Raw genomic sequence first — 99,993 nt, 5'->3', positions numbered from 1 at the left:
TGCCGAAAACTCATCCATCGGGCGCCTCCAACCATGGAGACTGCCCAAGAATCCCATTCGATCAATCGTTCAAGCCCATATGCGATTCCCCTGCCCCGGCGGGGGAGGTGGCTGGCCGAAGGCCAGACGGAGGGGTGTTCCCGTCTCGATAGGGTGACACCCCTCCGCCACTTCGTGGTCCCCCTCCCCTTGCAGGGGAGGATTTTATGAGGCGCGGTAATCCGCCACGATGCGCCCGGCCGCGCCGATCTCCGCCTCATGACTATCTTCGCGCCAGCTTTCGGCCAGCGCCGCCGTCTCCCACGCCTGCATCGCGGGCAGCGCCAGCATATGCTCAACCCACGCCTGCCCGGCCGCGCCGACATCCAGCCCATAGGTCCGCACCCGAAACGCGACCGGCGCATAAAAAGCATCAACAGCGGTAAAAGCATCCCCCGCCAGATACGGCCCGCCGAAGCGCGCAAGCCCCTCCTCCCACAGCTCGGTCAGCCGGGCGATATCCTTATTGAGCGCGGGCGAGGGCAAATGCGGCTCCACCCGCACGCCGATATTCATCGTGCAATCGTTCCGCAGCGTCGCAAAGCCGCTATGCATCTCCGCCGCCGCACATTGCGCCCAGGCCCGCGCACCCTCGTCACCCGGCCAGACTTCGGCATGACGATCGGCCAGATACAGGATGATCCCCAGCGAATCCCACACCGTCCGCTCGCCATCAATCAACACAGGCACCTGCCCCGTGGGCGAAAAGCTGCGGAAGGCGGCATAGTTGGTCGGCTGCAAAAACGGCTCGATCCGGTCGATGAACGGGATGCCCAGCGTGGTCATCAGCACCCAGGGGCGCAGCGACCAACTGCTATAATTGCGGTTCGCGGTGATGAGTGTGTAGGTCATGGCCTGTCTCCCTTGGAGGCGGCTGTCGCATATCCCATCGACATCGCAGCGCATAGCGCCAGTGGCCTTGGACCGGACTGCCCCTAGCCAAGCCCTTGGGATCGCGGCACAAGGGGGCATCGCGGGCGACGCCCCTCGCCGCCCTTCCCCGATTTGTGGAGCCCATAGTCGTGAACCGACGCCAATTTCTCGCCACCAGCGGCGCCACTGCGCTGACCGCCGCCACCGCCTCCCCCGCCTTTGCCCAAGCTGGCTCCGCCGACGCGCGGCTGCGCGCCATGCTTGATGGCTTTTTCTACGAACGGCTCGCCGACTCGCCCGAACAGGCGACCCGCCTTGGCCTCGACACCGGCGAGCGCGCCGCCCTGCGCGGCAAACTCAGCGACACCTCCGCCGCCGGGGTCGCCCGCGACCTCGCGCGCAGCAAGGCGCAGGCCAAGCAGCTCGCCAGCATCGACCGCAGTTCCCTCAGCGACACGTCCAAACTCGATTATGATGTCGTCACCTATCAGCTCGACCGCACGATCGGCGGCGAACGCTTTGGCTATGGCGAGACGGCGGGCCGCTACGCCCCCTATGTGCTGAGCCAATTGACTGGCAGCTATCGCGAAACCCCCGACTTCCTCGATTCGCAGCATCCCGTCGCCAATGCCGCCGATGCCGACGCCTATCTCGCCCGCCTCGAAGCCTTCCCGGCCGCCGTGGACGGCGAACTGGCCCGGCAGAAGGAGGATGCGGCCAAGGGCGTGTTTGCGCCCGACTATATTCTCGACACGACGCTCAAGATGCAGGCGTCGCTGCGCGATCAGCCCGCCGCACAGACCGTCTTGGTCGCTTCCTTCGTGAAGAAGCTCGCCGCCGCCGGCCTGCCGCCCGAACGCGCCACGCAGGCCGAAAAGATCGTCACCGACAAGATTTTCCCCGCGCTCGACCGCCAGCGCGCCCTCGTGCAGGATCTCCGCGCCAAGGCCACCCATGACGCGGGCGTGTGGCGCCTGCCCGAAGGCGAGGCCTTCTATGCTGCCGCCGCCGAAGCGGCCACCACCACCGCGCTCACTGGCGATGAAATCCACCAGATCGGCCTCGATCAGGTCGCGCAGATCAGCGCCAGGATCGACACGATCCTCAAGGGCGAAGGGATGAGACAGGGGACGGTTGGCGATCGCCTCGTTGCGCTCAACAAGCGCCCAGACCAGCTTTTCCCCAATACCGATCCCGGCCGCGAAGCGCTGCTCGCCCAACTCAATGTTCAGATCATCGCCATGCAAAAGCGGCTCGGCGAAGCGTTCAACACCGTGCCCAAGGCCCCGGTCGAGGTCCGCCGCGTGCCGGTCACGATCCAGGCGGGCGCACCGGGCGGCTATTATCAAAACGCCTCGCTCGACGGTTCGCGCCCCGCCATCTATTATATCAACCTGCGCGACACGTTCGACCGGCCCAAATTCGGCCTTGCGACGCTGACCCATCATGAAGCCGTGCCGGGCCATCATCTCCAGGTGTCGGTCGCGCTGGAATCCGACGCCATCCCGATGATCCGCCGGCGCGGCGGCTATAGCGGCTATAGCGAAGGCTGGGCGCTCTATTCCGAACAGCTCGCCGACGAAATGGGCATGTATGATGGCGATCCGCTCGGCCAAGTCGGCTATCTCCAGTCGCTCCTTTTCCGCGCCACCCGCCTCGTCGTCGACTCCGGCATGCACGTCAAACGGTGGAGCCGCGAAAAGGCGACCGATTATCTGATCGCCACCACCGGCATCGCCCGCGGCCGCAGCCAGGGCGAAATCGACCGCTATACCGTCTGGCCGGGTCAGGCCTGCAGCTACAAGATCGGCCACACCGTCTGGAACGACCTGCGCGAAGAAGTGAAGCGCAAACAGGGCAACGCCTTCGACATCAAGGCCTTCCATGACGTGCTGACGCTGGGCGCCATGCCGCTCGACATATTGAAGCAGACTGTCCGGCAGCGGGCGGGGATAGCATAACCACTATACCCATAGGCCGTTCGTGCTGAGTAGGGGCTGAGCTTGTCGAAGACCCGTATCGAAGCATCTTTAGCCTCCTTCGATACGCCCCTTCGACTTCGCTCAGGGGCTACTCAGGACGAACGGCGCGGTGGAATTAAAATAGGAAAAAACGGCCCGGCAGGTTCCTGCCGGGCCGTCCAGTGCTTCCACCCAAACCCGCGAAGGGAGTGTCGAATTCCCCGCGAGCTGGCCCGTAAAGCGGCCGTCATCCCCGCGAAGGCGGGGCCCCATCTCCCAACATCGCCCCCAAACGGAGCGCCGGAGATAAAGCCCCGCCCGCTCGGCAATCACGCGAAAGAGTCTCAGGCCGCAAATTGATTCATCGTATTATGCGCGCCACCGGCCTTGAGCGCCGCTTCGCCCGCGAAATACTCCTTATGATCATCGCCAATGTCGCTGCCGCTCATATTCTGATGCTTCACGCAGGCGATGCCCTGGCGGATTTCCTTGCGCTGGACGCCCTCGACATAGCCCAGCATCCCGGCCTCGCCGAAATACTCCTTGGCGAGATTGTCGGTGCTGAGCGCCGCCGTATGATAGGTCGGCAAGGTGATGAGATGGTGGAAAATCCCCGCCCGCGCCGCGGCATCCTTCTGGAAAGTGCGGATACGGTCGTCCGCTTCCCGGCCCAGATCGCTATCGTCATAATCGACGCTCATCAGCCGCGCCCGGTCATAGGCGCTGACATCTTTGCCCGCTTCGACCCAGGCATCATAGACCTGCTGGCGGAAATTCAGCGTCCAGTTGAAGCTGGGTGAATTATTATAGACCAGCTTGGCGTTGGGGATGACCTCGCGGATGCGGTCGACCATCGACGCGATCTGCTCGATATGCGGCTTTTCCGTCTCGATCCACAGCAGGTCCGCACCATTCTGGAGCGAGGTGATGCAGTCCAGCACGCAGCGATCCGCCCCGGTTCCTTCGCGGAACTGGAACAGGTTGCTCGGCAACCGCTTGGGGCGCAACAGCTTGCCGTCGCGGTTCAGAATGACATCGCCATTCTTCGCCGTCGCCGGGTCGATCTCCTCGCAATCGAGGAAGCTGTTATATTGGTCGCCAATATCGCCCGGTTCCTTGCTGACCGCGATCTGCTTGGTCAGGCCAGCGCCCAGCGAGTCCGTCCGCGTAACGATGATGCCATCATCGACACCCAGTTCCAGGAACGCATAGCGGCACGCCCGGACCTTCGCCAGGAAGTCCTCATGCGGCACCGTGACCTTGCCGTCCTGATGACCACACTGCTTTTCGTCCGACACCTGATTCTCGATCTGAAGCGCGCAGGCCCCCGCCTCGATCATCTTCTTGGCGAGCAGATAGGTCGCTTCCGCATTGCCGAAGCCCGCGTCGATGTCGGCGATGATCGGAACGACATGGGTTTCGAAATTGTCGATCGCATGTTGGGCCTTCTGCGCCTTGACCTCGTCGCCCGCCGCGCGGGCCGCGTCGAGATCGCGGAACAACATACCCAGTTCGCGGGCATCGGCCTGTTTCAGGAAAGTGTAAAGTTCCTCGATCAGCGCCGGAACGCTGGTCTTCTCATGCATCGACTGGTCTGGCAGCGGGCCGAAGTCGCTGCGCAGCGCCGCGACCATCCAGCCCGACAGATAGAGATATTTGCGCTTGGTCGTGCCGAAATGCTTCTTGATCGCGATCATCTTCTGCTGACCGATGAAACCGTGCCAGCAGCCCAGCGACTGGGTGTAGTTGGCCGGGTCCGCATCATAGGCGGCCATGTCGCGGCGCATGATGCCAGCGGTATATTGGGCGATGTCGAGACCCGTGTTGAAACGGTTCTGCAATTTCATCCGCGCCACCGATTCCGCATTGATGCCATCCCATGTGCCGGGATGGCTGCCGATCAGCGCCTGCGCCTTTGCGATATTTTCTTGGTAGGACATGTGCCGTTCCCTCGTGAGCTATGGGCTTGATGCACAGCTCCTATCCCCCGCCCGCACGGCGCGGCAGCCCTTGTGAAGTTCAGTTGTCGATCTTTACAAAAATCTGCTGTAAAGTTGTAAAGCCTGCACAGGAGTTGCCCGATGCGTAAAGACAGCCCGGTCTATATGGGGCCGCGCCTGCGGCGGCTCCGCCGCGACCTTGGCTTGACGCAAGCTGACATGGCCGCCGATCTCGACATTTCCCCCTCCTATGTCGCGCTGCTCGAACGCAACCAGCGACCGTTGACCGCGGACATGCTGCTGCGCCTCGCGCGCACCTATAAGCTCGACATGGCGGAGGTGGCGGGCGACGGCGGCACTGAACAGACCGCGCGGCTCCATGCCGTCCTTAAAGACCCGATGTTCGCGGACCTTGACCTGCCCGCGCTTGCCACCGGCGACGTCGCGGTCAATTATCCCGGCATCACCGAAGCCCTGCTGCGTCTCTACACCAGCTATCGCGAAGAACATCTGGCGCTCGCCGACCAAGGCGTCGCGCCCGACGACGCGCCCGATCCGGTCGCCGAATCGCGCCGCTTCCTCGCCGCCCGCCGCAACAGCTTCCCGATGCTGGACGACATGGCCGAAAAACTCGCCGCCGATGCCGAGACGGAAGGCGGCCTCACCGGCTGGCTGCGCGCCCGGCATAGTCTCCGCGTCCGCCGCCTGCCCTCCGACGTCATGGCAGGCTCGCTGCGCCGCTACGACAGGCATCGCGACGCGATCCTGCTCGACGACACGCTCGACACCGCCAGCGCCCAATTCCAGATCGCGCTCCAGATCGCCTATCTCGAAATGCGCAAGGTGTTCGATGCCATCCTCAAGGACGGCCAATTCACTACCGAAAGCAGCCGCAGCCTCGCTCGCCGCGCACTGGCCAACTATGGGGCCGCAGCGATCCTGATGCCCTACGCCGCCTTCGCCAAAGCGGTCGAGGCGCGCCGCTATGATGTCGAGGCGCTCGCCCGCCAGTTCGGCACCAGTTTCGAACAGACCGCCCACCGGCTCACCACGCTGCAAAAGCCGGGGCAGGAGCGCGTTCCCTTCTTCTTTCTCCGCGTCGATCCGGCGGGCAATGTCTCCAAGCGGCTCGACAGCGCTGGCTTTCCCTTTGCCCGCCATGGCGGCTCCTGCCCGCTCTGGTCGGTGCATCGCGTCTTCGAAACCCCACGCCAACTCGTCACCCAATGGCTCGAACTACCCGATGGCCAGCGCTTCTTCTCGATCGCGCGCACCGTCACGGCGGGCGGCGGTGGCTGGGGGGCGCCCAGGGTCGATCGCGCCATCGCGCTCTGCTGCGCCGCCGACCATGCCCATCGCCTCATCTATACCCAGGGCAGCCCGCCGCCGGACCCGACCCCCATCGGCGTCACCTGTCGCCTGTGCCACCGTCCCCATTGCCTCGCCCGCGCCGCCCCGCCGATCGGCCGCGACATGCTGCCCGACGATTATCGCGGGACGCGCGCGCCCTTCGGCTTTGCCGATGGCTGATCCGCCAGCGCGAACTTCAGCAACAGCGTGCGCTGGAAAAATTCATGATTATCGTCGGAAACGACCCATAGGATAATCTGCCCGTCTTCCTCGCTGATCGCGATCCCCTCGAAATTGTCCGCCAGCAGTGGCGGCGCGAGGCGTGCCAGCGTCCGCGCCTTGAGCGTCGTGCCCGGCTCCAGCGTCTGCGGCAGATCGACAATGGCGATGGTGGCGGTGAAGAGATTCTGCAGCGTCAGACGACGATTGAGGACCAGCAGCCGTCGCTCGTCCAGCGCTACGGCATCGGTCGGCCGATAGCCCTGCGGCGGCATGTAGCGCAGGGGAATGGGGTCAGGCGTCGCGCTGTCGGCGGGGTCGTCCGCGAACAGCAGCGCCTGATGCTGCCCGTCGGGCGTCATCCCCATCTCGGCGATCGCGATGAACCGGCCATCGGGCAATCGCGCAAGCGATTCGATCGAGCCGGTCTTGGGCCAGGCCAGGATGGCGGGCCAGACGCGGCACGCCTCCACCCGCGCGAAACCGGGCGCATAGCGGCAGATCGACTGTTGCAGTTCGAAACCCACCCAATGGCGGTCGGTCGCCGAATCATAGGCCAGCGCTTCGGAGTCCCACGTCCACCAGGGCCGGTCCCGATCCTTGGGCCGCACCGGCAAGGGCGCGATGAAGGGCCGCCGCGACGCTTCGCCCGGCCCCACATGAAAGCCCATCAAAATCCCGGAATCGCTCAGCGCCAATATATCGCCCCCGCCGGTCGCGCGCAGCGCGGAAATGCCGCCAAAGCCCGGATTGGCACTGCGCAATTCCCATCCGCCCAGATATTCCAGCGCCCCCACGCGCCGCAGTGTCGGGTCGATGCTGCTGAGCGGCAACGCCCGCGCCGACACCAGCAATGCGCCCGCCTGCACCGCCTCCGGCTTGCTCTGGTGCGGCGCGGGCAACAGCAGGATGGCCAGCGCCAGCACGATCAGGATTCGCGTCATCGCGCCCGCCATAGCCGCTCGCGCGACGAAGCGCAGCAGGGCAATGGCGAACCGTTGGCATCTGAACGCTGGCTGTCAGCGCCATTCAGACATGGCTCAACCCGAATCGGCCATAAAGACGTCACTCGATGGGCAATCCCGTAATCGGACATCGCCCCTCTGACGCTGACACAGGAAGGAGAAGCGCGATGAAAATGAAGTTTCTGGTGAATTTGGGTGCAGCCCTGGCAATGGGCGCAGCTTCCCTCGCGGTGACCGCCACCCCGGCGATGGCGCAAAATGGCTATTATCGCGGGTATGACCGTGGCTATGATCGCGGCGATTATTATCGTGGCGGGGATCGTGGCTTTCGCGACAACCGGGGCTTTCGCGGCAACCGCAACCAAGTGTATCGCGGCGACCGCTATTATCGCAATAACGGCTATCGGGGCGGCTATCGTTGCCGCGACAATGGCACGGGCGGCACCATCATCGGCGCGATCGCCGGTGGCCTGCTCGGCAATGAAGTCGGCAAGGGTTCGGGCCGCTATGGCCAGCGCGGAGACGGCACGACCGGCGCGATCATTGGCGCAGGCGTCGGCGCCCTCGCCGGTCGGGCGATCGACCGCAACTGCTGAACTCTGACGTAAGTGAAAAGGCCGTCCCGTCCAGGGCGGCCTTTTTGCGTCAAGACTTGGGATCAGGCTGCGGCGCAACCCGGCCACGATCGGCCCCTGCGGCCGTGCTGGCTGCGGGATTAAGGCCGACATCGCCGCTCTGCGCCACACCCCTCTGCGCGTCGAGCATAGCGGCCGCCTCGTTCAGCGCTTCCGCCTCGCTGGCGCTCACACCGCCGACCCCATCGGACGGCTCTGAACCACAGGCACCAAGCGGCAGCAGCGCTGTAGCGATGAGTAAGGCGCGGATCATCTTTCTGTCCCCAATAGAAAAGGGGCCGCGCCGTTGCCGGTGCGACCCCCAATCCAATAATCCAACAAAACCCTCGCGGGTCTTACATCGCGTTGGCGACATTGTTAGTGGCGTTCGAAGCCGCATTGGCGGCGGCATCGGCAGCATTCATCGCCGCGTTCATGGCGTTGTCGGCAGCGTTCGACGCATTTTCAGCCGAGTTGGCAGCCGCGTTGGCGGTGTTCTCGGTTTCGGCGCCCGAGCAGGCAGCCAGGCCGAGCGAAGCGGCAAGAACGAGCGAAAGAGCGATAGACTTGGTCATGGGCAAAAACCCCTCTCTGAGAAAAAAACAGTGCAGACCACTCTCGGAGAAAAGCTCACCCCCCATTGCGCCTGCGGGGCGATTCGTAATGCCTTGGACGAAGCAAGGCAATCCCATTCATGTAACAGCAAGGCGATAGGCCCCTGCTTTACCCGGTAAAATGCCGGAAAATGAGAATTGTTGACGCATATAAAGATTTCTTTATATGATGCTGACATGGCTGCTTCGCTTGATATTTTCCGCGCCCTTGGCGATCCGACCCGGTTGCGGATCATCCATTTGCTGCGCGCGATGGAGTTGGCGGTCGGTGAAATTGCGCAGGTCGTGGGGCAAAGCCAACCGCGCGTATCGCGCCATGTCCGTATCCTGGCCGAGGCCGAACTGGTCGAGCGGCGCAAGGAGGGCAATTGGGTATTCCTGCGCCTCGGCAAAGGCGAAGGCCTCGCTCCCTTCATCGCCCTGTTCGATCATCTGACGCCATCAGACGCCGAAAAACTGTGGCAACAGGCTGATTTGGCGCGCCTCGCCGCCGTGCGCGCCGACCGGGCGCGCGCCGCCGAAAACTATTTCGCCGACCATGCTGAACAATGGGACGCGATCCGCTCGCTCCATGTCGCCGAGGCGCAGGTGGAAACCGCCATGACCGCGCTGCTCGCCAGCGCCCCGATCGGCCATCTGCTCGATATCGGCACTGGCACCGGCCGGATGGTCGAACTGTTCGGCCCCGCCGCGCGCGCCGTGACCGCGATTGATCGCAGCCCGGACATGCTGCGCCTCGCGCGCGCCAAGCTGCCCGAAGATGCTGGCGACAAATATGCGCTGCTGCTGGGCGATTTTCTCGACCTGCCCCTCAAACCCGGCAGCGTCGATACGGTCGTGCTGCATCAGGTTCTCCATTATGCACAGGCGCCCGAACAGGTGATCGCCGAAGCGGCGCGCGTCACGGCACGCGATGGCCGCGTCCTCATCGCCGACTTCGCCCCCCATGAACGCGAGGAATTGCGCCTGCGCGACCAGCATGCCCGCCTCGGCTTTTCCGACGATCAGATCGACGGCTGGTTCGCGGCGGCCGGCCTGGTGCTGGAGCAGGTAGAGACTTTGCCTGGCCAGGAACTGACGGTGCAACTCTGGCTGGGGCGGCGCAAGGGCGCCCGCATCCTGCCCATCGAAGGACGGATTTCCGCATGACCTTGAACGATCCTGCTGCCCCGCTCTACGCCGACCTTGCGGGCGACTGCCAGGTCAGCTTCGAATTTTTCCCACCTAAGTCGGAAAAGATGGAAGCGCAGCTCTGGTCCGCGATCGAGACGCTGACGCCGCTCGCCCCCAAATTCGTGTCCGTAACCTATGGCGCGGGCGGATCGACCCGCGAACGCACCCACAACACGGTGGCGCGGATCGCGCAGGAAACGCCGCTGGCTGCCGCCGCGCACCTGACCTGCGTTGGTGCAAGCAAAGCCGAAATCGGCGAGATCGCCGATGCCTATTGGGACGCGGGTGTGCGCCACATCGTCGCGCTGCGCGGCGATCCCCCCGAAGTCGGCGGCACGTTCGAACCGCACCCGGATGGCTATAAGGGCGCGGCCGAATTGGTCGAAGGCCTCATCAAGCGTCATCCGTTCGAAATTTCGGTGTCCGCTTATCCCGAAGTCCATCCCGAAGCGGCCAGCGCGCAAAGCGACCTCGATAATCTCAAGCGCAAGCTGGATGCCGGGGCGATCCGCGCGATCACCCAATTCTTCTTCACGCCCGACGCCTATTTCCGCTTCCTCGACAAGACATTGGCGGCGGGCATCACCGCCAACATCGTGCCCGGCATCATGCCGGTCAGCAATTTCGCCGCGACCCAGCGGATGGCCGCCATGTGCAATACGCAGGTGCCCAGTTGGATGGCGCGCCTGTTCGAAGGATTGGACGACCACCCCGCCTCGCGCCAACTCGTATCGGCCACGATCGCGGCGGAACTCTGCCAGAAACTCTATACAGGCGGCGTGCGCGACTTTCACTTCTACACGCTCAACCGCTCGGAATTGAGCTTCGCCATCTGCCATTTGCTGGGTCTGCGCGCGAAGGCGACAGCGGACGCCTAGATATTTCACCCCCCCTCCGTTCGGTTCGAGCTTGTCGAGAACTGGTTGCGTGGGGGTTCTCGACAGGCTCGAACCGAACGGTACGAGAGGACATGAATATGACCGCTGAACACCAATTACGCGCCCTGGCCGCCGAAAAGATCCTGATCTTCGATGGCGGCTATGGCACGTCGATCCAGAAACATGGCCTCACCGAAGCGGATTATCGCGGCACCCTCGATTTGCCAAAGGATCAGAAGGGCAATAACGATCTGCTCTGCCTGACCCGGCCGGACATCGTGCAGGGCATCCATGCCGCCTATCTGGCGGCGGGCGCAGACATGATCGAAACCAACACCTTCAGCTCGACCAAGATCGCGATGGCCGATTATGGCTGCGAACATTTGGTATGGGACATCAACATCGCCGCCGCCACACTGGCGCGCGACGCCTGCGACGCGGCGACCGCAGCGGATGGCAAGCCCCGCTTCGTATGCGGCTCGATCGGCCCGACCAACAAGACGCTGTCCATCTCGCCCGACGTCAACGACCCCGCTTATCGCGAAGTCGATTATGACACGCTCAAAGCCGACTATCGCGAGCAATGCGACGCGTTGATCGCGGGTGGTGTCGATTTCCTGCTGGTCGAAACCTGCTTCGATACGCTGAACGCCAAGGCGGCAGGCATGGCCGCGCGCGAAGCGGAGGAAGCGGCGGGCCGCCCGGTCCCGCTGATGCTCAGCTTCACCATCACCGACATGTCCGGCCGCAACCTGTCGGGCCACACCATCAACGCCTTCTGGTATTCGATGCGGCATCTCAAGCCGCTGACCATCGGCGTGAACTGCGCGTTCGGCGCGGACCTGCTGCGCCCCTATCTGGCCGACCTGTCGAAAAATGCCGATACGCTGATCCTGGCCTATCCCAATGCGGGCCTGCCCAACGAACTCGGCCAATATGACGAACTGCCCGAAACCACCGCAAAGCTGATCCGCCAATGGGTGGATGAAGGCTTGGTCAACATGGTCGGCGGCTGCTGCGGCACAACGCCTGAACATATCGGTGCGGTGGCCAGGGCGCTGGCGGGCGAAAAGCCGCGCGTCGTGCCAAAGCTGGAAGTCGTCACGCGACTCGCCGGCCTAGAACCCATGCACATCGCCGCCTAAAATGTCCCCCCTCCCGCAAGCGGGAGGGGGCCAGGGGGTGGGCCGGGAAGGCACAGTCCCCAGAAATGCCCACCCCCAGCCTCTCCCGCAAGCGGGAGGGGAGCAGGTAACAAAATGACCACCAAATCCACCGCCACCTTCGTCAACATCGGCGAACGCACGAACGTCACCGGATCAGCCAAGTTCAAGAAGCTGATCATGGCGGGCGACTATGCCGCCGCGATCGACATTGCGCGCGAGCAGGTGGAGAATGGCGCGCAGATCGTCGACGTCAACATGGACGAGGGGCTGCTCGACGCGGTCGAGGCGATGACGACCTTCCTCAAGCTGATGACTTCGGAACCCGACATCAGCCGCGTGCCGGTGATGATCGACAGCTCCAAATGGGACGTCATCGAAGCGGGTCTCAAATGCGTATCCGGCAAGCCGATCGTCAACTCGATCAGCATGAAGGAGGGTGAGGAGGCCTTCCTCTTCCACGCCCGCAAATGTATGGCCTATGGCGCTGCCGTCGTGGTCATGGCCTTTGACGAAACCGGCCAGGCGGATACCAAGGCACGCAAGGTCGAAATCTGCGCGCGCGCCTATGATCTGCTGATGGGCATCGGCTTCCCGCCCGAAGACATCATCTTCGATCCCAATATCTTCGCGGTGGCGACGGGGATCGAGGAGCATAATAATTACGGCATGGACTTTATCGAAGCCTGCCGCGAGATCAAGGCGCGCTGCCCGCACGTCCATATCTCCGGCGGCCTGTCCAACTTCTCCTTCTCCTTCCGTGGCAACGAACCCGTCCGCCGCGCGATGCACAGCGTCTTCCTCTACCACGCCATCCCCGCCGGCCTCGACATGGCGATCGTCAACGCCGGCCAGCTCGACGTCTATGACGCCATCGACCCCGCGCTGCGCACCGCCTGCGAGGATGTCCTCCTCAACCGCGATCCCGAAGCCGGCGACCGCCTCGTCACCCTCGCCGAAAGCTATCGCGGCAAGGACGCCGCCACCGAAAAAGCCGCGCAGGAGTGGCGCAGTTGGCCCGTCGCCCGTCGCCTTGAACATGCCCTCGTCAAGGGCATCGACATGTATGTGGTGGAGGATACCGAGGAAGCCCGCCTCGTCGCCGCGCGCCCGATCGAAGTGATCGAAGGCCCGCTGATGGACGGCATGAACGTCGTCGGCGACCTGTTCGGCGCGGGCAAGATGTTCCTGCCGCAAGTCGTCAAATCCGCCCGCGTCATGAAGAAAGCCGTCGCCCACCTCCTCCCCTATATCGAGGCCGCCAAGGAACCGGGCGCCAAGGGCAAGGGCAAGATCATCATGGCCACGGTCAAGGGCGACGTCCATGACATCGGCAAGAATATCGTCGGCGTCGTCCTGCAATGCAACGGCTTCGACGTGATCGACATGGGCGTGATGGTCCCCTGGCAGGACATCATCAAGGCCGCGAACGAGAATGACGCCGACATGATCGGCCTGTCCGGCCTCATCACCCCCTCGCTCGACGAGATGGTGACGGTCGCCACCGAAATGCAGCGTGCGGGCATGACCATGCCGCTGCTGATCGGCGGCGCGACCACCTCGCGCGTCCACACCGCGCTGCGCATCGACCCGGCCTTCACTGGCCCGGTCGTGCATGTGCTCGACGCCAGCCGCGCCGTCGGCGTCGCCACCGCGCTCGTGTCGGACACGCAAAAGACCGCCTTCGTCCAGAAGACCAAGGATGATTATGAGCATGTCCGCGTCGCCCGCGCCAACAAGGGGCAAAGCGCGCTGGTCAGCATCGAGGATGCCCGCGCCAACGCCTTCGAAATCGACGAAAGCCTCAAGGCTCCGCGCCCGCGCCTGCCCGGCGTCCATCGCTTCCCCGACTGGGATCTGAAGGATCTCGTGCAATATATCGACTGGACCCCTTTCTTCCGCGCCTGGGAACTGGCGGGCAATTATCCCGCGATCCTAACCGATGAAGTGGTGGGCGAAAGCGCCTCCAGCCTGTTCGCCGATGCGCAGGCGATGCTCGACCGGATCGTCACCGAAAAATGGCTGACCGCGCGCGGCGTCGCGGGCTTGTGGCCCTGCCGCCGTCAGGGCGACGACATCATCGTCCATGTCGAGGATGAGAAACATTACGTCCTCCCCATGCTGCGCCAGCAGATCCAGAAGCGCGAAGGCCGCGCCAACATGTGCCTCGCCGATTTCATCAGCCATGATGGCGACTGGATGGGCGGCTTTGCCGTCGGCATCCACGGCATCGAACCGCATCTGGCCCGCTTCAAGGCATCGATCGACGATTATTCCGACATCCTCCTGAAAGCCCTGGCCGACCGCCTCGCCGAAGCCTTTGCCGAACGCCTCCACCATTATGTCCGCACCGCGCTCTGGGGCTATGCGGAGGGCGAGCAACTGACCAACGAAGCGCTCATCAAGGAACAATATCGCGGCATCCGCCCCGCACCCGGCTATCCCGCCTGTCCCGAACATAGCCTCAAGACGATCCTGTTCGAGATGCTCGACGCCCATCACGCGACCGGCATCACCCTGACCGAGAGCTTCGCCATGCTCCCCACCGCGGCGGTCAGCGGCTTCTATTTCGGCCACGCCCAATCGGAATATTTCGGCGTCGCCCGCGTCGGCCGCGACCAGTTGGAGGAATATGCGGGACGGCGCGGCATCGACCTGGAAACGGCGGAACGCTATCTGCGTCCCAATCTGGATTAAGCGCCTCGAAACAACCGCTTGTTACGGTTAGCGCAATATCCTACACCCACCCCGCGCCGATGATATGCATCGGCACGGGGGGGATTATTCATGAAACCGATTGCCACCATCCTGGGCGTCAGCGCCCTGTTTCTCGCCGCGCCCGCCATCGCCGGGGACCAGGACTTCACCCTGTTCAACAAAACCGGCTACGACATCGCCGAAGTCTATGTCTCCCCCGCCGATGCCAAGGCCTGGGGCGACGACGTGATGGAAGACGAAGTGCTGGAAGACACCGCCTCGGTCCCCATCACCTTCAACGCCAAGAACGACATCTGCAACTACGACCTCAAGGTCATCTTCACCGATGGCGACGAAGCCTATTGGACCAATTTCGACCTCTGCACGATCAGCAAGATCCAGATCTTCTGGAACGCCAAGACGCAAAAGGCGACGGCCAAGTGGGAGTGAGCGGGCGGGGGTGAGCTTGCCGGACGATGATATTCCTACGACCCGGAGTATCGCATCACGCCTTCTATCGACGCAAAGCGGGATGCCGGGTCAAGCCCGGCATGACGAGAGGGGTAAGTCTGGTGACCAGGTGGACTGAAAATCGGCACGACCTCCCCATCCCACTCCACGTCACCCCGGACTTGATCCGGGGTCCCGCTTCATCCTAAAACCCTCAAAATGGATCGCGAACATAAAGGCGGCTGGGTCTACATCATGGCCGACCGCTATCGCGGCACGCTCTATGTCGGCGTGACCTCCGATCTCGCCGCCCGCATCCACCAGCACCGCTCCGGCACCGGCTCCGACTTTTGCGCGCGCTATGGCCTGCACCGCCTCGTCTGGGCGGAACGCGGCGACGACATCACAAGCTGTATCGACCATGAAAAACGCCTCAAACGCTGGCGTCGCCCCTGGAAGTTCGCGCTTGTCGAACAGGGCAATCCGGACTGGCGCGACCTGTTCGACACGCTGACCTGACCACCCCGCCAAGTCCGACAGAAACACCCCTTCACTCCCGCTCCCCCCACACTATCAACGTCACCCCGGCCTTGAGCCGGGGTCCCGCTTCTCCTCCGGCGCAACCGAAGAACAGCGGGATGCCGGGTCAAGCCCGGCATGACGAGAGGGGGAATGGCAATGAACGACCATTTATTGCCGGTCGGAGTAGATAGCTTGGTTTCTGAAAGCAGACACGAGACGACCGACCTGCTAATATATACGGATGCAAAACCGAGAGCCATTTGATGCGTTAATGCATGAGGTCTGCGTTGAGCGAGGTTGGTGTGGCGCAGTCGTCAATGATCGGCCTTTGCACGTTACAGACTTCCTGCCCGCAAGCGGAACAGTAATGGCCGACCAGTTTGTGAATTGGCTATTTGAGGCTGATGGCGTCGATTCGAACGAGGATCGCACGAAGTGGCAAAGCCACATCGACGGGCTTCGTAACGCCTTTGTTCGTCACATGGGCGGCGCAGTCGTTGATGTTGGGCAGTTAAGATACATCGGCTATTAACGCCGGTTTCGCTCCCAAAGCAGCCTGCCCGCAACCCACCCATCATTACTGTTCACAGTCGGCTTCCTGAATAGATAGCTCTAAGGGCATTGCGCTATCCACAAAAAGCCGTGCGCCATCCTCAAATTCTATGAGGACTTCCCTTTCCCGGAACCTAACAATCCGTCTGACTGCCTTGCCCAGCAACATACCTGTCGCGCGCTCACTTTCCTCGTCTAAGGTCATGAGTTAAATGTTGCATGAGGATGGTCTGCTTACAACTGCAATCTACTCCGAAGTCGACGTTCCGCTATCCACCCTTTGTCGTCACCCCAGCGAAGGCTGGGGTCTCAGAAGATGGCGCGATAGAGTTGGGCCAGGTAGCCAACCCAACTGTTCCACGATCCGCCTGAGATGCCAGCCTTCGCTGGCATGACGAGATTTTACGGCGGCCGTTATACGGACAAGCCCGCCATGCCGACCTTCCGCCCCACCCAAAATCCCTCTTCCAAAATAGGAAATCCTCTGGTCTATCCTCATAGATGGACCAGCACCCCACCCCCCATCCGCCCGCGCGCCCCGCGCCCGCCTCCACCGATCGCGCCCGCTGGACGCCGGACAGGCAGCGGCTTTTCCTCACCGCGCTGCTCGCCACCGGCAATGTCACGCACGCCGCCCGCACCGCGGGCATGTCGCGCGCCAGCGCGCATCGGCTACGCCAGCGGTTGGCGGGCACGCCGTTCGACCGGACATGGGACCGCGCGCTGGCGCTCCATGCGCAAAGCCTTGCCGATCCCTTCGCCCCGTCGCCCGCCCGCAGGGCGGCGCGTCGCTGAGGCGTGGGTGGCGCGTCCCTGTCGCGTCGCTGTGACCCAACAGGCGCGTCACTGTCGCGTCGCGAGGGCTTTACCGGCACTTTACGCCCCGATTGGCCCGGAAACAGGGTGCTGCAACGGTGTGAACTTCCCCGCCGCCGCGTGGCTGTGACCCTGATCGGCGCGCGGACGGGCAGGGCACCGGCAACCGCCCCCTTCACCCGCAACCTTTGCCCGCCCATCTGTCCCATAGCGGGGCAGCGCGCCATTAACCCCCTTCTCGCCTTGGTCGGCGCGTCGCCCGCGCCTATCGTGCGCGCCATGCGCATTTTGTCCACCAGCCTGCTCGTCTCCCTCGCCATCGCCTCGACCGCGCTGGCACAGGGCAATCCCGCCCCCTTCACCGTCACCGAATCGGGCCGCGCCTTCGGGTCGCTGGCCGATGCGCTGGGCGCGATCGGCGACGGGCGCGGCACGGTGGTCGTGGCCCCTGGCACCTATCGGCAATGCGCGGTGCAACAAGGCGGCGACGTCACAATCCGCGCCGCGACGCCGGGTAGTGTCATCTTCGACGGCGTGCCATGCGAGGGCAAGGGCACCTTCGTGCTGCGCGGCCGGGCGAGCGTGGTCGACGGGATCATCTTTCAGAATATCCGCGTGCCCGACGGCAATGGCGCGGGCATACGCCTCGAAAGCGGCAACCTCACGGTCCGCAACAGCCTGTTCCGCAACAGCGAGGAAGGGATTTTGACCGGCGACTATGACGGCGGCCAGGTCGTGATCGACAAATCGACCTTCCGGCACCTCGGCCGTTGCGACCGCGACCTCGATTGCGCACACGGCGTCTATATCGGGCGGCTCGACAGTCTCACCGTCACCAACAGCCGCTTCGACCTCGGCGATGGCGGCCATTATCTCAAGACCCGTACCGGCCGCGTCACCATCACCGACAATAGTTTCGATGATAGCGGCGGCAAACTCACCAACTATATGATCGACCTGTCCAACGGTGCGAGCGGCCTCATCCGCGGCAATGACATGGTGCAGGGCAAGGACAAGGACAATTGGTCCGCCTTCATCACCGTCGCCCCCGAAGGCCGCGAACATGACAGCAGCGGACTGGTGATAGAGGGCAATAAGGCCGGCTTCGTACCGGGGCTGGCGCGCGGCTCCGCCTTCGTCGCGAATTTCACCGACGACGCGGTCAAGATCGGCGCGAACGAGCTCGCCCCATCCATGAAGGTGAAGGACCGACGCTGACGATCAGGGGTATGAATCGAGTGGCCCGGTGCGGTCGCTTGCGACATTGAGGGGGCAACTGCCGCCAAACCTGCACCGGACACACTCGATGCGGCCCGACCGCACGACTGGACAGGGGGGGGGATCCAGATCATCAAAGGGGCGGGCCTGCCCCAACCATATTGGTAGCGATCACAGGTCGCGCAAGGGATGCAAGTCGACGCAACATTATTTTACAATTCGCCCTTCCGGCCGGGCCGCAAAGGAGGAAGGAGAGTTGACCCCCAAGCCGCTTCACGCCATCGCATGGCGCATGTCCGACGACCAGCATATCACAGCGCCGCTGCGCCTGTTCAACAGCCTGACCCGCACGATCGAACCGTTCGCGCCGATCGAGGACGGCCATGCCCGCATCTATAGCTGCGGCCCGACCGTCTATAATTATGCCCATCTCGGCAACTTGCGCGCCTATGTCTTCACCGACACGCTGCGCCGCACCTTGTTGTGGAAGGGGCTGTCGGTCACCCACATCATCAACATCACCGATGTCGGCCACCTGACGTCGGACGCCGATGCGGGCGATGACAAGATGGAGGCGGCGGCGCGCGCCAGCGCCCGGAGCATCTGGGACATTGCCGCCCATTATACCCAGGCGTTCAAGCAGAATATCGCCGACCTCAACATCCTTTCGCCCAGCGAATGGACGGTCGCGACCGACTATGTGCCACAGATGATCGAATTTGCGCAAAAGATCGCGCCGGCCCATTGCTATGAACTGGACAGCGGCCTCTATTTCGACAGTTCGACGGTGCCCAATTATGGCGCGCTGGCAGGCGGCCGCGATGATGCGGCGCACGCCCGGATCGACCCTGTCGCGGGCAAGCGCAACGCATCCGACTTCGCCATCTGGCGCAAATCGCCGCCGGGCGAGCAGCGGCAGATGGAATGGGACAGCCCATGGGGCAAGGGCGCGCCCGGCTGGCATCTGGAATGTTCGGTCATGTCGCAGGCCCGGCTTGGCCATCCGTTCGACATCCACACCGGCGGTATCGACCATCGTGAAATCCATCACCCCAATGAGATCGCCCAGAATCAGGCGTTCCACGCCTGCTGCGGCGGCGATGTCGGCGCGGTGGAGGCGGGCTTCACCGGCGCGCGGTGGTGGATGCACAATAATTTCCTGGTCGACCGCAGCGGCAAGATGAGCAAGTCGAAGGGCGGCTTCACCACCCTCTTCTCGCTGATCGACGCGGGCGTGCATCCGCTCGCCTATCGCCTGCTGTGCCTGGGTGCCCATTATCGCAGCGAATTGGAGTTCAGCGCCGAGGGCGTGGCCGCTGCGTTGACGCGCCTCAAGCGGCTGGTGATGGGCGTCGAAGGGTTGAAGGCGCGCGCCGAGGGCGTGACCTGGCAATCGCCACGGCTCGATTATCTGCGCGCCAACCTCCATCCCAAGCTGGTGCCCTTGCTGGAACAGTTCGACGCAGCGATCGCCGACGATCTGATGACGCCGCGCGCCCTGCCGCTGCTGGAGGAAGCGATCGCCATCAAGAAGATCCCGGTGGACGAGAAGCTCTGCTTGATCGCTGCCTTCGACGCGGCGCTGGGGCTGAACCTGATAACGCTCAGCCGCACAGACCTGCGCCTGCAACCCAAACATGCCGCCATCACCCCCGACGCGATCGAGTCAGAACTGGAACGCCGCGCCGCCGCCCGCGCCGACAAGGATTTCGCCCTGTCGGACGAGATCCGCGACGCGCTGGTCGCGCAGGGTGTCGATGTGATGGACGGCGATCCGCTGCGCTGGGACTGGCGCCTGATGCTGGCGCAAGGATCGTAACGGCTGCGGTTGTGACTTGACGCCGCGGTGCGCCGCGCGCCTAAGCTGACGCCGGGGAATCCGTGGGGGCATGGGCATGGGGCTTTCGACGCGCGCGATCATAATGCTGATGGCTCTGGCGTCCCCGCCCGTGTTCGCAGCGCCGGATGCCATGCGCGGTTTCCAGCGCGACGATGCCCGCTATGCCAATCTGCGCGCGATGGAGACACGCGGCACGGCCTTGTTCGAGAATGACGATTTCGACAAGGCGATGGGTCCGGCGACGCGCGATGTCTGGCACCAACTGGTTGCGGCAGCCAGCCGGGTCAAGGTCAACGGCCTGCCCCATCCGCTGGCGGCGGTAGCGACGATCAACCTCGCATCAATGGACCAGATCGAGGGCAAGAATCCGCAAGCTCTGGCGATGGCCGAAAAAGGCCTGGCCATGCTCGCCCCCTTTCGCGACGCCTATCCGATCCCCTGGATGCAGGGCCTGTCGATCAAGGGCTATATCCAGTCGATTAACGGCGACGTCGCGACCGGCGCGCAGACATTGGCGGAAGGAAGCGCCTATGCCGACCGCCATTTCGCGCAGGTCGATCCCAAGACGTTGGACAAGAGCGACTATATGCTCAAGTCCAACATCGCCTTCTCGCTGGCCCAGGCCTATTCGCGGCTTGGCCGCAACAGCGATGCGGTGGAGGCGCAGAAGCGCAGCATGGACGCGCGGATCACCGGGCTTGGGCCGCATGATCCCGACACGGTCGCTTCCTATTATACCTATGCGCAAATGCTGCTTCGCGCCGACCGCAATGCCGAGGCGGAACGCTATGCGCGCCAGGCTGTGGAGGTCGCGACCGCCCATATCGACACCAAGCATCCCAGCTATGCCCGCGCGTTGGAAATGCTGGGCATCCTCCTGTCGCGCACCGGGCGGCGGGTGGAAAGCCTGGCCTATCTGCAGCGCGCGATCGCGATCAAGCGCGAGACGGTGGGGACGAAGAGCCTCTATTTCCACTATGGCCTCAATAATCTGGGCGCCATCCTGCTGCCACTGGAACGCTATGCCGATGCCGAGCCGCTCTACATCGAAGCGGAAAAGGGGTTTCGCGCGGTGGAAGGCGAAGCCAGCCCGCAGGCGGCCCGCGCGCTCGCTTTCCTGGGGCTGATCGATCAAGCCAGCGGACGGCCGGACGAGGCCGCGACAAAGCTGGAAACCGCCCTGGCCCGCGTGCGCGCGGCCACGACGCAGGACCGCGACATGGGCCAGCGCGTCTATCCGCATCTCATCCCGGTGCTGCTCGATCTGCAACAGCAGGATAAGGCAGCGGCGGCGGCGCGCGACTATGCCGCCGAAACCGCCGCGCTCGACAACAGCCCCGCCTTCGCGCTGGCCAATGCCGCGATGATGCAGCGCTGGGCCGATGGCGATCCGAGCCGCACTGCCGCCGCGGCCCAGCTTGCCGCCCTGCTGCGCGACGAGCAGAATCTGCGCGACGATGGCGAACTGGCCGACGAACAGCGCGCGGCACTCGATTCGATCCTCGCCATCGCGGCGGACAGCCAGGATGCGGCGCTGGCGCTGGACGCGATGGCGATCCTGGCGGGGTCGAAGATCGCACAGGCCAACCGCCTCGTCACCGAAAGGCTGGTCTCCGATCCCGCGCTGGGCGAGCGGGTCCGGGCGTTGCAGGACAAGGTGCGCGCCTTGCAGACCGCCGACCGCGCGCTGCTCCGGGCGCTGGCGACCGCAGGTGATGTAACCGCCACCCGCAGCGCGCGCGACCGGCTGGATGCCGAAGTGAACGGCCTGCGCGCCGCGATCAGCCGCGATTATCCCCGCTGGGCCGAAGCGCGTGGCGGGGTGAAGCCCGATCTGGCGCAGGTGCAGGCGGGGCTTGGCAAGGATGAGGCGCTGCTGGCGGTCACGCCGGCCTTTGGCCATGTCTATCTGCTGGCGATCAGCCGCACCGGCGCGCGGGTCGAGCGCGCCGCGATGAGCCGCGCCGCGATGGTCGCGCTGGTCGATCGGCTGCGCGCGACGATGACGCCGGGCGGCATGGACCTGCCCGCCGCCCATGCGCTCTATGGCCAGATCTTCACCCCCGCCATCCTCGCGACGCTGGGCAAGGCGCATGTGCTTCGGATCGTGCCGACTGGTGCCTTCGCTTCGCTCCCCTTCGCGCTGTTGCCTGAGCGGCCAGTCGCCGCCGTCGATCGCGACACGCCCTGGCTGATCCGCCGCTATGCGCTGGCAGTGCAGCCCTCCTTCGCGATGGAGGCGGACAAGCGCCCCATGCAGGTCGCCGCGTCCCGCTTTCTCGGCGTCGGCGCGCCGATGCCCTTTCCAGCGGTGGCCAACGCCACGCCTGCCCCCACGCTGATGGCCGCGAACCAGTATTTTCGCGGTAGCGCGGCCGATGACGAAGCGCTCTCCCACCTGCCGCCGCTACCCGGATCAGCCGACGAAGTGCGCGGCGTCGCCAGCCGCTATGGCGCGCAAGGCGCAACCCTGATGCTCGGCGAAGCGGCCAGCGAAAGCGCCCTGCGCGCGCTCGACCTGTCTACCTATGGCGTCATCCTGTTCGCAACGCACGGCCTGGTAAGCGGGCAGATGGAGGGCGTGACCGAGCCCGCCTTGGTCCTCTCGCCCCCCGCCCCCGGCGCGACCGGCGAGGACGGCCTGCTCACCGCGTCCGAAGTCGCCGCGATGCGGATCGGCGCGGACTGGGTGATCCTGTCCGCCTGCAACACGGCGGCGGGCGACAGTGCGCAGGCCCCCGCATATTCCGGGCTGGCACAGGCCTTCCGCTATGCCGGTGCAGGCTCGCTGCTCGTCTCGCACTGGCCGGTGCGCGACGATGCCAGCGCCTTCGTCACGCTGGAAACGGTGAAGGGCGCGGAGCGTGGCCTGCCCCGCGCGGTGGCGCTGCAACGTGCGATGCTGAAACTGATGCGCTCCAGTCGCCCCGGCGCGGCCCAGCCCTATATCTGGGCACCCTTCATCCTCGTCGGGCGCTGATCACTCGTCATCGTCGATCAGAATGCGCGCCGCCGCGCCATCGCTATCGTCGAACTGGCCATTGCCCAGCGCCCAGAAAAAGGCGGCAAGGCCCAGCAGGCCGAGCGACAAGGCAATGGGGATAAGGACGGTGAGGCCGGTCATCGCGCCGCGCCCTTGAGCCGCAGCGCATTGGCGATGACGATCAGCGAACTGGTCGACATGGCGACGGCGGCGACGAGCGGGGTGACATGGCCCGTGATCGCCAGCGGCACGGCGAAGAGATTATAGCCGATCGCGAGCGCGAAATTCTGCTTCACCACCTGCACCGTCCGCCGCGCGGCGCGCACTGCCATCGCCACGGGCGCCAGCCGATCGCCCAGAAACACGGCATCCGCCGCCAACTGGCTGGCGTCGCTCGCCGAGGCGGGTGCCATGCTGGCATGGCCTGCGGCGAGCGCGGGTCCATCATTCAGCCCATCGCCCACCATCAGCACCTTATGCCCCGACGCGCGCAACCGTTCAATCAGCGCCAGCTTGTCCTGCGGGCGCAGATGGCCGATCGCGGTGGTCGCGGTCTGGCGCGCAATCTCGGTCAGCGCTTCGGGCCGGTCGCCGCTGGCGATCAGCGTTTTGAGGCCCATCGCCCGCAGCTCGGCCAGCGTCTCGACCGCGTCGGGCCGCAACGCATCGGTAAAACGCAGCAGCACCGCCTGGTCGCCGCGCCGATATTCCGCCGCCAGATCGAACAGGGTGATGAGGCTGCGCGGACGGCCAAGCGCTACCGCCTCATCGCCCAGTCGGCCCGTCATCCCTTCGCCCGCCTGCTCGCGCAGGTCGGTCAGTGTCGCCGGGACGACGCCTTCGCCCTCCAAAGCCTGGCGCAGCGCGACGCTCAACGGATGGCGGCTCCCTTGCACCAGGGCCAGCAGGACGGCGCGATCCTCCGCCGCCAGTCCCGCCAAGTCGCGCGGCACCGGACGACCGAGCGTCAATGTGCCGGTCTTGTCGAACAGCGCCTCATCCACCTCCGCCAGCCGTTCGAGCGCCGATCCATCCTTGACCAGCACCCCGCGCTTCATCAGCGCGCCGCACGCCACGATCTGCGCCGCCGGAACGGCCAGCCCCAGCGCGCAGGGGCAGGTGATGAGCAGCACGGCAACCGCGATCAGCAGCGATTGATGCACGCCCGCCCCCGCGATCATCCACCCGGCAAAGGACAGCGCCGACAGCAGATGCACGCTCGGCGCATAATAGCGCGCAGCCCGGTCAGCGAGGCGGACATAGCGCGACTTGCCCTGCGCCGCTTCCTCCATCAGCCGGGCGATGTCGGCGATCACTGTGTCCGGCCCGGCGGCGGTCACCACGACCCGGATCGGCCCGTCGATATTGAGCGCCCCGGCCTGCACCAAATCGCCCGGACGCACGCGCACGGGTGCGCTTTCCCCCGTCAGGAAGGCGATGTCGATGCCACTGTCACCCTCCATCACGCGCCCGTCGGCGGCCAGCCGCTCGCCCGCGGCAACCAGCATGACCATGCCCGGCCGCAGCGCGCTCGCCGCGACCCAACGGCTTTGCCCGCTATCGTCCAACAACATCGCGCCCGGCGCGGATTGTTTGAGCAGCGCGGCAACGCCAGCGCGCGCGCGGCCCCCCATCAGGCTGTCGAGGCAGCGCCCGGCGAGCAGGAAGAAGAGCAGCATCACCGCCCCATCGAACCAGGCGTCTTCGCCGCCGATCAGGGTTTCATACACACTCATGCCCGTCGTCAGCAGCACCCCGATGCTGATCGGCACGTCCATATTGGTCCGTCCCTGCCGCACCGCCGCCCAGGCCGAGCGGAAGAAGGGCCGCCCCGCATAGGCCACCGTCGGCAGCGCGATCAGCGCCGACAGCCAGTGAAACATCTGCCGCGTGCCGCCTTCCGCGCCGGACCAGACCGACACGGACAGCAGCATGATGTTCATCGCGGCAAAGCCCGCCACCGCCAGCGCGCGGATCAACATGCGGTTTTCCGCCGCCGCCATATCGACGCCGGGATCGGCCAGCGGCTCCGCCTCAAAGCCGAGCGCGGCGATGGCGGCGCGCAGGTCGGGCGGGCTGAGCGCGGGATCATGCTCGATCGCGACCCGCTTCGCCGATAGATTGACCCGTGCCGATGCGATGCCGGGGGTGCGGGCCAGGCCATTCTCGATCTTGCCGATACAGCCTGCGCAATGCATCCCCGGCACCGCGAACAGGCTGATCTGCGTCGTACCTATGTCCGTTTCGGTGTCCGTTGCGGGCAGGATGAGGGCTTGGCTGGCCATCAGTCGATCTCTTGGACGAAATGATGGTCGGCAGCGGTGAGCGACAACCGCCAGCGCCCGGCAGGCAGTGTCCGGTCGGCGCTGTATCGACCAGGTGCCACCTCGCGGAACGACAAGGCGATGTCGGGCGCACGGCCCAGTGGATGCGCGGCGGTGGCGGTGAGCGCCACGCCGTTGAGCGGTGCGCCCGCCGCATCGGCAAGGCTGACCTGCACCCGTCGCTGCGCATCGATCGCGATCGTCTCGCGCCAGCCCTGCGCCTCCTGCGCCCGCGCGGCCTTCAGCCAGCCGTTGAATTTCTGGCTGGCGACATAGCTGTTATCGACCACCACCCCGCCAAAGGACCGCACCGCAAGCGTCGCCATCAGCATGTTGACGGCGATGACGACGGCGAAGAAGGCCACCAATATGCCGGTCATATGCCATCCGGTGAAGCGGCGGGGGGTGGAGCTGCGCATCATTGGGGCCTTTCGAAACGGGCGGGTTCGCTGGCGGTGCCGCCTTCGCGGTCGGTGGCGGTGAGGACGAAGCGGAAATCCTGCCGCTGCGGTCCGGCGGCGGGTACGGCGGCATAGAGGCGCAACTTGGCCACGCTGTCGGGCGGCACGGTGACGTTCACCGCCGGGCGGGCCTGCTCGCGCGCCATCGCATCTGTCCATAGCAGTGCGCCGGGCAGTCCTTCGGCGCGCACCGTCATCGGCCGGGGTCGCGTCTCCATGTTGCGGATCTTGATGGTATAGGCGTTGCGCACCGCCCCATCGGACAATGTCACGAAGATGGGATTGCGATCCTGCTGCGCAGCGATATCCAGCCGGGTGCGAGCCCCCAGCGCGAACAGCATCGCCGCGCCGATGCTGCTCCACACCAGCAGATAAGCGATGGTGCGTGGGCGCAGCAATGTCTTGAGCACCGGGCGTGGCTTAGCCCCCTGCTTCTCCGCATCGGCATCATCCTGCGTACAATAGTCGATCAGGCCGCGTGGCCGCCCGACCTGCGCCATCACCTTGTCGCAGGCATCGATGCACAAGGCGCAGGTGATGCAGCCGATCTGCGGCCCTTCGCGAATGTCGATGCCCGTCGGGCAGACGGCGACGCACTGGTCGCAATCAATGCAGTCGCCAAATTCGCCCGGATGCGCCGCTGCCTTCTTGACGCTGCCGCGCTTTTCGCCGCGCCAGTCCTTGTACGTCACGACCAGCGATTTCTCGTCAAGCATCGCGGTCTGGATGCGCGGCCAGGGGCACATATAGATGCACACCTGTTCGCGCATGAAGCCGCCCAGGACGAAGGTTGTCGCGGTCAGCAGCGCGGTGGTGCCATAGGCGACCGGCGCGGCGGTGCCGCTCCAAAATTCTCGCTGCAACGTCGGCGCATCGGCGAAATAGAAGATCCACGCGCCCCCGGTAAGGAAACCGATGAGCAGCCACACGCTCCATTTGGCCAGCCGCCGCGCCAGCTTGGACGGGGTCCAGCGGGCCTTGGCCAGCCGCACCTGCGCATTGCGGTCGCCATCGATGAAGCGTTCGACATGCTGGAACAGGTCGGTCCACACCGTCTGCGGGCAGGCATAGCCGCACCAGGCGCGACCCACCGCCGATGTCACCAGGAACAGCCCGACACCGGCCATCACCAATAGCCCGGCGACATAATAGAATTCATGCGGCCAGATTTCGATATCGAACATATAGAAACGGCGATTGGCCATATCGACCAGCACGGCCTGATCGGGGGCATAGGGGCCGCGATCCCAGCGAATCCACGGCGTCACCCAATAGATGCCCAGCGTCACCACCATGATCGCCCATTTCAGACGGCGGTAGAAGCCATCCACCGCCTTGGGAAAGACGCCCTTGCGCTTCTCATAGAGATCGCCCGTGTCGGTCGGCATCAACATGCGCCCAATCCTCCCCTGTAAGGGGAGGTGGCAGCGCGCAGCGCTGACGGAGGGGTGTCACCCTCTCGATAGGGCATACCCTCTCCACCATCCGTCCGGCAGTCGGTCCCCCTCCCCGTGACGGGGAGGATCGGGACTTTATTGGGCCACATTGCCTTCTACTCCATTATCCGCCGCGGCCGCCGCTTCCACCAGCGTCGCCTCGCCACCGCCCAGGCTATGGACATAGACGGCCAGCATGCGGATGGTCGCGGGGCTGAGCTTGTCGTCCCAGCGCGGCATCACGCCCTGGCGGCTGTTCCACACGCTCTGGTGGATGGATTCGGTGTCCCCGCCATAGAGCCAGATGCCATCGGTCAGGTTGGGCGCGCCCAATGTCCGATTGCCCTTGCCGTCCGCACCGTGGCAGACCGCGCAATTGTCGGCGAACAGGCCCGCCCCGCGCTGCGCAGCGGCGCTGGGCCTATCCTGTCGGCTGGCGACCCGGACATAGGCGACGACATCATCGACCTGCGGGGCGGTGAGCAACTGATCGCGTCCAAAGGCGGGCATCATCGATACGCGCGTCGCGTCATGACCCGGATTGCGGATGCCGTCGATCAGCGTCTTTTCGATCGTGGCGAGGTCGCCACCCCACAGCCAGTCATCGTCGTTGAGGTTGGGATAGCCCTTGCTACCTGCTGCCCCCGACCCGTGGCACTGGACGCAATGGACCTTGAACGCGGCGCGCCCACCCTCGATCGCGGCCTGCATAAGTTCCGGCTGGCCCGCCAGCTTCTCGATCGTCGTCGCAGCGATCGCCTGGTGAATGGGTGCCACCTGATCGGCGTGCGCGGCCAGTTCCTGTTCCAGCGCGCCGCGGCTCGACCAGCCGAGCATACCGCGCGTATAGTCGTTAAGCATAGGGATCGCCGGATAGGCAATCACATAACCGATCGCGAAGAGGATGGTCGCATAGAAGGTCCACAGCCACCAGCGCGGCAGCGGCGTGTCCAGTTCCTGAATACCGTCCCACTCATGCCCTTTGAACTGGGTGCCGGTGGCGGCGTCGATCTTGGGGTTCTTGTCGTCAGCCATGGTCGGCCTCCGTCTTTTCCGTGTCCGGCTCGAAGATCATCGTGGCGGCGCGCTTGCTGGCGCGGCGGCCATGCGGCAGGAAATGCCAGCCGATGAGGATGAGATAGGTCAGGGCCATGAAGACCAGCCCCCAGCTATCGGCGAAATGCCGCAAAGCGTCGTAGCTCATCGCGTCCCCTCCTTTGGCTGCGGCTGGCCTTCGAGCGGCTTGGCCGCATCGACATCGACCAGCGTGCCGATCATCTGGAGGTAGGCGACTAAAGCATCCATCTCGGTCAGCTTGTTCGGATCGCCGTCGAAATCGCGCACCTGCGCCTTGGGATAGCGTTTGATCAGGTCAGCCGTATCGGCATTGGGATCAGCCTGGGCCTTGAGGTCGTCATTGGCCTTTTCTATGTCCGCATCGCTGTACGGAACCCCGACCCGGCTCAGCGCCGTCAGGTCCGCCGTCATGTCGCCCGCCTTCAACTCGCGCTCGGCGAGGAAGGGATAGGTCGGCATGATCGATTCCGGCACCACGGCGCGCGGATCTTTCAAATGCTGGACATGCCATTCGTCCGAATAACGCCCGCCGACCCGCGCCAGGTCCGGCCCGGTCCGCTTGGACCCCCATTGGAACGGATGGTCATACATGCTTTCGGCGGCCAGGCTGTAATGGCCATAGCGTTCGGTTTCGTCGCGGAACGGGCGGATCATCTGGCTATGGCAGTTGTAGCAGCCTTCGCGGATGTAGATGTTGCGCCCGGCCAGCTCCAGCGGGGTGTAGGGCCGCATCCCCTCCACCTTCTCGATCGTATTGTCGATCCAGAAAAGGGGCGCGATTTCCACGATGCCACCGATGGCGACGACGATCAGCGCGGCAATACCGAGCAGCGATACATTCCGCTCCAGCTTGCCATGGTCGAAGATTTTGGATGCCATGTCGGCGTCTCCTTATACAGGCTGGGCAGCGAGGAGCGGCTTGTCGGCCACAGGATCGAAGGGCGCATCGTGCATCGGCTTCTCCGCGCGCAGTTTGCTGCCCGCGATGGTCTTACCGATATTCCAGGCCATGATGATCGCCCCGGCGAGGTAGAGCAGGCCACCGGCACCGCGGATCAGATACATGGGGAACATGGCGGTCACGACTTCGGAGAAGGCGTAGACCAGATAGCCATCGGCCCCATATTCGCGCCACATCAAGCCCTGCATGATGCCCGCCACCCACATTGACGAGGCGTAGAGAACGATGCCCAGCGTCGCGAGCCAGAAGTGCCAGTTCACCAGCCGCAGCGAATAGAGCCGTTCCCGGCCCCACAGGCGCGGCGTCATATAATAGAGGCAGGCGAAGGTGATCATGCCGTTCCAGCCCAGCGCGCCGGAATGGACATGGCCGATCGTCCAGTCGGTATAATGGGACAGGCTGTTGACGGCCTTGATCGACATCAGCGGCCCTTCGAAGGTCGACATGCCGTAGAAGGCCAGCGCCATCACCATCATGCGGATGATCGGGTCGGTGCGGATCTTGTCCCAGGCGCCGTTCAGCGTCATCAGGCCATTGATCATCCCGCCCCAGCTCGGCATCCACAGCATGACCGAAAAGACCATGCCCAGCGTCTGCGCCCAGTCAGGCAGCGCGGTATAGTGAAGGTGGTGCGGCCCCGCCCAGATGTAGAGGAAGATCAGCGACCAGAAGTGGATGATCGACAGGCGATAGCTGTAGACCGGCCGCTCCGCCTGCTTGGGCACGAAATAATACATCATGGCCAGGAAGCCGGCGGTCAGGAAGAAGCCCACCGCATTATGGCCATACCACCATTGGGTCAGCGCATCCTGCACACCGGCAAAGGCGCTATAGCTCTTGGACCCTAGCAGGCTGACGGGCATCGACAGATTATTGACGATGTGCAGCATGGCGATGGTGATGATGAAGGCGAGATAGAACCAGTTGGCGACATAGATATGCGGTTCGGAGCGCTTGAGGATTGTGCCCCCGAACACCAGCAGGTAGCAGACCCACACGACCGTCAGCCACAGATCGACATACCATTCAGGCTCGGCATATTCCTTGCCCTCGGTAATGCCCATCAAATAGCCGGTCGCGGCCAGCACGATGAACAACTGATAGCCCCAGAAGACGAAACGCGCCATGGACGGGAATGCCAGCCGTGCGCGGCAGGTGCGCTGCACGACATAGAAGCTCGTCGCGATCAGCGCGTTGCCGCCAAAGGCGAAGATGACCGCCGATGTATGCAGCGGCCGCATGCGACCGAAGCTGGTATATTCCAGACCCAGATTCAGCGCGGGAAAGGCTAGCTGAAACGCGATGACCAGCCCGACGAGAAAACCCGCCAGACCCCAGAAAACGGTCGCGATCACGCCCCAGCGGATCGGGTCATCATCATATCTGCCCTGGTCGGCAGGCATTTTCAGCATGCCCCGCGCCATCCCGGCATAATCCGCGCCGCGCATCGTTAGGATCGCGAGCAGCAGTCCGACCGCGCAGACGATCCCCATATGAACGGCAAATCCGCTGTCCACCGCGCCAAGCATTGCCGCGAAGGCCGCCAGCGCGAGCGCGAACCAGCCGCCCGTCCTCATTACCAATCGGTCCATGATATTCCCCGTAAAAGGCTCAGCGACCCTGTGTTCGACAGGCCGCCACCATGCATTGACCTCTGTCAAACCGCCGGGCGCGGGTCTTTACGGGATAGTGCGTAGGGAGGGGGAGACGGCCCGATGCGACAGGCGCGATACTCAAACCCCTTCCGCCAAGGCCTCCAGCGCCGCGCCATCGACCAGCCGCACGCCGCGTCGCCCGACCAGCGCGATGATCCCCTGCCGCTTCAATTCGCTCATCTGACGCGACACGGTTTCAATGGTCGTGCCCAAAATATCGGCAATCTGCTGGCGCGAGAGCGGCAGCTCGATCGTCCCTGCCTGGTCGGCCTGCAACCGCCGCGCCATGTCGAGCAGGAAGGTCGCGACCTTCTCCCGCGCGGTCTTGCGGCCGAGCAGCAACATCCAGGCACGGGTCCGGTCGAGATCGTCGAGCGTGCGCTGGAGCAGCCGGTGCTGGAGGTCGCCATGATCGCGGGCAAAAGCATCGAAGCTGCCACGCGGAAACAGGCACAGCCGCGCATCGGTCAGGGCCGTCACGCTATGGGGCGTGCGCGCGCCGAACGGGCGGCCGATAAAGTCGGATGCATAGACCACCCCGACGATCTGCTCGCGCCCGTCGCCGGTCGATGTCGCCAGTTTCAGCGTGCCGTCGATGACGTTAGCGACGACCATACTATCGTCCCCCTCCCACATCACCGTCTGCCCGGCATGCAGCGTCACCCGTCGCCCGATCCGGCTGAGCGCATCACGATCCGGGTCCGACAAGTCGGTACAAATCGCCCGATCGCGCACCCCGCACTGGTCGCAGGACTGGGGCGCACAAGGGCGCGTCATCAGCGGAAGAGCGCCATTTTGCGCCACGTCAAATTGCATGTTCATGCCCGCTGCATGACGCGATCGGTCGCGCCCACCTATGCGTAAATATCCCTAACCTTCGGCAGGTCAGGCCATCGCAGCGGCAGTAAGCCAAAGCTTCGCGCCCTGCGCCGAATATCTTGCCACCTGAGGCACCACGCCCTAAACTGTGTGCTCACATAAAAAGGAATCTGCCATGGACATTGCCCTGAACGCTTAGCCCTTTCGCTCTGCATTCAGGAAAGTCTGTGTCCATGCCTGCCATTACCCTTTCGACCCTTGGATGGTCCGCGCCCGACGGCACTGCCGTTTTTGCCGGGCTCGATTTTCGCTTCACCTCCGAACGCATCGGCCTGATTGGTCGCAATGGCGTCGGCAAGTCCAGTCTGCTCGCGCTGATCGCCGGGGAGCGAACGCCGACGCACGGGCATGTCACGATCGACGGACGTATTGCCGTGCTGCGCCAGAATCTTGAGCCAGCGGCGGGTGCTACCATTGCCGACCTGTTCGACGCGCGCGCGGCATTGGCGGTGATCGAGCGGGCGGAGGCGGGCAGCGCGACGCTTGATGAACTCGATGCCTGCGACTGGACATTGCCCGCACGCATTGCCGATGCGCTGGCGGACGTGGCGCTGAGCGCCAATCCCGCAACCCCGCTCGCCACTCTGTCGGGGGGCCAGCGCACCCGCGCCGCGCTCGCCGCCGCGCTCTTTACACGGCCCGATTTCCTGCTGCTGGACGAACCGACCAACCATCTGGATGCCGAGGGACGGGACGCGGTGATCGCGCTGCTTGCGCGCTGGCGTGGTGGCGCGATCGTCGTCAGCCATGATCGTGCGCTGCTGGAGACGATGGACGCCATCGCCGAACTCACCACGCTGGGTATCGCCCGCTATGGCGGCAACTGGTCCGCCTACACGGCGCGCAAGGCGATCGAACTGGCCGCCGCGCATCATGATCTCGACCATGCCGAAAAACAGGCGGCGGCCCTGTCGCGCAAGACCCAGCAACTGACCGAGCGCAAGCAGCGGCGCGACGGCGCGGGCAAGCGCGACGCGGCCAAGGGCGGAATGCCCCGCATCCTGCTGGGCCAGCGCAAGCAGCAGGCCGAACAATCGGGCGGCGATGCCGTGCGCCGCGCCGGGCAGCAACAGGGCGAAGCGCGCCAGGCGATCGACGCGGCCCGCGCGCGGATCGAGATATTGGAGCCGATCCGCATCGCCCTGCCCTCCGCCAACGTCGCGCCGGGTCGCATCATCCTGACGCTCGACGCGGTGACGGCGGGCCATGTGCCGGACTGCCCGATCCTGCGCGACATCAGCCTGACGATCAGCGGGCCGGAGCGGGTGGCGATCACCGGGGCGAACGGATCGGGCAAATCGACGCTATTGCGCCTGATCGCGGGTGATCTGTGGCCGATGGCGGGCCGGGTTCACCGCCCTGTTGATTGCGCGCTGCTCGATCAGGACGTTGCCCTGCTCGATCCGGCATGCAGCATCGCCGACAATTTCGCCCGGCGGCATCCCGGCACGACCCGCAATGCGGTCCATGCCGCGCTGGCCCGCTTCCGGTTTCGCGCCGACCTGGCGCTGCAACAGGTGGGGACGCTGAGCGGCGGGCAGCGATTGCGCGCCGGCCTCGCCTGCGTGCTGGGCGGGGCCGCGCCGCCGCCCCTGTTGTTGCTGGACGAGCCGACCAATCATCTCGACCTCGATTCGATCGCGGCGATCGAACAGGGGTTGAATGCCTATGACGGCGCGCTGCTGGTGGTCAGCCATGACGCGGCGTTTCTGGACGCGATCGGCATCACCCGGCGGATCGCCCTGCCGCTTTAATGCGCGGCGGACGTGTCCACGGGTCCAGTCGGCTTGGGCGCGAGCCAGACGATCGCTGTAGCGAGGAACAGAACGAGCGCGGACAGGAAGAAGACATGATCCACCGCGATCGCCAATGCTTCCTGGTCGACCAGATTGGAGATGACTTGCCGCGCCTGTTCAAAGGACATGCCCATCGCGCTCAGTTGCGCCTGCGTATCGGCCGGTTGCAATGTGCCTGCCATCTCGCTGCGCGACACGCGCTGCCCATTGCCCCAGCCGGTCAGCACCAGCGAGGTCGCGATCGCCAGCGCCATCGTCCGCAGGAAATTCTGCAACCCCGCCGCCGATGCCGTTTCGTCGGGCCGCACTGACCCTAGCGTTAGGGTCGTCAACGGGATCATGAAGAAGGGCATGGCAAAGCCCTGGATGAATTGCGGCGCGGCCATCGACCAGAAATCGATCGAGCTGGTCCAATGCGCCCGCCACAAGGTCATCAGCCCCAGCCAGAAGAGCGCACCCGAAATCATGATACGCGGATCGACCCGCCCCGTCATGCGCGCGGCGATCGGCGCGGCCATCAGCGCCGCCACCGCCGTCATGGCGGTCAATATGCCCGCGTCCGTGGCGGTATAGCCCATCGACGTTTGCAGCCATTGCGGGATGACGACGATGCCCGCGAAATAGGCGCCAAAGCCCAGCGCCAGCGAGAAAACGCCCGATGTGAAGCCGATGTGGCGGAATATCCGCAGATCGACGATCGGATGCTCTTCGGTCAATTCCCAGATGATGAAGGCGGCAAAGCCGATCGCGGCGAGGATCGCCAGGATGACGATGAGCGGATCGCCGAACCAGTCATGGTCGCGGCCGATATCCAGCATGATCTGCAGGCAGCCGATCCAGAAGACCAGCAGAAACAGGCCCATCCGGTCGATCGGCACGCGCGCCGTGTCGGTTTCCACCGGGCGCAGCAGCGCCATCGCCGCGACCACGCACAGGATCGCGATCGGCACGTTGATGAAGAAGATCCAGTGCCAGCTCCAATTGTCGCTGATATAGCCGCCGATGATCGGCCCCATTGCCGGGCCGAGCAGCGTGGTCATAGCCCATAGTCCCATCGCCCGCGCACGTTGATCGGGCGGAAAGATGCGCAGCAGCAGCGTCTGCGACATCGGCATGATCGGGCCGCCACATAGCCCCTGACCGATGCGGCAGGCGACGAGCATGGTGAGCGACATGGAAAGGCCGCACAGCACCGAGAAGATGCCAAAGCCGATCATCGCCCAGATGAACATCTTCACCACGCCGAACCGCTGGGCCAGCCAACCGGTCAACGGCACGCAGATGGCTTCGGCCACCGCATAGGAAGTGATGATCCACGTCCCCTGATCGGGCGTAATACCCAGATTGCCCGCGATGTGCGGCACCGAGACGTTGGCGATGGTCAGGTCGAGCACGACCATGAAATTGCTGAGCGCCAGCACCAGTCCGGCGAGCGTGCGCTGGCGCGGCGTCAGCCGGGAAAAGATGCTGTCCTCGTCGCTCACTTGCCGACCCTTCAGTGACCGGAAAGGTCGATCTCGACCTCCGTGGAAAGGCCAACACGCAGCGGGTGTGCGGCCAATTCCTTGGGGTCGAGCGCGATACGGACGGGAAGGCGCTGCACCACCTTGATCCAGTTGCCAGTCGCATTCTGCGCCGGGATCAGCGAGAGCGACGCGCCGGTGCCGCCGGAAAAGCCGACGACCTTGCCATGATAGACGACGTCACTGCCGTAAATGTCAGCGGTCACCTTGGCGGGCATCCCGACCTTTACCTTGCCCAGTTGCCTTTCCTTGAAATTGGCATCGACATAGACTTGGGCGAGCGGGACGATCGTCATGATCGGGCTGCCCTGCGCGACGCGCTGGCCGACCTGCACCTGGCGCTTGGTCACGACCCCGTCGATCGGCGCGCGGATGACGGTACGCTCCAGGTCGAGCTTCGCTGCGTCGAGCTTTGCCTGCGCCGCCATTACGGCTGGGTCGGTATCGACCCGCGATCCGCGCACCAGTGCATCATTGGCAGCGAGTTGCCCGCTTGCGGCGCTGCGCGTCGCCTGCGCCGTGGTCACGCTGGCGCGCGCGACATCAAGCGCGGCGCGGGCGGCGGCATAGGCGGTGCGCGCGCTCGTCACTTCGTCACCCGATACCGCGCCGTCGCCGACCAGCGCTTCACGTCGTTGCAGATCGACCCGCGCCTTTTCGACATCGGCCTGCGCGCTGGCGAGTTGTGCCCGCGCCTGGATGATATCCGCACCGCGTGCATCGACCTGCGCCGACAGCGCGCCGCTGGTGGCCGACGTCTGGCGGAAGCGGCGCTGCGCTTCGGCGAGGTCCGCCTGCGCCTGCGCGATGGCGATGCGGGCATTGGTGGGGTCGAGCTTCACCAATATGTCGCCACGCTTGACGGCTTGCGTGTCGCTGACCAGCACCTCGATCGCCTGCGCGGAGATCAGCGGCGTTACCTGCGCCATTTCGGCATTCACATAGGCATTGTCGGTGCTGACATGGTTGCGGCCGACCAGGACATACCAGGCCGTCCAAAGCAGCCCCGCCACAACGACCGCGAGCGCCAGCCGTGTCAGCCAGGTCTTGCGCGCACTGCTGCGGTCGGCCGGGGCTTCATCGGTCGTGGTGGCAAATTCGGGAGTGGCGTCAGCCATGCGGTGCGTCCTTGGGCATGATAGCGCCAGGAGTGAAACCACCCCCCAGCGCACGGATCAGGGCAATATCGAGCGAGAAGGCGCTTGCTTCCAACCCGGAAACGGTGCGCTGCGCGGCGAGGAGCTGATCCTCGACGTTCAGCACATCCAGATAGGTGGACAAGCCGCCATCATAGCGTTTCTTGGCAATGGCATAGGCGTCCTGCGACGCGGCCACCGCCGCACGGGCATCGACCAGGCGCGCATCCAGCGTGCGACGGCTAGCGACGGCGTCCGCCACCTCCTGATAGGCCGTCAGCACGGCCTTGTCATAGCTCGCCACCGCCTCGTCATAGGTCGCGCGCGCGCCGCGATACTGGCCTTGCAGCGCGCCACCATGAAAGATCGGCAGACTGACCGCTGGCCCGGCATTGCCGAAGATCGAGTCCTTCTGGAACAGATTATTGGTGAAGGGCTGGGCCGATCCGATCGCGCCACCATTGGCGAACACCGTGTTATAGCCCAGCGATTGCAAGCCGATCAGCGCGCTCAGGCGCACGGCAGGGAAGAAGTCGGCGCGTGCGACCTTGATCCGCTTGGCCGCCGCCTCGGTACGGGCGAGGGCCGCCGCAATGTCGGGGCGGCGTGCGACCAGATTGGTGGTGACATCGGCGGGCAGCCCAAGTGGCGCGAGCGCACCCGGCGTTGGTCTAGTAATCGCCGCGCCGCGGTCCGGCCCCGCGCCGATCAGGGCCGCGATCTGATGCTGGCGCAGTTCGATCGCCATGCGCGCGCCCGCCAGTTGCGCTCGCGCGGAAGCGACCGTGGCATCGGCCTGCCGCACGCTACCGCGTGTTTCCAGACCATTTTGCCGCCGATCCGCAACCAGCTTCTGGCTGGCCATGCGGATGGCAAGCGTGCGCTGCTGAATGTCCGCCTCATCATAGAGCCGGGCAAGGTCGGCATAGGCGTCGGCGATGCCTGTGGTCAGCGCCAATTGCGCCTGCTGCGCATCGAGTTCGGCCGCGCGCGCCTGCGACGTTGCCGCCGCCAGTGCCGCGCGATTCTTGCCCCACAGGTCGAGGTCAAGCCCCAGGTCCAGCGCGAGCCGTCCGGTGCCAAGCCAGCCCTGCGGCACGAACTCCTTGGGCATGCCCATATTATAGCTTTGCTTGGTAGCGGCCGCGCTGGCGTCGAGATTGGCAGAGGGCAGCAAAGCCGCGCCGGACTGTTGCGCCAGCGCCTGCGCCTGACGGAATCGCGCGGCGGCGATCGCCATGTCAGGCGCGTTGCGCAGCCCTTCCTCGATCAGCGCGGTCAGTTGCGGATCGCCATAGGCGCGCCACCAATCCGTAGCGGGCCACGCCGCCTGTGGCGCGGCGAGGCTCTGCTGCGCAGCGATCGTGTCAGCCGCGCGAATTTCGGGCTTGGTGCCAAGGTCAGGGACCGCCGCGCACCCCGCCAGCAACGACATTATCGTCGCCAGGACCAGCGGACGAACGGGCGGGGAAAGGCGACTCACCGACATAAAAACCGTACCATCTAGTATGAAAAATGCATCTGGCGTCGCGACACCCGCTTGTCAAGATTTTTATCATACTCTATGGTACGGTTTCATGACAGGCGCTTCCACCACCCCCCCCACTAGCCGAAGGGAAGCGCGCCGTCTGGATCGGCGCGATGCCATATTGACCGTGGCCAAGGCCTATTTCCTGGAACATGGCTATGCCGGGACGACCATGTCGGGGATCGCCGCAGCGCTGGGCGGGTCCAAGGGCACTTTGTGGAATCACTTCCCTTCAAAGGAAGAATTATTTTCGGCGGTTCTCGATCGGGTTGCTACCGCCTATCGCGCGCAACTGTCGCAAATCCTCGACCCGTGCGGCGTGCTGGAACCCACTTTGTTGCGCGCCTGTCGCAGCCTGCTCGACAAGGTCTGCTCGACCGAAGCGATCGCCCTGCACAGGTTGATCTATGCCGAGAGTGGTCGATTTCCCGAACTCAGCCGGATATTCTTCGAGCTTGCGCCACGCCACACCCGCGCCCTGCTCGCCGACTATATAAGTGGCGCAATGGATCGGGGCCAGTTGCGGCGAGACGACCCCGCCGATGCGGCGCGCGTCCTGATGGCCATGACCATGGCTGGCAGCCATCAGCAGTTGATGATCGGTCGAATTACCGAGCCGTCTTCGGCGCAGATGCAGGCCGATGTCGATCTGGCCGTCGACCTGTTCCTGCGCGGCTATGCGCCCGAATCGAACAGCGCGAACCGTTAACCATTTCTTTGCGGTGCGTTCCTATCCTTCCATGACGGGCGGAAGGACAGACGATGCCATTTTTCAAACGGAACGAAGCCTCGCAGTTCGATGCCCCCGATACGGAGGGTCGCGCGCGCCGCCTGCGCGTGCTGCTGATCGACGAAAATCCGACCGCGCGCGCTGTCATCGCCCGCCGCCTGTCGCACCTTAATTATGACGTAGCCCTCGCGGACACCGGATTCAGCGCGCTCAGCCTGCTGGTCACACATAGGGTCGATATCATCCTGATCGACATGGGGCTGACGATACCGCCCGCCGTCGCAACCATGAAGCAAATTCGCGCCGCCAATCTAGCGGCCTCCGCCTGTTTCGTCATGATCGCCGGACGACTCGACAACCAGACAACGGTCGAGGCGCTGGACGCGGGCGCGGACGACTATGTCGTCAAACCGTTCGATTTCGACATATTCGATGCCCGCCTGCGCCATCTGTGCCAGCGCGCCGAGCAGATGGGCGCGCTCACCCGCCACAATGCCGAACTCGACGCCCGCATCGCGCGCCGTGCCTTGGAATTGGGCGAAACCCGCGAAACGCTGCGCGAATTGCAGATCGATCGTGCCCGGCTCGTCTCCTCGATCCAGGCCTTGCATGACGAACTCGAACGGGTCACCGCCCAGCAGGGCTAGGCGTCAGTACAGGGTAAGCCAGAGCGAGAGGCCGTCGCCCGGCTGCGCAGGTGGCGCATCCACCGCGATCCGCACCGCATCGGCCCGCGCCCGGTCGAGGATCACGGCCGCGACCGTTGGCTGGTGATAGACCCGGTCGGCCTCCCCCAACAGCCGCGCAACCCGCAAGGTCAGATCATCGGGATCGTTGGATGCCAGCCGGATCGGCTCCAACCGCGTTGCATCTGCATCGCCCTGCCCTTCGATCCAGCGCGGCACGGCGTCAGCCGCACCGGCGCTTAAGGGATCGATAATCCCGCCAGCCGCCAGCCCCGCATCAATCGCCCGTCGCCGATCGCCCCCATCGGGCCAGCGCGCGCGGATCGCCCCCCGCGCCGCCGACAATCCGCTCGCCAATGCGCCAAGGCCCGCAGGCAACAGCGTCTCCAGCCTTTGTCGCAACGCCTTCGCCAGCCCCGCCGACGCGCCCCCGGTGCCGATCGCGATCAGCACCGGATCGCGATCAACGATGGCGGGCAGCGTGAAGTCGCACAGGTCGGGATTGTCGGTCGCATTGACCAGCACGCCCCGCGCGCGCAGGCGCTCAGCCGTGGCGGCGTCGCCATCCGACACGATCGCGATCCGCGCATCGCTATCTTCTTCGCCCACGATCCGCGCGCCCGCCCTTTCCAGCAGGCGGCGCTTGGCGTCCGCCGCCTCGCCTTCGCCGGTCAGGATCACCGCCCTGCCCGTCAGGCGCAGAAAGACGGGCAGGCTGTGCATCAGTCGGCCAGCCAGTCGGGGATCGAATCGCCCTCGATCAACGCCTCGATCGGCGGGCGGGCGCGAACCACGGCCCAGCGGTCGCCCGATACCAGCACTTCTGGCGTCAGCGGGCGGCTATTATAGGTGCCCGCCATCGTCGCGCCATAAGCGCCTGCGGTCATGAAGGCGACCAGATCGCCGGCTTCCACCACGTCCATATCGCGACCCATGGCGAAGGTGTCGCCCGTCTCGCATACGGGTCCGACGACATTGGCGGCTGCCTGCTTGCCCGATGGCGCGACGGCACGAATGTCATGCCAGGCGTCATAGAGGCTGGGCCGCAACAGGTCGTTCATCGCTGCGTCGACGATAACGAAGGGGGCCTTGGCCCCCTGCTTCACACGCACCACGCGCGAGAGCAAAGCGCCCGCATTGCCCACGATCACGCGGCCGGGCTCGAACATCAGTCGAACCGGCCATCCCTGCGTCACCCGGCACACCATCGCGCCATAGTCGGCGGGACTGGGCGGCAACGGCTGCGACGGGTCGTAGGGGACGCCCAGGCCACCGCCCAGGTCGGCGGTGCGGATGTCATGGCCTGCCTCGCGCAGCGCTGTGATGAGTGCGCCAACCTTGGTGAAGGCCGCCTCCAGCGGGGCAAGGTCAGTCAACTGGCTGCCGATATGGACGGCGACGCCCTGCACATCCAACCCCGGCAGATCGCCCGCGGCGGCATAGCTCTCGATCGCCCGGTCATAGGGGATGCCGAACTTGTTTTCCGACTTGCCGGTCGAAATCTTGGCGTGGGTGCCTGCGTCGACATCGGGATTGATGCGATAGGCAACCGGCGCGCGCATCCCCATCGAGAGGGCCACCTTGGACAGCATCTCGGCTTCCGGTTCGCTTTCCAGGTTGAACTGGAAAATGCCGTGCTCCAGCGCCAGCCGCATTTCGTCTGCGGTCTTGCCGACGCCAGAAAAGACGATGCGGTCGGCCGGGATGCCCGCTGCTACCGCGCGCAGCAGTTCGCCGCCCGACACCACGTCCGCGCCCAGCCCCAGCTTCGCCAGCGTCGCCAGGACAGCGGCATTGGGGTTGGCCTTGACGGCAAAGGCGATCAGCGGATTGTCGAGCGCGGCCAGCCCTTCGCGGAACACGCCGACATGGCGCTCCAGCGTCGCGGTCGAATAGACATAGACCGGCGTCCCGACCGCATCGGCGATCTCCGCCATTGGCACCTGCTCCACACGCATGGTGCCGTCTACATAATCGAAATGGTCCAAATTTCCGGTCCTTACAGGCTTATTGCGGCGTCTTCTCAGGCGGCAGGTCGAACGGATCGTCGCCGCGCTGGCGCGATTGGGTCAGTAGTTCGACGTTACGCTCTGGTCGCGCCTGGATCGAGGGTGCCATCAGTTCACTGCCGGTGGGGGCCCTCGCCGCACCTATCGGCACGGCGGGCAGTTTCTGGTCCTTGAGTGGTTTGAGAGCGGGACGCCCCCCGCAGCCCGCCAGCACCAATGTCGCCATCGCCAGCCCGGCCAATGCCCGCATCTTCATAAGCCCAGTTCCTCCCTGGCCTGCGCGATCCGCGCCCGCACCTGCGCCGGGGCCGTGCCGCCATGGCTCGTCCGGCTGGCGACCGACGCATCAACCGTCAGCACCGCATAGACGCGATCGTCGATCCGCGCGTCGATATCCTTGAGCGTCGCAATCGGCAGTTGATCGAGCGGCACGCCTGCCGCCTCCGCCGCCGCCACCGCGCGCCCGGTGATATGATGCGCCTCGCGGAAGGGAATGCCGCCTTCGCGCACCAGCCAGTCGGCAAAGTCCGTCGCTGTGGCGAAGCCGCTTTCAGCGAGGCCGCGCATCCGGTCGGTGCGGAACGTCACCGTTTCGATCATGCCCGTCATCGCCGCGATCGACAGGCCGAGCAGGTCGTGCGCCTCGAACACCGGCGGCTTGTCGTCCTGCATATCCTTGGAATAAGCGAGCGGCAGCCCCTTCATCGTCACGCACAGCGCGGTCATGCAGCCCATGATCCGCCCGGCATGGCCGCGCACCAGTTCGGCGGCATCGGGATTGCGCTTCTGCGGCATGATCGAACTGCCGGTCGAATAGGCGTCAGGCAGCTTCACGAAGCCGAAGGGCTGGCTTGCCCAAATGATGAACTCTTCGGCCAGCCGCGAAAGGTGCAGGGACGCCTGTGTTGCCGCCATCAGATAATCGAGCGCGAAGTCGCGATCGGATACACTGTCCAGACTATTGTCGGTCGGCCGGGCAAAGCCCAACGCCTGCGCCGTCGCCTGGCGATCGATGGGAAAGCCGGTGCCGGCAAGCGCCGCCGCGCCCAACGGACATTCATCGGCGCGCGCCCGCGCATCGGCAAAGCGGCTGCGGTCGCGCCGCACCATTTCATAATAGGCCATCAGATGATGGCCGAGCGTCACCGGCTGCGCCGATTGCAGATGGGTGAAGCCCGGCATCACCGCATCGGCATGTTCCTCGGCCCGCGCCAGCAGCGCACGTTGCAGGCCGAGCAGGCCCGCCGCCACTTCGTCGATCGCATCGCGCACCCACAGGCGGAAATCGGTCGCCACCTGATCGTTGCGGCTGCGCGCGGTATGCAGCCGTCCGGCGGTCGGCCCGATGAGCTGCGCCAAACGCGATTCCGTGACCATATGAATATCTTCGAGGTCGAGGTCGACGGGCACGCCATCGGCTTCATATTCCGCCGCGATCCGGTTCAGCCCCTCGGTAATCGCCTGTGCATCCTCGCCATCGACGATGCCCTGCTGGGCCAGCATCGCGACATGCGCCTTGGACCCGGCGATATCTTGTTGCCACAAACGCTTGTCGAACGGGATGGAGGCATTTATCTCGCGCATGATCGACGCGGGGCCGGCCGCAAACCGGCCACCCCACATGCTGTTGGAGCCTTCTCCCTTGGAAACCCCATTGTCCTCATTTGCTTCGCGCGCGCTAATGATACTGCTCCTGGCTGCCGGTCTGGCGGCTTGCGATAGGCAATCGTCGCCCGCTGGGCAAGCCAATGCGAGCATGAGCGGCGAGGTTCCGACGTCCGGGAATGCAACGACGGACAGCGAAGCGTTCAACTATCGGCTCGATCGCAGCAAGGCGGGAACGGCCGCGCCGACCTTCACCTTCCAGAACCCCGATGGCGGCGAGGCGACGCTGCAGGATTTTGCCGGGCGGCCGATGCTGGTCAATCTGTGGGCGACCTGGTGTACGCCATGCGTCGCGGAAATGCCGACGCTCGACCGGATCGCCGCCACCTACGGTCCCAAGGGGCTGGCCGTCCTCACCATCTCGCAGGATAATCAGGGCGAAAAGGCGGTGAAGCCCTTTTTCACCAAGCATGACCTGCCCCATTTGAAGGGCTGGGCGGACCCCGACAACCAGTTCGGCTTCGACTATGCCACCGGCCTGTTGCCCACCACCGTCCTCTATGACGCGCAGGGCAAGGAAATGGTGCGCGTGATTGGCGCGATGGATTGGGAAGGGGCCGAGGCCAAGGCGCTGATCGACGCCGCCATGGCATCGTGAAAACAAGAAAATAGACAGCGCAAAAACGAACCAAGCGGCAAAATCCACCATGCCAGATACATGCAAAATGCATCATCATCAGTGCAAAATTGGCAATTGCGTGAATATGTAAAAGAAAATTATCTTGATGAGTCGCCACCCAAATAAGCCGTGATAATTATTGCATTTTTACTTAAAAATTGTGCGGCGCAATAGAGGCTTTGCCTGAACCAATCGTCAAACCCCCTGTCATCAACAATGCAATAACAGGGGGCATGAATGACACGCTTGTCAGCGCTTAAACTTTCATTGATTCTCGCTTCGTCTTGGTCCGCTTGCGCATTGGCGCAAGAAGCACCGCAGGAACCGCAGGCCGAGGACGGCGGCACCATCATCGTAACCGGCACCCGCGCCGTTGGCATGCAGGCGACGGACAGCGCAGCGCCGATCCAGGTCTTGGGTCAGGACGCTATCACGCGGGTCGGACAGCCGAACCTCAATCAGGTTCTGACCCAGATCGTCCCAAGCTTCACGGCGCAGACCCAGGGCACCGATCTTTCCAGCTTCTCGCTGTCCGCCCGCCTTCGCGGCCTCAGCCCGAACCACACGCTGGTCCTAGTCAACGGCAAGCGTCGTCACGGCAACGCTATTCTCCAGGTGCTTGGTGCCTTCTCCGGTTCGGCCGCCCCCAGCATCGATCTCATTCCGCCAGATGCCGTCTCGCAGGTCGAAGTCTTCCAGGAAGGCGCCGCCGCCGTCTATGGTACGGACGCGATTGCGGGTGTCATCAACTTCATCCTCAAGGATCAGGCCGAGGGCGGCTCCTTCAAGGTCACCGGCGGTCAATATTTTGACAGCCAGGGTGAGTTGTTCTCGGTTTCCGGCAATTATGGCGTCAAACTGGGCGAAGACGGCTTCCTCAACGTCAGCCTGTTCCACCGTCGCCAGGATTATACGACGCTGGGCGATGGCCAAGTCCAGGTGACGAAGCCGGACGGCACGTTGCAACCCAATGCGCCGGCGCAATGGTCCAATCTGACCGGCGACGCGCTCGCCAACATCAACGGTGGCCAGCCCAAGACCGAACTCAATCTGCTCTTCTACAATGCCGGCTATGATTTCGGCGGCGTCGAAGTCTACAGTTTCGGTGATGTGTCCCGCCGCGAAGGCTGGGCAAAGCAAGGCTATCGCCATCCAAAACGGATTTGTTACGAAGCCGGAAACCTCGGCGGTGCAGTTACGCCAGCCGCCTATAATCCCAACATCTGCTATAGCGATACCGGCATTAACGGCATGGTCCCGCTGCAGCATGTGATCGAGGATGAATATAGCTTCACCGTCGGCGCCAAAGGCGAGTTTGGCGGCGGCTGGAATTACGACCTCAGCACCACCTACGCCAATCAGAAGAACGACATCTGGACCGAAAATTCCGCCCATCGCGAAGTATGGCAGGAAAGCTATGCCGCAGCACTGGCAGGCATCGGCACGCCCAACACGCCCGACAAGGCCTATGACGGCGGCTTCCGCCTGAGCCAGACCACGGTGACCGCCGACATCCGCAAGGAATTCGAAGTCGGCATGGCCGCCCCGCTGACCTTCGCCTTCGGTGGGGAATATCGCAAGGACACCTATGAAATCGTCCAGGGCGATTTCTATTCGACCTACAAGACCGGCGTGCAGTCCTTCCCCGGCTACAAGGCGACCGACGCAGGCCGCTTCAAGCGCAGTTCGCGCGCTGGCTATATCAACTTCATCGCCCAGCCGGTCGAAGGCTGGACGGTCGATCTGGCCGGCCGCTATGAAGATTATACCGACTTCGGCGATACGCTGATCGGTAAGATCACGACCCGCTACGACTTCTCGGACGCCATCGCCATCCGCGGCACGGCCAGCACCGGCTTCCGCGCTCCGTCGCTGGCTGAACAGAAATATTCGACGATCAACGTGGGGCCGACCAGCGCCGTGGCCCAGTTGCCCGCGGGCAGCCCGGCGGCCGCCTTGCTCGGCTTCGACTCGCTTGGCCCTGAAAAGTCCAAGAACTTCTCGGCGGGCATCGTTCTGCGCCCTGTGCCCAAGCTCGCCATCACGGTCGATGCCTATATGATCAAGATCAAGGATCGCATCGCTGCCACGGCATCGCGCAACGCCGTCCAGGGTGGTGTCGTCCAGCCAGGTGCCGACGCGATCTTCGACGCGCTCTCTGCCGCTGGCATCGTTCTCGACACCGCCTTGCAACAGGTCGGCGTCCAGAGTTTCACCAACGGCATCGATACCCGAACGACCGGCGTCGATTTCTCCATCGCCTATCCGGTGGCCCTGGACTTTGGTTCTCTCAACCTGTCGCTCAACGGCAACTATAACAAGACGAAGATAACCAACAATAAGGTCGGTTATCCGCTGTTCAACGCCGCTTCCGAAAGCAATATCGAAGACACGACTCCCAAATATAAGGTTGGCTTCGGCGCCCTGCTCAAGGCAGGCAAGTTGAGTGTCAACCTGCGCGAAACGCTCTATGCCAAGACCAGCATCCTGGTCCGGCCGGGTGTCGGCAGCGGCGTCGTGCCGGAAGGCGGCTTCCTGATCGCCGATGGCGCGCTGGTGAACGGCGTCAACGCCAACCAGCTCTACTTCAATGGCGTGGTCAAGTCGGCAGTCATTACCGATCTAGAAGTCGGTTATGACTTTAACGATAGTGTGACCTTTTCAATTGGTGCCAATAACCTGTTCGATAAGGTGCCTGAAGTACCCAAGATGGTGTCGGGCGCAGGCGTTGTCGTGAACCCTGGCGTGTCACCTTATCAAAATGGTGCAGGGGCCTATAACAGTCCTTACAACCATAGCCCCTACGGCACGGCGGGCGGCTATTATTACGCGCGTATCGACTTCAAATTCTAAGTTACGCACAATGGAGGGTCGGTTCGGGAACGAACCGGCCCTTTTGCTATGGAGGGTGCCTGCATGACCGGATCGTCCGACAGCCTGTCCCGCCGCATGCTGATGCGCGGGGCTATGGGTGCCACCGCCCTCGCGACGGCTACGCCCGCCCTCGCCCAGCGCGGGCGCAAGGTCGATTTGCCCGACGATCCCGCCGCCATGGTCGCCAGCCTGACCGACGGCATCTTCCTCAACAGCAATGAACATCCCGTCGGCCCCGGCGCTGCGGCGCTTGGTGCGCTGGCCAAATTGCCGCCCTTGTCGGGCCGCTATGGCATGGCGTTTGCAGGCAAGCTGGAGAGCCTGTTCGCGCGGCAAAATGGCCTCTCCCCCGAACAGGTGCAGGTCCATCCCGGCTCCTTCATGCCGCTCCGATCGGTCGCGCTGACCTATTCCTCGACTGACCGCCCCATCGCCAATTTCGAGCCGACCTTCGACCAAGGGTTTCTGGGGCTAGGCAACCAGAGCGTCACCCGCTCGGTCGCCGTGCCGTTGTCGGGCGATTTCGCCGCAGACCCACGCAAACTGCTGGCCGCCGCGCCGAATGCGAGCGTCTATTATCTGTGCAATCCCAACAACCCGACCGGCCTCGTCACCGCGCGCACCGACATCGACTGGCTGCTCGCCAACAAGCCCAAGGGCGCGATCCTGCTGGTCGATGAAGCCTATATTGATTTCAGCGATGCCCGGACCTGCCTCGATCTGGTCGCCAGTGGCGCGGAGGTGCTGGTGACGCGGACCTTTTCCAAGATTTACGGCCTTGCGGGCTTGCGCTGCGGCCTGATCGCGGGGCGCAAGGATCTGCTCGACGGCATGGCCCGCTATGGCACCAACATCACGCCCATGCCCGCCGTGATCGCGGCGGAGGCGAGCCTGCTCGATCCCATGCTGCTGCCAACGCGCAAGGCCGAGAACAAGGCGGTGCGCGACGATCTCTACCGCTGGCTTGACGCACAAGGGCTGCGCTACCTCCCCTCGCAGGCGAGTTTCGCGATGATCCATGTCGGCCGCTCCGGCGCGGATGTGACGGCTGCGCTGGCGGCGCAGAAAATCTACATCGGCGGCCCGCGCAAATATATGGACGACTGGGTCCGCGTCTCGTTCGGCACGCCGACTGAAATGCAGGCGTTCAAGACCGGACTGCTCAAGGCGCTGGCATGAGCCTTACCCGTCGCGAGGCGCTGGGCGCGGCGGTGGCCCTGCCGTTGGCGGCCAGGACAGCGGGTGCTGCGACGCCCGCTCTGCCCGACAAGGCGGGCTTTGCCGCCACCCCGGTCGCCTATCTCGACAGCGCATCGACCCATCCGATCAGCCTGGGCGCGCGCGCCGCGATGGACGCCTATGTCGCTGGCCGCACGCTTGATCCCGCCGCGCTCGCTCGCAAGCCCGTCGATCGGGCGGGAGTCATCGCCAAATTTGCGCGCCTGGTGAACGCCGACGCGGATGAAATCACCTGGGTCCAATCCACCACCATGGGCGAGCAGTCGGTGCTGCGTGCGCTCGGCTTTCCCGCCAACAGGGGCCGCGTGGTCACCGATATGCTGCATTTCTATGCCGCCTTCCCCATGTATCTGGAAATGGCCAAACAGGGCGTCGATGTCGCCTGGGTTAAGGCGCGCGACGGCCGCATCGAACTGGACGATATGGCCCGCGCCATTACGCCCGGCACCCGCCTCGTCAGCCTCTCGCTCGTATCGACCTATAATGGCTTCCAGCATGACCTGAAGGCCGTGTGCGACCTAGCGCACAAGGTCGGCGCGTTGGTCTATGCTGACATCATTCATGCGGCGGGGGCTGTCCCGGTCGATCTCCATGCCAGCGGCGTCGATTTCGCCGCCTGCGCCTGCTATAAATGGCTGATGGGGGATTTCGGGCTTGGCTTCCTCTACGTCAGGCGCGGCGTGTGGGATCAGCTACCCCGTACCGAATATGGCTATTATGGCTTTGCCGCGCCCGACGCCCCGCCGGGCATCGGCCTGTCGCCGCCGCAGACCCATGCCTATCCGCTCGACCCGCCGGGCGACGCCCCGGTCAGCTATGCCGTCCGCACAGGCGCGCTCGGCCATTTCGCGACCGGCACCTATGCGCAGGCAATCGTCGCCGCGCTCGATCATTCGCTCGACTATATCGGTCGCCTGACTATGCCCGCGATCCAGGCCCATGCCCAGCAATTGATCGCCCCCTTGCGCGAAGGCCTAAGCGCCAAGGGCTATGCGATCGTCACCCCATCCGGCACCACCGCGCCGCTGCTCACCGCACTGCTGCCCGATGCCAAGGCGCGGCTGTCGGACCCGCTGGCCAAGGCCGGGGTGCGTGTGTCGCTGCACGATCATCATCTGCGCGTCTCGCCTTCGGTGTTCAACGATGCGACAGATGTCGAACGGCTGCTCGCCGCCCTGCCCCGTGCCTGATATTTGGAGAAACTGATGGTCCGCCTGATCCCCGCCGCCCTGCTGCTGGCTACGACGCCTGCGTTCGCGCAACCCGCCCCCGCTCCGCAGCCGATGCCCGCCAGCGTGCCCTTCTCCCCCGCGATCCGGGTGGGCGACATTCTCTATATGTCGGGGCAGATCGGTCAGGTGCCCGAAGGCATGGACGCACACAAAGAGGGTTTCGACGCGGCGGTCAGGGGTGCGATGGATGCGATTGGCGGCATCCTCAAGGATAATGGCCTCGACTATGGCGATGTCGTCAAATGCACGGTGATGCTGGACGACATGGCCGACTGGCCCCGCTTCAACGCCGCCTATACGCCCTATTTCGCGGGCAAACGCCTGCCCACCCGCAGCGCCTTCGGCGCGGACGGCCTGGCGCTCGGCGCGCCGCTGGAAGTGGAATGTATCGCGGCGTTCAAATAGCGCTGGCTTCCCGCGCCAACAGCACCGGGACGCCGTCGCGAACCGGATAGGCCAGGCCCGCGGCTTCCGAGACGAGCGCATTGCGGGCTGCGTCCCAGCGTAAGGGCGTGCGGGTTACCGGGCATACCAGCTTGGCAAATAGCCAGGGGTCGATCGGCGCATACTCGCTCACTGCATCGTTGCTCCGCCGTCGCGGTCTGCGCGGCCGACGATCTGCATGAGTTGGATGATCCGTTCGGAGCGTTCGGACAGCGTATCGGCTTCCAGCAAGGTCTGTTTGGCGGCGGGGTCGAACGGCGCGATCTGGGCGATGCCGTTGACCAGCGACGTGTCGTCCAGCCGCGACACGGCGGTCCAGTCCACCACATAGCCCAGCGCATCGGCAAAGCGCCGCGATTCCTGCTCCAATGCGGCGCGTTCGACCGCGTGCAGCACTTCATCTTCCTGCGGCGCCTGCTCGATGTCCGCTTCGATCTGGCGGAATTGCGTCGCCACCGGCAATTCGCGCACGAAGCGGAAGCGGGCGAGGCCGGTCAGGATGATGTTGAACCGCCCATCCTCCATCGCCTCGATATGGCTGACATGGCCCAGGCATCCCATGTCGAACAGCGAGGGCACCGGCCCGCCTTCGCGCGGCTGGATCATGCCGATGCGCCGGTCGCGCGCCATCGCGTCATGGATCAGCGCCCGATAGCGCGGCTCGAAAATATGCAGCGGCAGGTCCATGCCCGGCAGCAGCAAGGCGCCGGACAGGGGAAAAATAGAGACGCGCGCGAGGGGCATCAGGCGAAGAGGATCTGCGACAGCTTGCGACGCTGCGCGGATACCCACGGATCTTCCAGCCCGACGGCTTCGAAGATGGTGACGAGTTGCGCGCGCGCCGCGCCTTCGTTCCAGGTCCGGTCGCGCCGCACGATTTCCAGCAGCGCGTCGGCCGCCCCGTCGCGGTCGCCATTGGCCATCAGTCCGCCCGCGAGCTCAAACCGGGCTTCATGATCGTCGGGATCGGCCGCGACCTTCGCTTCGACCGCCGACAGGTCCGCCAATGGCTTGACGTCGCGTGCCAGCGCGATCGCCGCCCGCGCCTGATCGACCGGGCCGTGCCGGGCGATCTCGGCGGGCAAGGCCGCCAGCAGCGCTTCGGCCTCGTCCAACTGGCCCAACATCACCAGCGCCCGCGCTTGTCCTGCGACCACCTCGACCATGTCGGGGACCATTTGCGCGATCTGGGTGAACACCGACAAGGCGCGCTCGGCATCGCCCTCGGCCAGCAATTCCTCGCCCATGGCGATCAGCGGGGCAATTTCCTGCGCCTGCGACTTTTCTTCCGATTCGATCGGCAGTTGCGACAGCAATTGGTCAAGATATTGTTTGAGTGCGCCTTCGGTCCGCGCCTGGGTCAGGTCCGCGACGGGCTGGCCCTGGAACACGGCATAGACGGTCGGGATCGACTGGACCCGGAACTGGCTGGCGATGAAGCCATTTTCATCGACATTGACCTTGACCAGCTTGACGCCCTTGGCCGCATAATCGGCGCAGACCTTTTCGATGATCGGGGTCAGTTGCTTGCACGGGCCGCACCATTCGGCCCAGAAATCGACGATCACCAACTGGGTGCGCGACGGCTCCACCACGTCCTGGCGGAACGCCTCAATCGCCGCCTTGTCGGCCTCGCTCAATCCCAGGGTCGCCACGCTTCAATCTCCTGCCAATGCGGTGTGTCGCCGCCTCCATATATCGCCATATGGGGCGCGTCACCCTTTCCCCGCAAGACCGACTGTCAGAAGGTGTAGCCAATGCCAAGCGCGCCGACGAACTGGTTGCGCGATCCGGCGTCCGACACGATCGGCGAGTCGGCATATTTGCCGAGCATCCGCGAATAGCCGGCCAGACCGAAGAGCGCCCAACCCTTGCGCAGATCGCCCGACAGGGACTTGCCCGCCGTCAGGTTGGCGCTCATCCGCTTGAAGCCGGACCCGCGACCGGCACGGTCATAGACGTCGAGGCCACTGGCCAGGCTCTCCTGCGGCGTGATGTCGAAATAATAGCGGCCATATTTCTTGCCGACATAATCGGCCGAGAGGCTGAGGCCCGCGAAGGTGGTCATCGACAGCGGGGTGAAATATTCAACCGTCGGCGTGACGACATAACCGCCATGTGCGCCCGCCACATCCTTGGTCACGGCAACCCGCGCCGATATATTGTCATAGTCGCTGGTGATGACCCCGGTCTTGCCGATGCCGACAAAGGCACCGACCTCCACCGCGAGGTCGCGCTTGCCTAACAATTGCACGGCCTCATCCTTGATCTGCTTGCGGCTGGTCCGGTCAAGCCGGACGTTGACGATCGGCCCCAGTTCAAAATTCACGCTTGGTCCGATGGGGTCGGGGATCGCATCGACATAGAGCGACGTGCCGCGCGTCCAGAAGGCGTAATCATGCACTTTACCGCGGGCCTGCGCGATCGGCAGGACGCGATAATCGTCCGACCCTTCATAGCTGGGGATCATGGCGGCACCAGCCCCGATAGTCAGCGTGCTATGCTGTTCTTCATCTTGCGCCAGCGCGGGCACAGCAAGGGACAGGGTCGCGACGACCGTCGCGGCCAGAGAGCAGCGGAAAAATGGCATGAAAAACCCTGTCTTGATGTGCGTCAGGGCCTAGAATGTTTCGGGCTGGTTACAGGTTCCCGCCGATGCGACCAACCGATCGTGTCAAAGGAAATATTTGAGCTTGATATCCTGCTCCACCGGCGCACCTGCGACAGGGAAACTGGCCGACCGAAAACTGGGCGCGCCGAAACGCAGCACCGGGTTGCGCGAGAAGCCGACGCCTTCGCGCGGGATTCCGGCAAAAGTATCCAATTTGCCATTGCCATTTTCGTCATGGATGATGGCGATGGCATAGTGGCCCGGTGCCATCGCACCCAGCGCGACTGCTCCGCCTTGCGCCGGGACGGCGAAATGGCGTTTGTCGGGGTCCTGGGTGCAGTCGGGGAAATGTTCGGGCATCCGCGTGACGCACACTAATAGCTGCCCCTTGCCGGACCGCAGCCCTTCCACCGCCATGCTGACCGACTGGGGCTGGCTGAGCGGTGCCGCCCCGCTCAATCCCGCCAATGCGATGACAGCCATCGCCACCCGCCCGATCATGCGCGCGCCTTCGTCGTGAAATCGCCTAGCCCCTGGTCGGTGCCGCAAAGCCGGTCCCAAAAGCGGAAATAGAGGCCATAATTGCAATTATAGCGATCATGATGCCGCTGATGATGGGTTGCCGTGATCAGCCATCCGCCGATCGGGCCGCGTACCATCCAGCGCGGGAACATCTCCCACCCCATATGATTGCTGACCCCCATCACTGTCATGATCGTCAGCACGACACCGAGCGCACCGACATGGATGGGGATGAGGAACACCAGCGCCGGGATCACCACCGCGCCGGTCAGCGCTTCCCAGGGGTGGAAGCTCATCGCCGCCCAGGCCGTGGGCGGGCGGCTGGCATGATGCACCGCATGGGCGACGCGAAACAGCTTGGGTCGGTGCATCCAGCGATGGGTCCAGTAGAACCAGGTGTCATGCGCGGCGAGATAGAGCAGCACCGAGAGCGGCAGATACCAGAGCGGCATCGCCGCGACATCGGTGTAGATGCGCGTCCAGCCATGCGCCTGCCAGCCCCAGGCGACCACGCCCGCGGGTATGCCGTAGATGAGCGCGGAAGCCAGGGACCAGGCAATCTCCCGCCCCATCTGCTTTTCGAGGCCCCGATAGAGGCCCGGCTGGCGAATCCGGGTTGCGAGCGCAAAGCCCCCGCTCGCCAACAGATACCGCACGCCGACAATGGCGCTCATCGCCAGGGCGGACAAAAGAATAGCTGCGACCATGAAGCGCCTATAGGCGCGATTGCGCGCCTGCGAAAGCGTAAGCCTGCACTTAAGTGCGGGGGCGTGCCTGCCGATAGCTGCCCAGCACCCGCACCCATTTGGTGTGGAACTCCAGTTCGGCGAGCGCCCGGTCGACCGCCGGATCGCCCGGCATCCCTTCGATATCGCAGAAAAATTCGGTCGCGGCGAAGCTCGCTCCGCGCTGATAGCTTTCCAGCTTGGTCATATTGACGCCATTGGTCGCAAAGCCGCCCATCGCCTTATAGAGCGCGGCGGGGACATTCTTCACCTCGAACAAAAAGGTGGTCATGACCGGGCCGACATTGGCGATCGGCATTTTGGGTTCGCGCGCCAGAACCAGGAAGCGCGTCATATTATCGTCGCTGTCCTCGATATTCTCGGCGATCAGGCGCAGGCCGTAGAGTTCGGCGGCGAGATAGGGCGCGATCGCCCCTTCGCCGGGCGTCTTGCGCTCCGCCACCAGCGCCGCCGCGCCCGCCGTATCGGCATAGGCGACCGGCTGAATGCCGCGCTCGCGCAGATAGTGGCGGCATTGGCCGAGCGCCTGGGGATGGCTGATCGCGCTTTGCACGGGGCTATTGTCGGGTGCCATCAGGCAATGGCGGATGCGCAGGAAATATTCGTCGACGATTGCCAGCCCCGATTCGGGCAGCAGGAAATGCATGTCCGCAACCCGCCCATGCAGGCTGTTTTCGATCGGGATGATCGCGCGCGCGGCAAGGCCATTGCGCACTGCATCAATCGCGTCCTCGAACGCGAAACAAGGCAAGGGCACGCAATCGGGCGCATAACCCAAGGCGGCGAGGTGCGAATTGGCACCCGGCGCGCCTTGATAGGCGACGGCGCGGGCCGGATCGGCAGCGGCCTTGGCGGACAGGTCAGCAACGATCGTGCGGGCGGGGGCTGGATAGTTGTCCATGAGTGGGTGCGCGCTTAGGCCGTTGCCTGGCCGCACGCAAGCATCGGCGGGGCCGTACTCGGCCACCCTGGCATATTTCCCACGTCAACCCGGCTTGCACCTTGGCGTGTCCGCCATTATGGCAGCGCACAAGAGGGGGCGCGGAACATGGCCGCCCGAAAAGATACGCAAGGGAAATCGAGCGAAATGGGCGATCGTTTTAATACCGTAGCGGGCTGGGCACTGTTCGCGGGCATTATCGCACTGGGCGGCGCGATCGTCAGTTCCAAAATTTTCCATGACGAGCGGCCCGAAACCATGGGCTATGCGATCGAGGGCGTCGAAGCCGAGGGTGAAGGCGCCGTTGCCGGTCCTAGCCTCAACACCCTGCTCGCCGGTGCGGACGTCGCGGCGGGTGAAAAAGTATTCGCCAAATGCGCCGCCTGCCACACCGTCAACCAAGGCGGCGCGAACGGCATTGGTCCCAATCTTTGGGATTCGGTCGGCAAGGCGCATGGCCATGTCGCTGGCTTTGCCTATTCCGAAGCGCTCAAGTCGGTTCCGGGCAACTGGACGTTCGAGGCACTGGATAAGTGGCTGAAGAGCCCGCGTGAATATGCGCCCGGCACGAAGATGACCTTTGCTGGCCTTGGCAACCCCGTCGATCGCGCCAACCTGATCGCCTGGCTCAATACGCAGGGTTCCAACCTGCCCCTGCCCGCCGCCGATGCGGAGCCGGAAGCCGAAGGTGATAACGCCGCCGCAGCCGACAATGCCGCAAATGCAGCCGAGGCTCCGGCCGAGAACGCAGCCGAATAATTCGCCTCAGGCGGCATGATCCGTATCGAGGATCTGACAGGCGCGGCCCTAGGGGCCGCGCTTGATTCGCTCGCCGACCTGCGAATCACGGTATTTCGCGATTTTCCCTATCTCTATGATGGATCAGGTGCGGCGGGGCGCGCCTATGAACAGGATTATCTGACCGCCTATGCGCAAAGCCCCGGCGCGCTCATCGTCGGCGCATTTGCTGATGACGGCGGTGGCGAACGGCTGATCGGCGCGGCCACCGCCGCACCGATGGTCGATCACGCCCCCGAATTCGCCGCCCCCTTCCGCGCGCAGGGCATTGCCATCGACCAGGTTTATTATTTCGGCGAATCCGTGTTGCTGCCCCGATGGCGCGGCCATGGCATAGGCCATGCCTTCTTCGACCGGCGTGAGGCCAAGGCGCGTGCAGAGGGCTTCACGATCGCGGCCTTTTGCGCAGTGATCCGCCCCCCGGATCACCCCGCCCGTCCCGCCGACTATAGCCCGCTCGACCCCTTCTGGCGCAAGCGCGACTTTGCGCCCGTCGAGGGGCTGATCGCGCATTATGACTGGAAGGATGTGGGGGAAGCAGCGAACAGTGCCCATCCAATGCAGTTCTGGCTCAAGCATCTGGACTGACAGGTCAGCCCCCCCTCAGTAGGCCGCGACCAGCAGCTTGTCGATCTTGCGGCCATCCATGTCGACGATCTCGAAGCGCCAGCCCTGGTCCTCGATATAGTCACCGACTTCGGGCAGACGCTTCATTAGCCACAGGACATGGCCAGCGACGGTCGCATAGTCGCGGTCCTCCGACAGGTCGACGCCGATCCGCTCGGCCAGTTGGTCGATCGGCATCTGGCCCGATACCAACAGGCTGCCATCCTCCCGTTCGACCAGATCGGGTTCGTCGAACGCATCGCGGTCCGAGGCGAAGTGGCCCGCTATCGCCGACAGCAAGTCGGCCGGGGTCACAATCCCTTCAAAATGGCCATATTCGTCATGGACCATGACCATCGGCACATCCGACCGACGCAGCACTTCCAGCGCGTCCATGGCATCGACCTGATCGGGCACCACCTCCGCCTTGCGCATCAGTGCGCCGACATTGAGCGGTTCGCCCCGGAACAGCGCACTCATGATGTCGCGCGCCTGGACGATGCCGATAATATCCTCGACCGATCCGCGCCCCACCGGCAGCCTGGTATGCGGCGTTTCCAGCAGGCGCGCGCGAATCGTATCCTCGTCGGCAGCGATGTCGATCCAGTCGACATCCATCCGTTGCGTCATCACCTCGCGCACCGGCCGGTCGGCCAGCCGCACGACGCCCGAAATGATCGCCCGCTCGCTTTCCTCGATCACGCCCGATCTGGTCGCTTCGGCTACGATCAGGTGCAGTTCGTCGACCGTCACATGATGTTCCGATTCGCGGTCCATGCGCAGCAGCTTGAAGATCAGACTGCTCGATCCATCCAATATCCAGACGATGGGCGCGGTGATTTTCGACAGCCAGAACATCGGCGTCGCGACCACGATCGCGATCGCCTCCGGCGCGCGCAGCGCGAATTGCTTAGGCACCAGTTCGCCGACGATCAGCGAGGCATAGGTCGTCAGGCCGATCACCAGGGCAAAGCCCACCGTTGCCGAAACCGCAGCCGGCAGGCCCAGCGCGCGCAACTGCTCGCCCACCGGACCGCCCAGGCTGGCCCCCGAATAGGCACCTGTTCCGATACCGATGAGCGTGATGCCGATCTGGACCGTGGAAAGGAACTTGCCGGGATCGCTGGCCAGCGCCATCGCCATGGTCGCGCCCTTACGCCCCGCCTTTTCCAACCCCTGCAACCGGGGCTTGCGTGCCGATACGATGGCAAGCTCCGACATCGCAAAGACGCCGTTCAGCGCCACCAGCGCGAGGATGATGAACAGATCGGCCCAGGGAAAGGGCGTCGGATTGGGGAGGGGGATCGTGGCCATGGTGGTCGAAGAAAGGCTATACCCTCTATTCTTTCATTTGCACAACCATCCCATCATCATGAGTTCAGTTCGCTTGTGGAACAAAGACGGCTGCTCAGCGATTTGGGGGCATCCGCTCCAGAGGGCGATACGATAAGGGAAATAGTGTCATGAGGATTTCACACCGCATCATCGGGGCCGCCGGTTTGGCCGCCATGCTGGCGACCACCGCTTGCACCACGGACCCGAATACGGGCCAGCGCACGATCTCAAAGGCCGCAATCGGCGGTATCGGCGGCGCGTTGGGCGGCTATCTGTTGGGCGATCTGGTTGGCGGCCGCAACGACCGCACCGAAAAGATCCTGGGTGCGGGCATCGGCGCGGTCGCGGGTGCGGGCGTTGGCGCTTATATGGATGCGCAGGAACGCAAGTTGCGCGAGGACACCGCCGGCACCGGCGTCGATGTGATTCGCGATGGCGACGACCTGTTGCTGCGCATGCCGTCGGGCATCACCTTCGCCTATGACCGCGCAGACGTGCAGCCGCAGTTCCAACCGACGTTGAACGATGTCGCGTCGGTTCTGGCGCAATATCCCAAAACCTATATCGACGTGTTCGGCCATACCGACAGCGACGGGGCGGATGCCTATAACCAGACCCTGTCCGAGCGCCGCGCCCAGGCGGTGTCGAGCTATCTGGTGAGCCGTGGCGTCCAGTCTGCCCGCATGGGTACGCGCGGTTTCGGCGAGACCCAGCCGATCGCATCGAACGCGACCGAAGAAGGCAAGGCCGCCAATCGCCGGGTGGAGATCAAGATCTCGCCGGTGACCGAGGCTGACGTTCGGAGCTAAGCGGATACAAGCCCCTCCCTATCAGGGAGGGGGAAGGGGTGGGTGCGATTGCTCCTTCAGCAATCGCTGGCGCAGCCATTTTAGACCGCGCAGCGCTCGCTTCGCTCGCGACCCACCCCAACCCCTCCCTTAAAAGGGAGGGGCTTTATTTTCGTTAGAAACTCGCCTTCAGGCCGTCGATCACGAATTGGGCGGCGAGGGCGGCCAACAGCACACCAAGCAGCCGGGTGATCACGGCTTCGATCTTGCGGCCGAGCAGTGCCATTAGCGGGCCTGCCGCCAGCAGCGCGCCGAGCATCAGCGCTAGCGTCAACAGCACCGCGCCCAGCACGACCAGACGTTCGGTCATATCATGAGCGCGCGACATGAGCAGCATCACCGTGGCGATCGATCCTGGTCCCGCGATCATCGGCATGGCCATCGGGAAGACCGAGACATCCTCGACATGCGGCTCTTCGTCGGTGAGTTTCTGCGCCCGGTCCTCGCGCCGCTGGGTGCGTTTTTCGAAGACCATGTCCATGGCGATCATAAACAGCATGATGCCGCCCGCGATGCGGAAACTATCGAGTTCGATGCCCAGCACGCCGAGTAGTTGTTTACCCCACAAAGCGAAGACCAGCAGGATGGCCGCCGCGATGCCGACTGCGCGGATCGCCATGGCGCGCCGTTCGGCCGCGCTTGCCGCGCTGGTCAGGCTGGCATAAATGGGCGCGCAGCCCGGCGGGTCGATTACCACGAACAGGGTGACGAAGGCCGACAGGAATAATTCGATCATGATCCGGCCCCTACCCTGTCCGCTATGACGGCATCATAGCCGCTGCCATTCCATATTTGCACGGTGACGGTGCGACCGCCATCGGCGGCGACGTCAGCGCTCCAGAGCAGGCTGTCGTCGGGCGGCGGCGGCAGGTCGTTCTTGCCCGGCTTTCCGCCCGGCGGCGGTCCTTCGGGGCGCTGTGGCCGTTTGCAGGTCGCGACCTTGCCGGTCAGAAATTCGGGCGCGGCGCGGGGGCTGGCGAGCGGGGCGCGATGATCGAAGATCCATTTCCACGCCCCCTTCTTGTCGCGTCGCCAGATCGTGGTGAAATAACCGACCGACCCGTCGGTCGTGCTCCAGTTGCCGGTGCTGGCGGCCAGATTGCCATCGCAGCCGACATAGACGATCGAAGGGGACCAGCTGATCGGTGCGGGCGGGTCAGTGCGGCCCTTGAGCCAATCCTTCGCCAGCACCCGTTGCGGCACGGCCATCACCGCGTCATCGGCGGCGGTGTCGCGAAAGGCGGTCCATTGCCCCTTTTGCCTGGCCAGCCGGTTGAAGGCGATTTCGGCGGCGATCACCGAACTGGGGTCGGGCTGAAAGCGCAGCGGCGGGCGGGCGGCGACTGGCACCGCGAGCAGCGCCAGCGCGCTGAGCGTCAGGAGAGCGGCGCGCGCCCTCACAAGCCCTCCGGCTTGGGCAGCCCCGCGCGGGCATGGGCGGCGACCAGCGTGTTGCGCAGCAGCACCGCGATCGTCATCGGGCCGACGCCGCCGGGGACGGGCGTGATCGCGCGGACATGGGCGAGCGCTTCGGCAGTGGCGACGTCGCCGACGATCCGGCTCTTGCCATCCTCGGTATCGGTCACGCGGTTGATGCCGACGTCGATCACCGTCGCGCCGGGCTTGATCCATTCGCCCTTGACCATTTCGGCCCGGCCGACGGCGGCAACGACGATGTCGGCGCGGTGGACGATGCTGGCGAGGTCGCGGGTGCGGCTGTGCGCGATGGTGACGGTGCAGCTTTCGGCGAGCAGCAACTGCGCCATCGGCTTGCCGACGATATTGGAGCGGCCGACCACGACCGCCTCCAGCCCCGACAGGTCGCCCAGCTCATCCTTCAGGAGCATGATGCAGCCCATCGGCGTGCAGGGGACCAGCGCCTCCTGCCCCGTCGCCAGTCGGCCCGCATTGACGACATGGAAGCCATCGACATCCTTGGCCGGGTCGATCGCGGCGATGACGCTGGATTCGTCGATGTGGCTAGGGAGCGGCAACTGAACGAGGATGCCGTCGATGCGGTCGTCCTGGTTGAGTTCCGCGATCAGGTCGAGCAGGTCGTCCTGGCCGATGGTAACCGGGCGCTTGAACTCATAGCTTTCCATGCCGACCGCGACGGTCATCTTGCCCTTGGACCGGACGTAGACGCTGCTGGCCGGATCTTCGCCCACCAGTACGACCGCGAGCCCCGGCTTGCGCCCCGCCTGCGCGGTGAAGGCGGCGACACCCTCGGCCACCGTGTCGCGCAGCCCCGCCGCATAAGCCTTGCCGTCGATGATCTTGCCGATGGTCATGTCGCTTGCACCCATATGTCGATGATGGCGGTGAGGCGCGCAGCCGCGTGCGCCCCATCCCGTATTCGCAGCCGCTTTAGCCGGTTGGTGTCGCCCGATTCCAGTAAAATCGCGCTTTTGGGCCAATCGAGCGCCTTGGCCAGCAGCGCGATCAGCGCGCTATTGGCGCGGCCCTTTTCGGGCACGGCGCGCACGCGGGCGCAGAGCCAGCCCGCGCCCTTCTCGTCCGTCCAGCCGCCGCCGATTGCATCCTTCGCCGCGCCCGGCGTCAGCCGGACGGCAAGCAACAGATCGTCGCCCGCCAGCGACCAGACCGCGGTCAGATCGCCGCGCGCATCAGCGCCGCGAACAGATTTTCGCGCACTGGCCCCTGCAGGATGATCACCGCGAGCAACACGACCATCGGCGACAGGTCGAGCATCCCCAAATCCGGCAGTATCTTGCGCACCGGACGGTAAAGCGGCTCGGTCATGCGATCGAGCGCGTAGAGGCCGTTGCGCACATATTCGTTGGAGGTGTTGATGACGTTGAAGGCGATCAGCCAGCTCAGCACCGCCTGGACGATGATGATCCACCACACCGCTTCCAGCACGATATAGACGATGCCGTTAAGGGCGTTCAGAAGTTCTAGCACGCTGTTGGCCTTCCATGCTGCGTCGCCGCATATCTAGTCTCGCGGCCATCCTGCCACAAGCGCTGCGCGACGCTTATTCGAGCAATATACGGCCCAGGGTCAACCCTGGGGCATCGTCCCCGGCCGAAGATAGGCAAACATGTGCGGCACATAATCCGCCTTGCCAAGGTCCACCTTCTGCGCCCGCAGGATCGCATAGGCGGTCATCAGGTGAAAATAAAATTGGGGCAAGACCCAGTCCCGCGCATATTGCTCGGCGGTCAGGTCAAAGATCATGCCGTTGGGCAAGGCGTGGGCAACCATCCTGTCGGCACCATCCAGTGCATCGGGGGGCAGAGCCTCCAGTAGCGCCACGGTCTGCGTAATCCGGTCCCTGGCATCTGCCAGCGAACCCGGCTGCTCCCCGGCATTGCGCCCTTCCTCCAAAAGCTGATCGCGCGCAGCGGAAAAGGCCTCTCCCCGCAGACGGGCGATGGCTTCATGCGCCTGGACGCAAGCGAAGCGGATCTGGGTCGATAGGGGAAACATATCCGGTGCCAGGCGCGCGGACAGCAGCACCTGCGCATCGTCGGCTGGCAGTTGCGCCTGCGCCTTGTCCAGCCAGGCGGACAGCGTGCCGAGCATCTGCCGGAAGGAAGGCACGAGAAGTTGCGTCAGCGACATGGACAAACGCTCCTCTATCAATTGCGGATCAGCGTGCCTGCGCCGCGCCGGGTGAAGATTTCGAGCAGCATCGCATGGGGCACGCGGCCGTCGAGGATGACTGCGGCGTCCACCCCGCCCTCGACCGCGCGGACACAGGTTTCGAGCTTGGGAATCATGCCGCCGCTGATCGTGCCATCCTGTTGCAACACCTCGATCGCCTGCGGGTCGAGGTCGGTCAGGAGGTTCTTGTCCTTGTCCAGCACGCCCGCGACATCGGTCAGCAGGAAGAAGCGCGATGCGCCGAGTTCGGCAGCGATCGCGCCCGCCATCGTGTCGGCATTGACGTTGTAGGTATGGCCATCCGCGCCGATGCCGACGGGGGCGACCACGGGGATGATGCCGTCCTGCGTCAGCGTGTCGAGGATGCGGCGGTCGACCTTTACCGGGTCGCCGACGAAGCCCAGATCGACATTGCGCTCAATCCCCGAATTGGGGTCGGCCTCGCGCTTGCCCAACACTTTTTCGCAGAGGATGAGGTTACCGTCCTTGCCCGAAATGCCGACGGCACGGCCGCCAGCCCCGGCGATCCAGCCGACGATTTCCTTGTTGATGGAGCCGGCCAGCACCATCTCGGCGATCTTGGCGGTTTCGGCGTCGGTGACGCGCAGGCCGCCGACGAACTCCGATTCGACGCCCAATTTCTTGAGCATCGCGCCGATCTGTGGCCCGCCGCCATGGACGACGACGACATTGATGCCGACCGCCTTCATCAGCACCACATCCTCGGCGAAGTCGCGCGCCGCTTCGGGGTCGCCCATGGCGTGGCCGCCATATTTGACGACGAAGGTCTTGCCCGCATAGCGCTGCATATAGGGCAGCGCTTCGACCAGGGTTTCGGCCTTGGCGAGGAGCGCGGGATCGGGGGCGTGATTGCTGTTCATGCGCGGGCGCATAAGCCCTAAGCGGGGCTATCGCAAGGCCGGGACCGTACAGCGACCCGGACAAGGGTCGCGTGTTTTTCGATTTTGATTAGTTAGCTAACTAATCGAAGTTCAACCCCTCAGGCGCGATCGAGCCGCCGTCCAAGGCCGACCAGCAGATAGATGACCGGCGGGACGAGCAGCGCGGACAGCACGACCTTGGCCAGAATCTGCCCCATCAGCAGTTCGCCGATTGGGTATTTGCCGTAAAAGGCGATCGACACGAACAGCAGGGTATCGACGATCTGCGACAAAATACTGGCGACCGCCGCGCGCAGCCAGAGCATCCGGCTGCCTGCCTGTCCCTTTAATGCCGCAAACAGCGTGACGTTGAGCGTCTGCGAAATGCCATAGGCGATGATGCCGCCGAGCCAGATGCGCGGCGTGCCGCCCATCATCCTAGCAAAGGCCTCCGCACTAGCCGGGTCCATGTCGCTGGCCGCGGGGACGGACAGAACGATGATGGTTAGCAGGATCGACGCGATGAGCGGGAGGAAGCCGATCTGCACCAGCCGGTTGGCGACGGCGCGGCCATGGAGTTCGGCCACCGCGCTGGAAATCGTCACCAGCAGCAGAAAGGCGAAAATGCCCGCCTCCACCGCCAGCGGCCCCAGCCCGACCATAGGTCCAAGCGCGGAAATCGGACCCAGCGTCACCTGCTTATTGCCCAGCACGCCCGCGATGCAGACCATGCCACCATAAAAGATCGCGAAGGAAAAGAGCGAGCGGCTGATCGGCGCGGAAGAGGTGGTCATCGTCGGCACTTAGCCATATTTGCGAGGTGGGGGAAGATGGCGCGGATCAGGTGGTCAGTTGATATTTGAGGCCCATCGCCTGCGCCAGGTTACGCAAGCGCCGCTCCACCGCCTCGCCAAACAGTTCCGCGTCCTCCTGTTGCAGCGACAGGGTGAGCAGGTCGCCCGCCCGCCCCAGCCGCGACAGGGTGAGCGGCCCTTCGACACCGCCCGACAGACGTTGGGCAAGCCGGATTGCGAGGCCCCAGAGCGCGGCATGGCGCAAGGCTTCTGATGACGCCAGTTGATCGACACCGATCGGCGTGGACAGGCCACCGCCGAAATTGCTGTGCAGCGCCTGCGCCAGCATCGCGCGTTCCGCAGCGGTGATGCCGACCCAATTGCTGTGCAACGCGATTTCCACCCCCCGCTCGGCGCGGAAGTCGGGATTGGCGCGCCAGCCGACATCGGCCAGCAGGCAGGCTGCACGGCGGATGCGCCGCAGATCGGGGCCGTCCTGCGGGAAGATGGGCGCGATCCAGCGTTCGATGCGGTCGCCATGGCCGCGGAAGCGCGACTGCGCCTCCCCTTCCGCCTCGGCCGCGACCAGCAGGGGATCATCCTGCCGGATGTCGGCGGGCAGATCTTCGTAGAGCAGCCCTTCGCGCAGGCCATAGGCCGACACGATCAGGCGGCTCGACCGCAATTGCCGTACCACGACCGACAGCAAGGCAGCGGCGTTGGGCAGGGTCGGAATACGCGACCCGCTCATCGCCGGGATGCTCTTGAGCCGGGCGCGGCCGACATGCGACACAATGCGGGTCAATTGTTCGGCGCGGGCGGCGGTCATTTCATATTGATGGACGACCGGCAGCGGGAAATTGGTCAATTGCATGTCGAAGCGCGCCAGCGCCCGCCACGATCCGCCGACCAGATAGAAGGGCAGGTCCGGTTCCGGCTGCCAGCCCGCCTTCTCCATCATCGTCTTGACGCGCCGTTCGAGTGCGCCCGGCCCCTTCGCGCGGATTTCCGGCAAGCGCAGCACACCCAGGGGCAGCGATATCGTCTGTTCGACCGCGCCATTGCGAATCCGCGCCAGTTCGAGGCTGCCGCCGCCCAGATCGCCGACGATGCCGTCCGCGCCAGGAATGCCCGACAACACGCCCATGGCCGCACCGATCGCCTCCTGCGCGCCCGTCAATATTTCGACGGTGAGGCCCATGGCGGCGGCACGGGCGATAAATTCATCGCCATTGGTCGCGTCGCGCACCGCCGCCGTGGCGACGCAGCGAATATGGGCGACCTTCATATCCTGGCAGAGATGGGCGAAACGGCCGATCGCGCGCAGGCCGCGCTCCATCGGCTCTTCCTCGATCCGCCCGGTCCGAGCGAGCGACGCGCCCAGCCCCGCCATCACCTTTTCATTGAACAGGATGAAGGGTAGCCGCCGTGGCCCGTCATAGACGACGAGGCGCACGCTGTTGGAACCGATGTCGATGATCGCCGTACGCGCGTTCGCGGGCTGGGGCGAGGTCGCCATGGTCTGGGCAGCGGCACGGACCCGGCTGAGCATCGAGTTCATGCGCGTCAAACCCGCCCGCGCAGGCGCAAGGTCGGCACCGCTTCGTTGTCGAGCGCGGCGCCACGGCCCGAAAGCGACGGGTTGGTCATGAAATAGCGGTGCAGGTTGAACGGCTTTTCGCCCGCATCGACGCGGGTATAATGGCCTTCGCTATCCAGTTCCCAGCTTTGTTCGGTGTCGATGAGGTTGGCGACCATCACCTGGTCGAGAATCTGGTCATGGACGGTGGGATTTTCGATCGGTGCCATAAATTCGACGCGCCGGTCGAAGTTGCGCGGCATCCAGTCGGCCGAGCTGATATAGACTTTCGCGCCATTATTGGGCAGCGCATTGCCGTTGCCGAACACCGCGATACGGCTATGTTCCAGGAAGCGGCCGACGACCGATTTCACCCGGATATTGTCGGACATGCCGGGAACGCCGGGCCGCAGGCAGCATATGCCGCGCACGATCAGGTCGATCTGCACGCCCGCATTGCTGGCGGCGTAGAGTTTTTCGATCAACACGGGATCGACCAGCGAGTTCATCTTGGCCCAGATGGTGCCGGGCCGTCCGGCGCGGCTATGCTCAATCTCGTCATCGACCAGCGCGCAGAGGCGATCGCGCAGGTCGCGCGGCGACATGACCAGCTTTTCCAGCCGCTTGGGTTCGACATAGCCGGTGATGTAATTGAACAGCGCGGCGGCATCGCGGCTATAGGCCGGATCAGCCGTGAAAAAGCTGAGATCGGTATAGATGCGCGCGGTGATCGGGTGATAATTGCCCGTGCCGAAATGGCAGTAGCTGCGAAACTGCTCGCCCTCGCGCCGGATCACCATCGAAATCTTGGCGTGGGTCTTCCAGTCGATGAAGCCATAGACGACCTGCACCCCGGCGCGTTCGAGCGCGTCGGCCCACAGGATATTCTGTTCCTCGTCGAAGCGGGCCTTGAGTTCGACCACGGCGGTCACGGACTTGCCCGCCTCCGCCGCGTCGATCAGCGCGCGGATGATCGCCGATTGCTTGCCCGCGCGGTAGAGGGTCTGCTTGATCGCCACCACATCGGGGTCGACCGCCGCCTGTTTCAGGAAAGAAACGACGACGTCGAACGCCTCATAGGGATGGTGGACGACAATGTCCTTGGCGCGGATCGCGGCGAAGCAATCGCCGCCATATTCGCGGATGCGTTCGGGAAAGCGTGGCGCATAGGGTTCGAATTTGAGGTCGGGTCGGTCCTCGTCAACGATGCCGGACAGGTCGCCGATGCCGACAAACCCCTCGACCTCGGCAATCATCGCCTCATGCCCCTGGATCATGTCCTGGAGCATTTCCTCGACCGGCTCAGGAATACGCTCTTCTATCTCCATGCGAATGACGCGGCCGCGGCGGCGGCGCTTGATCGCGCTGCGGAAGTGGCGGACCAGATCTTCAGCCTCTTCCTCGATTTCAATGTCGCTGTCGCGGATGATGCGGAACACGCCGCTGTTGCGCACCTGATAGCCGGGGAAGAGATCGCCCGAAAAGCGCCGCACCACCGCCTCCAGCGCGATATAGCGAGCGGTCGGGCCGGGCACGCGCACGAAGCGGGCGAGCGTGGCGGGGATCATCACCAATTCGCGGATCGGTTGCTTGTCCGACAGGCGCAGCAGGTCGAACACGATCGACAGGCCCTGATTGGGGATGAAGGGAAAGGGATGCGCCGGATCAAGCGCCTGAGGCGTCAGGATTGGGAAGATTTGGGTGAGGAAATGATCGCGCAGCCAGGCTTCGCTCAGCGCGTCCATCGGGCTGGTCGGGCCGACCACCTCGATCCCGACCTGCGCCAGTTCGCCATGCAATATGCCCCAGACCTTTTGCTGCGCCATCATCAGCCGCGTCGTTTCAGCGGCGATCGCGGCGAGCTGCTGCCCGGCGGTCAGCCCGTCGACCGAGCGCAGGTCAACATCCTGCAACTGCTGCCCCTTCAGCCCTGCAACGCGGACGGAGAAAAATTCGTCCAGGTTCGCGCCGGAGATGGACAGGAAGCGCAGCCGTTCCAGCAAGGGATGGGCGCGGTTCATCGCTTCCTCCAGCACCCGCTGGTTGAAGGCGAGCCAGGAGAGTTCGCGGTTGAAATAGCGGTCGCCATGCAGCGACAGGCTGGGTGTAAGATCGGCTTCGGCCACGGATTACTCGCGGTTGGCGGTGGAAGGATCGGGCGGCACTATAGGCAGAAATCCGGCAGCTTGCAGAGCCTCTTTCGCCAGTGCGGTGGAAATCTTACGACCAGATGACAGCGCCGCCGCGTCGAGCAGGCGGGTGACGGCGTCGATCGCGCCATAGCTACGCTCAATCCGGCGCAATAGCCAGTCGGGCAGGTCCGCCGCATAGCCCGCCCCGGCGCGGTCGAAGGCGCGGGCGATCAGGGCGCGGGCGAGCGGCTCGTCGGGTTCGGCAATGGCGACATGGGGCGCCGCCGCGAGGCGGGAGCGCAGGTCGGGCAAGGCGACGGTCCAGGTGGAAGGCGGGGCCAGCCCCACCAGCAGCAGCGGTCGCCGGTCGGTCTGCGCGGCGTTCCAAGCGTGGAACAGGCGATGTTCGTCCTGCCCCTGCGCATCGTCGATGATCGTGCCGCCGCTCATCCGCGCGAAATGGCGGGCGAGCGTCGAGCGCCCGGATCGCGGCGGGCCGGTCAGGACGCTGACCGACAGCGGCCAGTCGCGCCAGCGCTCCAGATGGGTGACGGCCTGGGCATTGGCCTCGCTGACCAGGAAGTCCCCGTCGCGCGCATCGCCATGCCAGTCAAAGGGCAGGCTGATCTGGCTCATTGCGGAGCGGGAGCAGGTCCGCCCGACCCGGCCGGTGCCTGACGCCGGACGATCCGCAAGGTCGTGCCGGAGGCAGCGACGGTGTAGCCGCGCGCCTGAAGCCCGGTGCGCAGCATGTCCATCGTGCCTTCGAACCGGACCTGCATGACCGAGGTACCGCCCAACGCGAGACTGCTGGTCGTAGCCGACCGGACGCCCGGCACCGCGCGCACCGATGCCTCGCCCTGTGTCACTGATCCGACATCGGGCGTGTCGAACTGGATCGTGAAGCTCGCGCCGCTGGGCGCGACCGGGGGTAATTCGCTCGTCTCGACGATCGTTTCGCTGACAGTCTCCAGTTCCAGCGTCGCCGGATCGACCGGCTCCTCGATGATGAGCGAGGGGTCGGGCCGCAGGCGGCCATCATTGAGCGCGCGGATATAGAGTTCGTCGATCCGCCGCGCGCCTTCGTCCAGCATCTTGGGCAAGCCGCTGTCGTTCGAGGCGCGTAGGGTGACGCTGCCGATCAGGCTGTTGTCGGGGCCATAGCGGGCGGTGAAGGTGCCGGTTACCGGGCCACCGGGATAGGCGCGATCGAGCCGCGCGATCGGGATTACCACATCGGCCGCGCCATATTGGTCGAGCAGGACGCGCCACCACAGCCGCCCGCGCCGTCCGGTCTGGCCGGCATTGAGCAGAATCGGGTCGGCGATCGACCCGGCGACGCGGACATAGTCGATCGCGCTGTCGCCGGTGCGATAGCGCGCCCAGGCCTTTTGCCATTCATTGGTGCGTTCATAGGAGACGGCCGATCCGCCATCCCACAGCACAGGAATGACCAGCAGAGGCGGCGAGCGCATGACATTGCCTGAAACGCCCAGCAACTGTCCGGTGCGCGCGCGGTCGAACAATATGGTCAGTGTCGCGACATAGCGGGTCGGCCCGACCTGTTCATAATCAATCTCGATGCCCGATACCATCGCCTCGATCTGCGAATCGGACAGGGACGGCGCCCCGGCGCCGCTATGGGTGCGGCTCCACAGCATCCGCCAAGCCTGCCGCTGGGCCATGCGCCAGCCGGCATAGCGGGCGCTGTCGGCATCCTTGGCGACGACATCGACCTTGACCCCCGGCACCTCGAAATCGCCGCCGCTGGCAATCGGCGGGACGCCGCGCTCCCCCTCCATCTGCGCGAACAGCGACGCCGCCGCAATGCCGAGCGCGATGGCGAACAGGATCTGCACCGGGCGCGACAGCGCGCGCAGGGCTGCGCCGGGTGATAGGGACAGGCGGGAGAAGGTCTGGGCAAGGCTCACGCGCGCCCTTTTGGCGGGATTTGCCCTATATGCCAAGCGCCAACCTTCACCCCTCCTGCCGTTCGGCCCGTTACAGGGGGTCAATGATGGAAGGTTCCGTTTTCGCATCGATTGCTCTAGGGGCGTCTGCCATGACCGATACCGAATCCTACAGTTACGCCAAGGCTGGCGTCGACATCGCCGCCGGCAATGCGCTGGTGCGCGCCATCGCCCCCCTGGCCAAGGCCACCCGCCGCCCCGGCGCGGACGCCGACCTTGGCGGCTTTGGCGGCTTTTTCGACCTCAAGGCGGCGGGCTTTACCGATCCGCTGCTGGTCGCGGCCAATGATGGCGTGGGCACGAAGCTGAAGCTGGCGATCGACCATGACCGCCATGATGGCGTGGGCATCGACCTGGTCGCCATGTGCGCCAACGACCTGATCGTGCAGGGGGCCGAGCCGCTTTTCTTCCTGGATTATTACGCCACCGGCAAGCTGGAGAGCGGCGTAGCCGAGCGCGTGATCGCTGGGATCGCCGAGGGCTGCCGGATTGCGGGCTGCGCGCTGATCGGCGGCGAAACCGCCGAAATGCCGGGCATGTATGCGCCGGGCGACTATGACCTCGCGGGCTTTTGCGTCGGCGCGGTCGAACGGACCAAGGTGCTGACCGGCAACCGGGTGAAGGCGGGCGACGTGCTGCTGGGCATCGCTTCCTCCGGGGTTCATTCCAACGGCTTCTCGCTGGTCCGTCGCCTCGCCGCCGACAAGGGCTGGAAGCTCGATCGTCCGGCGATCTTCGACAATGAAGTGCTGCTGATCGACGCGCTGATGGCGCCGACGCGCATTTATGTGAAGAGCCTGCTGCCGCTGGTGCGCGCGGGCATGGTCAATGCGCTGGCGCATATCACCGGCGGCGGCTTGCTCGAAAACATCCCCCGCGTGCTGCCCGACGGCTGTCATGCGATGGTCGATGCCGACACCTGGGAACAGCCGCGGCTGATGGCCTTCCTCCAGGCGCAGGGGCATATTGAGCCGGCGGAGATGGCGCGTACCTTCAACTGCGGCATCGGCATGGTGCTGGCCGTGGACGAAGCCCATGTCGCGGGCGTCACCACGTCGCTGGCCGCGGCGGGCGAAAGCGTCCACCGCATCGGCGTGGTGCATGCGGGCGACAAGGGCTGCACCGTGCGCGGTTCGACCGAGACATGGAGCGCGAAGGCCGACTGGTCGGCGACGCATCTGGGGTAAGATAAGGCAAATTTGCTCCGTTCGGGCTGAGCCCGTCGAAGCCCTGTTCTTTCTTTTAAGAAAAGTAAGGCCCTTCGACAGGCTCAGGGCGAACGGAGTTAGAATGATGGCTAAAGCCAAAGTCGGCGTCCTGATTTCCGGGCGCGGGTCCAATATGGCGGCGCTGCTTTATGCCGCCAAAGCCGATGATTGCCCCTATGAGATCGTGCTGGTCGCCGCCAATGATCCGGATGCACCGGGGCTGAAACTCGCCGCCGCCGAAGGAATCGCGACCTTTGGCCAGAGTCACAAGGGCTTGAAGCGGGCCGATTTCGACCAGATCATCAATGCGCAATTGCGCGCGGCGGGCGCGCACTATGTCGCGCTGGCGGGCTATATGCGGCTCTTGTCACCCGAGTTCGTCGCGGGATGGGAAGAGCGGATGCTCAACATCCACCCCAGCCTGCTACCCAAATATAAGGGGCTGGACACGCATCAACGCGCGATTGATGCGGGCGACAGCCATACGGGCTGTTCGGTGCATATCGTGACGGCCGCGCTGGATGACGGGCCGGTGCTCGGCCAGACGCCGGTCGCGATCCTGCCCGATGACGATGCCGATACGCTGGCCGCCCGTACGCTGATTGCGGAGCATCAGCTTTACAGCCGCACCCTCGCCGCCTTTGTGAGCCGCGAGCGCCACCCCGACTGGCTGTTGAACAAGGTCCGCGAAAGCGCGCTGGCCTTGCCGCAGGCGGACGAGATCCTCTCGCATGGCATGCCCTGCTTCGGCATCGTCAAAGGCAAGAAGTTCGCCTATTTCACGCGCGACCATCATGGTGACGGCATTATCGCGCTGCTGGTCAAAACCACCGCGCCGGAGGAACAGGCCAGCCTGATCGAAGCCGATCCGGCACGCTATTACCGCCCCGCCTATTTCGGCACCGACTGGGTCGGCATTCGCCTGGATCTGGGCGATACGGACTGGGAGCATATCGCGGAACGGCTGCGCGCGAGCTGGCGGCAGGTTGCGTCGAAGAAGTTGCTGGGGCTGATGGATATTGCGGAAGCATTTTAGGGGGTTTGCGTTTTTAGGGCGGGCGGGGCGCCGAGAGTTGGGGTTGCGTAGCAGACCCTTGATCGCAGCGGCGTGGGCCAACGCACCGTCGCGCAAGCCCACCCCCTAACCCCCTCCCGCCTGCGGGAGGGGGGACAGGCCCTGCTTTTGGTCGCTACGGAACGGGATACTGCCAACATTGGGTGACTTCACCCGTCATGCCAGCGGAATTGGTTGAAAATGGACGCTGACATCCCACATCGTTACGAAGCCTGGGTGTATCCGACGATGAACCAAATCGCTGGAACGGCGTAGATCCCACCCAACAGCCAACGCCTTCTCATAATGGCGAAACTTATCACGAAAGGCGCGGTAATAGCCCAAGCCCCGCCTAGCAAAATCAAAAAGCCTGCAGCGTCCATTGACGGATGATAATAGACCTGCGGCGCGCGTACAAATGGTCGTTTTTAGTCATCCTCCCCTTGTAGGGGAGGTGGCAGGGCGTAGCCCTGACGGAGGGGTGTCACCGTCTCGATAGCGGAACACCCCTCCACCGGCTTCGCCGGTCCCCCTCCCCTTCCAGGGGAGGATTTTAGGGCAGACGCCGTCGATCAGCTTATGCCGCCGGTGCGCCCTCGACAGCGTGGAAGGCGATGCGGAGGGCTTCGGCTAGGCTTCGCACTTCCAGTTTCTGCATCAGGTTCGCGCGGTGGATTTCGACGGTGCGGGGGCTGATGCCCAGGTCATAGGCGATGGTCTTGTTGGGCAGGCCTTCGACCAGTCCGTCCAGCACTTCGCGTTCGCGGTCGGTCAGGATGTTGAGCCGGGCCTGTGCTTCCTGCGCCCGTGCGCCCAGGCCGCGTGTGGCGATGGATTGTTTGCGGGCCGATTCGATGCAGGCGAGCAGGGTCGCCTTTTCGAACGGCTTTTCGATGAAATCGCTTGCCCCCGCCTTCATCGCCGCGACAGCCATGTCGATGTCGCCATGGCCGGTCATGATGATGACCGGCAGCATGACGCCGCGCGCGCGCAATTCGCGCTGCACCTCCAGCCCGTCCATGTCGGGCATCCGCACATCGAGCAGGACGCAGCCGGGGGCCAGCGTGGCGGCGGCCTTCAGGAAGGGCAGCCCGCCTTCGAAGACCTGCACGCCAAAGCCGCTGGTCTTGAGCAGGAAGGAGAGCGAGCGGCGGATCGCTTCGTCATCATCCACGACATAGAGGGGGTAGGGTTCGCTCATGACTCGTCGTCCGCCCGGTCCAAAGTGAAATGAAAGGCGGTGCCGCCCCATTGCGAGGGCGTGGCCCAGATGCGCCCGCCATGGCCTTCGACGATCGTCTGGCTGATCGACAGGCCAACCCCCATACCATTGGCCTTGGTGGTGGTGAAGGGGGTGAAGAGCGTGCGCGACATGGCGGGATCAAGGCCGGGACCGCTGTCGGCGACGACCACCTCCACCTTGCCATCGTCGGCGGGCGCGGCGCTGAGGCGCAGGATGCGGGCCGGGCTGTCGTGCATCGCGTCCACCGCATTGCGGACGAGGTTGATGATGACCTGCTGTAACTGCACGCGATTGGCCAGCACCCGGTCGACCTGCCGATCGACCTGCACGTCCATGTCGATGCCCCGGCTGTCGGTGCCGATGAAGGCCAGCGCTGCGCCCTCGGCCAGCAGGCCGCGCAGCGGTTCGGGTTGGCGCAGGGTTTCGCCGCGCTTGATAAATTCGCGCAGCGATCGGATGATCTCGCCCGCGCGCAGCGCCTGGCGCGCGCTTTCGTCCATCGCTTCGCCCAGCATGGCGCGGTCGAGGTCGCCGGGGGCGGCGAGCAGGTCGCGGCCGGCCTCCATATAATTGGCAATGGCGGTCAGGGGCTGATTGAGTTCATGCGCCAATGCGGAGGCGAGCGTGCCCATCGCCGTAACGCGCCCGGCATGGGCGAGTTCGGCTTGCAAATCAGCGACGCGCCGTTCGGCCTGTTGTCGTTCGGTCAGGTCGCGGATGAAGCCGGTGAAGAGGCGCTGGCCCTGGTCATTCACTTCGCCGACCGACAATTCGATGGGAAAGGTCGACCCGTCGCGCCGCCGCGCGGCAGTCAGACGGCCGATGCCGATGATCCGCTTTTCGCCAGTGTCGATATAATTGCCGATATAGCCGTCATGCCGCTCCCGATCCGGGGACGGCATCAGCATCGAGATATTTTCGCCCAGAACGTCGGTTTCGGCATATTGGAACATGCGCTGCGCCGCCGCACTGAACGACACGATGCGCCCGCGCATGTCGATGACGATCAGCGCATCGGGAATGGTCGCCAGGATCGACCCCAGCAAAGCCTGTTCCAGACTGTGCGCGTCGGTCAGCGCATCGCTTTCATCATCCGCTACAGCCATGCGCCGACCATGGCCCCCTTTTAGTGCGCCAGCAAGAGGGGCACGCGCGTATCGCGCAGCATGGCGCGGGTCACGCCGCCGAACACCAGTTCGCGCCAGCGGCTGTGGCCGAATGCGCCCATGACCACCCAGTCTGCCGCCAGCGTGCCGATCGCCTCTTGCAGCGCCACGTCGACCGCCCGGCCCTTGCGCGGCCAGCTATGCAGTTGCGCCTTGATGCCGTGGCGGGCGAGATATTCGGGCGCGGCGGTCGAGGGGAATTCGGCCTTGTCGGCTTCCTCGACGGACACGATCTCCACCGCCTGCGCCCGTTGCAACAGCGGAACGGCAGCGCGCAGGGCGGCGCAGGATTCGGGCGACCCGTCCCAGGCGATCAGCGCGGTGCCAGTGACGGCAAAACCCTTGCACGCCTGCGGCACGGCCAGCACTGGCGTCCGCCCGCCCAGCGCCAGGTCGGCGACGATCGGCAAGGGATCGGACAGGTGAACTCGCCCGCCTTCGGGCAGGGTCGCGACGATCGCGTCGCTCAGCCGCGCGGCGGAGAGCAGGCCCGCGACGCTGTCGCCGTCGATCTGACGCCAGTCCCAAGCGATATCCTCCTGCCCCAACCGCGCCTCCATCTTGGTGCGATAGGCTTCGTCAATCTCATGCAGTTCGGCCGCGATCGAGGGGGCATAGCCCGCGCCGCCATAGACATCGGCCGCGACCAGATCGGGCAGCGGGGTCACCTGGACGCAATGGACATGGGCATTACAGGCGCGGGCGAGGTCGCAGGCGGCCTGCAGGCGGCTGTCCGCGCCGACATCATCATGAATATGCAGCAGGATCGATTTCATCGCACGTCTCCCGGCAGGGTTTATCGCCCCTTGATGGCTAGGCGTCCCCCGGCGCGCGCACCATCAGGGATAGTCCTTATAGAATTTTCTGCGCCTAAATCCGATTCACTCCAGCATGACGTGGACCACGATACGCCTGGAGCTGGCCAGTTCCCCTGCTTTTCCCAAAGGGTCGGTGGCGCGCAGCTATGTGCTGCGGTTGCCGCTGGGAGAGGATGGCGTGATCGACGAACCGGCCTATCGCGCCCACCCCGAACTGGCGACGGTGCGGCGTTTCTGGCCCAACGAACCCGACCGGCACGGCAGCCTGTTGCGCACGGCCGAGGGCTGGGCGCTGGCCTATGCGCCGGGCAAGGAGGATGACGAACGGCTGTTCCGGCTGGATGCGCAAGCGATCCGGGCGGGCAATATGATCACCCTGATCGAACCCGATGGCGCTGCCCTGCCCTTCCTGGTGAAGGCATTGGCGGCGGCCTGAATGCAAAAGGATATTATCTGATGATCGCGCTTGAAACCCGGTACGGCTTTCCCTTCACGGTGCGCCCGGCCACCCATGACGATGAGGTGGCGCTGGCCGCCTTCTTCGACGAAGTGTCCGACGAGGACCGGCGTTTCCGCTTTCTGAGCGCGGTGCGCCATGTCAGCCCGGCGCAACTGCATGACATTACCGCATTCGAGCATCACCGGCATGAAACGGTGCTGGCCTTCGAGCCGGGCGGCGCGACGATCATCGCGGCGGCGACGCTGGCGGCGGACAAGGCGGGTGACATTGGCGAGGTCGCCATCTCGATCCTGCCCGAACTCAAGGGCAAGGGGATCGGCTGGACCCTCCTCGACCATATGGCGCAGGAAGCGCGGCATTGGGGCATCAAGAAGCTCCAGTCGATCGAGAGCCGCGACAATCATGCCGCGATCACGCTGGAGCGGGAAATGGGCTTTACCGCCCGTGCGGTCGAGGGTGACCCGGCACTGATGCTGCTGGAGCGCTGTTTCTAACGGGTCACCCCGCTTCCAGCGCTGCGCCCGCTTCCATCCACACTTCTTCGGCGGCGGCGAGTTTCTTTTCGATCGCGGCGCGCTGGACCATCAGGTCGCTGGTCTTGGCCGTCGCCTTGGCGGGGTTGGCAAGCGCGGCGTCGATGCGGGTGCGTTCGGCGGCGAGTGCGGTCATTTCGCGTTCGGCCTTGTTGACCGCGTTCTTGAGCAGCTTCTGCTTTTCGCGCCATTCGGCGGCGGCTTTCTTGTCGGCCTTGCGATCGACCTTGGGCGCGTCGCCGCTGCTGCTGTTGCCGTCGGCCTTGCGCAGGATGATGTCGGTATAATCGTCAAGGCTGCCATCGAACGGCTGGGCGGTGCCATTATCGACCAGCACCAGCCGGTCGGCGACCAGTTCGATCATGTGGCGATCATGGGACACGATCACCACGGCGCCCGAATAATCGTTGAGCGCCTGGACGAGCGCTTCGCGGCTGTCGACGTCGAGATGGTTGGTCGGTTCGTCGAGGATCAGCATGTGCGGGGCATCGCGGGTGATGAGGGCGAGCGCCAGGCGGGCGCGTTCGCCGCCCGACATGGAGCCGACCTTCTGCACCGCGCGCTCGCCGGAGAAGCCGAAGCGGCCGAGTTGCGCCCGCACGGCGCCGGGGGTCGCGCCCTTCATGACGCGGGTCATATGTTCGAGCGGCGTGTCGGTGACGTCCAGTTCCTCCACCTGATATTGGGTGAAATAGCCGACATTCATCTTGGGGCTGCTGGCCATTTCGCCTTCCATCGGCGCGAGCTGCGCGGCGATGAGGCGGGCCAGCGTCGTCTTGCCGTTGCCGTTGCGACCGAGCAGCGCGATCCGGTCATCCGGGTCGATGCGCATGTTGATGCGCTTCAAGATCGGCGTGTCGCCATAGCCGACCGAGGCCATGTCCATGGTGATGAGCGGCGGGCGCAGTTCGGCGGGGCTGGGGAAACCGAAATGCAGCGTCGGATCTTCGATGGCGGCGGCGATCGGCTGCATCCGGGCCAGCGCCTTGGCACGGGACTGGGCCTGTTTCGCGGTCGAGGCACGGGCGGAGTTGCGGGCGACATATTCCTGCAATTTCTCTCGCTCGGCCTGCTGCTTGGTGCGGGCCGATTCGAGCTGGGCCAGCCGCTCGGCGCGCTGCCGTTCGAAGGCGTCATAGCCGCCGGGATAGAGGGTGACCTTTCCGCCTTCGAGATGGAGGATATAATCAACCACATTGTTGAGCAGGTCGCGTTCATGGCTGATGACGACGACGGTGCCGCGATAGGCTTTGAGGAAATTTTCGAGCCAGAGCGTCGCTTCGAGATCGAGATGGTTCGACGGTTCGTCAAGCAGCAGCAGGTCGGGGTTGGAGAAGAGCAGGGAGGCAAGCGCCACGCGCATCTTCCAGCCACCCGAATAGCTGTCGAGCGGGCGGCCCTGCATTTCCTCGTCAAAGCCAAGGCCCACCAGGATGCGGGCGGCGCGGGCGGGCGCAGTATAGGCGTCGATCGTCGTCAGCCGCTCATAGATATGGCCGAGGCGGTCGGGATCTTGCGTATGCTCCGCCTCTTCCATCAGCGCGGCGCGTTCCTTGTCCGCCTCCAGCACGGTTTCGAACGGGGTCGCGGTGCCCGACGGGGCTTCCTGCGCGATATAGCCAAGGCGGGTGTCGCGCGGCATGTCGCAACTGCCCTCGTCCGGGTCGAGCTGGCCGATCATCACCTTCATCAGCGTGGACTTGCCCGCGCCATTGCGGCCGATGAGGCCAACGCGCGACCGGGGCGGCAGCGCGGCGGCGGCACGGTCAAGGATGATGCGGCCGCCCAGGCGCACGGTGATGGCATTCAGATTAAGCATGGCGCGCCCCTAGCATGGGTGTGCGGTGCAGCAAAGGCCACGAAGCGGCGTTTTGCAAGGGCGCGGCTGGTTGCGAAGTATACAGTGTCGTGGCCGACGCAAAAGCGTGGGGACAGACGGGTGGCGCGGATTTCGCAATAGGAGAATTTTTGCGAAGTGGGTGGGTGTGCGGAGAGGGAGCCGCAGGGAGAGGGAAGTTGACGGGGAGAAAGAGCGCGGGGGGAGTGTGGCATAAGGTGGGGGATGTAGGACAGGGGAATAAGCCGACCGGCGAATGTGCGGTTTGGAGCAACGGTCTTAGGTTGGCTGCCATGCCACGATGCCAACCGCAGCCGACCACTGGCCGAGATGGTTTAACCGATCGACGCTCAATTCACAGTGTCTGCTTCTTCAATTACGCACTGATCACGCCCCCGGTGTTTTGCCTTGTACAGCGCTGCATCGGCGGCTGCATATAATTGCGCGAACGACGATCTGCCGTGCGCATTAGCGATACCGATGCTGACAGTCATTTGTCCAGCGGCCCCATCTGCGAATATTCGTTTCGTCTTGCCGATGCCAGACCGAAGTCTTTCAGCCACGATGATTGCTTCTTCTGGACCGCTGGTCTCGATCAGCGCCATGAACTCCTCGCCGCCGATCCGGCCAAACAAATCCTTATCTCGCAAAAGCGATCGCGCGTCCTGGGCTATCTCGGTCAAGATTCGATCACCAACGAGATGGCCATAGGTGTCGTTCACGCGCTTGAAGTGATCAATATCGATTACGAGCATGTACAGTCGACGCGGGTTCCGCAGCGCCAACTTTTCTTCCACATCATATAATATCCGTCGGCGGTTCGGGGCGCCGGTGAGAGTATCGCAGTCGGTCAATCGGCTGAGTTCAAGGTTGGCGCGATGCAACTCGTCCGTCCGTTGTGCGACCTGCTGCTCCAAGTTGAGATGGGCGCGCGTGAGTTTTTCCGCCATGTCATCGAAGTCGTGGCCAAGTTGTTCCACTTCGTCGAGCTCTGGCCTCGCGCTTGCGGGAAAATCGACGTCGGACTGGAAGCGTCGGGTCAATATTCTTGTTCGTTCGGTCAGACGCGCAAGCGGCCTTCCGACATAGCGTCGAATCAGCAGGCTGATAGCGATGCCCTGGAGCAAAAGGCAAAGAAACGCCGTTATGGCTACGCGCGCAACGGCACGCAGTGCGCCTGCTTGTATCACGTCCTCATTTTGGATGGTGAGCACATACCAACCGGGCGTTTTGATAGTGCGCATCGATACATGCGCGGCCAACCTTGGCGCATGGCCCAAAAACGTCTTGCCGGCATTACTGCGAATGAACTGCCACAGGGCTTGAAGCTGCGGATCGCGCGTCTGTTTAAGGTCCAACAATTGTTCCGACCCCGCTTCGCTCTGAAGCGTGTAGCGTGGATGCCGGATGAGCATTCCTTCGGCCGATACGAGTACGGTATCCGTTGCACGAAGCCCATTCAACTCATCGGCCGACAGCAAATCATTGAGCAGAAGGCTCGTGCCCCAGGTACCAATGTGTCGCCCGTTCCAATCGACAGGGGTCATGCAGCCCGTCGTCCAAGTTCGACCGGATGTATCGTATAGGATATGCACGAGAGGCGTACATCGTGTCCGCCGCGATGGATTCAACGCAGCCGTGCTGATCTTTGCGAATGTTTCCTGTTGGAAATCAAGGTTGCCGGGAGCTTTCTTCCGGTAGAAGCCGAGCTTGTCCTCACGATCCGGTGCGAACATGATGAGCGTATTGTCCGGAGTGAAGAAGTAGAGACTTTTTAGGTCAGGGCGAATGCCTTCTCCAACTGCGTGCGCCACCCGTGTGGCACGGAGAATGAGCGCTCGCTGGTTCGCATCCGGTTCCGTCCCAATATAGGCGCCCACACCACGCACATAACCGAATGGTGTCCGGCCACCGTCGAATAGCAGGTCCGAACTTCGCCGTCCCCCGCGACGATCACGCGGAAAAAGTGTGTCGAGGTTACGCGCGTCATCGGGGCTTGGACCTTCAGCAAGTTCTGCCAACAATAGCTGTTTGGCATGTTCATGCGCTGCGCTGAGCCGTGTGAACCGCCCCTCCTGAAGTTCCGCCACTTGCCTGTTCTGGCCATCGAGCCGGATCAGCGCCTCGTCCAAGGCTTGGCGCTTTATATCGAAATATGCAGCCATGCCCGAAACTAAAAACAATAATCCGATCACGAGCGAAAGCGTGACAGCTGCCCTTGTAGAGACAGACATTTTACCGGCAGCAAGCATCTTCATGACGCTCTTTTTTGTCATGTCCAGGTAAACAACGCCTAAACTATGTCGAGCGATCGCGGGGCGGGATCGGTGATAGACGATCGGAGAGATGTTCGGTCATGAGAGCCGCGCAATAGTGCCAGAATGGCGGAAATTGGCCCCATCCCGCCCCCCCTCACGCGCTCGCGAAAAACTTCGTCCCCACGACGCCCACCACGATCAGCGCCATGAAGCCCATCTGCACGCCGTTCACGCGGTCGCCGAAGAAGAGGATGCCGCCGATGATGACGCCTACGGCACCAAGGCCGGTCCAGACGGCATAGGCGGTGCCGGCAGGGATGCCGCGCATGGCGAGGGCGAGGAGGCCCATGTTGAGGAAGCTGAGCGCGATCGGGATGATCGACGCCTGCCAGGTGGCGACCCCTGCGGCCCATTTGAGGCTCAAGGCCCAGCAGATTTCGGTGAACACGGCGATGCCGAGGATAAGCCACGCCATGGGCGCTTCCCTTTCGTCTCTCAGCGGGCTCGGTGGGAGGGCGCGCCAGCCGGAAACCCGGAAGAGGCCGCACGCCGGGGCGCAACGCGCAAGGGTGGTGGACAGGGTTGGGTTCGAACCAACGTAGGGCGTAGCCCGGCAGATTTACAGTCTGCTGCCTTTAACCACTCGGCCACCTGTCCAGTACCCTGTGCGATGACAGAAAACTGCCTTTCATCGCGCCGGAGGCGGCTCAATGGCGAAACGAGGCTTGCCTGTCAATGGGTGGATGTGAAATGAGCGCAATCATGAAAAGAGGTCATCGCTCCGCCAAGCCCAAGGGCGCCTTCCCGCGCTTCTATGGGCGTCACGCCGTTATCGCGGCTCTCGCCAACCCCAATCGCATCGTGCGCAAGATATGGGGCACGCGCGAAGCGCTCGCCCCGCTCGACCTGCCCCCGGTGCTGCCGATCGTCTATGCCGACGTCGCCGACATGGGCCGGATGGTCCCGTCGGATGCGCCGCATCAGGGCATCGTCGCCGAAGTCGAACCGCTGGACGATGTCTGGCTGGACGAGGTGCTGGAACAGGGCCGGGACGACAAGCGCCCGATCCTGGTGCTGGACCAGGTGACGGACCCGCATAATGTCGGCGCGATCCTGCGGTCGGCGGCGGCGTTCGACGCGCTGTGCATCGTCACGCAGGACCGGCATGCGCCGCCCGAATCGGGCGTGCTGGCGCGCGCAGCATCGGGCGCGCTGGAAATCATGCCGTGGGTGCGGGTGGTGAACCTCGCGCGCGCGCTCGATGAGATTGCAGAGGCGGGTTACTGGCGCATCGGCCTGGATGGCGATGCGGACACGGTGCTGGGCGAGGCGATCGGCGAATCGCGCGTGGCGCTGGTGCTGGGGGCCGAGGGCGAAGGCTTGCGCCACAACAGCATGGCGCATTGCGACATATTGGCGAAGCTGCCGATCAGCCCCAGGATGGAGAGTTTGAACGTCTCCAATGCGGCGGCGATTGCGTTGTATGCGGCGGCGAGTCGGTAGCGGAAGGGAAAGGGTGTCGCCCACTTGGTAGGGTGACACCCCTCCGTCTCCCCTTGCGGGGAGGATTTTGCGGTCAGTCTTCGGGGGCGATGGTGACGCGCAGGCCGTCAAGCGCGTCGCTCAGCACGACCTGGCAGGACAGGCGGCTGGTATCGTTGCGGTGGTCCGAGCTGTCGAGCAGGTCGTTTTCATCTTCGGTCATCGCGGGCAGCACGTCGGCGAAGTCGGGATCGACATAGACATGGCAGGTGGCGCAGGAGCAGCAGCCGCCGCACAGGGCGAGCAATTCGTCAAAGCCGTTGTCGCGGATGACTTCCATCACCGACAGGCCATTGTCGCCTTCGACAGCCTGTTCTTCGCCCGCACGGTTGACCACGATCAGTTTCGGCATCTATCCAGTCCCCTAGGAAATTATCTCCGCCGCTCTGACGGAGGGACGCCGGAAAATCAAGCGCTGCTGAGGGAAAGATCATGGTGACGACGGCGCAGCAGTTGCGCGACAGCCTGGACGCGATCGCGGCCATCGAGCCGGGCTTCGCCGCTGCGCTGGCGCGGGCGGGCTATCCTGAACCACGGATGCGCGAGCCGGGCTATGAGACATTGCTACGCACGATCGTCGGGCAGCAGGTGAGCGTGGCGTCGGCAGGCGCTGTGTGGCGCAAGCTGGAGGCGGAACTGGGCGAAGGCTGTGCGCCGGACGTGCTGCTGGCGCGGGACTTTGATGCGTTGCGCGCGTGCGGGCTGTCGCGGCAGAAGCAGGGCTATGCCCGCAGCCTGGCCGAAATGGTGGTGACGGGCGCGCTCGACCTCCACGCCCTGCCCGCCGATGACGAGGAAGCGATCGCGCAACTGGTGCGGATCAAGGGGATCGGGCGCTGGTCGGCGGAAATCTATCTGTTGTTCGCCGAAGGCCGGCCCGATATCTGGCCGGCGGGCGACCTGGCGGTGCAGATCGAGACGGGGCGGATATTGGGGTTGCCCGAACGGCCGAGCGAGAAAGCGACCCGCGCCTTGGCCGACGCTTGGCGACCGCATCGTGGCGCGGCGGCGATCATGGCCTGGCACCATTATAATATTGAGGTTTTGTAACATGTCCCTGCCCCTCAAACTCCCCCATGCCCGCTACATCGTCCTGCACCATGATGGCGCGTGGAAGATCAATCTGAACAACACTTATTACGGCCCGTTCGGAAGCCAGGCGGCGGCGGTCGAGAGCGCGACGGCGACCGCGCGGCAGGCGAGTGAGGGCGGCTATCCCGCGTCGGTGCTGTTGATGAAGGGCACGGCGTTCGAGACATTGTGGACCAGCGAGCCAGCCTGACGCCTGCCCGATAGTGTAGTTTTCAAAGCTTTATCCGCCAGAGGGGGAACTGAATCCGCACGCGGGACATTCCATTGATCCAGGTTATATGGAAACAGGAATGAGCAAGAAGGTTTTGATCGTAGAGGACGAGATATTCGTCGCACTGGAAATCGAGCAGATTGTCGAGGATGCCGGCTTTCATGTCGGCGCGATCGCGGCTGACCGGGACGCAGCGCTCGCCTGCGCCAATTCGTGCGATATCGCGCTCGTCGATCTGAACCTGCGCGACGGGCCGACCGGGCCGTCGATCGGCGTCGAACTGGCCGCGCAGCATGGGGTTCGCGTGATTTACGTGACCGCCAATCCGGCGCAAATCGGCCCGGCTTCGGTTGCTGCGTTGGGCGTGATCACCAAGCCGTTTCGCGCGCACAGCATCGTAGCCGCCCTGCGCCTGGCCGCGGAGGACAGCCCGGAACTGAGCAGCGCGGATATTGCGGGCTTTATTCCTTTCCTGCCGCCCGGCTCATTGCCCGGCGCGGAATCCAGAGGCTGATCGCCAGCCCTTCCGCGCGCCATTCGCGTTCCAGCCGACCACCTAGCTGACGTTCGACGCTGAGCGTCATCAGGCGGCTGCCGAACCCGTCCAGGTTGGAGGGGGTTACGGTCGGGCCGCCTTCTTCGCGCCAGTCGATGCGAACGTCCTGCGCCTCCGCACTGACGGTCAGATGGACGCGCCCGTCCGGCACGGAGAGCGCGCCATATTTGGCGGCATTGGTCGCTAGTTCATGGAACAGCAGCGCCAGCGGGGTCGCCGAGCGGTCGTCAATCGCGGCATCGTCGCCCGACAGCAGGATGCGTGATCCATCCGGGCCGCGATAGGGCGCGAAAATCTGCTTGAGAATGCCCGACAGGCTGCCCACCCCCTGCCCCGGCTGCGGCGCAGACTCAGCGCTGTGAGGGCGCACAAAATCATGGGCGCGGCCAAGCGCGAGAATGCGGTCGCGCAAATCTTCGGCAACGTCGCTGATCTGCGGATGCTGGCGCGCGGACAGGCCAATGAGGCCAGCGATGACCGAAAAGATATTCTTGATCCGGTGAGACAGTTCGTGCGCGATCATCTCGCGCTCTTCCATCATCAATTTCTGTTCGTGGATATCGGTGCAGGTGCCGATCCAGCGGGTGATCTCGCCGTCGGCATTGCGGATCGGCAGGGCACGGCCCAGCGTCCAGCGATATTCGCCGCTATGATGGCGCAGGCGATATTCGATCTCATAGGGTTCGCCGGTGACGAGGCTGGTGCGCCAGCGACCCCAGGCGCGCTCCTGATCGTCTGGGTGGAAGACGCCGCTCCACCCGTCGCCATCGGTCGAGCCAGCGGGCGTTCCGGTATATTCATACCAGCGCGCATTATAATAATCGTGAAAGCCATCGGGCAGCGTCGACCAGACCATTTGCGGCATGGTGTCGGCCAGCGTGTGGAACATGCGGTCGCTGGTGGCGAGCGCGGCCGCGCTTTCATTCTGGAAAGTGATGATGTTGCGGTCACGGCGACGCCCTTCCAGTTCGACCATCACCTGCCGCGCGAGCAGGACCATGCCCTGCCGCTGCATCAGCGTCAGGTCGGCGCGCGGCTTGGTGTCGATGACGCATAGCGCGCCCAGCGGCACGCCGTCGGCCCCGACCAGCGGCGCGCCCGCGTAGAAGCGGATATGCGGCGGGCCAGTGACCAGCAAATTGTCGGCGAAGCGATGGTTCTGGGTCGCGTCGGGGACGACGAAAATCTCCGACCGCAGCATGGCGTGCGCGCAGAAGGAGACATCGCGCGGGGTTTCCTCCGCATCCAGCCCGGTGCGGGCGAGGAAGCGCTGGCGCAGATCCTCGACGATGCTGACCAGCGCGATCGGGGCGTCGCACAGCGTCGCGGCGAAATCCGTGATCTCGTCCAGATTGCGAAAGCCACCGGCGTCAAGATCGTAGAGCGCCAGCAGCGCCGCCCGATCCGTCTCCAGGCCGCGGCCCTCAGCCATCGCTGACACGTTCAATATCGGCTCCGACGGCAGACAGTTTCTCCTCCAGCCGTTCATAACCGCGATCGAGATGGTAGACGCGGTTGACCTGGGTCTCGCCTTCGGCAGCGAGGCCCGCGAGAATGAGGCTCATCGAGGCGCGCAGGTCGGTCGCCATTACCGGCGCACCGACGAGGCGGGGCACGCCGCGCACGACCGCCGTGCGGCCATTGACGGCAATGTCCGCGCCCATGCGCGCCAGTTCGGGTACGTGCATATAGCGGTTTTCGAAGATGGTTTCGGTCAGCACCGATGCGCCATCGGCCATGGTCAGCATCGCCATGAACTGCGCCTGCATGTCGGTCGGGAAGGCCGGGAAAGGCGCGGTCGACAGGGTGAGCGGGCGCAGCTTGCCGTCCGAGGCGACGCGGATGCCGCCCTTATAGGGATCGACCTGCACCCCCGCCTCGCGCAGCGCGACGATGATGGCGTGCATGTCGTTTTCATTGGCCCCGGCAAGGTCGAGCGATCCGCCAGCGATGGCGACCGCGCACGCATAGCTGCCCGCTTCGATCCGGTCGGGCATCACGCTGTAGGTCGCGCCATGCAGCCGTTCGCGGCCATGGATCACCAGCCGGTCGGTGCCGACGCCTTCGATATCGGCGCCCATGGCGATCAGCAGGTTGCACAGATCGACGATTTCCGGCTCGCGCGCGGCATTGTCGAGGATGCAGGTGCCCTTGGCCAAGGATGCGGCCATCAGCGCATTTTCGGTCGCACCGACCGACACCACCGGGAAGGTGAAGTGGCCGCCGGGCAGGCCGCCATCGGGCACGCTCGCGCGGACATAGCCAGCGGTGATTTCAAGCACCGCGCCAAAGGCTTCGAGCGCTTTCAGATGCAGGTCGATCGGTCGGTTGCCGATGGCGCAGCCGCCCGGCAGCGACACCCGCGCTTCGCCCGCACGAGCGAGCAAGGGGCCAAGCACCAGGATCGACGCGCGCATCTTGCGCACGATGTCATAGGGCGCTTCGGTCGAGGTAACGCGACCCGCGCGCATGGTGAGGACGCGGCCGAAATCCTCCGGCCTTGCCCCCTCGATCATGGTCGAGACACCCAGCTGGTTCAGCAAGTGGCCGAAGCTGTCGACATCGGCCAGGCGCGGCAGATTGCGCAGCGTTACCGGCTCGTCGGTCAACAAGGCGCAGGGCAGCAGCGTCAAAGCCGCATTTTTCGCGCCGGAAATGGGAAGGCGGCCGTTCAGTGCGTTGCCGCCGCGAATATCAATGCGGTCCATCGGACAGGGTTAATAGCGGCAAATGCGCGCCGCGCAAGGCGGACGCCATAGCATTCGTCGCCTGTGCGCGGCACGTTTGCAATATAGCCGCAACAATCGTCGCCAGCTTGATCGAGTTTAGTGCGAAGGGCGTAAATGCAGCCAAAAGGCGCTTCGGGCGTTCTGCCATCGTAACGAGAATTGGAAAAAGGTGTTATTGGTGGCAACGAGTTGTTTCGCCGCAAGGCTGGCCAAACAGGTGCCCCTGTCGGACGCGGAAAAGACGGCACTGGCACGGTTGGAGGAAAACCCCCGCAAGGTAAAGCGCGGGGCGATGGTTCAGCGTGTCAATGATACGGTGACCGAACTGTTCGTGCTGCGCGAAGGCCGGATGATGAGTTTCGTCATCATGCCCGACGGCAGCCGCCAGATATTGCGCGTCTATTTTCCCGGTGACTTCATCGGGTCGGCCAGCACCATCTATAGCCGCGCGCCCGAATCGCTGATCGCATTGACCGATGCGATTATTTGTCCGTTCGACAAGCATGCGCTGCGCCGACTGCTCGATGAATCGCCGCGGGTGGCCGCGTTGCTGTTCCTGTTGTCCAATGCCGAGCGGGTGGCGATGACTGACCGGCTCGCGTCGCTGGGGCGGACATCGGCCAAGGCGCGGGTTGCCTCCTTCCTGCTCGACATGTTCGACCGCATCCGCGTCACGGACGATGCGATTACCGACAGTTTCGACCTGAGGTTGACGCAGGAAGAAATTGGCGATTCCATCGGCCTGACATCGGTGCATGTGAACCGCATGATCCGGCAGATGGAGGAAGAAGGGCTGATCAGCCGGTCGAACGGCCGCATCACGCTGCGCGATATCGCCCGCCTGGAAGAGATTGGCCATTATACCAATAGGCAGAAGGACATGGACCTGGACTGGTTGCCGGTCGGCTGACGCCTCAGGCCAGCAGCTCGACATCCCAATAGAGCCAGTCGCGCCAGCTGTCGTGGAGATAGCCGGGCGGGAAGGCGCGGCCATGTTCCTGCAACTGCCAAGTCGTCGGGCGGATCGGTTCGACGTGAAGCCGCATGCCCGCTTGCTTGGGGGTGCGCCCACCCTTTTTGAGGTTGCAGGGCGAACAGGCGGTGGCGACATTTTCCCAGGTCGTGCGGCCGCCCGCGCGGCGCGGCACGACATGGTCGAAGGTCAGGTCGGTGCTGACGCCGCAATATTGGCAGGCGAACTTGTCGCGCAGGAACAGATTGAAGCGGGTGAAGGCGGGATGTTCGGACGGGCGCACATATTGTTTGAGCGCGATGACCGAGGGGATTTTCATGTCCAGACTGGGACTATGCACCTGCCGCTCATAGCTGGCGATGATGTCCACGCGGTCGAGAAATACCGCCTTGATCGCCGTCTGCCACGGCCACAGGCTCAGCGGATAATAGCTGAGCGGGGTATAATCCGCATTGAGTACGAGCGCCGGGCAGTTTTCCGGGTGCCGTATAAGGTCGGGATGGTACATAGAAACCTTCTACCCCCTTGCCGACGCCGCTGATTAACCAGCAACATGACATCCGCATGACAGCATCAACCAATATCGTCCGTCAAGAGCCTGTATGACCGATACGAACGCCCTACCGCATATGGTGACCCGCTTTGCCCCCAGCCCGACCGGGCGGCTGCATGTCGGCCATGGCTGGTCGGCGTTGCTGGCCATGGACATGGCGCGCGCGGCGGGGGGCGCGTTTCGCCTGCGGATCGAGGATATTGACGGGACGCGCAGCCGGGCCGAGCATGTGGCGGGGGTCATCGAGGATCTGACCTGGCTGGGTGTGGCGTGGGATGGCGAGGTCGTTTTCCAGTCGCAGCGGCTGGAGGCGTATGAAGCGGCATTGGATCGGTTGCGGGAGATGGGGCTGCTCTATCCCTGTTTCTGCACGCGCAGTGACATTCAGGCGAGCCTGACGGCACCGCATGGGCCGGAGGGGCCGGTCTATCCTGGGACGTGTCGGGGGTTGGGCGAGGGCGCGCGGGCGCGACGGATCGCGGCGGGGGACGCGCATGCCTGGCGGATCGATATGGCGGCGGCGGTGGCGCGGGTTGGGGCGGTGCGGTGGCGGGCGGTGGATTTTTTGTCTCTTCCGTTCATGCGAAGGGGAGACGGGGTGCGGCGGCCCCAGACGCCTGGCCAAGAGGATGGCCCCCACCCCAACCCTTCAAACGAGTCACGTGCCTCGTTTGAACCTCAAGGGGAGGGGCTATGTGAGGCCGATCCGCTGGCGCATGGCGACGTCGTGCTGGCGCGCAAGGATGCGCCGGCGAGCTATCATCTGTCCTGCACGCTGGACGATGCGGCGATGGGGGTGAGCCATGTGTTGCGGGGGGATGATTTGAAAGGGGCGACGGATATTCATCGGCTGTTGCAGGCGTTGCTCGGCCTGCCCTTCCCGACCTATTGCCACCACCCGTTGCTGGTCGGGCCGGATGGCAGGCGGCTGGCCAAGCGCGACGGGTCGATCGCGCTCGCCGATCTGCGCGCGCAGGGCGTCGATCCCGCCGACCTGGCGGCTGCCCTAAGAGGCAGACGCTTTCCGGTTGGAATCAGGCTGGCAAGCGCCTAGATTGCTTCCATGAACATTGTCCTCGTCATCGCCCTCATCCTTGCCATGGCCGCGACGCTGTTCGCGCTTATCCGTGGCATCATCAGCTTCCTTCAGACCACGAAGGAGGAATTGAACGCGCCCGAAGGCAGCGGCCCCGGTCCGTCGCGGTTGAAGCAGAATAAGGCGATGATGAACCGCGTGCTGTTTCAAGCCATCGCGATCGTGATCGTCGCGATCCTGCTGCTGATGAAGGGCAACGGGTAAGGTTTCATGGTCAAGCTGAACAAGATCTACACCCGCACGGGCGATGCGGGGATCACCGGCCTTGCCGACGGCACGCGCCTGCCCAAATATGCCCCGCGCATGCAGGCGGTGGGCGATGTCGATGAGGCCAATAGCGCGATCGGGCTGGCGGTGCTGGCGATCGGCGATGCGCCCGAAGCGGCTTGGCTGACGATGATCCAGAATGACCTGTTCGACCTGGGGGCCGACCTGGCGACGCCGATCAGCGATGCGGGCGACCCGCCCTGGGCGTTGCGCATCATCGAAAGCCAGGTCGAGCGGCTGGAGCAGCAGATCGACGCGATGAATGCGGAGTTGGCACCGCTCGACAGTTTCGTGCTGCCGGGCGGATCGGCGGCAGCGGCGGCGGTGCATCTGGCGCGCGCGATCACACGGCGGGCCGAGCGCAGCGCGACGGCGGCGGCGGTCGACGTGACGCTGAACGTGCAGGCGCTGATCTATCTCAATCGCCTGTCCGACCTGCTGTTCGTCATGGCACGTCGCCTGAACGACAATGGCGCGCGCGACGTCAAATGGGTGCCGGGCGCGTCGCGCTGAGCGGTCGGGTCGCTCGACTCATGCCTGGCACGGCTGGTCGCAGGAGCGCGCATTAACCCTGTTTCTTCAGGATGCGTTTAGGCGCGCCGACGATTTTCCGCCCGGTCTACAATCATGACTGGGCTGATATGCATTTCTACCTTGCGACCTCCTTCATTTTCCCCCGATCGCTCAGGCTCCGGCTGTTCACCCTCTGCTTCGTCGCCACCCATTTGCCGCTGCTGGGCTATATGGCCTGGGGGTTGGCGACCGGGCGGCTGGCGCTGGCCGAGTTCGTGCTGCTGACGCTGGCGACGGTGATCGGCACCGGCATTGCGCTGTACGGGATCGGCGCGTTGCTCAATCCCATTCATGCGCTGGCGCAGACATTGCAGGGGCAGGATAGCGACCCCACGCCCCTGCCCGAAGTCGGCGATGTCATCCAGACGCTCTATGCCGGGGTGCATCGCGCTGCGCACGTCACCCGCACGCAGATGCAGGATCTGAACGTCGCCGCGCATGAAGACCCGCTGACCGGCATCGCCAACAGGCGCGGTTTCCTGATGCAGATCGACATGCTGCCGCAGGCGCGGCGCAAGGGATGCGTGGCGATCATCGACATCGACCATTTCAAGCAGGTCAACGACCGGATGGGCCATGATGAGGGCGACCGGGTGCTGGCGGCCTTTGCGCAACGGCTGGCGGCGCAGTTGCGCCGGGTCGATCATGTCGCGCGCTGGGGTGGCGAGGAGTTCATGGTCTTCTTCCCCGACTGTATCGAGGATGAGGCCTGCTGGTCGCTGTCGCGGATCGCCACCCAGATGCGCGACGATCCGATCGGCCAGGTCAATGGCCGCGCGATCAGCTTTTCCGCCGGTGTCGCGCGCTGGCAGGGGGCGCCGATCGACGAGACGATCGCGAGCGCGGACCAGGCGCTCTACGATGCCAAGCAACAGGGCCGCGACCGCGTCTGCCGCGCCGCCCAGCCGGCCTGCTGCTGAAAAAGGAGGGGAACCCTAAAGGGCAGTCATGCGCTTTTTGCTCCATCATCATGCGAGCATAGCGTAAGGGGCAGGCATGGCCAGAAGCTGGACCGAGTTGGACAGGGACGCGCTGACGTCGCGCTATCGCGAGGTGCGGGCGTTGACACAGGCGCTGTCCTCTCCCCTGTCCGACGCCGACGCGACGGTCCAGTCGATGCCCGACGCTTCCCCGGCCAAATGGCATCTGGCGCATGGGACATGGTTCTTCGAAACCTTTGTGCTGCGCGATCATGTACCGGACTATCAGCCGTTCGATCCGCGCTACGCCTTTCTGTTCAACAGCTATTATGAAGCGGAAGGGGCGCGCCATGCGCGGCCGATGCGGGGAATGCTGACGCGACCGTCGCTGGACGAGGTCCGCGACTATCGCGCGCATGTCGATGCAGCCGTGCTGGCGGCCATCCCCATGCTGTCGCGCGAGGCGAGGACGCTGGTAACGCTGGGGCTGCATCATGAGCAGCAGCATCAGGAATTGATGCTGACCGACCTGCTCCATCTATTTTCGCTCAATCCGATGGAGCCCGCGCTGTTCGCCGGCCCGGCTGCCGCGTCCATGGACCTGCCGGATGCACTGCACTGGATCGAGGGGCGCGAGGGGTTGGTCGAGATTGGCGACGAGGGCCGGGGCGGGTTCGCCTTCGATTGCGAGGGGCCACGGCACAAGGCGTTGCTGCATCCCCATGCGCTGGGACACCGGCCGATCACCAATGGCGAATGGATCGCCTTCATCGAGGATGGCGGCTATCGCACCGCCGCGCACTGGCTGGCCGATGGCTGGGCCTGGGTGCAGGCGGAAAGCGTCGATGCGCCAGCCTATTGGGCGCAGGGTGAACAGGGCTGGACCCGCTTTGGTCTCGATGGACGGCAGCCGGTCAATCCGGCCGCGCCGGTGACGCATATCAGCCTGTATGAAGCCGATGCCTATGCCAGTTGGGCAGGCGCGCGGCTGCCGACCGAGGCGGAATGGGAGAGTGCGGCGCAGAATATCGCGCCGACGTCGGGCAATCTGCTGGATGGGGCCGCCTGCCCCCGTCCCCACCCGGCCGATGCCACCACTTCGCTGACGCAGATGTTCGGCGATGTGTGGGAATGGACCGGCAGCGCCTATCGCCCCCATCCCGGTTTTCGCGCCGCGCCCGGCGCGGTCGGTGAATATAATGGCAAGTTCATGTCGGGCCAGTTCGTGCTGAAAGGCGGCAGTTGCGCCACGCCGCGCGGGCATGTGCGGGCCAGCTACCGCAACTTCTTTTATCCCCATCAACGCTGGCAGTTCACCGGGCTGCGACTGGCGAAGGATCTGTAACGACCATGCTGCTGACAGACGACGCGCCGACCGTCCCCCAAACGGTCGACCCGGCCTTTCGCCGCGACATCATCGAAGGCCTGTCGCGCAGCCCCAAGGCGACGCCGCCCATCTGGTTCTACGACCGGCGCGGGTCGGAATTGTTCGAGGCGATTACCGACCTGCCCGAATATTATCCCACGCGCACCGAGACGGCGCTGCTGGAGAAGCACGGCACGGACTTTGCGCAGGCGGTAGGCGAAGGCCGCGCGGTGGTGGAGTTTGGCGCGGGCAGTTCGCGCAAGACGCCGCATTTGTTGCGCGCGATCGCGCCGGGAGCCTATGTGCCGATCGACATTAGCGGCGATTTCCTTCGGGCCAGCAGCGCGACATTGGCGCAAGCCTTTCCCGACCTGCCGGTGATCCCGGTCGAAGGGGATTTCAACCAGCCACTGACGCTGCCCGATGCGATCAGGGCCATGCCCCGGCTGGGTTTCTTCCCCGGATCGACGATCGGCAATATGGAGCCGGACGCGGCGGTGGACCTGCTGCGAGCGATGCGCCGCCTGTTGGGCGATGGGGCCATGCTGTTGATCGGCATGGACCGGATCAAGGATCGCGACCGGCTGATCGCCGCCTATGACGATGCGACGGGAGTGACGGCGGCGTTCAACCTGAACCTTCTCACCCGGATCAACCGCGAGCTGGACGGTGACCTGCCGATCGACGGCTTTGCCCATCGCGCCATCTGGAACGACGACAAGGAGCGGGTCGAAATGCATGTGGAGGCCGTGCGGCCGCTGCATTTCCATGTCGCGGGAGAGAGCTTCCGCATGGCGCAGGGCGAGACGATCCACACCGAAAGCAGCCATAAATATGGCGTTCGCGATGGGCGACTGTTGCTGCGGTCGGGTGGTTGGGAGCCGGTGCGCGAATGGACCGATGCGGACGGGTTGTTTTCGCTGATGCTGACGCAGGCGGGGTAGCACACTCGCTCTTCCATCTCATCGCATTGCCCCTCCCTGCCAAGCCATGGTCGGCCAAAGGCTCACATACGTCCGGCGTTTGCGCTGATTCGACGCCACCTCCGCGTCGGATGAAATGATGCATTTTTAGCACATCACCTGAAATTCATATGCACCTTGGGACAGGCGCTGGATGCAAATTGCGTGGGGGTAGCGCTCATGCTAATTGTTTCAGCGGGACACAATTAACACGATGTCCGGTTTCAGGGAGGGACGCCATGATAGCATCCAGTAAATCACGCGCGATGTGCGCCTTATTCGCTTCTGTTTCGAGCATCGGCCTTGCTCCGATCGCGCAGGCGCAGACCGACGGCATGGACATCATCGTCACCGCGCAGAAGCGCAGCCAGTCGTTGCAGGATGTCAGTGTCGCGGTCTCCGCCGTCAGCGGCGACGCGCTGACCAATGCCGGGATCAACAATCTGCAGGATATCCAGCAGCTCGTCCCTTCAGTCACGTTCGGCAATGATTTCAACCAGGCCAAGGTGTTCATTCGCGGCGTGGGTGCCAATACTTCCACCACCGGGTCCAGCACCGGCGTCGCGCTGCATGTCGATGGCGCCTATGTCGCGCGCGCCGAAGCGCAGTTGACGTCGCTGTTCGATCTGGAGCGGGTCGAAGTGCTGCGCGGGCCGCAGGGCAGCCTCTATGGCCGCAACGCGGTCGGCGGGTCGATCAACCTGATCACCGCCAAGCCGACCGCCGAGTTCAGCGGCTATGGTCGACTGGGCTATGGCAATTATAATGCGATGATCGGCGAAGCGGCGATCGGCGGGCCGATCATTGATGCGATCCGCTTTCGCCTGGCCGGCAAGGTCGAGGCGCGCGACGGCTATGGCGGCAACCCGTTCAAGGGCGGCAGCGATGTCGATGACCTTAATCGCTACATGGTGCGCGGCCAGATTCACCTGATCGCGTCGGAGAAGATCGACTATCTCATTTCGGGCGAATATTTCCGCCAGAACGACAATAGCGGCGCGGTCCATTATCGCGGCCCCGCCTTCCCCGGCGTCGCGCGGCTCGCACCGACCGGCACCGGCGGCTTTGCCACGCGCCCGCGCGACCTCGCCAGCGACGAGCCGCCCTCGGTCGACACCAAAAGCTATTCGGTCACCGGCACGCTCAACATCGAGCTGAGCGATGCGTTCAGCATCGGCAACATCACCAATTATCGCGATTTCAAGACGCAGTTGATCCAGGATCTGGACGGGTCGGCGCTGGTCGCCACCCTGCCCAACTCCACGTCGATCCAGACACGCACGATCGACGCGCATCAGTTCAGCAACGAGTTGCAGTTCAAATATGACAGCGACATCGTGAAGGGGGTCGTTGGCCTTTATTATTTCCATGAGCGGCAGCGGCCGCGCGATCAGGTGGGGTTGAGTTCGACCAACGACCTGGCATCCAACATCACCGTGCTGGCGACGCGGCCGACCTTCGTCGACAATGTCGCCGCCCCGGTCGGATCGGTGACTCTGGCCGAAGCGCTGGCGATGTGCAATTTCCCGGCGGGCACATCGCCCAACCGGGTCTGCCTGAAGTCCAGCCTTGGCACCCGCGCCTATGCGGCGTTCGGGCAGTTGAATTTTGACCTGGGCGCTGCCTTCGGCCTCAATGGCGTGTCGCTGAAACTGGGCGGGCGTTACAGCCATGAAAAGGTGGACAGTGCCAATCCGTCGATCATCCTGACCGCCAACGGCAACCCCGCCGTCGCGCAGGTGCGCAAGACGACCATCGAAGGCACCTATCGCGAACGCACGTTCAAGGATTTCACCCCGGAAATCGGCTTGCAATGGCAGCCCAACAGCGATCTGCTGCTCTATTATACCTATTCCGAAGGCTTCAAGGCCGGGTCGGGTGAGAATGCGGCGGGCAGCACGACGATCGTGCGGCCGGAAAAGATGAAGAACCACGAACTGGGCCTGAAGACGGAATTGCTCGACCGTCGCCTGCAGGTCAATCTGGCCGCCTATCATTACAAGCTGGACGATCTGCAGATCAACAAGACGATCGGCGGTGGCCCGGCGGGCTTTACCACCATCTTCGAAAATGCGGCCAAGACATCGGCGACCGGCGTCGAAGCCGACCTGCTGGCGCGGCCGGTCGATGGCGTGCGTTTGCGCGGGTCGGTATCCTACACCGACAGCAAATATGATGACTTCATCACGGTCGATCCGCTCGATCCGGTGAACGTGGCGCAAGCGGGGCAACCCGCTTACAACCCCGTCACCAACCCCGATCCGACCGCCTTTGGTGCGCCATGCGGGGCCGACGCGCTCAATGCCAATGCGCCGTGCAACATCCAGTTGGCGGGCAACCCGACGCGCAACTCGCCGACCTGGTCCTATAGCGCCGGGATCGAAGTCGACCTGCCGATCATGCAGGAGGCTGGCACCTTCACCATCAGCGGCGACATGACCGGCCGCAGCAACATCTATTTCACCGAGTTCAAGCGGCTGGTCGAAGGCACGCGGGCTTACACGATGTTCGATGCGTCGCTGCGCTGGGTGGACAAAACCGATACGGTGACGGCATCGCTCTGGGTCAAGAATATCAACGATACGCTGCGCGAGAGCAGCACCTTTGCCATCTCGACCGGGCGCATCATCGGTGTGACCTACCTGCCGCCGCGCACCTATGGCGCGACGGTCGGCTATCGCTTCTAAATTGGAAGGCCTGCGCCGGGGCGGGATGCCCCGGCACGGGCGCGGATTATCGGGTCTGGAAAGTGGTGAAGATTTTCGCGCCACTCGGATCGGTCAGGGCGACGACGATCTTCGTGCCCTTGGCAGCGATGAAGCCGGGGGCTGACAGTTTGTTGCCACCGGCGGGCTTGAGCGCGGCTTGCGTCTTCTGGCCCGATGCGGTCTGCGTCAGCGTGGCGGTATAGGCCGATGCGGGCAGCGGTTCATCCTCTTCGCTGATGAAGATATCGACGCCCTTGGGACCGGCGACCAGTTCCACCATGGTTTCGCCCGACATCTGAACGAGGCCGCCATGTTGCGGCTTCATGCTGCCATGGGCGAAGGCGGCGGTGGGGGTCAGGGCGAGGGCTGCGGCAATAGCGATGGCGGCTGGGCCGAGCTTCATCAGGTCGAAGGGCATGGGTGTCTCCTTATGGGCGGCGATGGGATGGCGGCGCTGCCTTATTCGGGCAGATGCGGCAGCACGAAGGACAGCGAGGAGCGATATTCGACATGGTCGACCTTCGCCTTGTCATCGGCTGGCCCGACATAGATGCCCATCAGCACATTCAGCCCCTGATTGCGCACGGTGATGGTGGCGGTGCCGTCCGCGCCGGTCTTGACCGCGACTTCGTCGGGATCGTTGACATAGTCGGACATGATGGTCGCGCCCGCCAGCGGCTTGCCCTCATAATAAGCGCGCACCTTCATCGGCTCGCCCATCTTCTGCGGGATGGCGGGATCGACGGGGACGATCTGGAGCTTATGCCCTTCGAACAGGGGCACGGGGCCTGTCGGCATCTTGGCCAGATGGACGGCATATTTCCAATTATGTTCGGCAAGCGTGGCCGTGGGCACTTCGTCGCGGCCCTTATTATGCCATTTGCCGTCGGGGGTCTTGCTCCACAGGCCATAGTCCATGATCGCCGCGACCGCCGCGATCGGCTCTTCGCTATCCACGACGGGGATCGGCCCGGCGGCGCGCAGGCTGGTGGTGACGGGTGCCCAGTCGGCACCATAGCCGGTGACGGTCTTGATGAGCGGCAGGCGCTTGACCGCGTCGAGATCGTCCGCGCCGACGCCATAGACAAGCGCGATCTGCGTCGCGCGCTGGGCGAACCAGATGGCGTGCGCGCTCAAGGGCGTGGCCATGGCCAAAAGCGCCGATCCGGCGACGGTGACGGCAAGGATGCGTGGCAGTTTCATCAATCATCTCCCCTGGCCCTGATCGGCCCCTCCCACACAGGCTATGGCAGCCACGGCCCGCCGGATGCCGTTTTTCAGGCGTGCGCAAGCGGCTTGTGCCGGAAAAAGGCACGCGCACAGTGGATGATCGCCCGATGGCGGAAATGGGGATGTGGATCGTTGAAGGCTGGAATGACCCGAAAGGGCCTAGTCGAGCGGCGGATCGCCTTGCGCGAGATCCATGAAATTGCGGGCGGCGTCGCGATCGGCCGCGTCCTTGAAGGCAATATCGAGGTCGGGGGCGTCGCCCATCAGGAAGAGCAGGCACCACAACGCAAAACGTCGACCCCGGTCCTTTTCCAGACCAAGATCGACGCGCATGCGCTCGACGCCCGCTGCGATCGCTTCGGCGGGCACGGCGTCAATGTCCGTGCGGCCGAAATAGCGACGCAACTGGTCGTCAAATTGCATAGTGGATCAGCCGTTCAGCTTGTCCTTGACCGCCTTGGCAGCGGTGAAGCCCAGCTTCTTGGACGCGGCGATCTGGATCGTCTCGCCAGTGGCGGGGTTGCGGCCCTCGCGCGCGGCGCTTTCCTTGACCTTGAACTTGCCGAAACCGTTGAGCGAGATTTCTTCGCCCTTGGCCGCCGCATCGACGATCGCGGTGATCACGCCGTCGATGATCTTCTTGGCGTCCGCCTTCGAAAGGTCGTGGGCGGTGGCGACGGTGTCGATCAGGTCACTGTTATTCATAGGACGTCCTCTTCAAGTGTGATGGCACCCGCCCTAGCCCGTTCGCATGCGCCGGTCCATCGCCTAAGGGCGAATTTCGGCGCATTTCCGGTGACATATTGCCGAAAATACGCGGTTTCGGCGGGGCCGATCGGTCCGGGTGCTGGGCGCAGGTGATTCAAGTGGCGTTTTACGCGACGAAATTGCCTGCAAAGGCGAAGCTGTCGATGGGATTGCGGCCGCTTGGGGCTTCGCGCGCCTGTAGCGCTTCAGGCAATGTCGCCTTGTCGCCCATGCGCCCGATGGCGACGGCGGCTTCGATGCGGAAACGGTCCGGCACCGCGAGTTCGCGGCGGGCGGCGTCGAAATCGACACCGGACATGGCGTGGGTATGATAGCCCATCCGCGTTGCCTGCAGCGCCAGCAGCGCCCAGGCCGCGCCGGCGTCGAAACTGTGGCTGTGCGAGGGCTTGGTTTCCTGCGAGCCGGGGGCCGACGAGAGGCTGTCGGACAGGATGAAGGTCAGGACCGAGGCATGTTGCACCCAGCTTTGGTTGAAGGGCAGCAGCAGACCAAGGAACCGCGCCCAGTCGGCGCTGTCGCGATGGGCGTAGAGGAAGCGCCAGGGCTGATAGTTGAAGGCTGACGGTGCCCAGCGGGCTGCGTCGAGCAGGGTATCGAGATCCGCCTGCGGCAGGGCCGATCCATCGAAGGCGCGGGGCGACCAGCGGTCGAGGAACAGGGGGTCGACGGGACGGGTGACGGCGCGGGGATCGGTATCCATAATATCTCCTAAAAAAAGCTCGCCCCCATATAGGATGTTTTTCGCGGCTGCGAAGGGCCGGGGATTTTGGGGCAAGTCGCTGGCGCAGGCCGCGCCGCGCCGCTAATCATGCCCCCAGATTAGGGGGAGCGGGGCATGACGATCACAGAGACTTTTCTGCTCGCGCTGGCGCTTGTCATGGGGCTGCCCTGGCTGGTGTGGCGATTGCTGCGCACCGACAATTGGATGCCGCTGGTGGTGGTTCAGATCGTTGCAGGCGTGCTGCTTGGCCCCGGCGTGCTGGGGGCCGCACTGCCGCAAGTGCATGATTTCCTGTTTCCGCCCGGCGTCATCGCCGCGCTGAACGGCATCGCCTGGTGGGCGGTGATGATCTTCGTCTGGCTGGCGGGCATCGAACTGGACCTGCACCAGGCCTGGGTCGCGCGGCGCGAGACGTGGACGACGGCGGGACTAGCGCTTGTGACGCCGCTCGTGCTGGGGGCGCTGGCCGCCGCGCTGATTCTGACGCAGCCCGGCTGGATCGGCGCGAAGGGGCAGCATTGGCAGGCGTTGCTGGGCATGGGCATGGCCTGTGCCGTCACCGCTTTGCCCATATTGGTCCTATTGATGGATCGGCTCGCCATCCTGCGTCAGCCGCTGGGGCAAAGGGTGCTACGCTATGCCAGCCTGGACGATATCGCCATCTGGGGGGTGCTGGCGCTGATCCTGCTCGATTGGGAGCGGGTCGAGCGGCAGGCGGGATTCCTGCTGCTGTTCCCGTTCGTCGCCTGGGGGCTGCGCGCGGTGATGCGGCGAATCGGCGGGCGCGACCGGCTGTATCTGGGGATGCTCTCGCTCGCGCTATTGGGCTTCGCGGCCGATTGGGCCGGGCTGCATTTCATGGTCGGCGCCTTCCTGGCGGGCGCGATTTTGGACAAGCAATGGTTCGACGAGGCGCAGATGGATATGCTGCGCGATCATATGCTGTTGACGGTGATGCCGGTCTTTTTCCTGAGCACAGGGCTGCGCACCCAATGGGATATGGGCGGGTTCGAGGTGATCGGCGGCGCATTGCTGCTGTTGGCCGCTGCCGTGGTCGGCAAGCTGGCCGGGGTGGCGCTGGCCGGACGACTCCTGGGCTGGCCCAAGGGCGAGGCCGGGGTGATCGGCTGGCTGCTACAGACCAAGGCGCTGATCATGATCATCTTCGCGAATATCCTGCTCGATCGGCAGATCATCACCGGGACCAGCTTTACAGCGCTGCTGTTGATGGCGATCGGCAGCACGATGCTGACCATGCCGATGGTCCGCCGAGGGCTGGCGGAATTGACACAGCGATAAGGGAAAAATCGTCCCGGACGACCCATGGCGCGTGCAGTTCGCCGTAGCGGGCCGTCCGGGATTGCAGCGCTGCCTCACTTTGGAGAGGTATGACAACGCTGTCTCGCGCCATAAAACAGATTCCGCGCCGGGCCGCAAGCCCCTTTGCGCGCCCCCTTTAGGCGTCAGCCTGCATATTGGTGGGTCGGCAGGCCGCGCACGCCGCAATCGACTTCGAAGAAGCCGCCGTCGTGCGGCGTGGCATCGTCCAGCCCGACCGTTGCCGAACTGACGAACATGCGATCGAGGTTGGCCCCGCCAAAACAGATGTTGGTCACCTGCCGCGCGGGCAGCGCGATCGCGCGGTCCAGCACGCCGTCGGGAGTGAAGCGGCTGACCCGCCCGCCGCCCCAATGGGCAACCCAGATATGGCCGTCCGCATCCACGGTCATCCCGTCGGGATAGCCATCTTCCTCGGCAAAGCGGATAAAGGGCTGGCGATCGGTCGCGCCTTCGTCCGTTCGCGCAAAGCGGTACATTTGCCGCTTGGCGGTATCGCTATGATAGAGCCAGCGGCCACAGGGCGAAAAGGCCGGGCCGTTTGGCACGCGATAGTCGGCGTCGATCACGCGCCAGCTCCGGTCGGGCGCAAGCCGGTAGAGCGAACCGCGATCATGGTCCTCGGCCATGTCCATGGTGCCGCACCAGATATGCCCCTGCGCATCTGCCTTGCCATCGTTCATGCGGTTGCCGGGGAAATGTGGTTCGGGGTCGCCGAAGGGCGTGATCGTCAGTGGATCGAGGCTAATATCTGCAAAGCCGCTCTGGAAGCCGCCGACAAAGCCGCCCCCTTCGCGTTCCACCACCCAGCCGAGCGGTTCGGGCATGGCCCAGCGCTCGACCGTGCCGTCCGCAAGGGACAGCCGGTTGAGCGCCGGGGCCAATATGTCGACCCAATAGACCGCATTATCGCGCGCCGACCAGAGCGTGCCTTCGCCCAGCGTATCGGCAACGTCGCGTTCGATCAGACGCCAGGCCGTCATCAGCGCTTGACCGACAGCCGATAAACCATCGCATGGCGATAGGGCTTGTCGGGATCGACCCGCGCCGACAGGAAGGCGGGCTTGTTGGGCGCGTCGGGGAATTTCTGCGGCTCCAACGCGATGCCGTCGCCCATGCGGTAGAGATGGCCGCCCTTGCCGACCAGCGTGCCGTCGAGGAAATTGCCGGCATAGAATTGCACGCCGGGTTCCGTGGTCAGCACTTCGAGCACCCGGCCCGACACGGGATCTTCCAGCCGCGCCGCCAGTTCGGGTGCCTTGGTCGCGCCCTTGTCCA

General features: G+C 64.3%; 100 protein-coding genes and 1 tRNA gene (1 of these 101 running past the window's edge). 42 read left to right on the top strand and 59 right to left on the bottom strand.

Going from position 1 to position 99,993, the window contains the following annotated elements:
• Positions 1-204 precede the first annotated feature (204 nt).
• Positions 205-891, bottom strand: a complete 687-nt coding sequence (locus tag J2W40_RS01580) for a glutathione S-transferase family protein (RefSeq protein ID WP_310221446.1) — start codon at positions 889-891, stop codon at positions 205-207.
• 170 nt (positions 892-1,061) lie between these two features.
• On the opposite strand from J2W40_RS01580, the gene J2W40_RS01575 reads away from it, so the two are divergent.
• On the top strand, positions 1,062-2,873 hold the full coding sequence (locus J2W40_RS01575; RefSeq protein ID WP_310221444.1) for a DUF885 domain-containing protein: 1,812 nt from the start codon (positions 1,062-1,064) through the stop codon (positions 2,871-2,873).
• 344 nt (positions 2,874-3,217) lie between these two features.
• Here J2W40_RS01575 and J2W40_RS01570 read toward each other — a convergent pair whose 3' ends face one another.
• The gene (locus J2W40_RS01570) at positions 3,218-4,813 is read right to left on the bottom strand and encodes an isocitrate lyase (RefSeq protein ID WP_310221442.1); all 1,596 of its coding nucleotides are present in this window, start codon (positions 4,811-4,813) and stop codon (positions 3,218-3,220) included.
• A 141-nt stretch (positions 4,814-4,954) separates the two neighbouring features.
• Here J2W40_RS01570 and J2W40_RS01565 point away from each other — a divergent pair, with 141 nt between their 5' ends.
• Positions 4,955-6,343, top strand: coding sequence for a helix-turn-helix domain-containing protein (locus J2W40_RS01565; RefSeq protein ID WP_310221440.1), 1,389 nt, complete (start codon positions 4,955-4,957; stop codon positions 6,341-6,343).
• On the opposite strand, the gene J2W40_RS01560 is transcribed toward J2W40_RS01565, so the two are convergent.
• Positions 6,301-7,326, bottom strand: a complete 1,026-nt coding sequence (locus J2W40_RS01560) for an esterase-like activity of phytase family protein (protein ID WP_310221438.1) — start codon at positions 7,324-7,326, stop codon at positions 6,301-6,303. The two genes, J2W40_RS01565 and J2W40_RS01560, sit on opposite strands and share 43 nt — an antisense overlap.
• A gap of 188 nt (positions 7,327-7,514) precedes the next feature.
• On the opposite strand from J2W40_RS01560, the gene J2W40_RS01555 reads away from it, so the two are divergent.
• On the top strand, positions 7,515-7,943 hold the full coding sequence (locus J2W40_RS01555) for a glycine zipper 2TM domain-containing protein (RefSeq protein WP_310221435.1): 429 nt from the start codon (positions 7,515-7,517) through the stop codon (positions 7,941-7,943).
• A gap of 49 nt (positions 7,944-7,992) precedes the next feature.
• Here J2W40_RS01555 and J2W40_RS01550 read toward each other — a convergent pair whose 3' ends face one another.
• Both J2W40_RS01550 and J2W40_RS01545 read right to left on the bottom strand, forming a co-directional pair.
• On the bottom strand, positions 7,993-8,235 hold the full coding sequence (locus J2W40_RS01550; protein WP_310221433.1) for a hypothetical protein: 243 nt from the start codon (positions 8,233-8,235) through the stop codon (positions 7,993-7,995).
• Between the two features lie 82 nt (positions 8,236-8,317).
• Positions 8,318-8,536 carry a circumsporozoite protein gene (locus tag J2W40_RS01545; protein WP_310221431.1) on the bottom strand — a complete coding sequence of 73 codons (219 nt, stop codon included), beginning with the start codon at positions 8,534-8,536 and terminating at the stop codon, positions 8,318-8,320.
• A gap of 216 nt (positions 8,537-8,752) precedes the next feature.
• On the opposite strand from J2W40_RS01545, the gene J2W40_RS01540 reads away from it, so the two are divergent.
• From J2W40_RS01540 to J2W40_RS01490, 11 genes are all read left to right on the top strand, one after another.
• Positions 8,753-9,724, top strand: a complete 972-nt coding sequence (locus J2W40_RS01540) for an ArsR/SmtB family transcription factor (RefSeq protein ID WP_310221429.1) — start codon at positions 8,753-8,755, stop codon at positions 9,722-9,724.
• Positions 9,721-10,626, top strand: a complete 906-nt coding sequence (gene metF, locus J2W40_RS01535; RefSeq protein ID WP_310221427.1) for a methylenetetrahydrofolate reductase — start codon at positions 9,721-9,723, stop codon at positions 10,624-10,626. The genes J2W40_RS01540 and metF overlap by 4 nt, the downstream gene beginning before the upstream one ends.
• Before the next feature lie 98 nt (positions 10,627-10,724).
• Positions 10,725-11,771 (top strand): homocysteine S-methyltransferase family protein, encoded by a 1,047-nt coding sequence (locus J2W40_RS01530; RefSeq protein WP_310221424.1) that lies wholly within the window; start codon positions 10,725-10,727, stop codon positions 11,769-11,771.
• A gap of 114 nt (positions 11,772-11,885) precedes the next feature.
• Positions 11,886-14,486, top strand: coding sequence for a methionine synthase (gene metH / locus J2W40_RS01525; RefSeq protein ID WP_310221422.1), 2,601 nt, complete (start codon positions 11,886-11,888; stop codon positions 14,484-14,486).
• A 90-nt stretch (positions 14,487-14,576) separates the two neighbouring features.
• A complete protein-coding gene (locus J2W40_RS01520) occupies positions 14,577-14,936 on the top strand; it encodes an argininosuccinate lyase (RefSeq protein ID WP_310221420.1) in 360 nt (119 codons plus the stop codon).
• Positions 14,937-15,155: 219 nt separating this feature from the next.
• Positions 15,156-15,455, top strand: coding sequence for a GIY-YIG nuclease family protein (locus J2W40_RS01515; RefSeq protein WP_310221417.1), 300 nt, complete (start codon positions 15,156-15,158; stop codon positions 15,453-15,455).
• 370 nt (positions 15,456-15,825) lie between these two features.
• Positions 15,826-15,990, top strand: coding sequence for a hypothetical protein (locus tag J2W40_RS01510; RefSeq protein WP_310221415.1), 165 nt, complete (start codon positions 15,826-15,828; stop codon positions 15,988-15,990).
• Between the two features lie 521 nt (positions 15,991-16,511).
• Positions 16,512-16,805 carry a terminase small subunit gene (locus J2W40_RS01505; RefSeq protein WP_310221413.1) on the top strand — a complete coding sequence of 98 codons (294 nt, stop codon included), beginning with the start codon at positions 16,512-16,514 and terminating at the stop codon, positions 16,803-16,805.
• Positions 16,806-17,105: 300 nt separating this feature from the next.
• The gene (locus J2W40_RS01500; RefSeq protein WP_310221486.1) at positions 17,106-18,044 is read left to right on the top strand and encodes a right-handed parallel beta-helix repeat-containing protein; all 939 of its coding nucleotides are present in this window, start codon (positions 17,106-17,108) and stop codon (positions 18,042-18,044) included.
• Positions 18,045-18,336: 292 nt separating this feature from the next.
• Positions 18,337-19,863: a cysteine--tRNA ligase gene (locus tag J2W40_RS01495; protein ID WP_310221484.1), complete on the top strand. Its 1,527-nt coding sequence runs from the start codon at positions 18,337-18,339 to the stop codon at positions 19,861-19,863.
• A 76-nt stretch (positions 19,864-19,939) separates the two neighbouring features.
• Positions 19,940-22,864, top strand: a complete 2,925-nt coding sequence (locus J2W40_RS01490) for a CHAT domain-containing protein (RefSeq protein WP_310221411.1) — start codon at positions 19,940-19,942, stop codon at positions 22,862-22,864.
• Here J2W40_RS01490 and ccoS read toward each other — a convergent pair whose 3' ends face one another.
• The 9 genes from ccoS to J2W40_RS01445 form a co-directional block, all read right to left on the bottom strand.
• On the bottom strand, positions 22,865-23,008 hold the full coding sequence (gene ccoS / locus J2W40_RS01485; RefSeq protein WP_310221410.1) for a cbb3-type cytochrome oxidase assembly protein CcoS: 144 nt from the start codon (positions 23,006-23,008) through the stop codon (positions 22,865-22,867). It abuts the gene before it with no gap.
• Entirely contained in the window at positions 23,005-25,152 is a 2,148-nt protein-coding gene (locus J2W40_RS01480) for a heavy metal translocating P-type ATPase (protein WP_310221408.1), read from the bottom strand. The genes ccoS and J2W40_RS01480 overlap by 4 nt, the downstream gene beginning before the upstream one ends.
• The gene (locus J2W40_RS01475; RefSeq protein ID WP_310221405.1) at positions 25,152-25,613 is read right to left on the bottom strand and encodes a FixH family protein; all 462 of its coding nucleotides are present in this window, start codon (positions 25,611-25,613) and stop codon (positions 25,152-25,154) included. Before J2W40_RS01475 ends, J2W40_RS01480 begins: the two co-directional genes overlap by 1 nt.
• A complete protein-coding gene (gene ccoG, locus J2W40_RS01470) occupies positions 25,610-27,046 on the bottom strand; it encodes a cytochrome c oxidase accessory protein CcoG (RefSeq protein ID WP_310221403.1) in 1,437 nt (478 codons plus the stop codon). The genes J2W40_RS01475 and ccoG overlap by 4 nt, the downstream gene beginning before the upstream one ends.
• 138 nt (positions 27,047-27,184) lie before the next feature.
• Entirely contained in the window at positions 27,185-28,123 is a 939-nt protein-coding gene (ccoP, locus tag J2W40_RS01465) for a cytochrome-c oxidase, cbb3-type subunit III (RefSeq protein ID WP_310221401.1), read from the bottom strand.
• A complete protein-coding gene (locus tag J2W40_RS01460; protein ID WP_310221399.1) occupies positions 28,116-28,292 on the bottom strand; it encodes a cbb3-type cytochrome c oxidase subunit 3 in 177 nt (58 codons plus the stop codon). Before J2W40_RS01460 ends, ccoP begins: the two co-directional genes overlap by 8 nt.
• Entirely contained in the window at positions 28,289-29,044 is a 756-nt protein-coding gene (gene ccoO, locus J2W40_RS01455) for a cytochrome-c oxidase, cbb3-type subunit II (RefSeq protein WP_310221397.1), read from the bottom strand. The genes J2W40_RS01460 and ccoO overlap by 4 nt, the downstream gene beginning before the upstream one ends.
• 12 nt (positions 29,045-29,056) lie before the next feature.
• On the bottom strand, positions 29,057-30,718 hold the full coding sequence (gene ccoN, locus J2W40_RS01450) for a cytochrome-c oxidase, cbb3-type subunit I (RefSeq protein WP_310221395.1): 1,662 nt from the start codon (positions 30,716-30,718) through the stop codon (positions 29,057-29,059).
• A 141-nt stretch (positions 30,719-30,859) separates the two neighbouring features.
• Positions 30,860-31,603, bottom strand: a complete 744-nt coding sequence (locus J2W40_RS01445; protein ID WP_310221393.1) for a Crp/Fnr family transcriptional regulator — start codon at positions 31,601-31,603, stop codon at positions 30,860-30,862.
• Positions 31,604-31,833: 230 nt separating this feature from the next.
• Between J2W40_RS01445 and J2W40_RS01440 the strand changes: the two genes are divergently transcribed.
• Entirely contained in the window at positions 31,834-33,414 is a 1,581-nt protein-coding gene (locus tag J2W40_RS01440; protein ID WP_310221391.1) for an ABC-F family ATP-binding cassette domain-containing protein, read from the top strand.
• Here J2W40_RS01440 and J2W40_RS01435 read toward each other — a convergent pair.
• The 3 genes from J2W40_RS01435 to J2W40_RS01425 are packed head-to-tail and all read right to left on the bottom strand — an operon-like array spanning position 33,411 to position 37,604.
• Entirely contained in the window at positions 33,411-34,940 is a 1,530-nt protein-coding gene (locus tag J2W40_RS01435) for a DHA2 family efflux MFS transporter permease subunit (RefSeq protein ID WP_310221389.1), read from the bottom strand. The genes J2W40_RS01440 and J2W40_RS01435 overlap by 4 nt on opposite strands.
• Before the next feature lie 11 nt (positions 34,941-34,951).
• Positions 34,952-36,097 carry an EmrA/EmrK family multidrug efflux transporter periplasmic adaptor subunit gene (locus J2W40_RS01430; RefSeq protein WP_310221387.1) on the bottom strand — a complete coding sequence of 382 codons (1,146 nt, stop codon included), beginning with the start codon at positions 36,095-36,097 and terminating at the stop codon, positions 34,952-34,954.
• Positions 36,090-37,604, bottom strand: coding sequence for an efflux transporter outer membrane subunit (locus J2W40_RS01425; protein ID WP_310221385.1), 1,515 nt, complete (start codon positions 37,602-37,604; stop codon positions 36,090-36,092). The genes J2W40_RS01430 and J2W40_RS01425 overlap by 8 nt, the downstream gene beginning before the upstream one ends.
• 88 nt (positions 37,605-37,692) lie before the next feature.
• On the opposite strand from J2W40_RS01425, the gene J2W40_RS01420 reads away from it, so the two are divergent.
• Positions 37,693-38,352, top strand: a complete 660-nt coding sequence (locus J2W40_RS01420; protein ID WP_310221383.1) for a TetR/AcrR family transcriptional regulator — start codon at positions 37,693-37,695, stop codon at positions 38,350-38,352.
• Positions 38,353-38,405: 53 nt separating this feature from the next.
• Positions 38,406-39,020, top strand: coding sequence for a response regulator transcription factor (locus J2W40_RS01415; RefSeq protein ID WP_310221381.1), 615 nt, complete (start codon positions 38,406-38,408; stop codon positions 39,018-39,020).
• 3 nt (positions 39,021-39,023) lie between these two features.
• Here the strand turns inward: J2W40_RS01415 and J2W40_RS01410 are convergent, their stop codons facing one another.
• Genes J2W40_RS01410 through argH form a run of 4 tightly spaced genes read right to left on the bottom strand, consistent with a single transcriptional unit; the run spans position 39,024 to position 42,691 of the window.
• Positions 39,024-39,782: a precorrin-2 dehydrogenase/sirohydrochlorin ferrochelatase family protein gene (locus J2W40_RS01410; protein ID WP_310221379.1), complete on the bottom strand. Its 759-nt coding sequence runs from the start codon at positions 39,780-39,782 to the stop codon at positions 39,024-39,026.
• Positions 39,782-41,047 (bottom strand): diaminopimelate decarboxylase, encoded by a 1,266-nt coding sequence (gene lysA / locus J2W40_RS01405; protein WP_310221377.1) that lies wholly within the window; start codon positions 41,045-41,047, stop codon positions 39,782-39,784. Before lysA ends, J2W40_RS01410 begins: the two co-directional genes overlap by 1 nt.
• 19 nt (positions 41,048-41,066) lie before the next feature.
• Positions 41,067-41,324: a hypothetical protein gene (locus J2W40_RS01400; RefSeq protein WP_310221375.1), complete on the bottom strand. Its 258-nt coding sequence runs from the start codon at positions 41,322-41,324 to the stop codon at positions 41,067-41,069.
• A complete protein-coding gene (argH, locus tag J2W40_RS01395) occupies positions 41,321-42,691 on the bottom strand; it encodes an argininosuccinate lyase (protein WP_310221373.1) in 1,371 nt (456 codons plus the stop codon). The genes J2W40_RS01400 and argH overlap by 4 nt, the downstream gene beginning before the upstream one ends.
• Positions 42,692-42,749: 58 nt before the next feature.
• Here argH and J2W40_RS01390 point away from each other — a divergent pair, with 58 nt between their 5' ends.
• From J2W40_RS01390 to J2W40_RS01370, 5 genes are all read left to right on the top strand, one after another.
• Positions 42,750-43,331: a TlpA family protein disulfide reductase gene (locus J2W40_RS01390; RefSeq protein WP_310221371.1), complete on the top strand. Its 582-nt coding sequence runs from the start codon at positions 42,750-42,752 to the stop codon at positions 43,329-43,331.
• Positions 43,332-43,589: 258 nt separating this feature from the next.
• Positions 43,590-46,205, top strand: a complete 2,616-nt coding sequence (locus tag J2W40_RS01385) for a TonB-dependent receptor plug domain-containing protein (protein ID WP_310221370.1) — start codon at positions 43,590-43,592, stop codon at positions 46,203-46,205.
• 63 nt (positions 46,206-46,268) lie between these two features.
• Positions 46,269-47,405, top strand: a complete 1,137-nt coding sequence (locus J2W40_RS01380; protein ID WP_310221368.1) for an aminotransferase class I/II-fold pyridoxal phosphate-dependent enzyme — start codon at positions 46,269-46,271, stop codon at positions 47,403-47,405.
• Positions 47,402-48,655, top strand: a complete 1,254-nt coding sequence (locus J2W40_RS01375) for an aminotransferase class V-fold PLP-dependent enzyme (RefSeq protein ID WP_310221366.1) — start codon at positions 47,402-47,404, stop codon at positions 48,653-48,655. Before J2W40_RS01380 ends, J2W40_RS01375 begins: the two co-directional genes overlap by 4 nt.
• Before the next feature lie 15 nt (positions 48,656-48,670).
• Positions 48,671-49,102: a RidA family protein gene (locus J2W40_RS01370; RefSeq protein ID WP_310221364.1), complete on the top strand. Its 432-nt coding sequence runs from the start codon at positions 48,671-48,673 to the stop codon at positions 49,100-49,102.
• On the opposite strand, the gene J2W40_RS01365 is transcribed toward J2W40_RS01370, so the two are convergent.
• From J2W40_RS01365 to J2W40_RS01335, 7 genes are all read right to left on the bottom strand, one after another.
• Complete coding sequence (locus J2W40_RS01365; RefSeq protein ID WP_310221362.1) at positions 49,095-49,274, bottom strand: Trm112 family protein; 180 nt, start codon at positions 49,272-49,274, stop codon at positions 49,095-49,097. The genes J2W40_RS01370 and J2W40_RS01365 overlap by 8 nt on opposite strands.
• On the bottom strand, positions 49,271-49,885 hold the full coding sequence (locus J2W40_RS01360; RefSeq protein ID WP_069065984.1) for an LON peptidase substrate-binding domain-containing protein: 615 nt from the start codon (positions 49,883-49,885) through the stop codon (positions 49,271-49,273). Before J2W40_RS01360 ends, J2W40_RS01365 begins: the two co-directional genes overlap by 4 nt.
• The gene (locus J2W40_RS01355; protein ID WP_310221359.1) at positions 49,885-50,796 is read right to left on the bottom strand and encodes a tetratricopeptide repeat protein; all 912 of its coding nucleotides are present in this window, start codon (positions 50,794-50,796) and stop codon (positions 49,885-49,887) included. The genes J2W40_RS01360 and J2W40_RS01355 overlap by 1 nt, the downstream gene beginning before the upstream one ends.
• 86 nt (positions 50,797-50,882) lie before the next feature.
• A complete protein-coding gene (locus J2W40_RS01350; RefSeq protein ID WP_310221357.1) occupies positions 50,883-51,731 on the bottom strand; it encodes a MipA/OmpV family protein in 849 nt (282 codons plus the stop codon).
• 84 nt (positions 51,732-51,815) lie between these two features.
• Positions 51,816-52,253, bottom strand: coding sequence for a DUF2141 domain-containing protein (locus J2W40_RS01345; RefSeq protein ID WP_310221355.1), 438 nt, complete (start codon positions 52,251-52,253; stop codon positions 51,816-51,818).
• A complete protein-coding gene (locus J2W40_RS01340) occupies positions 52,250-52,981 on the bottom strand; it encodes a sterol desaturase family protein (protein WP_310221354.1) in 732 nt (243 codons plus the stop codon). Before J2W40_RS01340 ends, J2W40_RS01345 begins: the two co-directional genes overlap by 4 nt.
• Positions 52,982-53,030: 49 nt before the next feature.
• Complete coding sequence (locus tag J2W40_RS01335; RefSeq protein WP_310221352.1) at positions 53,031-53,921, bottom strand: prephenate dehydratase; 891 nt, start codon at positions 53,919-53,921, stop codon at positions 53,031-53,033.
• 186 nt (positions 53,922-54,107) lie between these two features.
• On the opposite strand from J2W40_RS01335, the gene J2W40_RS01330 reads away from it, so the two are divergent.
• Both J2W40_RS01330 and J2W40_RS01325 read left to right on the top strand, forming a co-directional pair.
• A complete protein-coding gene (locus tag J2W40_RS01330; protein ID WP_310221350.1) occupies positions 54,108-54,719 on the top strand; it encodes a cytochrome c family protein in 612 nt (203 codons plus the stop codon).
• Positions 54,720-54,734: 15 nt separating this feature from the next.
• Positions 54,735-55,346 (top strand): GNAT family N-acetyltransferase, encoded by a 612-nt coding sequence (locus J2W40_RS01325; protein WP_310221347.1) that lies wholly within the window; start codon positions 54,735-54,737, stop codon positions 55,344-55,346.
• Positions 55,347-55,361: 15 nt separating this feature from the next.
• Here the strand turns inward: J2W40_RS01325 and J2W40_RS01320 are convergent, their stop codons facing one another.
• Positions 55,362-56,678: a hemolysin family protein gene (locus J2W40_RS01320; protein ID WP_310221345.1), complete on the bottom strand. Its 1,317-nt coding sequence runs from the start codon at positions 56,676-56,678 to the stop codon at positions 55,362-55,364.
• A 149-nt stretch (positions 56,679-56,827) separates the two neighbouring features.
• On the opposite strand from J2W40_RS01320, the gene J2W40_RS01315 reads away from it, so the two are divergent.
• Positions 56,828-57,508: a YiaD family glycine zipper/OmpA-like lipoprotein gene (locus tag J2W40_RS01315; protein ID WP_310221343.1), complete on the top strand. Its 681-nt coding sequence runs from the start codon at positions 56,828-56,830 to the stop codon at positions 57,506-57,508.
• A gap of 154 nt (positions 57,509-57,662) precedes the next feature.
• Here J2W40_RS01315 and J2W40_RS01310 read toward each other — a convergent pair whose 3' ends face one another.
• The 12 genes from J2W40_RS01310 to J2W40_RS01255 all read right to left on the bottom strand — a co-directional run bounded on the left by J2W40_RS01310 (position 57,663) and on the right by J2W40_RS01255 (position 68,494).
• Positions 57,663-58,283: a MarC family protein gene (locus J2W40_RS01310; protein WP_310221341.1), complete on the bottom strand. Its 621-nt coding sequence runs from the start codon at positions 58,281-58,283 to the stop codon at positions 57,663-57,665.
• Positions 58,280-58,948 carry a Cif family virulence factor gene (locus J2W40_RS01305; protein ID WP_310221339.1) on the bottom strand — a complete coding sequence of 223 codons (669 nt, stop codon included), beginning with the start codon at positions 58,946-58,948 and terminating at the stop codon, positions 58,280-58,282. The genes J2W40_RS01310 and J2W40_RS01305 overlap by 4 nt, the downstream gene beginning before the upstream one ends.
• On the bottom strand, positions 58,945-59,838 hold the full coding sequence (gene folD, locus J2W40_RS01300) for a bifunctional methylenetetrahydrofolate dehydrogenase/methenyltetrahydrofolate cyclohydrolase FolD (protein WP_310221337.1): 894 nt from the start codon (positions 59,836-59,838) through the stop codon (positions 58,945-58,947). Before folD ends, J2W40_RS01305 begins: the two co-directional genes overlap by 4 nt.
• Positions 59,835-60,161, bottom strand: coding sequence for a DUF167 family protein (locus J2W40_RS01295; RefSeq protein WP_476470231.1), 327 nt, complete (start codon positions 60,159-60,161; stop codon positions 59,835-59,837). The genes folD and J2W40_RS01295 overlap by 4 nt, the downstream gene beginning before the upstream one ends.
• The gene (locus J2W40_RS01290; protein ID WP_310221333.1) at positions 60,158-60,472 is read right to left on the bottom strand and encodes a YggT family protein; all 315 of its coding nucleotides are present in this window, start codon (positions 60,470-60,472) and stop codon (positions 60,158-60,160) included. The genes J2W40_RS01295 and J2W40_RS01290 overlap by 4 nt, the downstream gene beginning before the upstream one ends.
• A 99-nt stretch (positions 60,473-60,571) precedes the next feature.
• Entirely contained in the window at positions 60,572-61,135 is a 564-nt protein-coding gene (locus J2W40_RS01285; protein WP_310221331.1) for a DUF1993 domain-containing protein, read from the bottom strand.
• Positions 61,136-61,152: 17 nt separating this feature from the next.
• Positions 61,153-62,070 (bottom strand): acetylglutamate kinase, encoded by a 918-nt coding sequence (gene argB / locus J2W40_RS01280; protein ID WP_310221329.1) that lies wholly within the window; start codon positions 62,068-62,070, stop codon positions 61,153-61,155.
• 107 nt (positions 62,071-62,177) lie between these two features.
• A complete protein-coding gene (locus tag J2W40_RS01275) occupies positions 62,178-62,852 on the bottom strand; it encodes a queuosine precursor transporter (RefSeq protein WP_310221327.1) in 675 nt (224 codons plus the stop codon).
• A gap of 46 nt (positions 62,853-62,898) precedes the next feature.
• Entirely contained in the window at positions 62,899-64,413 is a 1,515-nt protein-coding gene (locus J2W40_RS01270) for a Ppx/GppA phosphatase family protein (protein ID WP_310221326.1), read from the bottom strand.
• A gap of 5 nt (positions 64,414-64,418) precedes the next feature.
• Positions 64,419-66,557, bottom strand: a complete 2,139-nt coding sequence (locus J2W40_RS01265; RefSeq protein WP_310221325.1) for an RNA degradosome polyphosphate kinase — start codon at positions 66,555-66,557, stop codon at positions 64,419-64,421.
• Between the two features lie 3 nt (positions 66,558-66,560).
• Positions 66,561-67,199: a P-loop NTPase family protein gene (locus J2W40_RS01260; protein ID WP_310221322.1), complete on the bottom strand. Its 639-nt coding sequence runs from the start codon at positions 67,197-67,199 to the stop codon at positions 66,561-66,563.
• Positions 67,196-68,494: a heavy-metal-associated domain-containing protein gene (locus J2W40_RS01255; RefSeq protein WP_310221320.1), complete on the bottom strand. Its 1,299-nt coding sequence runs from the start codon at positions 68,492-68,494 to the stop codon at positions 67,196-67,198. Before J2W40_RS01255 ends, J2W40_RS01260 begins: the two co-directional genes overlap by 4 nt.
• A gap of 131 nt (positions 68,495-68,625) precedes the next feature.
• Here J2W40_RS01255 and purM point away from each other — a divergent pair, with 131 nt between their 5' ends.
• Positions 68,626-69,720 carry a phosphoribosylformylglycinamidine cyclo-ligase gene (gene purM / locus J2W40_RS01250; RefSeq protein WP_310221318.1) on the top strand — a complete coding sequence of 365 codons (1,095 nt, stop codon included), beginning with the start codon at positions 68,626-68,628 and terminating at the stop codon, positions 69,718-69,720.
• 106 nt (positions 69,721-69,826) lie between these two features.
• Complete coding sequence (gene purN, locus J2W40_RS01245; RefSeq protein WP_310221482.1) at positions 69,827-70,777, top strand: phosphoribosylglycinamide formyltransferase; 951 nt, start codon at positions 69,827-69,829, stop codon at positions 70,775-70,777.
• A 595-nt stretch (positions 70,778-71,372) separates the two neighbouring features.
• Here purN and fixJ read toward each other — a convergent pair.
• From fixJ to J2W40_RS01230, 3 genes are read right to left on the bottom strand one after another with little or no spacing between them, the layout of a single operon-like run.
• Positions 71,373-71,996: a response regulator FixJ gene (fixJ, locus tag J2W40_RS01240; RefSeq protein WP_310221316.1), complete on the bottom strand. Its 624-nt coding sequence runs from the start codon at positions 71,994-71,996 to the stop codon at positions 71,373-71,375.
• Positions 71,993-73,144 (bottom strand): sensor histidine kinase, encoded by a 1,152-nt coding sequence (locus tag J2W40_RS01235; protein ID WP_310221314.1) that lies wholly within the window; start codon positions 73,142-73,144, stop codon positions 71,993-71,995. Before J2W40_RS01235 ends, fixJ begins: the two co-directional genes overlap by 4 nt.
• A 20-nt stretch (positions 73,145-73,164) precedes the next feature.
• Complete coding sequence (locus J2W40_RS01230) at positions 73,165-73,980, bottom strand: universal stress protein (protein WP_310221312.1); 816 nt, start codon at positions 73,978-73,980, stop codon at positions 73,165-73,167.
• 115 nt (positions 73,981-74,095) lie between these two features.
• Between J2W40_RS01230 and J2W40_RS01225 the strand changes: the two genes are divergently transcribed.
• Positions 74,096-74,458, top strand: a complete 363-nt coding sequence (locus J2W40_RS01225) for a hypothetical protein (protein WP_037473292.1) — start codon at positions 74,096-74,098, stop codon at positions 74,456-74,458.
• 20 nt (positions 74,459-74,478) lie between these two features.
• Positions 74,479-74,976, top strand: coding sequence for a GNAT family N-acetyltransferase (locus J2W40_RS01220; protein ID WP_310221309.1), 498 nt, complete (start codon positions 74,479-74,481; stop codon positions 74,974-74,976).
• A gap of 4 nt (positions 74,977-74,980) precedes the next feature.
• On the opposite strand, the gene J2W40_RS01215 is transcribed toward J2W40_RS01220, so the two are convergent.
• The 4 genes from J2W40_RS01215 to J2W40_RS01200 form a co-directional block, all read right to left on the bottom strand.
• Positions 74,981-76,834, bottom strand: coding sequence for an ABC-F family ATP-binding cassette domain-containing protein (locus tag J2W40_RS01215; RefSeq protein ID WP_310221307.1), 1,854 nt, complete (start codon positions 76,832-76,834; stop codon positions 74,981-74,983).
• 368 nt (positions 76,835-77,202) lie between these two features.
• Positions 77,203-79,110 carry a GGDEF domain-containing protein gene (locus J2W40_RS01210; protein WP_310221305.1) on the bottom strand — a complete coding sequence of 636 codons (1,908 nt, stop codon included), beginning with the start codon at positions 79,108-79,110 and terminating at the stop codon, positions 77,203-77,205.
• A 154-nt stretch (positions 79,111-79,264) separates the two neighbouring features.
• The gene (locus tag J2W40_RS01205; RefSeq protein ID WP_310221303.1) at positions 79,265-79,585 is read right to left on the bottom strand and encodes a DMT family transporter; all 321 of its coding nucleotides are present in this window, start codon (positions 79,583-79,585) and stop codon (positions 79,265-79,267) included.
• 95 nt (positions 79,586-79,680) lie between these two features.
• Positions 79,681-79,767 (bottom strand) — tRNA-Tyr (locus J2W40_RS01200).
• Between the two features lie 105 nt (positions 79,768-79,872).
• Between J2W40_RS01200 and J2W40_RS01195 the strand changes: the two genes are divergently transcribed.
• Entirely contained in the window at positions 79,873-80,613 is a 741-nt protein-coding gene (locus J2W40_RS01195) for a TrmH family RNA methyltransferase (protein WP_096060986.1), read from the top strand.
• 73 nt (positions 80,614-80,686) lie between these two features.
• On the opposite strand, the gene J2W40_RS01190 is transcribed toward J2W40_RS01195, so the two are convergent.
• Positions 80,687-81,004, bottom strand: coding sequence for a 2Fe-2S iron-sulfur cluster-binding protein (locus J2W40_RS01190; RefSeq protein ID WP_037473305.1), 318 nt, complete (start codon positions 81,002-81,004; stop codon positions 80,687-80,689).
• Between the two features lie 80 nt (positions 81,005-81,084).
• On the opposite strand from J2W40_RS01190, the gene J2W40_RS01185 reads away from it, so the two are divergent.
• From J2W40_RS01185 to J2W40_RS01175, 3 genes are all read left to right on the top strand, one after another.
• Complete coding sequence (locus J2W40_RS01185) at positions 81,085-81,702, top strand: DNA-3-methyladenine glycosylase family protein (protein WP_310221300.1); 618 nt, start codon at positions 81,085-81,087, stop codon at positions 81,700-81,702.
• Position 81,703: 1 nt separating this feature from the next.
• A complete protein-coding gene (locus tag J2W40_RS01180; RefSeq protein ID WP_310221298.1) occupies positions 81,704-81,934 on the top strand; it encodes a DUF2188 domain-containing protein in 231 nt (76 codons plus the stop codon).
• A gap of 100 nt (positions 81,935-82,034) precedes the next feature.
• Positions 82,035-82,469 carry a response regulator gene (locus tag J2W40_RS01175; RefSeq protein WP_310221296.1) on the top strand — a complete coding sequence of 145 codons (435 nt, stop codon included), beginning with the start codon at positions 82,035-82,037 and terminating at the stop codon, positions 82,467-82,469.
• Here J2W40_RS01175 and J2W40_RS01170 read toward each other — a convergent pair.
• Both J2W40_RS01170 and murA read right to left on the bottom strand, forming a co-directional pair.
• Complete coding sequence (locus J2W40_RS01170; protein ID WP_310221294.1) at positions 82,417-83,943, bottom strand: PAS domain-containing protein; 1,527 nt, start codon at positions 83,941-83,943, stop codon at positions 82,417-82,419. The two genes, J2W40_RS01175 and J2W40_RS01170, sit on opposite strands and share 53 nt — an antisense overlap.
• On the bottom strand, positions 83,936-85,219 hold the full coding sequence (murA, locus tag J2W40_RS01165; protein ID WP_069065958.1) for a UDP-N-acetylglucosamine 1-carboxyvinyltransferase: 1,284 nt from the start codon (positions 85,217-85,219) through the stop codon (positions 83,936-83,938). The genes J2W40_RS01170 and murA overlap by 8 nt, the downstream gene beginning before the upstream one ends.
• Positions 85,220-85,415: 196 nt before the next feature.
• Between murA and J2W40_RS01160 the strand changes: the two genes are divergently transcribed.
• The gene (locus J2W40_RS01160) at positions 85,416-86,150 is read left to right on the top strand and encodes a Crp/Fnr family transcriptional regulator (RefSeq protein ID WP_310221480.1); all 735 of its coding nucleotides are present in this window, start codon (positions 85,416-85,418) and stop codon (positions 86,148-86,150) included.
• A gap of 4 nt (positions 86,151-86,154) precedes the next feature.
• Here J2W40_RS01160 and J2W40_RS01155 read toward each other — a convergent pair whose 3' ends face one another.
• The gene (locus J2W40_RS01155) at positions 86,155-86,721 is read right to left on the bottom strand and encodes an HNH endonuclease (protein ID WP_037473320.1); all 567 of its coding nucleotides are present in this window, start codon (positions 86,719-86,721) and stop codon (positions 86,155-86,157) included.
• A gap of 94 nt (positions 86,722-86,815) precedes the next feature.
• On the opposite strand from J2W40_RS01155, the gene J2W40_RS01150 reads away from it, so the two are divergent.
• The 7 genes from J2W40_RS01150 to J2W40_RS01120 all read left to right on the top strand — a co-directional run bounded on the left by J2W40_RS01150 (position 86,816) and on the right by J2W40_RS01120 (position 94,637).
• The gene (locus J2W40_RS01150) at positions 86,816-87,820 is read left to right on the top strand and encodes a glutamate--tRNA ligase family protein (RefSeq protein ID WP_310221290.1); all 1,005 of its coding nucleotides are present in this window, start codon (positions 86,816-86,818) and stop codon (positions 87,818-87,820) included.
• 9 nt (positions 87,821-87,829) lie between these two features.
• On the top strand, positions 87,830-88,066 hold the full coding sequence (locus tag J2W40_RS01145; protein WP_310221288.1) for a twin transmembrane helix small protein: 237 nt from the start codon (positions 87,830-87,832) through the stop codon (positions 88,064-88,066).
• Positions 88,067-88,072: 6 nt separating this feature from the next.
• The gene (locus tag J2W40_RS01140) at positions 88,073-88,642 is read left to right on the top strand and encodes a cob(I)yrinic acid a,c-diamide adenosyltransferase (RefSeq protein ID WP_310221286.1); all 570 of its coding nucleotides are present in this window, start codon (positions 88,073-88,075) and stop codon (positions 88,640-88,642) included.
• A gap of 128 nt (positions 88,643-88,770) precedes the next feature.
• The gene (locus J2W40_RS01135; RefSeq protein WP_310221478.1) at positions 88,771-89,622 is read left to right on the top strand and encodes a GGDEF domain-containing protein; all 852 of its coding nucleotides are present in this window, start codon (positions 88,771-88,773) and stop codon (positions 89,620-89,622) included.
• A 76-nt stretch (positions 89,623-89,698) separates the two neighbouring features.
• Positions 89,699-90,967 (top strand): ergothioneine biosynthesis protein EgtB, encoded by a 1,269-nt coding sequence (egtB, locus tag J2W40_RS01130; protein ID WP_310221284.1) that lies wholly within the window; start codon positions 89,699-89,701, stop codon positions 90,965-90,967.
• Between the two features lie 5 nt (positions 90,968-90,972).
• Positions 90,973-91,932 carry an L-histidine N(alpha)-methyltransferase gene (gene egtD, locus J2W40_RS01125; RefSeq protein WP_310221282.1) on the top strand — a complete coding sequence of 320 codons (960 nt, stop codon included), beginning with the start codon at positions 90,973-90,975 and terminating at the stop codon, positions 91,930-91,932.
• Positions 91,933-92,189: 257 nt separating this feature from the next.
• Positions 92,190-94,637 (top strand): TonB-dependent receptor, encoded by a 2,448-nt coding sequence (locus J2W40_RS01120; RefSeq protein WP_310221280.1) that lies wholly within the window; start codon positions 92,190-92,192, stop codon positions 94,635-94,637.
• Positions 94,638-94,683: 46 nt separating this feature from the next.
• Here J2W40_RS01120 and J2W40_RS01115 read toward each other — a convergent pair whose 3' ends face one another.
• The 5 genes from J2W40_RS01115 to J2W40_RS01095 all read right to left on the bottom strand — a co-directional run bounded on the left by J2W40_RS01115 (position 94,684) and on the right by J2W40_RS01095 (position 97,356).
• Entirely contained in the window at positions 94,684-95,076 is a 393-nt protein-coding gene (locus tag J2W40_RS01115) for a hypothetical protein (RefSeq protein ID WP_310221278.1), read from the bottom strand.
• Positions 95,077-95,117: 41 nt separating this feature from the next.
• Complete coding sequence (locus J2W40_RS01110; RefSeq protein WP_310221276.1) at positions 95,118-95,861, bottom strand: DUF4198 domain-containing protein; 744 nt, start codon at positions 95,859-95,861, stop codon at positions 95,118-95,120.
• A gap of 186 nt (positions 95,862-96,047) precedes the next feature.
• On the bottom strand, positions 96,048-96,311 hold the full coding sequence (locus J2W40_RS01105; protein ID WP_037476660.1) for a hypothetical protein: 264 nt from the start codon (positions 96,309-96,311) through the stop codon (positions 96,048-96,050).
• A gap of 6 nt (positions 96,312-96,317) precedes the next feature.
• Complete coding sequence (locus J2W40_RS01100; protein WP_310221272.1) at positions 96,318-96,593, bottom strand: HU family DNA-binding protein; 276 nt, start codon at positions 96,591-96,593, stop codon at positions 96,318-96,320.
• Positions 96,594-96,762: 169 nt separating this feature from the next.
• Positions 96,763-97,356 carry a nitroreductase family protein gene (locus J2W40_RS01095; protein ID WP_310221270.1) on the bottom strand — a complete coding sequence of 198 codons (594 nt, stop codon included), beginning with the start codon at positions 97,354-97,356 and terminating at the stop codon, positions 96,763-96,765.
• Between the two features lie 135 nt (positions 97,357-97,491).
• On the opposite strand from J2W40_RS01095, the gene J2W40_RS01090 reads away from it, so the two are divergent.
• On the top strand, positions 97,492-98,676 hold the full coding sequence (locus tag J2W40_RS01090) for a cation:proton antiporter (RefSeq protein WP_310221268.1): 1,185 nt from the start codon (positions 97,492-97,494) through the stop codon (positions 98,674-98,676).
• Positions 98,677-98,840: 164 nt separating this feature from the next.
• Here J2W40_RS01090 and J2W40_RS01085 read toward each other — a convergent pair whose 3' ends face one another.
• Both J2W40_RS01085 and J2W40_RS01080 read right to left on the bottom strand, forming a co-directional pair.
• Positions 98,841-99,698 (bottom strand): SMP-30/gluconolactonase/LRE family protein, encoded by an 858-nt coding sequence (locus J2W40_RS01085; protein WP_310221267.1) that lies wholly within the window; start codon positions 99,696-99,698, stop codon positions 98,841-98,843.
• A protein-coding gene (locus tag J2W40_RS01080) for an aldose epimerase family protein (protein WP_310221265.1) crosses the window boundary here: on the bottom strand, positions 99,698-99,993 show its 3' portion. 850 nt of this gene lie beyond the right edge of the window; only the last 296 of its 1,146 coding nucleotides appear in the window; the start codon falls outside the window, past its right edge; its stop codon occupies positions 99,698-99,700. The genes J2W40_RS01085 and J2W40_RS01080 overlap by 1 nt, the downstream gene beginning before the upstream one ends.

Source organism: Sphingobium xenophagum (assembly GCF_031457465.1).
GTDB classification, from domain to species: Bacteria; Pseudomonadota; Alphaproteobacteria; order Sphingomonadales; family Sphingomonadaceae; genus Sphingobium; species Sphingobium xenophagum_A.
Note: the sequence above shows the minus strand (reverse complement) of the source record. Positions and strands in the feature narration are given on the sequence as shown.

Bases quoted from the DNA above. Each gene is read 5' to 3' on its own strand.
- J2W40_RS01195 (WP_096060986.1), top strand. From the start codon at position 79,873: ATGAAAAGAGGTCATCGCTCCGCCAAGCCCAAGGGCGCCTTCCCGCGC.
- J2W40_RS01105 (WP_037476660.1), bottom strand. From the start codon at position 96,311: ATGCAATTTGACGACCAGTTGCGTCGCTATTTCGGCCGCACGGACATT.
- J2W40_RS01345 (WP_310221355.1), bottom strand. From the start codon at position 52,253: ATGATCGGGCGGGTGGCGATGGCTGTCATCGCATTGGCGGGATTGAGC.
- J2W40_RS01375 (WP_310221366.1), top strand. From the start codon at position 47,402: ATGAGCCTTACCCGTCGCGAGGCGCTGGGCGCGGCGGTGGCCCTGCCG.
- J2W40_RS01110 (WP_310221276.1), bottom strand. From the start codon at position 95,861: ATGAAACTGCCACGCATCCTTGCCGTCACCGTCGCCGGATCGGCGCTT.
- argB (WP_310221329.1), bottom strand. From the start codon at position 62,070: ATGCGCCCGCGCATGAACAGCAATCACGCCCCCGATCCCGCGCTCCTC.
- J2W40_RS01095 (WP_310221270.1), bottom strand. From the start codon at position 97,356: ATGGATACCGATCCCCGCGCCGTCACCCGTCCCGTCGACCCCCTGTTC.
- J2W40_RS01315 (WP_310221343.1), top strand. From the start codon at position 56,828: ATGAGGATTTCACACCGCATCATCGGGGCCGCCGGTTTGGCCGCCATG.
- J2W40_RS01170 (WP_310221294.1), bottom strand. From the start codon at position 83,943: ATGGCTGAGGGCCGCGGCCTGGAGACGGATCGGGCGGCGCTGCTGGCG.
- J2W40_RS01370 (WP_310221364.1), top strand. From the start codon at position 48,671: ATGGTCCGCCTGATCCCCGCCGCCCTGCTGCTGGCTACGACGCCTGCG.
- J2W40_RS01225 (WP_037473292.1), top strand. From the start codon at position 74,096: ATGACGTGGACCACGATACGCCTGGAGCTGGCCAGTTCCCCTGCTTTT.
- J2W40_RS01480 (WP_310221408.1), bottom strand. From the start codon at position 25,152: ATGGCCAGCCAAGCCCTCATCCTGCCCGCAACGGACACCGAAACGGAC.
- J2W40_RS01180 (WP_310221298.1), top strand. From the start codon at position 81,704: ATGTCCCTGCCCCTCAAACTCCCCCATGCCCGCTACATCGTCCTGCAC.
- J2W40_RS01495 (WP_310221484.1), top strand. From the start codon at position 18,337: ATGTCCGACGACCAGCATATCACAGCGCCGCTGCGCCTGTTCAACAGC.
- J2W40_RS01385 (WP_310221370.1), top strand. From the start codon at position 43,590: ATGACACGCTTGTCAGCGCTTAAACTTTCATTGATTCTCGCTTCGTCT.
- J2W40_RS01335 (WP_310221352.1), bottom strand. From the start codon at position 53,921: ATGGACAACTATCCAGCCCCCGCCCGCACGATCGTTGCTGACCTGTCC.
- J2W40_RS01215 (WP_310221307.1), bottom strand. From the start codon at position 76,834: ATGCTTAATCTGAATGCCATCACCGTGCGCCTGGGCGGCCGCATCATC.
- J2W40_RS01140 (WP_310221286.1), top strand. From the start codon at position 88,073: ATGGTCAAGCTGAACAAGATCTACACCCGCACGGGCGATGCGGGGATC.
- J2W40_RS01500 (WP_310221486.1), top strand. From the start codon at position 17,106: ATGCGCATTTTGTCCACCAGCCTGCTCGTCTCCCTCGCCATCGCCTCG.
- J2W40_RS01220 (WP_310221309.1), top strand. From the start codon at position 74,479: ATGATCGCGCTTGAAACCCGGTACGGCTTTCCCTTCACGGTGCGCCCG.
- J2W40_RS01490 (WP_310221411.1), top strand. From the start codon at position 19,940: ATGGGGCTTTCGACGCGCGCGATCATAATGCTGATGGCTCTGGCGTCC.
- J2W40_RS01205 (WP_310221303.1), bottom strand. From the start codon at position 79,585: ATGGCGTGGCTTATCCTCGGCATCGCCGTGTTCACCGAAATCTGCTGG.
- J2W40_RS01260 (WP_310221322.1), bottom strand. From the start codon at position 67,199: ATGAGCCAGATCAGCCTGCCCTTTGACTGGCATGGCGATGCGCGCGAC.
- J2W40_RS01515 (WP_310221417.1), top strand. From the start codon at position 15,156: ATGGATCGCGAACATAAAGGCGGCTGGGTCTACATCATGGCCGACCGC.
- J2W40_RS01425 (WP_310221385.1), bottom strand. From the start codon at position 37,604: ATGTCGGTGAGTCGCCTTTCCCCGCCCGTTCGTCCGCTGGTCCTGGCG.
- purN (WP_310221482.1), top strand. From the start codon at position 69,827: ATGGCTAAAGCCAAAGTCGGCGTCCTGATTTCCGGGCGCGGGTCCAAT.
- J2W40_RS01115 (WP_310221278.1), bottom strand. From the start codon at position 95,076: ATGCCCTTCGACCTGATGAAGCTCGGCCCAGCCGCCATCGCTATTGCC.
- J2W40_RS01440 (WP_310221391.1), top strand. From the start codon at position 31,834: ATGCCTGCCATTACCCTTTCGACCCTTGGATGGTCCGCGCCCGACGGC.
- ccoS (WP_310221410.1), bottom strand. From the start codon at position 23,008: ATGACCGGCCTCACCGTCCTTATCCCCATTGCCTTGTCGCTCGGCCTG.
- J2W40_RS01085 (WP_310221267.1), bottom strand. From the start codon at position 99,698: ATGACGGCCTGGCGTCTGATCGAACGCGACGTTGCCGATACGCTGGGC.
- argH (WP_310221373.1), bottom strand. From the start codon at position 42,691: ATGTGGGGTGGCCGGTTTGCGGCCGGCCCCGCGTCGATCATGCGCGAG.
- J2W40_RS01475 (WP_310221405.1), bottom strand. From the start codon at position 25,613: ATGATGCGCAGCTCCACCCCCCGCCGCTTCACCGGATGGCATATGACC.
- J2W40_RS01090 (WP_310221268.1), top strand. From the start codon at position 97,492: ATGACGATCACAGAGACTTTTCTGCTCGCGCTGGCGCTTGTCATGGGG.
- J2W40_RS01155 (WP_037473320.1), bottom strand. From the start codon at position 86,721: ATGTACCATCCCGACCTTATACGGCACCCGGAAAACTGCCCGGCGCTC.
- J2W40_RS01390 (WP_310221371.1), top strand. From the start codon at position 42,750: ATGATACTGCTCCTGGCTGCCGGTCTGGCGGCTTGCGATAGGCAATCG.
- J2W40_RS01100 (WP_310221272.1), bottom strand. From the start codon at position 96,593: ATGAATAACAGTGACCTGATCGACACCGTCGCCACCGCCCACGACCTT.
- J2W40_RS01325 (WP_310221347.1), top strand. From the start codon at position 54,735: ATGATCCGTATCGAGGATCTGACAGGCGCGGCCCTAGGGGCCGCGCTT.
- ccoG (WP_310221403.1), bottom strand. From the start codon at position 27,046: ATGTTGATGCCGACCGACACGGGCGATCTCTATGAGAAGCGCAAGGGC.
- J2W40_RS01310 (WP_310221341.1), bottom strand. From the start codon at position 58,283: ATGATCGAATTATTCCTGTCGGCCTTCGTCACCCTGTTCGTGGTAATC.
- murA (WP_069065958.1), bottom strand. From the start codon at position 85,219: ATGGACCGCATTGATATTCGCGGCGGCAACGCACTGAACGGCCGCCTT.
- purM (WP_310221318.1), top strand. From the start codon at position 68,626: ATGACCGATACCGAATCCTACAGTTACGCCAAGGCTGGCGTCGACATC.
- ccoP (WP_310221401.1), bottom strand. From the start codon at position 28,123: ATGGCTGACGACAAGAACCCCAAGATCGACGCCGCCACCGGCACCCAG.
- J2W40_RS01230 (WP_310221312.1), bottom strand. From the start codon at position 73,980: ATGAAATCGATCCTGCTGCATATTCATGATGATGTCGGCGCGGACAGC.
- J2W40_RS01510 (WP_310221415.1), top strand. From the start codon at position 15,826: ATGGCCGACCAGTTTGTGAATTGGCTATTTGAGGCTGATGGCGTCGAT.
- J2W40_RS01190 (WP_037473305.1), bottom strand. From the start codon at position 81,004: ATGCCGAAACTGATCGTGGTCAACCGTGCGGGCGAAGAACAGGCTGTC.
- J2W40_RS01505 (WP_310221413.1), top strand. From the start codon at position 16,512: ATGGACCAGCACCCCACCCCCCATCCGCCCGCGCGCCCCGCGCCCGCC.
- J2W40_RS01540 (WP_310221429.1), top strand. From the start codon at position 8,753: ATGGCTGCTTCGCTTGATATTTTCCGCGCCCTTGGCGATCCGACCCGG.
- J2W40_RS01185 (WP_310221300.1), top strand. From the start codon at position 81,085: ATGGTGACGACGGCGCAGCAGTTGCGCGACAGCCTGGACGCGATCGCG.
- ccoO (WP_310221397.1), bottom strand. From the start codon at position 29,044: ATGGCATCCAAAATCTTCGACCATGGCAAGCTGGAGCGGAATGTATCG.
- J2W40_RS01135 (WP_310221478.1), top strand. From the start codon at position 88,771: ATGCATTTCTACCTTGCGACCTCCTTCATTTTCCCCCGATCGCTCAGG.
- J2W40_RS01145 (WP_310221288.1), top strand. From the start codon at position 87,830: ATGAACATTGTCCTCGTCATCGCCCTCATCCTTGCCATGGCCGCGACG.
- J2W40_RS01410 (WP_310221379.1), bottom strand. From the start codon at position 39,782: ATGCACAGCCTGCCCGTCTTTCTGCGCCTGACGGGCAGGGCGGTGATC.
- J2W40_RS01340 (WP_310221354.1), bottom strand. From the start codon at position 52,981: ATGGTCGCAGCTATTCTTTTGTCCGCCCTGGCGATGAGCGCCATTGTC.
- J2W40_RS01400 (WP_310221375.1), bottom strand. From the start codon at position 41,324: ATGAAGATGCGGGCATTGGCCGGGCTGGCGATGGCGACATTGGTGCTG.
- folD (WP_310221337.1), bottom strand. From the start codon at position 59,838: ATGACCATCGGCAAGATCATCGACGGCAAGGCTTATGCGGCGGGGCTG.
- J2W40_RS01560 (WP_310221438.1), bottom strand. From the start codon at position 7,326: ATGACGCGAATCCTGATCGTGCTGGCGCTGGCCATCCTGCTGTTGCCC.
- J2W40_RS01445 (WP_310221393.1), bottom strand. From the start codon at position 31,603: ATGAACATGCAATTTGACGTGGCGCAAAATGGCGCTCTTCCGCTGATG.
- J2W40_RS01175 (WP_310221296.1), top strand. From the start codon at position 82,035: ATGAGCAAGAAGGTTTTGATCGTAGAGGACGAGATATTCGTCGCACTG.
- J2W40_RS01380 (WP_310221368.1), top strand. From the start codon at position 46,269: ATGACCGGATCGTCCGACAGCCTGTCCCGCCGCATGCTGATGCGCGGG.
- J2W40_RS01570 (WP_310221442.1), bottom strand. From the start codon at position 4,813: ATGTCCTACCAAGAAAATATCGCAAAGGCGCAGGCGCTGATCGGCAGC.
- J2W40_RS01530 (WP_310221424.1), top strand. From the start codon at position 10,725: ATGACCGCTGAACACCAATTACGCGCCCTGGCCGCCGAAAAGATCCTG.
- metH (WP_310221422.1), top strand. From the start codon at position 11,886: ATGACCACCAAATCCACCGCCACCTTCGTCAACATCGGCGAACGCACG.
- egtB (WP_310221284.1), top strand. From the start codon at position 89,699: ATGGCCAGAAGCTGGACCGAGTTGGACAGGGACGCGCTGACGTCGCGC.
- J2W40_RS01555 (WP_310221435.1), top strand. From the start codon at position 7,515: ATGAAAATGAAGTTTCTGGTGAATTTGGGTGCAGCCCTGGCAATGGGC.
- J2W40_RS01430 (WP_310221387.1), bottom strand. From the start codon at position 36,097: ATGGCTGACGCCACTCCCGAATTTGCCACCACGACCGATGAAGCCCCG.
- J2W40_RS01420 (WP_310221383.1), top strand. From the start codon at position 37,693: ATGACAGGCGCTTCCACCACCCCCCCCACTAGCCGAAGGGAAGCGCGC.
- J2W40_RS01285 (WP_310221331.1), bottom strand. From the start codon at position 61,135: ATGTCGCTGACGCAACTTCTCGTGCCTTCCTTCCGGCAGATGCTCGGC.
- J2W40_RS01580 (WP_310221446.1), bottom strand. From the start codon at position 891: ATGACCTACACACTCATCACCGCGAACCGCAATTATAGCAGTTGGTCG.
- J2W40_RS01545 (WP_310221431.1), bottom strand. From the start codon at position 8,536: ATGACCAAGTCTATCGCTCTTTCGCTCGTTCTTGCCGCTTCGCTCGGC.
- J2W40_RS01460 (WP_310221399.1), bottom strand. From the start codon at position 28,292: ATGAGCTACGACGCTTTGCGGCATTTCGCCGATAGCTGGGGGCTGGTC.
- J2W40_RS01330 (WP_310221350.1), top strand. From the start codon at position 54,108: ATGGGCGATCGTTTTAATACCGTAGCGGGCTGGGCACTGTTCGCGGGC.
- J2W40_RS01320 (WP_310221345.1), bottom strand. From the start codon at position 56,678: ATGGCCACGATCCCCCTCCCCAATCCGACGCCCTTTCCCTGGGCCGAT.
- J2W40_RS01270 (WP_310221326.1), bottom strand. From the start codon at position 64,413: ATGAACTCGATGCTCAGCCGGGTCCGTGCCGCTGCCCAGACCATGGCG.
- egtD (WP_310221282.1), top strand. From the start codon at position 90,973: ATGCTGCTGACAGACGACGCGCCGACCGTCCCCCAAACGGTCGACCCG.
- J2W40_RS01235 (WP_310221314.1), bottom strand. From the start codon at position 73,144: ATGGCTGTAGCGGATGATGAAAGCGATGCGCTGACCGACGCGCACAGT.
- J2W40_RS01360 (WP_069065984.1), bottom strand. From the start codon at position 49,885: ATGCCCCTCGCGCGCGTCTCTATTTTTCCCCTGTCCGGCGCCTTGCTG.
- J2W40_RS01275 (WP_310221327.1), bottom strand. From the start codon at position 62,852: ATGACCACCTCTTCCGCGCCGATCAGCCGCTCGCTCTTTTCCTTCGCG.
- J2W40_RS01150 (WP_310221290.1), top strand. From the start codon at position 86,816: ATGACCGATACGAACGCCCTACCGCATATGGTGACCCGCTTTGCCCCC.
- J2W40_RS01550 (WP_310221433.1), bottom strand. From the start codon at position 8,235: ATGATCCGCGCCTTACTCATCGCTACAGCGCTGCTGCCGCTTGGTGCC.
- fixJ (WP_310221316.1), bottom strand. From the start codon at position 71,996: ATGAGCGAACCCTACCCCCTCTATGTCGTGGATGATGACGAAGCGATC.
- metF (WP_310221427.1), top strand. From the start codon at position 9,721: ATGACCTTGAACGATCCTGCTGCCCCGCTCTACGCCGACCTTGCGGGC.
- J2W40_RS01520 (WP_310221420.1), top strand. From the start codon at position 14,577: ATGAAACCGATTGCCACCATCCTGGGCGTCAGCGCCCTGTTTCTCGCC.
- J2W40_RS01210 (WP_310221305.1), bottom strand. From the start codon at position 79,110: ATGAAGATGCTTGCTGCCGGTAAAATGTCTGTCTCTACAAGGGCAGCT.
- J2W40_RS01350 (WP_310221357.1), bottom strand. From the start codon at position 51,731: ATGCCATTTTTCCGCTGCTCTCTGGCCGCGACGGTCGTCGCGACCCTG.
- J2W40_RS01415 (WP_310221381.1), top strand. From the start codon at position 38,406: ATGCCATTTTTCAAACGGAACGAAGCCTCGCAGTTCGATGCCCCCGAT.
- ccoN (WP_310221395.1), bottom strand. From the start codon at position 30,718: ATGGACCGATTGGTAATGAGGACGGGCGGCTGGTTCGCGCTCGCGCTG.
- J2W40_RS01565 (WP_310221440.1), top strand. From the start codon at position 4,955: ATGCGTAAAGACAGCCCGGTCTATATGGGGCCGCGCCTGCGGCGGCTC.
- J2W40_RS01120 (WP_310221280.1), top strand. From the start codon at position 92,190: ATGATAGCATCCAGTAAATCACGCGCGATGTGCGCCTTATTCGCTTCT.